Source organism: Streptomyces sp. NPDC104309, from assembly GCF_055584025.1.
On sequence record NZ_JBVJMV010000022.1, the window covers coordinates 1 to 114300 of the forward strand.

Annotated in this window: 100 protein-coding genes, 2 tRNA genes and 3 pseudogenes (1 of these 105 only partly in view); 63 read left to right on the top strand and 42 right to left on the bottom strand. The window is 70.2% G+C overall.

The genetic code is table 11. The features are described from left to right. Positions 1–459, top strand: a 459-nt coding sequence (locus tag ACZ68L_RS28125; RefSeq protein WP_469581925.1) for a transposase, incomplete at its 5' end; no start/stop codon positions are given. Positions 460–920: 461 nt separating this feature from the next. On the opposite strand, the gene ACZ68L_RS28130 is transcribed toward ACZ68L_RS28125, so the two are convergent. Beyond that, positions 921–1454, bottom strand: coding sequence for a hypothetical protein (locus ACZ68L_RS28130; protein WP_469581929.1), 534 nt, complete (start codon positions 1452–1454; stop codon positions 921–923). A 741-nt stretch (positions 1455–2195) separates the two neighbouring features. Between ACZ68L_RS28130 and ACZ68L_RS28135 the strand changes: the two genes are divergently transcribed. Then, the gene (locus ACZ68L_RS28135) at positions 2196–3083 is read left to right on the top strand and encodes a prohibitin family protein (protein WP_469581932.1); all 888 of its coding nucleotides are present in this window, start codon (positions 2196–2198) and stop codon (positions 3081–3083) included. 194 nt (positions 3084–3277) lie between these two features. Here the strand turns inward: ACZ68L_RS28135 and ACZ68L_RS28140 are convergent. Further along, positions 3278–3370: pseudogene (locus ACZ68L_RS28140) on the bottom strand (tyrosine-type recombinase/integrase); the annotation flags it as partial. A gap of 197 nt (positions 3371–3567) precedes the next feature. Continuing rightward, positions 3568–3774 (bottom strand): hypothetical protein, encoded by a 207-nt coding sequence (locus ACZ68L_RS28145; protein WP_469581936.1) that lies wholly within the window; start codon positions 3772–3774, stop codon positions 3568–3570. Between the two features lie 74 nt (positions 3775–3848). Here ACZ68L_RS28145 and ACZ68L_RS28150 point away from each other — a divergent pair, with 74 nt between their 5' ends. Further along, positions 3849–4391, top strand: a complete 543-nt coding sequence (locus tag ACZ68L_RS28150) for an ATP-binding protein (protein WP_469581939.1) — start codon at positions 3849–3851, stop codon at positions 4389–4391. Between the two features lie 177 nt (positions 4392–4568). Continuing rightward, positions 4569–4764, top strand: a pseudogene (locus ACZ68L_RS28155) (GNAT family N-acetyltransferase); the annotation flags it as partial. A gap of 20 nt (positions 4765–4784) precedes the next feature. Here ACZ68L_RS28155 and ACZ68L_RS28160 read toward each other — a convergent pair. From ACZ68L_RS28160 to ACZ68L_RS28170, 3 genes are read right to left on the bottom strand one after another with little or no spacing between them, the layout of a single operon-like run. Then, positions 4785–5789, bottom strand: coding sequence for an acyl-CoA dehydrogenase family protein (locus tag ACZ68L_RS28160; protein WP_469581942.1), 1005 nt, complete (start codon positions 5787–5789; stop codon positions 4785–4787). Further along, entirely contained in the window at positions 5789–6934 is a 1146-nt protein-coding gene (locus ACZ68L_RS28165; protein ID WP_469581945.1) for an acyl-CoA dehydrogenase family protein, read from the bottom strand. Before ACZ68L_RS28165 ends, ACZ68L_RS28160 begins: the two co-directional genes overlap by 1 nt. Continuing rightward, positions 6934–7806 (bottom strand): enoyl-CoA hydratase, encoded by an 873-nt coding sequence (locus tag ACZ68L_RS28170; RefSeq protein ID WP_469581950.1) that lies wholly within the window; start codon positions 7804–7806, stop codon positions 6934–6936. Before ACZ68L_RS28170 ends, ACZ68L_RS28165 begins: the two co-directional genes overlap by 1 nt. A 93-nt stretch (positions 7807–7899) precedes the next feature. On the opposite strand from ACZ68L_RS28170, the gene ACZ68L_RS28175 reads away from it, so the two are divergent. From ACZ68L_RS28175 to ACZ68L_RS28200, 6 genes are all read left to right on the top strand, one after another. Continuing rightward, positions 7900–8682 carry an SDR family oxidoreductase gene (locus tag ACZ68L_RS28175; protein WP_469581953.1) on the top strand — a complete coding sequence of 261 codons (783 nt, stop codon included), beginning with the start codon at positions 7900–7902 and terminating at the stop codon, positions 8680–8682. Between the two features lie 54 nt (positions 8683–8736). Continuing rightward, entirely contained in the window at positions 8737–9348 is a 612-nt protein-coding gene (locus tag ACZ68L_RS28180; protein WP_469581957.1) for a TetR/AcrR family transcriptional regulator, read from the top strand. 22 nt (positions 9349–9370) lie between these two features. Then, positions 9371–10528 (top strand): acetyl-CoA C-acetyltransferase, encoded by a 1158-nt coding sequence (locus ACZ68L_RS28185; protein WP_469581960.1) that lies wholly within the window; start codon positions 9371–9373, stop codon positions 10526–10528. Positions 10529–10888: 360 nt separating this feature from the next. After that, entirely contained in the window at positions 10889–11092 is a 204-nt protein-coding gene (locus tag ACZ68L_RS28190) for a cold-shock protein (RefSeq protein WP_003969786.1), read from the top strand. 187 nt (positions 11093–11279) lie between these two features. Continuing rightward, positions 11280–12965, top strand: coding sequence for a DEAD/DEAH box helicase (locus ACZ68L_RS28195; protein ID WP_469581964.1), 1686 nt, complete (start codon positions 11280–11282; stop codon positions 12963–12965). A gap of 291 nt (positions 12966–13256) precedes the next feature. After that, on the top strand, positions 13257–14546 hold the full coding sequence (locus tag ACZ68L_RS28200; RefSeq protein ID WP_469581967.1) for an NADH:flavin oxidoreductase: 1290 nt from the start codon (positions 13257–13259) through the stop codon (positions 14544–14546). Between the two features lie 49 nt (positions 14547–14595). On the opposite strand, the gene ACZ68L_RS28205 is transcribed toward ACZ68L_RS28200, so the two are convergent. Further along, positions 14596–15510, bottom strand: coding sequence for a hypothetical protein (locus ACZ68L_RS28205; RefSeq protein WP_469581970.1), 915 nt, complete (start codon positions 15508–15510; stop codon positions 14596–14598). A gap of 274 nt (positions 15511–15784) precedes the next feature. Between ACZ68L_RS28205 and ACZ68L_RS28210 the strand changes: the two genes are divergently transcribed. Further along, a complete protein-coding gene (locus ACZ68L_RS28210; RefSeq protein ID WP_469581973.1) occupies positions 15785–16561 on the top strand; it encodes a S1 family peptidase in 777 nt (258 codons plus the stop codon). Positions 16562–16603: 42 nt separating this feature from the next. Here the strand turns inward: ACZ68L_RS28210 and ACZ68L_RS28215 are convergent, their stop codons facing one another. Continuing rightward, positions 16604–18418, bottom strand: a complete 1815-nt coding sequence (locus ACZ68L_RS28215) for a glycoside hydrolase family 35 protein (protein ID WP_469581977.1) — start codon at positions 18416–18418, stop codon at positions 16604–16606. A 209-nt stretch (positions 18419–18627) separates the two neighbouring features. On the opposite strand from ACZ68L_RS28215, the gene ACZ68L_RS28220 reads away from it, so the two are divergent. Beyond that, positions 18628–19521, top strand: a complete 894-nt coding sequence (locus tag ACZ68L_RS28220; protein WP_469581980.1) for a helix-turn-helix domain-containing protein — start codon at positions 18628–18630, stop codon at positions 19519–19521. Between the two features lie 19 nt (positions 19522–19540). Continuing rightward, the gene (locus ACZ68L_RS28225) at positions 19541–19870 is read left to right on the top strand and encodes a chorismate mutase (protein ID WP_469581982.1); all 330 of its coding nucleotides are present in this window, start codon (positions 19541–19543) and stop codon (positions 19868–19870) included. Positions 19871–20018: 148 nt separating this feature from the next. Here ACZ68L_RS28225 and ACZ68L_RS28230 read toward each other — a convergent pair whose 3' ends face one another. Further along, positions 20019–20573 carry a TetR/AcrR family transcriptional regulator gene (locus tag ACZ68L_RS28230; protein WP_469581984.1) on the bottom strand — a complete coding sequence of 185 codons (555 nt, stop codon included), beginning with the start codon at positions 20571–20573 and terminating at the stop codon, positions 20019–20021. Next, on the bottom strand, positions 20566–21402 hold the full coding sequence (locus ACZ68L_RS28235; protein ID WP_469581987.1) for an alpha/beta fold hydrolase: 837 nt from the start codon (positions 21400–21402) through the stop codon (positions 20566–20568). The genes ACZ68L_RS28230 and ACZ68L_RS28235 overlap by 8 nt, the downstream gene beginning before the upstream one ends. 435 nt (positions 21403–21837) lie before the next feature. On the opposite strand from ACZ68L_RS28235, the gene pepN reads away from it, so the two are divergent. The 3 genes from pepN to ACZ68L_RS28250 all read left to right on the top strand — a co-directional run bounded on the left by pepN (position 21838) and on the right by ACZ68L_RS28250 (position 27457). Beyond that, the gene (gene pepN / locus ACZ68L_RS28240) at positions 21838–24342 is read left to right on the top strand and encodes an aminopeptidase N (protein ID WP_469581989.1); all 2505 of its coding nucleotides are present in this window, start codon (positions 21838–21840) and stop codon (positions 24340–24342) included. A 299-nt stretch (positions 24343–24641) separates the two neighbouring features. Further along, entirely contained in the window at positions 24642–26039 is a 1398-nt protein-coding gene (locus ACZ68L_RS28245) for a pyridoxal phosphate-dependent decarboxylase family protein (RefSeq protein ID WP_469582198.1), read from the top strand. Continuing rightward, on the top strand, positions 26036–27457 hold the full coding sequence (locus ACZ68L_RS28250; RefSeq protein WP_469581992.1) for a lysine N(6)-hydroxylase/L-ornithine N(5)-oxygenase family protein: 1422 nt from the start codon (positions 26036–26038) through the stop codon (positions 27455–27457). Before ACZ68L_RS28245 ends, ACZ68L_RS28250 begins: the two co-directional genes overlap by 4 nt. A 156-nt stretch (positions 27458–27613) precedes the next feature. Here ACZ68L_RS28250 and ACZ68L_RS28255 read toward each other — a convergent pair whose 3' ends face one another. Then, a complete protein-coding gene (locus tag ACZ68L_RS28255; RefSeq protein ID WP_469581994.1) occupies positions 27614–29425 on the bottom strand; it encodes a 5'-nucleotidase C-terminal domain-containing protein in 1812 nt (603 codons plus the stop codon). A gap of 135 nt (positions 29426–29560) precedes the next feature. Here ACZ68L_RS28255 and ACZ68L_RS28260 point away from each other — a divergent pair, with 135 nt between their 5' ends. Continuing rightward, complete coding sequence (locus ACZ68L_RS28260; RefSeq protein ID WP_469581997.1) at positions 29561–30265, top strand: SIMPL domain-containing protein; 705 nt, start codon at positions 29561–29563, stop codon at positions 30263–30265. Between the two features lie 125 nt (positions 30266–30390). Continuing rightward, positions 30391–31824 carry a pyruvate kinase gene (pyk, locus tag ACZ68L_RS28265; protein WP_469581999.1) on the top strand — a complete coding sequence of 478 codons (1434 nt, stop codon included), beginning with the start codon at positions 30391–30393 and terminating at the stop codon, positions 31822–31824. A gap of 16 nt (positions 31825–31840) precedes the next feature. On the opposite strand, the gene ACZ68L_RS28270 is transcribed toward pyk, so the two are convergent. Both ACZ68L_RS28270 and ACZ68L_RS28275 read right to left on the bottom strand, forming a co-directional pair. Then, on the bottom strand, positions 31841–32620 hold the full coding sequence (locus ACZ68L_RS28270) for a helix-turn-helix domain-containing protein (protein WP_469582002.1): 780 nt from the start codon (positions 32618–32620) through the stop codon (positions 31841–31843). Positions 32621–32731: 111 nt separating this feature from the next. Next, positions 32732–32804 (bottom strand) — tRNA-Leu (locus ACZ68L_RS28275). A 102-nt stretch (positions 32805–32906) separates the two neighbouring features. Between ACZ68L_RS28275 and ACZ68L_RS28280 the strand changes: the two genes are divergently transcribed. Beyond that, positions 32907–33566, top strand: coding sequence for an ANTAR domain-containing response regulator (locus ACZ68L_RS28280; protein WP_469582005.1), 660 nt, complete (start codon positions 32907–32909; stop codon positions 33564–33566). A gap of 80 nt (positions 33567–33646) precedes the next feature. Here ACZ68L_RS28280 and ACZ68L_RS28285 read toward each other — a convergent pair whose 3' ends face one another. The 7 genes from ACZ68L_RS28285 to ACZ68L_RS28315 all read right to left on the bottom strand — a co-directional run bounded on the left by ACZ68L_RS28285 (position 33647) and on the right by ACZ68L_RS28315 (position 42951). Further along, positions 33647–34363, bottom strand: coding sequence for an ABC transporter ATP-binding protein (locus ACZ68L_RS28285; protein ID WP_469582008.1), 717 nt, complete (start codon positions 34361–34363; stop codon positions 33647–33649). Next, positions 34360–35280 (bottom strand): ABC transporter ATP-binding protein, encoded by a 921-nt coding sequence (locus tag ACZ68L_RS28290; RefSeq protein WP_469582201.1) that lies wholly within the window; start codon positions 35278–35280, stop codon positions 34360–34362. The genes ACZ68L_RS28285 and ACZ68L_RS28290 overlap by 4 nt, the downstream gene beginning before the upstream one ends. Before the next feature lie 5 nt (positions 35281–35285). Further along, entirely contained in the window at positions 35286–37085 is a 1800-nt protein-coding gene (locus tag ACZ68L_RS28295; protein ID WP_469582011.1) for a branched-chain amino acid ABC transporter permease, read from the bottom strand. Positions 37086–37090: 5 nt separating this feature from the next. After that, entirely contained in the window at positions 37091–38020 is a 930-nt protein-coding gene (locus tag ACZ68L_RS28300; RefSeq protein ID WP_351081541.1) for a branched-chain amino acid ABC transporter permease, read from the bottom strand. Between the two features lie 102 nt (positions 38021–38122). Further along, a complete protein-coding gene (locus tag ACZ68L_RS28305) occupies positions 38123–39331 on the bottom strand; it encodes a branched-chain amino acid ABC transporter substrate-binding protein (RefSeq protein WP_469582204.1) in 1209 nt (402 codons plus the stop codon). Positions 39332–39999: 668 nt separating this feature from the next. Next, positions 40000–40470, bottom strand: coding sequence for a PaaI family thioesterase (locus tag ACZ68L_RS28310; RefSeq protein WP_469582014.1), 471 nt, complete (start codon positions 40468–40470; stop codon positions 40000–40002). A 159-nt stretch (positions 40471–40629) separates the two neighbouring features. After that, complete coding sequence (locus ACZ68L_RS28315; RefSeq protein WP_469582017.1) at positions 40630–42951, bottom strand: FdhF/YdeP family oxidoreductase; 2322 nt, start codon at positions 42949–42951, stop codon at positions 40630–40632. 180 nt (positions 42952–43131) lie between these two features. Here ACZ68L_RS28315 and polA point away from each other — a divergent pair, with 180 nt between their 5' ends. Further along, positions 43132–45843, top strand: a complete 2712-nt coding sequence (gene polA, locus ACZ68L_RS28320; RefSeq protein WP_469582019.1) for a DNA polymerase I — start codon at positions 43132–43134, stop codon at positions 45841–45843. A gap of 48 nt (positions 45844–45891) precedes the next feature. Here polA and ACZ68L_RS28325 read toward each other — a convergent pair whose 3' ends face one another. After that, positions 45892–46719: a DUF4184 family protein gene (locus ACZ68L_RS28325; RefSeq protein WP_469582022.1), complete on the bottom strand. Its 828-nt coding sequence runs from the start codon at positions 46717–46719 to the stop codon at positions 45892–45894. Between the two features lie 189 nt (positions 46720–46908). Between ACZ68L_RS28325 and ACZ68L_RS28330 the strand changes: the two genes are divergently transcribed. The 3 genes from ACZ68L_RS28330 (at position 46909) to pgfA (ending at position 49934) form a co-directional block, all read left to right on the top strand. Then, entirely contained in the window at positions 46909–48603 is a 1695-nt protein-coding gene (locus ACZ68L_RS28330) for a lytic transglycosylase domain-containing protein (protein WP_469582025.1), read from the top strand. 142 nt (positions 48604–48745) lie between these two features. Continuing rightward, positions 48746–48883 carry an SPW_0924 family protein gene (locus tag ACZ68L_RS28335; RefSeq protein WP_351081551.1) on the top strand — a complete coding sequence of 46 codons (138 nt, stop codon included), beginning with the start codon at positions 48746–48748 and terminating at the stop codon, positions 48881–48883. A 40-nt stretch (positions 48884–48923) separates the two neighbouring features. Next, positions 48924–49934 carry a cell envelope lipid trafficking protein PgfA gene (gene pgfA, locus ACZ68L_RS28340; protein WP_469582027.1) on the top strand — a complete coding sequence of 337 codons (1011 nt, stop codon included), beginning with the start codon at positions 48924–48926 and terminating at the stop codon, positions 49932–49934. Between the two features lie 49 nt (positions 49935–49983). On the opposite strand, the gene hrpB is transcribed toward pgfA, so the two are convergent. Together hrpB and ACZ68L_RS28350 are read right to left on the bottom strand one after the other, a co-directional pair. Then, complete coding sequence (hrpB, locus tag ACZ68L_RS28345) at positions 49984–52476, bottom strand: ATP-dependent helicase HrpB (RefSeq protein ID WP_469582030.1); 2493 nt, start codon at positions 52474–52476, stop codon at positions 49984–49986. A 67-nt stretch (positions 52477–52543) separates the two neighbouring features. Next, on the bottom strand, positions 52544–53368 hold the full coding sequence (locus ACZ68L_RS28350; RefSeq protein ID WP_469582033.1) for a class I SAM-dependent methyltransferase: 825 nt from the start codon (positions 53366–53368) through the stop codon (positions 52544–52546). 398 nt (positions 53369–53766) lie between these two features. Here ACZ68L_RS28350 and rpsA point away from each other — a divergent pair, with 398 nt between their 5' ends. Beyond that, a complete protein-coding gene (gene rpsA / locus ACZ68L_RS28355) occupies positions 53767–55278 on the top strand; it encodes a 30S ribosomal protein S1 (RefSeq protein WP_072483117.1) in 1512 nt (503 codons plus the stop codon). Between the two features lie 104 nt (positions 55279–55382). Here the strand turns inward: rpsA and ACZ68L_RS28360 are convergent, their stop codons facing one another. Beyond that, the gene (locus tag ACZ68L_RS28360) at positions 55383–56345 is read right to left on the bottom strand and encodes a right-handed parallel beta-helix repeat-containing protein (protein WP_469582035.1); all 963 of its coding nucleotides are present in this window, start codon (positions 56343–56345) and stop codon (positions 55383–55385) included. Positions 56346–56715: 370 nt separating this feature from the next. Between ACZ68L_RS28360 and ACZ68L_RS28365 the strand changes: the two genes are divergently transcribed. From ACZ68L_RS28365 to ACZ68L_RS28380, 4 genes are all read left to right on the top strand, one after another. Then, complete coding sequence (locus ACZ68L_RS28365) at positions 56716–57039, top strand: hypothetical protein (RefSeq protein ID WP_469582037.1); 324 nt, start codon at positions 56716–56718, stop codon at positions 57037–57039. Positions 57040–57164: 125 nt separating this feature from the next. Continuing rightward, positions 57165–58103 (top strand): PAC2 family protein, encoded by a 939-nt coding sequence (locus tag ACZ68L_RS28370; RefSeq protein WP_469582040.1) that lies wholly within the window; start codon positions 57165–57167, stop codon positions 58101–58103. An 89-nt stretch (positions 58104–58192) separates the two neighbouring features. Beyond that, positions 58193–58795: a dephospho-CoA kinase gene (gene coaE, locus ACZ68L_RS28375; protein ID WP_469582043.1), complete on the top strand. Its 603-nt coding sequence runs from the start codon at positions 58193–58195 to the stop codon at positions 58793–58795. Positions 58796–58893: 98 nt separating this feature from the next. Next, positions 58894–59262 carry a tetratricopeptide repeat protein gene (locus ACZ68L_RS28380; RefSeq protein WP_469582046.1) on the top strand — a complete coding sequence of 123 codons (369 nt, stop codon included), beginning with the start codon at positions 58894–58896 and terminating at the stop codon, positions 59260–59262. 56 nt (positions 59263–59318) lie between these two features. On the opposite strand, the gene ACZ68L_RS28385 is transcribed toward ACZ68L_RS28380, so the two are convergent. Then, the gene (locus ACZ68L_RS28385) at positions 59319–59597 is read right to left on the bottom strand and encodes a DUF6343 family protein (RefSeq protein ID WP_469582049.1); all 279 of its coding nucleotides are present in this window, start codon (positions 59595–59597) and stop codon (positions 59319–59321) included. A 112-nt stretch (positions 59598–59709) separates the two neighbouring features. Between ACZ68L_RS28385 and ACZ68L_RS28390 the strand changes: the two genes are divergently transcribed. Both ACZ68L_RS28390 and ACZ68L_RS28395 read left to right on the top strand, forming a co-directional pair. Next, positions 59710–60828 (top strand): ADP-ribosylglycohydrolase family protein, encoded by a 1119-nt coding sequence (locus ACZ68L_RS28390; protein WP_469582052.1) that lies wholly within the window; start codon positions 59710–59712, stop codon positions 60826–60828. 303 nt (positions 60829–61131) lie between these two features. Further along, positions 61132–61587: a DoxX family protein gene (locus tag ACZ68L_RS28395; protein WP_469582054.1), complete on the top strand. Its 456-nt coding sequence runs from the start codon at positions 61132–61134 to the stop codon at positions 61585–61587. Between the two features lie 234 nt (positions 61588–61821). Here the strand turns inward: ACZ68L_RS28395 and ACZ68L_RS28400 are convergent, their stop codons facing one another. Then, positions 61822–62169 (bottom strand): hypothetical protein, encoded by a 348-nt coding sequence (locus tag ACZ68L_RS28400; RefSeq protein WP_469582057.1) that lies wholly within the window; start codon positions 62167–62169, stop codon positions 61822–61824. Positions 62170–62428: 259 nt separating this feature from the next. On the opposite strand from ACZ68L_RS28400, the gene ACZ68L_RS28405 reads away from it, so the two are divergent. The 3 genes from ACZ68L_RS28405 to ACZ68L_RS28415 all read left to right on the top strand — a co-directional run bounded on the left by ACZ68L_RS28405 (position 62429) and on the right by ACZ68L_RS28415 (position 68017). After that, the gene (locus tag ACZ68L_RS28405; RefSeq protein ID WP_469582060.1) at positions 62429–63421 is read left to right on the top strand and encodes a slipin family protein; all 993 of its coding nucleotides are present in this window, start codon (positions 62429–62431) and stop codon (positions 63419–63421) included. Positions 63422–63728: 307 nt separating this feature from the next. Continuing rightward, a complete protein-coding gene (locus ACZ68L_RS28410) occupies positions 63729–66704 on the top strand; it encodes a DEAD/DEAH box helicase (RefSeq protein WP_469582063.1) in 2976 nt (991 codons plus the stop codon). Then, the gene (locus ACZ68L_RS28415) at positions 66701–68017 is read left to right on the top strand and encodes an SWIM zinc finger family protein (RefSeq protein ID WP_469582065.1); all 1317 of its coding nucleotides are present in this window, start codon (positions 66701–66703) and stop codon (positions 68015–68017) included. The genes ACZ68L_RS28410 and ACZ68L_RS28415 overlap by 4 nt, the downstream gene beginning before the upstream one ends. A 64-nt stretch (positions 68018–68081) precedes the next feature. Here the strand turns inward: ACZ68L_RS28415 and ACZ68L_RS28420 are convergent, their stop codons facing one another. Then, the gene (locus ACZ68L_RS28420; protein ID WP_469582206.1) at positions 68082–68573 is read right to left on the bottom strand and encodes a TetR-like C-terminal domain-containing protein; all 492 of its coding nucleotides are present in this window, start codon (positions 68571–68573) and stop codon (positions 68082–68084) included. Here ACZ68L_RS28420 and ACZ68L_RS28425 point away from each other — a divergent pair. Then, a pseudogene (locus ACZ68L_RS28425) lies at positions 68455–68700 on the top strand (HXXEE domain-containing protein); the annotation flags it as partial. The gene ACZ68L_RS28420 and the pseudogene ACZ68L_RS28425 overlap by 119 nt on opposite strands. A 40-nt stretch (positions 68701–68740) precedes the next feature. Here the strand turns inward: ACZ68L_RS28425 and ACZ68L_RS28430 are convergent. Next, the gene (locus tag ACZ68L_RS28430; protein WP_469582208.1) at positions 68741–69172 is read right to left on the bottom strand and encodes a DUF3574 domain-containing protein; all 432 of its coding nucleotides are present in this window, start codon (positions 69170–69172) and stop codon (positions 68741–68743) included. 393 nt (positions 69173–69565) lie between these two features. Between ACZ68L_RS28430 and ACZ68L_RS28435 the strand changes: the two genes are divergently transcribed. The 3 genes from ACZ68L_RS28435 (at position 69566) to ACZ68L_RS28445 (ending at position 70961) form a co-directional block, all read left to right on the top strand. Continuing rightward, positions 69566–69976 carry a RidA family protein gene (locus ACZ68L_RS28435; protein WP_469582069.1) on the top strand — a complete coding sequence of 137 codons (411 nt, stop codon included), beginning with the start codon at positions 69566–69568 and terminating at the stop codon, positions 69974–69976. A 136-nt stretch (positions 69977–70112) separates the two neighbouring features. Next, positions 70113–70844 carry a DUF7873 family protein gene (locus ACZ68L_RS28440; RefSeq protein ID WP_469582072.1) on the top strand — a complete coding sequence of 244 codons (732 nt, stop codon included), beginning with the start codon at positions 70113–70115 and terminating at the stop codon, positions 70842–70844. A 31-nt stretch (positions 70845–70875) separates the two neighbouring features. Continuing rightward, positions 70876–70961 (top strand) — tRNA-OTHER (locus ACZ68L_RS28445). Between the two features lie 319 nt (positions 70962–71280). Here ACZ68L_RS28445 and ACZ68L_RS28450 read toward each other — a convergent pair. Together ACZ68L_RS28450 and ACZ68L_RS28455 are read right to left on the bottom strand one after the other, a co-directional pair. Further along, positions 71281–71898: a cysteine peptidase family C39 domain-containing protein gene (locus ACZ68L_RS28450; protein ID WP_469582210.1), complete on the bottom strand. Its 618-nt coding sequence runs from the start codon at positions 71896–71898 to the stop codon at positions 71281–71283. 13 nt (positions 71899–71911) lie between these two features. Beyond that, the gene (locus ACZ68L_RS28455) at positions 71912–73123 is read right to left on the bottom strand and encodes a pyridoxal phosphate-dependent aminotransferase (RefSeq protein WP_469582074.1); all 1212 of its coding nucleotides are present in this window, start codon (positions 73121–73123) and stop codon (positions 71912–71914) included. Positions 73124–73209: 86 nt separating this feature from the next. On the opposite strand from ACZ68L_RS28455, the gene ACZ68L_RS28460 reads away from it, so the two are divergent. The 4 genes from ACZ68L_RS28460 (at position 73210) to ACZ68L_RS28475 (ending at position 75910) form a co-directional block, all read left to right on the top strand. Then, positions 73210–73878, top strand: a complete 669-nt coding sequence (locus ACZ68L_RS28460; RefSeq protein ID WP_469582075.1) for a winged helix-turn-helix transcriptional regulator — start codon at positions 73210–73212, stop codon at positions 73876–73878. Between the two features lie 102 nt (positions 73879–73980). Continuing rightward, on the top strand, positions 73981–74490 hold the full coding sequence (locus tag ACZ68L_RS28465; protein WP_469582077.1) for a cupin domain-containing protein: 510 nt from the start codon (positions 73981–73983) through the stop codon (positions 74488–74490). 27 nt (positions 74491–74517) lie between these two features. Beyond that, entirely contained in the window at positions 74518–75255 is a 738-nt protein-coding gene (locus tag ACZ68L_RS28470) for a nucleotidyltransferase domain-containing protein (protein ID WP_469582079.1), read from the top strand. Positions 75256–75262: 7 nt separating this feature from the next. Continuing rightward, on the top strand, positions 75263–75910 hold the full coding sequence (locus tag ACZ68L_RS28475; protein WP_469582082.1) for a nucleoside/nucleotide kinase family protein: 648 nt from the start codon (positions 75263–75265) through the stop codon (positions 75908–75910). 29 nt (positions 75911–75939) lie between these two features. On the opposite strand, the gene ACZ68L_RS28480 is transcribed toward ACZ68L_RS28475, so the two are convergent. Both ACZ68L_RS28480 and ACZ68L_RS28485 read right to left on the bottom strand, forming a co-directional pair. Next, the gene (locus ACZ68L_RS28480; protein ID WP_469582084.1) at positions 75940–76836 is read right to left on the bottom strand and encodes a carbohydrate kinase family protein; all 897 of its coding nucleotides are present in this window, start codon (positions 76834–76836) and stop codon (positions 75940–75942) included. Next, on the bottom strand, positions 76833–77873 hold the full coding sequence (locus ACZ68L_RS28485) for a pseudouridine-5'-phosphate glycosidase (protein WP_469582087.1): 1041 nt from the start codon (positions 77871–77873) through the stop codon (positions 76833–76835). The genes ACZ68L_RS28480 and ACZ68L_RS28485 overlap by 4 nt, the downstream gene beginning before the upstream one ends. A 131-nt stretch (positions 77874–78004) precedes the next feature. Here ACZ68L_RS28485 and ACZ68L_RS28490 point away from each other — a divergent pair, with 131 nt between their 5' ends. Beyond that, positions 78005–78367, top strand: coding sequence for a cupin domain-containing protein (locus ACZ68L_RS28490; RefSeq protein ID WP_259929375.1), 363 nt, complete (start codon positions 78005–78007; stop codon positions 78365–78367). A gap of 4 nt (positions 78368–78371) precedes the next feature. Here the strand turns inward: ACZ68L_RS28490 and ACZ68L_RS28495 are convergent, their stop codons facing one another. From ACZ68L_RS28495 to ACZ68L_RS28505, 3 genes are all read right to left on the bottom strand, one after another. Continuing rightward, positions 78372–79745: an MFS transporter gene (locus ACZ68L_RS28495; RefSeq protein ID WP_469582090.1), complete on the bottom strand. Its 1374-nt coding sequence runs from the start codon at positions 79743–79745 to the stop codon at positions 78372–78374. Positions 79746–79954: 209 nt separating this feature from the next. Continuing rightward, on the bottom strand, positions 79955–80497 hold the full coding sequence (locus tag ACZ68L_RS28500; protein ID WP_469582092.1) for a methylated-DNA--[protein]-cysteine S-methyltransferase: 543 nt from the start codon (positions 80495–80497) through the stop codon (positions 79955–79957). Between the two features lie 138 nt (positions 80498–80635). Further along, a complete protein-coding gene (locus ACZ68L_RS28505; protein WP_469582094.1) occupies positions 80636–81574 on the bottom strand; it encodes a glycerophosphodiester phosphodiesterase in 939 nt (312 codons plus the stop codon). A 214-nt stretch (positions 81575–81788) separates the two neighbouring features. Between ACZ68L_RS28505 and ACZ68L_RS28510 the strand changes: the two genes are divergently transcribed. The 5 genes from ACZ68L_RS28510 (at position 81789) to ACZ68L_RS28530 (ending at position 88917) form a co-directional block, all read left to right on the top strand. Beyond that, on the top strand, positions 81789–82676 hold the full coding sequence (locus ACZ68L_RS28510; RefSeq protein ID WP_469582097.1) for an MHYT domain-containing protein: 888 nt from the start codon (positions 81789–81791) through the stop codon (positions 82674–82676). A gap of 62 nt (positions 82677–82738) precedes the next feature. Then, a complete protein-coding gene (uvrB, locus tag ACZ68L_RS28515; RefSeq protein WP_469582100.1) occupies positions 82739–84859 on the top strand; it encodes an excinuclease ABC subunit UvrB in 2121 nt (706 codons plus the stop codon). Between the two features lie 131 nt (positions 84860–84990). Beyond that, positions 84991–85569 (top strand): TerD family protein, encoded by a 579-nt coding sequence (locus ACZ68L_RS28520; RefSeq protein WP_073747806.1) that lies wholly within the window; start codon positions 84991–84993, stop codon positions 85567–85569. 128 nt (positions 85570–85697) lie between these two features. Beyond that, on the top strand, positions 85698–87650 hold the full coding sequence (locus ACZ68L_RS28525; protein ID WP_469582103.1) for a TerD family protein: 1953 nt from the start codon (positions 85698–85700) through the stop codon (positions 87648–87650). 262 nt (positions 87651–87912) lie between these two features. After that, entirely contained in the window at positions 87913–88917 is a 1005-nt protein-coding gene (locus tag ACZ68L_RS28530; protein ID WP_469582106.1) for a TerC family protein, read from the top strand. A gap of 181 nt (positions 88918–89098) precedes the next feature. On the opposite strand, the gene ACZ68L_RS28535 is transcribed toward ACZ68L_RS28530, so the two are convergent. Then, positions 89099–89755, bottom strand: coding sequence for an MBL fold metallo-hydrolase (locus tag ACZ68L_RS28535; protein ID WP_469582108.1), 657 nt, complete (start codon positions 89753–89755; stop codon positions 89099–89101). Between the two features lie 10 nt (positions 89756–89765). Next, positions 89766–90455, bottom strand: coding sequence for a maleylpyruvate isomerase family mycothiol-dependent enzyme (locus tag ACZ68L_RS28540; protein WP_469582111.1), 690 nt, complete (start codon positions 90453–90455; stop codon positions 89766–89768). A 175-nt stretch (positions 90456–90630) separates the two neighbouring features. Here ACZ68L_RS28540 and uvrA point away from each other — a divergent pair, with 175 nt between their 5' ends. Then, positions 90631–93690, top strand: coding sequence for an excinuclease ABC subunit UvrA (gene uvrA / locus ACZ68L_RS28545; protein WP_469582114.1), 3060 nt, complete (start codon positions 90631–90633; stop codon positions 93688–93690). Positions 93691–93976: 286 nt separating this feature from the next. After that, a complete protein-coding gene (locus ACZ68L_RS28550) occupies positions 93977–94405 on the top strand; it encodes a Rieske (2Fe-2S) protein (RefSeq protein WP_469582116.1) in 429 nt (142 codons plus the stop codon). Positions 94406–94423: 18 nt separating this feature from the next. On the opposite strand, the gene ACZ68L_RS28555 is transcribed toward ACZ68L_RS28550, so the two are convergent. Beyond that, a complete protein-coding gene (locus ACZ68L_RS28555) occupies positions 94424–95344 on the bottom strand; it encodes a hypothetical protein (protein WP_469582118.1) in 921 nt (306 codons plus the stop codon). 230 nt (positions 95345–95574) lie between these two features. Between ACZ68L_RS28555 and ACZ68L_RS28560 the strand changes: the two genes are divergently transcribed. The 14 genes from ACZ68L_RS28560 (at position 95575) to ACZ68L_RS28625 (ending at position 110477) form a co-directional block, all read left to right on the top strand. Further along, positions 95575–96213, top strand: a complete 639-nt coding sequence (locus ACZ68L_RS28560; RefSeq protein ID WP_469582121.1) for a papain-like cysteine protease family protein — start codon at positions 95575–95577, stop codon at positions 96211–96213. Positions 96214–96217: 4 nt separating this feature from the next. Then, positions 96218–97096, top strand: a complete 879-nt coding sequence (locus tag ACZ68L_RS28565) for a hypothetical protein (RefSeq protein WP_469582123.1) — start codon at positions 96218–96220, stop codon at positions 97094–97096. A gap of 117 nt (positions 97097–97213) precedes the next feature. After that, a complete protein-coding gene (gene uvrC / locus ACZ68L_RS28570) occupies positions 97214–99406 on the top strand; it encodes an excinuclease ABC subunit UvrC (RefSeq protein WP_469582125.1) in 2193 nt (730 codons plus the stop codon). Next, positions 99403–100410 carry an RNase adapter RapZ gene (gene rapZ / locus ACZ68L_RS28575; RefSeq protein WP_469582127.1) on the top strand — a complete coding sequence of 336 codons (1008 nt, stop codon included), beginning with the start codon at positions 99403–99405 and terminating at the stop codon, positions 100408–100410. The genes uvrC and rapZ overlap by 4 nt, the downstream gene beginning before the upstream one ends. Then, a complete protein-coding gene (locus tag ACZ68L_RS28580; protein WP_361441873.1) occupies positions 100407–101441 on the top strand; it encodes a gluconeogenesis factor YvcK family protein in 1035 nt (344 codons plus the stop codon). The genes rapZ and ACZ68L_RS28580 overlap by 4 nt, the downstream gene beginning before the upstream one ends. Beyond that, positions 101432–102421, top strand: a complete 990-nt coding sequence (gene whiA / locus ACZ68L_RS28585) for a DNA-binding protein WhiA (RefSeq protein WP_030919772.1) — start codon at positions 101432–101434, stop codon at positions 102419–102421. Before ACZ68L_RS28580 ends, whiA begins: the two co-directional genes overlap by 10 nt. Before the next feature lie 260 nt (positions 102422–102681). Beyond that, positions 102682–103692: a type I glyceraldehyde-3-phosphate dehydrogenase gene (gap, locus tag ACZ68L_RS28590; protein ID WP_469582130.1), complete on the top strand. Its 1011-nt coding sequence runs from the start codon at positions 102682–102684 to the stop codon at positions 103690–103692. A gap of 109 nt (positions 103693–103801) precedes the next feature. Next, complete coding sequence (locus tag ACZ68L_RS28595) at positions 103802–105013, top strand: phosphoglycerate kinase (protein ID WP_469582132.1); 1212 nt, start codon at positions 103802–103804, stop codon at positions 105011–105013. A 6-nt stretch (positions 105014–105019) separates the two neighbouring features. Then, positions 105020–105796 carry a triose-phosphate isomerase gene (gene tpiA / locus ACZ68L_RS28600; protein WP_469582135.1) on the top strand — a complete coding sequence of 259 codons (777 nt, stop codon included), beginning with the start codon at positions 105020–105022 and terminating at the stop codon, positions 105794–105796. 115 nt (positions 105797–105911) lie between these two features. Further along, entirely contained in the window at positions 105912–106148 is a 237-nt protein-coding gene (secG, locus tag ACZ68L_RS28605; protein WP_114243929.1) for a preprotein translocase subunit SecG, read from the top strand. A gap of 109 nt (positions 106149–106257) precedes the next feature. Next, on the top strand, positions 106258–106593 hold the full coding sequence (locus ACZ68L_RS28610) for an RNA polymerase-binding protein RbpA (RefSeq protein ID WP_266720873.1): 336 nt from the start codon (positions 106258–106260) through the stop codon (positions 106591–106593). 164 nt (positions 106594–106757) lie between these two features. Next, entirely contained in the window at positions 106758–108410 is a 1653-nt protein-coding gene (pgi, locus tag ACZ68L_RS28615) for a glucose-6-phosphate isomerase (RefSeq protein WP_469582139.1), read from the top strand. A 4-nt stretch (positions 108411–108414) separates the two neighbouring features. Then, positions 108415–108918 carry a PH domain-containing protein gene (locus tag ACZ68L_RS28620; RefSeq protein WP_469582141.1) on the top strand — a complete coding sequence of 168 codons (504 nt, stop codon included), beginning with the start codon at positions 108415–108417 and terminating at the stop codon, positions 108916–108918. Beyond that, positions 108915–110477 carry a PH domain-containing protein gene (locus ACZ68L_RS28625; RefSeq protein WP_469582143.1) on the top strand — a complete coding sequence of 521 codons (1563 nt, stop codon included), beginning with the start codon at positions 108915–108917 and terminating at the stop codon, positions 110475–110477. Before ACZ68L_RS28620 ends, ACZ68L_RS28625 begins: the two co-directional genes overlap by 4 nt. A 226-nt stretch (positions 110478–110703) precedes the next feature. Here ACZ68L_RS28625 and pgl read toward each other — a convergent pair whose 3' ends face one another. The 4 genes in view from pgl to tal are tightly spaced (at most 5 nt apart) and all read right to left on the bottom strand, a layout consistent with a single transcriptional unit that may run on beyond the window. Next, complete coding sequence (gene pgl, locus ACZ68L_RS28630; RefSeq protein ID WP_391739881.1) at positions 110704–111486, bottom strand: 6-phosphogluconolactonase; 783 nt, start codon at positions 111484–111486, stop codon at positions 110704–110706. Next, the gene (opcA, locus tag ACZ68L_RS28635) at positions 111483–112493 is read right to left on the bottom strand and encodes a glucose-6-phosphate dehydrogenase assembly protein OpcA (RefSeq protein ID WP_469582147.1); all 1011 of its coding nucleotides are present in this window, start codon (positions 112491–112493) and stop codon (positions 111483–111485) included. Before opcA ends, pgl begins: the two co-directional genes overlap by 4 nt. Continuing rightward, entirely contained in the window at positions 112490–114022 is a 1533-nt protein-coding gene (gene zwf, locus ACZ68L_RS28640; protein ID WP_469582149.1) for a glucose-6-phosphate dehydrogenase, read from the bottom strand. The genes opcA and zwf overlap by 4 nt, the downstream gene beginning before the upstream one ends. 5 nt (positions 114023–114027) lie before the next feature. Then, positions 114028–114300, bottom strand: partial view of a transaldolase gene (tal, locus tag ACZ68L_RS28645; protein ID WP_469582152.1) — the 3' end only. The gene runs 846 nt beyond the window's last position; 273 of the gene's 1119 nt are visible here — the last part of the coding sequence; its start codon lies off the right edge, out of view; it ends in the stop codon at positions 114028–114030.

The window sequence follows — 114300 nt, forward strand, 5'->3', positions numbered from 1 at the left end:
CTGGTCATCGCGGCGGGCCGGAAGGCAGCGAAGCCGGTGCAATGGCGTGAGGGCTCCCGGCCCAGCACCGGCCGCGGTGGCTTCAAACGGATGTATTCACGGTTTGTGGCCTTGCGGATCCGTCCTGCCGGGCGCGAGATCCGGCAGACGGTCCAGGGGCCGCAGCTGCCGGAGTGCTGGCTGCTGGCCGAGTGGCCCGCCACCGAACCGGAACCAGTCCAGTTCTGGCTGTCCGACCTGCCCACAGACACCCCGCTGACCAGGCTGGTCCGGCTTGCCAAGCTCCGGTGGCGCATCGAGCACGACTACCGGGAGATGAAACAGGCCCTCGGTCTGGCCCACTTCGAGGGCCGGACCTGGACCGGCTGGCACCACCACGTCACACTCGTCTCCGTCGCCCACGCCTTCTGCACCCTGCAGCGACTGGCCAGAGCCCCAAAAGACACGGCGCCGGCCTGAGCCTCTACCAAGTCGTCCGCGAACTGCAGCTACTGCTCGCAGCCTGGACCGGCGCCTGCCCCACCTGCCACCGCGACATACCAGCACTCGCACCAACCTGACCAAGCCCTACTAGGTCCGTGACATCCACGTCTGACATCAACGCGGAGCAGACGAGGCCCACGGCGTCCAGGTCGTTCGTACAGTGGCGCGCTCCACCTGGACGCCATGGACCACGCCCGCTCCACGGTGTGTGGGTCGACGGCGTACGGGATGGAAGCTGGGGTGAGTGGTGGGCAGGGGAGGCGGCTCCCTGCGAGTCCGTAGCCGGGGGAAGGCCTCTCCCAACGGACCCATCAGATCAAGTGCCCCCGGGAAGCCCAGATGGCCTGGTCTCTTCCGAACCGGAGATGGTTCTGAAGAGACCAGGCTTTAGATGTGGACCTGTCTGCTTACGCTCTCGGAGCCCAGCGGCGGTCGGATCATTCCACCACGTAGTTGATCTTCTCAGTGGGTGGGTAGGTGTCCGACATCCCGTTCGGGTCGTACCAGCGGAACTCGCCCACCACGGTGCCCCGTTCGAGGGCATAGGGAACATCGAGCAAGATTCCCTGGCCGTTGGCGTTAGCGATCAGCCTATCGAGGTAGGCGACGCTCACGGGTGACGACAGAGTGCACTGGATCCAGCCAGCCACATTGGTGGCACAGGTGCCGACCTCCGTGCCGTCGCTCTTGATGAAGGGGAAGGTCACGTTGTTGGGGTTGATGACCCTCGCACCTGCCGAAGGCGAGAACGTGAGCGTTGTACCGGGCTGGGCGGTGCACCCGGCCGCCGTCAGACACTGCATTCCGAACGTGGTGAAAGCTGTCCTCCCGTGGTGGACTGGGCCAGACATCTGCGGCCAGCCCCAGTTGCCGGTCGAGGCCGAGGCGGTGGGGGCACTCGCCAGGACGCCTGCGGTGGCGCAGAGGCCGACGGCGGCGAGAACAGTCCTGCGCTTGAGTGACGCAAGCATGGAGATCCTTTCTGACCTGAGGATGAGCCTCCTCGACATCAGGAGATAGCGCCTTCCCGATCTCATGACGGTTCGCCATGCCCGGGGCTTTTCAGGAATCGCCCCGATGGCCCGTTGTGCTACGCCCACCACGACGGGCATTCGAGGGCTGAACCTATTGCAGGATCGGTGTTGCTCGTCGCGAGCGCCCTCTGGATGGCCCGGCTCCGACTCGCTCAGAGCCGGAAGGCGGTTCCATCACAGTGGCGGAAACGTCCTCCAGCGCACCACAACCGCACCAGATTGCGCGGGGAACAGCGGGGAATCACGGTGAAAGGAGCCTAGCCCGACAAGGTCGCGCCACTGCTGTTCGCGCAGGTCATGGGCCGATCGAGCCGCGAATGTCCGCAGCTTCCCAAGCTCGGAGCGCGAGTTCGATTCTCGTCACCCGCTCCATCCGAAACCCCCAGGTCAGAGCCCCGGGGTTCTTTGTTGCCTAGACCGGTAGGCAGTGCGCGCACTACAAGCGCACCATTAGCTCGCCGAGGGCTCCTCCTTGTGTCGATGTCGCCCAGACCCGAGCCGACGACGTGGTCGGGAAGGATGACGACGTACGTGCTGAACAACAGCACGCAGGCCGACGCTGTAGCAATGGCGCCGCTTGCGAACGCCCGCTGATCTCTTCGCACTTCGGATGCCCTATCCTCCACTGGCGAGCGGTGCCGAGGGGCACCGCTGAGGGTCTCTCAGGGGGGAGTCACCGTGCTCGTACTGTCATGCCTGCTCGTTCTCGCCGCCGTGGTGATGTACTTCGTCGGCCGTGCCCAAAGCTCGTCCCGGCTTCGGCTGGGTGCCGGCGTCGCACTGCTCGGCAGCGTGTTCTGTGGCATCGCCAGCACTGTGTACGTGGTCAGCGCCTACGAGGTCGGCGTGCCGGTGACGTTCGGCAAGGTGGGTGCGCCGATGACGTCCGGGATGCATCTGAAGGCGCCGTTCACCGATGTCACGCGGTTCTCGACCCGTCCGGTCGACCTCAACCTCTCCGACAAGGACGTCGTCGAGGTGCGGTCTTCCCAGGGGGGTGTGATGTACGTGGAGGTGACCGTGAAGTGGGCGGTCGTACCGAACAAGGCGGGGGAGCTGTATCGGCTGGCAGGGAGCGAGGACGCCATTCAGCAGCGACTGGTCTTCCCGGACAGCCGGGAGATCGTCCGGAACGTCTTCGCGCGCTACACCAGCGAGCAGGGATACGCCTCGGCCCGAGAAAAGATCAACGCGGAGATCGACGCGTTGATCAAGGAGCGACTCGCTCCCCGCGGTATCGACATCACCGCCGTGAACCTGCGCAACGTCAAGCCTTCGGACGCCCTCCAGAAGCAGATCGACCGCAAGATCCAGCAAAAGGAGGCCACCGAGCGGGCCACCGAGGCAACCCGCACGGCGGAAGAGGAGGCCAAGCGCCGCAAGATCGAGGCCGAGGGCACCGCCCGCGCCAACAAGATCCTCAACGACTCTCTGACCGACAAGGTTCTGATGAACCAGTGCATCGACGCGTACAGGGAAGCGGCCAAGGAGAACCCGGTCTACGCCGTGCCCTGCGGCTCCGGCAACGGCACCCCGGTCATCGTGGACGGCAGCAGCCGGAAGTGATTCCTCTTGTCGACTGAGCCAGCGCATCGTGCTCGGCCCGCACAGGCACGCCCGACCCGGGGCAGGAAGACGCAGCTTTCGTGATCACGCCCCTGATCTGTGCTTTCGGTGCGGATCAGGGGCATTTTCACGGTCTGGGACCTCCCTGGAGCCTCAGCCCGTGTGATCTTGTGGGCGGAGAGCCTGCCCGAGAGCCTTCGGGCCCGCTCCCGGCTGCTTGGCATGAGGTGCGCGTACGCCTTCAGCGTCAGCCCCGGATCGGAGTGCCCGAGGTACTCCGCGAGGGCCGCGGCCTACGGCCGCGCAAGCCTTGGCAGCTCGCTGCGCTCGGCGCGACGGCGGGCGGGAGCCCCCGCCCGCCGCGTACTTCCGGGCCGACTCGGACCTGGCATGCCCGACGGGTCGGCACAGTCCCTGCGACTCTCCCGGCTACGCTCGCGCGGGAGCGCCCCGCGGCGCGTGGCCGCGGGGCGCCTTGTGGGGTTTAGTCGACCTTCTGGCCGTCGTATGTACCGCCCACGCAGGGGTTGCCCGGCAAGTCGATCCGGGGCTCTCCGCCGCCCTCCCTGCACTGAGAAGGGGTGACGTAGGTTGGGGCATTCTGTGCGGTGGCGGTGGCGGCGCCTGTGAGGCTGAGTCCGGCGAGGGCTGCCGTGGCGATGACGGCGGCGAGGATTCGTCGAATGCGCATTTGGTTCCCCTTTCACGGATTACCTCGGTTGGGGCACTAGTCAGCTTGATCGTCAACCATGTGGGTGGCACGTCATGTGGCGCCATTCGGGTGACAGTGCTGGCGGGTGCGGGGTCGGTGACGCGACCCGTCGGACAGGCCCTGGAACGAAGAGACCACCCCGGCCGGATGGGTGGTCTCTTCGTTGTTCCGCACTACGACCCGCCGACGGACACCAGCCGGCTGCCTCGACCCCACACCTTGATGACCGTGCTTCCTGTCGATCACCCCAGCGTCGAGGGAAGCGACGACGCGGCCTCTACCTCTTCGCCCGCTCCACGGCCCTTCCCCTGGAGAACGTACGGCTGTGCGTTTCGGAGCTGGCGACGAATGCGCTGTTGCACGGGACCAGACGCGGCCACGGTTTCCTGGTGCGGATCGCCGTCGAGGACGGGGCCGTACGGCTGGAGGTTCACGACAGCCGCGAGGAGCGACCGCAGGCCCGGACGCCGGCGGGAACCGACGCTTCGGGGCGTGGGCTGATGCTGGTAGACGTCCTCTCTGACGGTTGGGGTGTCGAGGAGCGTGTCCCGTTCGGGAAGGTCATTCGGTCATGCTTCAAGACCACGCGATGCTGACCGCAGCCCCCCGCATCGCTGGCCGTCTGAACCTGGCCCGGCACCTCCCCAGGTGGTGGGGAGATCGCGTACGTGCTGCTCGCGCACTCCCCCTGCCTCGTCGACCAGGCCACCACCGAGACGCGCATGCGGCGGCTGGCCGACCTTCTCGGCGGGATGGGAAAACCTGCCGGCCTATCAGGGGCCAAGGCCCGCATCCACGACGCCCTCCTCGCCACACGCGACGAGCCTTACGTCACGCTCATGGTCAACCGGGCGCTGGCGACGGAAAGGTCCACGTGCTCTACGAGTCGTGGGGGTACGAGGACATCGGCCAGAGCCGGCCGTCCCCGGCCTCCCCCTCCTCACCGTGATGATTCGCGCCATCCGCTGACCCGAACCAGATCCCACCCCTCAGGCCCCGAGCCGGCTTCTTCCTGCCAGCACCCGCGCGCGGCAAGCCCCCGGCGTCCCCCACGCGTCCCGCAGCGGTCGCGCCTTGCGCAGCCACAGCGACAGATCCAGCTCCTGGGTGTACCCCACCGCGCCGTGCAACTGCAGTGCCGTCCGCGCCGCCGCGTATCCCGCCTCGCCCGCCGTCACCTTGGCCGCCGCCACCTCCGCACCGGCGTTCGGCGCCCCCTCGGCGAGCGCGAGTGCCGCCCCGTACAGCAGCGGACGGGCGAACTCCAGCGCGATCAATGTGTCGGCGAGCCGGTGCTTGACCGCCTGGAAGGAGCCGATGGCCGTACCGAACTGGGTGCGCTGCTTCACATAGCCGACCGTGGCCCGCAGCAGCGCCTCGCCGGTGCCGAGCGCCTGGGCGGCCGTCGCGAACGCCGCCCATCGGGCGGCCCGCGCCGCCGCCTCTGCCACCCGAGGGCCGGATGCCAGCAACTCCCCACCCGGCTCGGGGCGCCACAGCCGGCGGGCCGGGTCGGACGACACGCCGAGCGCCCCGGACCCGGGGGCGAGCCGCAACGCGTCGCCGGTCACCGTGAACACGGCGTCCACGGCATCCGCGTCCAGCGCATAGGGCCCGTACCCGTCCATCCGGAGCGTCGCCGACGCCGCGCCGGACGCCAGCCGCGGCAGCCACTCCTTGGCGACCGCGCCGCCCACACCGTCCAGCAGCACCCCGGCCGCGACGGTCTCCACGACCGGCCCCGGTACCGCATGCCGCCCCAACTCGGTGAAGGCGACGGCCAGTTCGACCGGCAACGGCCCGACGCCTTCGTACGCCTCGGGTATCGCCAGGGCGAACACCCCCGCCTGCGCCAGCCGCTCCCACACGGTCCGGCCCGGCCCGTGCTCCCCGGCGGCCCAGGCGCGTATCACCGCGGGGGTGTCCGAGGCCGTCAGCATCGCGTCCAGCGAACGGGCGAACTCCCGCTGCTCGTCGTCGAGGAGGAAACGCATCAGCGCCGTCCCTTCGGCAGGCCGAGCAGCCGCTCGGCGATGATGTCGCGCTGGATCTCGTTCGTACCGGCGTAGATGGGGCCGGCGAGGGAGAAGACATACCCCTCGGCCCACTCCCCGTCGGCGAGTTCGCCGTCCGCGCCCAGCAGGTCGAGCGCGGTCTCGTGCAACGCGATGTCGTACTCGGACCAGAACACCTTGTTCAGGCTGGACTCCGCGCCGATGGTCGCGCCGGCCGTGAAGCGCGACGCGTTCGCGCCGGTGAAGAGCTGATACGCGCGCGCCCCGATCACCGCGTCCGCCACCCGGTCCCGCAGCGCCGTGTCCGACGGGTCGCCGTGGCTGCGCCACAACTCGGCCAGCCGGTCGGCGGAGGCCAGGAAGCGGCCGGGGGAGCGGAGCGTCAGCCCGCGCTCGTTGCCCGTCGTCGACATCGCGATGCGCCAGCCCTGCCCGGGTTCCCCGATGATGTCCGCGTCCGGTACGAACACCTCGTCCAGGAACAGCTCGGCGAAGGCGGGCTTGCCGTCGAGCCGCCCGATCGGCCGGACGGACACCCCCGGCGCCGACAGGTCGAACATCAGATACGACAGCCCGTGATGCGGCTTCGCGGCCTCCGGGTCCGTACGGAAGATGCCGAACGCCCGGTCCGCGAACGCGGCCCGCGAGGACCAGGTCTTCTGTCCCGAGAGCAGCCAGCCGCCCTCCGTGCGCACCGCCCGCGAGCGCAGCGACGCCAGGTCCGAGCCCGACTCCGGTTCGGACCAGGCCTGGGCCCAGATCACCTCGCCGCTCGCCATCGACGGCAGGACCCGGGCCCGCTGCTCGTCCGTGGCGTGGTCGAAGAGCGTCGGGGCGAGGAGGTTGATGCCGTTCTGCGAGACCCGGCCGGGTCCGCCCGCCGCGTAGTACTCCTCCTCGAAGATCAGCCACCGGAAGATGTCGGCGCCCCGCCCGCCGTACTCGGGCGGCCAGGAGACCACCGACCAGCGGTCCGAGTGGAGCCGTGCCTCCCACTCCCGGTGCGCGGCGAAGCCCTCGGCGGTCTCCAGGGAGGGCAGCGGCTCCGCGGGGACGTTGGCCCGCAGCCACTGACGCGCCTCGGCCCGGAACTCCTCCTCCTCGGCCGTGTACGACAGATCCATCACGTGTCCGCCTTCTTCATCGAGGCGATGTCCATGCCGCCCAGCGGGTCCGCCGCCGTCTCCGCGTTGTGCGCGTGGGCGAGATGGTGCAGTCCGAAGACCGAGTCCAGGCCGGTGTGCAGCCCCTGAAGGTCCTCGGCCTGGTTGACCGCGCGCTTGGTCAGGGCCAGTCCCAGCCGCGGCATCTGCGCTATCCGCAGTGCCAGCTCATGGGTGCGGTCGGCCAGTTCGCCGCGCTCCACCACCTTGTTCACCATGCCGACCTCGTACGCCCTGCGCGCGCTCATCCGGTCGCCCGTGTACAGGAACTCCTTCGCGATCCGGGGCGGCATCACCCATGGGTGTGCGAAGTACTCGACGCCGGGAATGCCCATCCGGACCACCGGATCGGCGAAGAAGGCGTCCTCGCTCGCCACGATCAGGTCGCAGATCCAGGCGAGCATCAGCCCGCCGGCCACACAGGCCCCCTGCACCGAGGCGACGACCGGCTTCGGCAGCTCGCGCCAGCGCCTGCACATGCCGAGATAGACCTCCGACTCACGGGCGAAACGGCTCTCCGCGCCGGACTTGTCGGAGTGGTCCCACCACAGACCGGCCCGGCGCTCGAAGGGCAGATGCGCGTCGCGGCCGGGCGTGCCGATGTCGTGGCCCGCCGAGAAGTGCTCCCCGGCGCCGGCCAGCACGACCACCTTGACCTCGGAGTCCTCGGCGGCCCGGTAGAACGCCGCGTCCAGGGCGTAGGTCATGGCCGAGTTCTGCGCGTTGCGGTAGCGGGGGCGGTTCAGCGTGATGTGCGCGACCGGACCCCGGCGCTCGTACAGCACGGGATCGGCTGGGGACTGGTCGGCAGATGTGTCGTGGGCAGTGGGCATCGGCTCATCCTTCCCTAACAAGTGTTTGGTAGGTTAACGTACCGGCATGACCACCGTCGAGGCTCCGCGAGCCGGGATCGAGGAGGCACAGGCATGAGCGCACCGCAGTACGTACCCGGGCACGGGCTGCTGGCCGGCCGCAGCGCCGTCCTCACCGCTGCCGCGGGCGCCGGAATCGGCGGCGCCACCGCCCGCAAGTTCCTTGAGGAGGGCGCCCGCGTCGTCATCGGCGACGCGCACGCCCGGCGGCTGAAGGAGACCGAGCAGGCGTTCGCCGAGGAGTTCGGCGCCGACCGCGTTGCCGCACTGCCCTGCGACGTCACCGACGAGACCCAGGTCCAGGCGCTCTTCTCGCTCGCCGAAGAGACCCACGGCGGCCTCGACATCGTCGTCAACAACGCGGGCCTCGGCGGCACCGCCGAGCTCACCGAGATGACCGACGAACAGTGGACCAAGGTCCTCGACGTCACCCTGAACGGCACCTTCCGCTGCACCCGGGCCGCCCTGCGCTCGCTCAAGGCGGCCGGCCGGGGCGGCATCGTCGTCAACAACGCCTCCGTCATCGGCTGGCGCGCCCAGAGCGGCCAGGCCCACTACGCCGCCGCCAAGGCGGGCGTCATGGCCCTCACCCGGTGCGCCGCCGTCGAGGCCGCCGAGTACGGGGTGCGCGTCAACGCCGTCGCCCCCAGCCTCGCCATGCACCCGCACCTGGTGAAGGTCACCTCCGCGGAACTCCTCGACGAACTGACCGCGAAGGAGGCCTTCGGCCGCTACGCCGAGCCGTGGGAGATCGCCAACGTCATCGTCTTCCTCGCCAGCGGCTACTCCTCGTACATGACGGGCGAAGTCGTCTCCGTCAGCAGCCGGCATGCCTGAGCGGGCGCCCGCCGCGGCGTCCGCGGGGCCGTCCGGCGGGCGGAGAATGGGCGGGTGCCTACCAAGAAGAAGCCCCAGGTGACCCCCTCGCCCGAGCGCCGCCGCGAACTGCTCGACACCGCCGCCGAAGTGTTCGCCGCGCAGGGATACAACGCCACCACCGTCCGCAGGATCGCGGACGCGGCCGGGATGCTCGCGGGCAGTCTCTACTACCACTTCGATTCCAAAGAGTCGATGATCGACGAGATCCTCTCGACCTTCCTCACCGAACTCTGGGAGGGGTACGACGCGGTGCTCGCCGCCGGACTCGGACCCCGGGAGACCATCGAGGCCCTCGTCACCGAGTCCTTCCGGGAGATCGACCGGCACCGCGCCGCCGTCGCCATCTACCAGAAGGAGTCCAAGCACCTGGCCACCCAGCCGCGCTTCCAGTACCTCGCCGACTCCCAGCAGAAGTTCGAGAGGGCCTGGCTCGGCACGCTGGAACGCGGAGTCACCGACAAGTCCTTCCGCGCCGACCTCGACATCCGCCTCACCTACCGCTTCGTCCGCGACACCGTCTGGGTCGCGGCGTCCTGGTACCGGCCCGGCGGACAGCACAGCCCCGAGGAGATCGCCCGCCAGTACCTCTCGATGGTCCTGGACGGCATCGCCCTGGACACCTGAACCCACCCAAGGAGCAGCAGTCATGGCCGAGGCATACATAGTCGAAGCGGTACGCACCCCGGTCGGCCGGCGCAAAGGAGGACTCGGCGCGGTCCACCCCGCCGACCTCGGCGCCCACGTCATCAAGGCCCTCGTCGAACGGACGGGGATCGACCCGGCGGCCGTCGAGGACGTGGTCTTCGGCTGCCTCGACACCGTCGGGCCGCAGGCCGGAGACATCGCCCGCACCTGCTGGCTGGCGGCCGGACTGCCCGAGGAGGTCCCCGGCGTCACCGTCGACCGCCAGTGCGGCTCCTCGCAGCAGGCCGTGCACTTCGCCGCCCAGGGCGTCCTCTCCGGCACCCAGGACCTGGTCGTCGCGGGCGGAACCCAGAACATGACGCAGATCCCGATCGCCTTCGCCTCCCGTCAGGCCGCGGAACCCCTCGGCCTGACGGACGGCCCGTACGCCGGCAGCGAGGGCTGGCGCGCCCGGTACGGCGACGCGCCGGTCAACCAGTTCCACGGCGCCCAGCTGATCGCCGAGAAATGGGGCATCAGCCGCCGGGACATGGAGGAGTTCGCCCTGCGCTCCCACCAGCGCGCCATCCGCGCCATCGACGAGGGCCGCTTCGCGCGCGAGGCCGTTGCCTACGGTGACGTCACCACCGACGAGGGGCCGCGCCGCGACACCACCCTGGAGAAGATGGCAGGGCTGAAACCGGTCCTGGAGGGCGGCACGATCACCGCCGCCTGCTCCTCACAGGTCTCCGACGGGGCCGCCGCCATGCTCATCGCCTCCGAGCGCGCCGTGGCCGAGCACGGCCTCACCCCGCGCGCCCGTATCCACCACCTCTCGGTGCGCGGCGAGGACCCGATCCGCATGCTGTCGGCACCGATCCCCGCCACCGCGTACGCGCTCAAAAAGACCGGAATGACCATCGACGACATCGACCTGGTCGAGATCAACGAGGCATTCGCGCCGGTCGTCCTGGCCTGGCTGAAAGAAACCGGAGCCGACCCGGAGAAGGTCAACGTCAACGGCGGCGCCATCGCCCTGGGTCACCCGCTCGGCGCAACCGGCACAAAATTGATGACGACATTGCTGCACGAACTCGAGCGCACCGGCGGCCGCTACGGCCTCCAGACCATGTGCGAGGGCGGCGGTCAGGCGAACGTGACGATCATCGAACGGCTCTGACACTCCTGCTCGGCCCCCAGCACGGCCCCGACGCGGCCCGGTACGGGCGCCGAGCAGCCACGACACCGCTCGCAGAACGATTCTTCGACGGCGTTTCGAGTACGCCCCGGGCCAGTTACCCCAAGGGCCCGGCCAGGAATCCGCCGACCGGCGCGCGGCGTGTTCCCACCAAGGGACGGCAGAACGTGCTACGGTTGCCGTGTTGCAGTTTTGGTACCCATGAACTTTATGTGCGCCTGACGGGAATGCTTCCTCAGGCGCATTATTGTTTTCCGGCTTTCTCCGGATGGGGCTCAATGCGGCGACTTGAAATTCGTAAAGTGCGGATTTCCGGCACTGCACCTCTTTTAGGAGAATGACATGGCTACTGGAACCGTGAAGTGGTTCAACTCGGAAAAGGGCTTCGGCTTCATCGAGCAGGACGGCGGCGGCGCCGACGTCTTCGCCCACTACTCCAACATCGCCACCTCGGGCTTCCGTGAGCTCCAGGAGGGCCAGAAGGTCTCCTTCGACGTCACGCAGGGCCAGAAGGGCCCGCAGGCGGAGAACATCGTCCCGGCCTAATTGCCAGGACGCGTACCTCGCAGCCGGGGCCCGCACCGTGAAGGTGCGGGTCCCGGCTTGTGCTGTCCCGGGACATGGCGGAGAAGAGCGCCGTCCCGCAGAGGTCCCCAAGCAGTCCCAAGCAGTCCCAAGCAGTTCCCAGGAATCCCTAGGACTCCTCAGGAATCCCCCAGGAGGGCAATTCCGTATGACCCGCTCCGAACGCCAGGACCGACCCGCCCGCAACCGCCCGTCGAGGGGGCGCGGCTCGGCCCCGGCAAAGGCAACCGCAAAGGGTTCCGGCAAGGGATCCGGCAAGGCGTCGCCCCGTCGCAGGGCCACGCCGCCGCAGGGTGAATTCGCCCTGCCGGAAACCATGACCCCCGCACTGCCCGCCGTCGAGGCGTTCGCCGAGCTGGACATGCCCGCAGCCCTGCTGAAGACCCTTGCCGCGCAGGGCGTCACCGACCCGTTCCCGATCCAGGGCGCCACCCTGCCGAACTCGCTCGCCGGCCGGGACATCCTCGGCCGCGGCCGTACCGGCTCCGGCAAGACCCTCGCCTTCGGCCTCGCGCTGCTGGCCCGGACCGGCGGACGGCGCGCCGAGCCGCGCGCCCCGCTCGCGCTGGTCCTCGTCCCGACCCGCGAGCTCGCCCAGCAGGTCACCGACGCGCTGACGCCGTACGCGACGGCGGTGAACCTGCGCCTGGCCACCGTCGTCGGCGGCATGTCGATCAGCAAGCAGTCCGGCACGCTGCGCCGGGGCGCCGAGGTGCTCGTCGCCACGCCGGGCCGCCTGAAGGACCTCATCGAGCGCGGCGACTGCCGCCTCGACCAGGTCGCCATCACCGTCCTCGACGAGGCCGACCAGATGGCGGACATGGGCTTCATGCCGCAGGTCGTCGCCCTGCTCAAGCAGGTCGAGCCGGACGGCCAGCGGATGCTGTTCTCCGCGACGCTCGACAAGAACATCGACCGGCTGGTCAAGATGTTCCTGACCGACCCCGTCGTGCATTCGGTCGACCCGTCCGCCGGCGCCGTCACCACCATGGAGCACCATGTGCTGCACGTGGCCGACGAGACCGACAAGAAGGCCGTCGCCACCCGGATCGCCGCCCGTGACGGCCGGGTGATCATGTTCGTGGACACCAAGCGTGCCGCCGACCGCTTCGCCAAGCGGCTGCTGGCCAGCGGTGTACGGGCTGCCGCCCTGCACGGCGGGCGCTCGCAGCCGCAGCGCAACCGGACGCTGGACCAGTTCAAGAACGGCCAGGTCACCGCGCTCGTCGCGACGAACGTGGCGGCGCGTGGCATCCATGTGGACGACCTCGACCTGGTCGTGAACGTGGACCCGCCGACCGACCACAAGGACTACCTCCACCGCGGCGGGCGCACGGCGCGTGCCGGGGAGTCCGGCAGCGTCGTCACTCTGGTGCTGCCCGAGGAGAAGCGGGAGATGACCCGGCTGATGGCCGACGCGGGCATCGCCCCGCGGACCACCCGGATCACGTCCAGCGACGACGAACTCACCCGGATCACCGGGGCCCGCGAGCCCTCCGGCGTCGCGGTCGTCATCGAGGTCCCGCAGCCGACCCCGCCGAAGCAGCGCACGCGGTCGGGCGGGGCCGCGGCGGGCGGTCCCGGCCTCCGCTCGGGCAGCCGTGGCCGTGGCCGCCGCGGTGGTGCCGGGCAGGGCGGCGGTGAGGGCCGCGCGACGGGCGGCTCCGCGCGGGGCGCGGGTGCCGGTGCGGGCAGGGGCGGTTCCGTGCGAGGTGCCGGTTCGGGCACCTCCGGCGCTTCGGGTGGTTCGGCGCGAGGTGCGGCCGCCGGTGGCGGCCGTGGCGGCGGTGCCGGGCGCGGCGGCGCGGCGGGGCGTGGCCGCAGGGCCGCGTAGCGGTACGGACGACACGTGGTGACGTGGTGACCGGATTCGTTCGGTCACCACTGCGCCCTCTCGCCCGACCGTGCGGTTCCAGGTGTCCTTGGGGGCGATGGCCTCGCGGGTCAGGACCGATCCGTGGGTGTGCGGTCGGTGGCCACGGCGGTTCGACGCCATGGCCTGGGCGGATTTCCTTGTCGGTGTGCGAGGTGGAGACACTCATGGGTGAATCGGCTACCTTTCCGCCAAACATTTGTTAGGTGGGAGGCGGCAGCCTGCCCCGCATCGCCGACAAGGAGATGTGCGATGACCGCAAGCGGTGAAGAGACCGGCAGGACCCCCGAACTCCACCCCGGCTCCGCCCTCACCCCACCGGACCCCTTCGCTCCCGCCCGACTGGGCCCCCTCACCCTCCGCAACCGCATCATCAAGTCCGCCACCTTCGAAGGCGTGACCCCCAAGGGCCTGGTCACCGACGAACTGATCGCCTACCACCGTCGGCCCGCTGCGGGCGGCGTGGGCATGACCACCGTCGCGTACTGCGCCGTCTCCCCCGAGGGCCGCACCGAGCGCCACCAGATCTGGATGCGCCGCGAAGCCGTGCCGGGGCTGCGCAGGCTCACTGATGCCGTGCACCGTGAGGGTGCGGCCGTCAGTGCCCAGATCGGTCACGCGGGTCCGGTCGCCGACGCCCGTTCCAACCGGCTCCCGGCCCTGGCCCCCGGCCGGTTCCTGAGCCCGCTCGGCATGCGGATGACCCGGGCGGCCACCTCCGAGGACATCGCCCGCGTCACCCGTGCCCATGCCGCCGCCGCCCGGATCGCCGTCGAGTCCGGATTCGACGCGGTCGAGATGCACTTCGGCCACAACTACCTGGCCAGTTCATTCCTCAGCCGCCGCATCAACCACCGCGACGACGCCTACGGGGGCAGCCTCGCCAACCGCGCCAAGGTCGCCCTCGGTATCGCCCGCGCCGTTCGCGACGAGGTCGGCGACACGATCGCCGTCACCGCCAAACTCAACATGGACGACGGAGTGCCCGGCGGCTTCTGGCTCGACGAGAGCCTCCAGGTCGCCCGCCGGCTCCAGGAGGAAGGAACGGTCGACGCCCTCGAACTGACCGCCGGCAGCTCCCTGCTCAACCCGATGTATCTGTTCCGCGGAGACGCACCGCTCTCCGAGTTCGCCGCTGTCTTCCCCCAGCCGATGCGTCTGGGAATACGCCTGGCCGGCGGCCGATTCCTGCACGCGTACCCCTATGAAGAGGCGTTTCTGCTGCCCTCGGCCCGCCAGTTCAGGGCCGCGCTGAGCCTTCCGTTGATCCTGCTCGGCGGCATCACCCGCCGGGCGACCGTCGAACAGGCCATGGCGGAGGGCTTCGAGTACGTGGCCATGGCCCGCGCGCTCCTGCGCGAACCCGACCTGGTGAACCGCATGGCCGAGGACCGCGAGGTGCGGTCCTTGTGCATCCACTGCAACAAGTGCATGCCGACCATCTACACCGGCACCCACTGCCCACTCGTCGGACCCCTTGCCGGACCGCCCGCCCCACCCCTCACGGGGGACGGACGACGGTCTCTTCCGGACGCTTCCTGAGCGTCGCGTCCGCCCCGTGCCGCGCCGCCGCCGCCCGCGCGGTGGTCGTTCAGGTGTCGCAGTCCAGGACCGTCCGGCACAACCCGCACCGGGCCCGCACCCGGCCGCGTACCGGAACGCGGATGCGCTGGTGGCAGGTAGGGCAGCCGAAGGAGACCCGCAGTCCCTGCGGGCCGTTCTCGAAGGCGTACGGGGTGCCGGGGCCCCGGGCCGCCTCGGCGCCCGGATGGTCCCGGGCGTACCGCCGGTCCCTGGCGTAACGGCGACGGCCCGCCCACCCGGCGGCCGTGAGAGGAGGCTGCCGGGTGTCGCGGAGGGCCTGGGCGCGGCCCTGCGTGTAGGCCGTGTACGCCTGCGGGCTCGTGAACCACGGGGAGGGATCCTCGTCGAAGGCGAACGCCCTCTTGGCGAGGACGTATCCGAACTCCTCCGGGGTGAGATAGCCGAGCTTCTGGCTGGAGACGGCGTCCTCGCGGAAGGCGTCCAGCAGCAGCCAGCCCGCGCCCAGGTAGGTCGTCACGGTGTCGGTGAGGATCTCGTTGTCGGGCGTGGTGGGGAACTCCAGGCCGAGGCGGTGCAGCAGCACGTGCGTGACCTCGTGCGAGAGCGCGGCGCCGATGTCCCTGCGATGGGTGCGGAAGCGGTCGTTGAGCTCGATGAAGTACTCGGGCCCCGCGGCGAGTTCGACACCGGCGGCGTGTTCCATCGTCCGGAAGCCGACGATCATCCGGGCGTCCGGCAGATGCAGGTGCCGGACCATGGACCGCGCCACCCGCTGGGCGCCGAGATACAGATCGTCCTGGTCGCAGAAGGCGACATCGGCGGGCGCGAGGCTCGTGGCGTAACCGCGCACGCCGTCGTACGACAGCCTCCGGTACAGGGCCGTGATCGCGGACCGGACGGTGTCGAGATGCGGGAATCCGTGGACCACCGGACTCGCGCCGCCCCGGCTGTCGTCCGTCACGTTCCCACCCCCGTCCGTGACGCTCGGCCGGTCTCCACTGTAGCCGCAACGGAATTGAGGCCGACCGGTCCATGGGGCGGCGTCGCCCGCCATGGACCGGTCGGCAAAGTGATCTTGGCCGAAAGGTGAATCTTGTGGGGACCCTGATCATTTCCCGATAATCCGAATCGTGTCATTGTCGGGAACATGACCATCGGGTGTCTCCATCCGTGGTCGGGCCCGGCGAGGGCACATGCACCCCCCACAAGAACCCCCCACGAAAGAAGGCAGTCCGTTGAAGCAGCTTCTGCGTGCCGTGAAGAGATGCTCCGTCATAGCCGCCGTGGTCCTCGCGGCCGTCAGTCTCCAGCCCGCCGGAGCCTTTGCGGCCCCCGCCCCGGTCGTCGGCGGAACCCGCGCCGCCCAGGGTGAATTCCCGTTCATGGTCCGGCTCTCGATGGGCTGTGGCGGTGCTCTCTACGCCAAGGACATCGTCCTCACCGCCGCGCACTGCGTGGACGGCTCGGGCAACAACACGTCCATCACCGCCACCGCCGGGGTCGTCGACCTGCAGTCGTCCAGCGCGGTCAAGGTCAAGTCCACCAAGGTCCTCCAGGCCCCCGGCTACAACGGTGCGGGCAAGGACTGGGCGCTGATCAAGCTCGCCAAGCCCATCGATCTGCCGACCCTGAAGATCGCCACCAACACCACGTACAACAACGGCACCTTCACCATCGCGGGCTGGGGCGCGGCCTCCGAGGGCGGCGCCCAGCAGCGCTATCTCCTCAAGGCGACCGTGCCGTTCGTCTCCGACGCCCAGTGCCAGGCCGCGTACGGCAGCGATCTCATCCCCGGTGAGGAGATCTGCGCCGGCCTGATCGACACGGGCGGCGTGGACACCTGCCAGGGCGACTCCGGCGGCCCCATGTTCCGTAAGGACAACGCCGGAGCCTGGATCCAGGTGGGCATCGTCAGCTGGGGCCAGGGCTGCGCCGAGCCCGGCTACCCGGGTGTGTACAGCGAGGTTTCGACGTTCGCCGCCAACATCGCGTCCGCGGCGGCCACGCTCTGATCCCGGCCCCGGGTCGGGCGCCCGCCGCGGCCGATGCCTGACTCACACCCGGACCTCCCCGGGGGTGCCCGTCCGGACGGGCACCCCCGGGCCCAGCTCGACATACGGCGCGCCGGCGCCCTCCAGCTCCAGCACCCGCACCTCGTTGGCGCCCTCCCGCAGCACCGGACCCGGGACGTACAGCGTCCGCTGCGGGCCCGTGGACCAGTAGCGCCCCAGGCAGAAGCCGTTCACCCAGACGAACCCGCGCGTCCAGTCCGGCAGTTCGAGCCCCGCGTGGCCGATGACGTCCACCGCCGCGACCTCGAACGTCCCCCGGAACAGTCCGGTACGCCCGGCTTGCTCGGTGCCGTCGACGCTCCCGAAGGCCAGTCCGGCCAGCGCGTCCGGCTCCTCGAACGCCTCCAGCCGCAGCGCCCGTGCCCGTACACCGTGCAGGAACTGCCGTTCGTGCAGTACCCCGCCCGTGATCCCCTTGGGCTCACCGAGCCGTGGCCCGTAGTTGACGCGCCCCAGCGACTCCACCCACAGTTCGACCTCCGCGGGCCCGGCCACCGGCTCGTCCAGCGTGCCGTTCTCCTCGCTCAGCACACCCTTCCGGACACCGTTCACGTACACCACGGCCCGGTCCCGGAGTCCTGCGACGCCCAGGGTGTACGGACGGCGCGGACCGGGCACCGCGACCTGGTAGCGCACCAGGCCCCGGTCGACACCCAGCTCCTCGAAGGTCGGCGGAACGCCGGACGGCGCCGACTCCTCGTCGCCCAGTGCCTCCAGCACGGCGGCCAGCGTCGCATGGTCCGTCAGCTCCGCCCGCACCGGAACGACCGGCGGGGCAGGCTCGGGCGGAAGCTCCGGAAGCGGCCCGTCCGCGTACTCGGCGAGCACCTCGCGGAACAGCCAGAACTTCTCCGTGGGGCGGCCGTACTCGTCGATCGGCGCGTCATAGTCGTACGACGTCACCGTCGGCAGAAAATCCTGGTCCTGCAGCGGACCGGACCGATTGGCCCCCGCCCATCCGGCGAAGTTCGTCCCGCCGTGCGCCATGTAGATGTTCACCGAGGCCCCGCACTCCAGGATCTCCCGCAGCGCGTCGGCGGCCTGGGCCGGATCCCGTACGACCGGCTCGGCACCCCAGTGCTCGAACCACCCGCACCAGAACTCCATGCACATCAACGGGCCCCTGGGCTGATGGCGGCGCAGCACCTCGAACGCCTCCCGCGCGCCCGATCCGAAGTTCGCCGTGGCGAGCAGCCCCGGCACGGAGCCGCCCGTGAGCATGTGGTCCTCCGGCCCGTCGGAGGTGAACAGCGGCACGGTCACCCCGCGCTCCCGCAGCATCCCGGCCACCCGCCGGAGATAGACCCGGTCGGTGCCGTAACTCCCGTACTCGTTCTCCGCCTGGACCATGATCACCGGGCCGCCGCGCCCGATCTGCCGCTGCACCACCTGCGGCAGCAGCGCCGTGAACCACCGCTCCACGGCAGCCAGATACGCCTCGTCACGGCTCCGCACCCGTCGGCCGAAGCGCCCCGTCACCCAGGCCGGCAGACCGCCGTTCTCCCACTCGGCGCAGATGTACGGTCCCGGGCGGACGATCGCCCACAGCCCGGCCCGCTGCGCCGCGTCCAGGAACCGGCCCAGCGCCGCCACGTCCCGGAACCGGCCGGGCCGCGGCTCATGGAGATTCCACGGCACATACGTCTCGACACAGTTGAGTCCCATGGCGCGCAGCATCGACAGCCGGTGGTCCCACTGTGCCTCGTGGACCCGGAAATAGTGCAGGGCGCCCGACAGCAGCCGTACGGGCTTCCCGTCGAGCCGGAAGTGGTCGTCCCCCACGGTGAAGTCAGCCATCGTGCTCGTACTCTCCTGTGCGTGCGGTCCGCCGGGCCGCGCGTCCCCGACGGACCGCACGACGGCGCGCACCACGGAAACGGGCGGACCCGGGAGGAATGTTGCAACCCAGCTTCGCCCCCTGGCGTGCGGCCGGTCCATGGACAAAGATCACTGCTGTTTGGACACAATTGTTCGGACCAATGGATGAAGGGGAGGAAGGAAGGCCGATGTACCACACCTGGATGCGCTTCTTCACTCCCAGCCCGCTCCACCACCGGCTGGGCCTCGTCTGTCTGGGCGTGGGACTGCAGCACGGTGCCCTGCCGCCGGTCGGCCCGCGCACTCTGGACCACCATGTGGCCGTCGTCATCAACTCCGGAAGCGGCTGGTTCAGCGGCTCCGACGGCCGCCGGGTGCCCGTCGTCGCGCCCAGCCTGATCTGGCTGACCCCCGGCACCCCGCACCACTACGGGGCCGACCCCGCCACCGGCTGGGACGAGAGCTTCGTGGACTTCACCGGCCCCGCCACCGCCACGTACACCGAACTCGGCTACATCGAGCCCGACCGCCCGCTCGTCCCGCTCGCCGACACGGCGGGCCCGCGTGCCGCGGTGGGGCGGATGGTGCGGGCGGCGCGGCGCGGCAATCCGCTGCTGGAGGTCGAGACCGGCGCCGCCGTCCACGAACTCCTCGTCGCCCTGCGCCGGGCCCGCGCCGACGTCAGCCACGACGGCGACCCGGTCCTGCAGGCCCTCGCCCGCGACGCGTTCCAGCCGCTGTCCGTCGCCGAGCACGCGGCCCGGCACGGCATGACCCCCGCCGAGCTGCGCACGGCGGTGCGGCGAGGCGCGGGCTGCAGTCCCAAGGACTACCTCCTCGGCATCCGGCTCGGCCGTGCCAAGGAACTCCTCGCCGCCACGGACCTGCCGGTCGCCGCGGTCGCCCGACGCGTGGGGTACGACGATCCGGCGTACTTCTCCCGTCTGTTCGCCCGCCGGGTCGGCGCCGCCCCGGTCCGCTTCCGCGAGCAGCAGGGCCGCAGCGTCCCGGGCGGCTGGAGCGACCAGGTCCCGGACCCGGAGCACCCACCGACGATCGCGCCCGCGGGCCCGGCCCTCTGAGGCCGTAAGCTCGCTGACCATGACCACGAGGGACATCGACGAGTCCGTGAGCGCGGAACTGAACCGGCTGCGCGAGAGCATCGACAACATTGACGCCGCAGTCGTCCATATGCTCGCCGAGCGCTTCAAGTGCACCCAGCAGGTCGGCCACCTCAAGGCCGCCCACCAGCTGCCCCCGGCCGACCCGGCCCGCGAGAGCCGGCAGATCGCCCGGCTGAGGCAGCTGGCGGAGAGCGCGCGTCTGGATCCGGCCTTCGCGGAGAAGCTGCTGAACTTCATCGTGGCGGAGGTCATCCGCCATCACGAGCGGATCGCGGAGGAGTCGGCGACGAACGGGGAGACGTCGTGAGCGCCGCGGGGCGGCCGGGTCCGGCGTGGGAACCGTTCTCCTGTCCTCGGTGATTCTCTTGCCCTCATCGAACCGAGTGGGGTTCGTCGGCCCGGCGCGCAGACGCTCCGGACCGGCCGCCCGCCCGCGCCTCGACATCACGGGCTGATCAGCGAGGTGTGCGCAGGCCCGTGATCATCATGTGGATCAGCAGGTCGTAGCTCTCGTCCAGTTTCTCCGGCAGGCCGAAGGCGCCCTCGGCCTCCAGAACCGCGAAGCCGTGGACGGTCGCTCGCAGGCAGCGGGCCGCGTGGATCGCCGCCGAGTCGGCCATTCCATAGGCGCGGAAGGTGGCGAGCATGATGTTGATCAGTCGCCCCCCGGCCTCGGCCGTGTGCGGCTCGGGCGTCTGGATGAGCGCCGAGTAGCGGTGCGGGTGGCGCAGCGCGTAGTGCCGCCAGGCCACCATGAGCGCGCGGATCGCCTCGTCGGCTGAGCGGCCCAGCACGGCCTCGCCGACCTGGTCCGCGATCTCGTTCATGATGCGTGCCGACATGAGGTCGCGCAGCTCGGCCAGGTTGCGCACGTGCTTGTACAGGGACGGGGTGGCGACGCCCGCCCGGTCGGCCACCGCCGACAGGGTCAGGGCGGCGGGGCCCTTCTCGTCGATGGCCAGCAGTGCGACGTCGACGACGGCATCCGTGGTGAGCGCCGCCCTAGCCACGCGCGCCGACCTTGAGGAAGGCCAGGACGGCTGCGGCGACCTCGTCCGGGAACTGGACGTGCGCGTAGTGACCGGCCCCCTCGATCATCACGAGACGGCCGAGCCCTGCGGGCATCTCGGCCACGATGCCCTCGCCCTCGGCCCCGGGGTCGGCCCAGTCGGGGTCGAGCGTGCCCTCGATGACCAGAGCGGGGCACCGGATGGCACCGAGACACGCACCGGCGTCCGTGGGAGCGGACATGCCCATCCTGCTGACGACGGCCATCCGGCCCGGCCTGCGCAGGTCGGCCTCCAGAGCGGCGACATGGTCGGCGTGACCCGTGGGCTTGACGCCCGGGTAGGCGTGGTCGAGGTAGCGCTTCCACAGCCCGACGCTGCGCAGCAGGCCGGCGCCCATCAGCAGGCCCATGCCTTTGCGGTAGCGGGCATGGGACAGCAGAGCGCGCGGGCTGATCTTCTGCGCGCGGGTGAACGGGCTGATCTCGACGACGGCGCTGACCAGTTCGGGCTCCTGGGCCGCCGCGATGGTGGCGGCGCCCCCGGCGAAGGAGTGGCCCACGATCACGGCAGGGCCGCCCAGGTGCCGGATCACGGCGAGGAGGTCGGCCGCCGCGTCGGTGCGGGTGAAGGACGCCCAGCCGGTGCTGGACTCGCCGTGACCGCGCTGGTCCACGCAGGCGACCCGCCATCCGGCCGCCACGAGCCGGGCGGCCATGTCGCGGTAGGCCGCTCTGTTGTCGCCCATGCCGTGGGCGAGCACGATCAGCGGGCCCTCGCCGGTCACGTCGTACGCGAGCTGTCCGCCGTCGATCGTCAAGAACTCGGTCATGTCCACCCTCCGGGCTAATGAATGTAGCCGCAAAGCTAATGCCATTAGCCGATCGCGTCAACCGGCGCTCCGGAGCGGGTGGCGCACGGCCGGGCACCGGCCCGTCTGGCGACCGCCGAGGCGCCACGGCCGCGCGAGGCAGCCCGCACCCGGACCCCCTGGCGGCTCGTCCACGGCGGCCGGCCCCGTGCCTCGACGGCCTTCGGCACGGAACGTGCCGCACTGTCCGAACTGCCCGGCGGATCAGTCGAGTCCGTACCGCAGGACAAAGCCACGCGGGCGCATCGACCTCGACGCCTGCCTCGGAGACGATCCGGCAGGCACCCAGGTCTGCTGCCGCGGTCCCGAGCGGACTCCGCGGGACCCCGGCCGCCGCCGATCAGCCCTGGGAGAACCCGCCTGCGCCCGGCCCGCCCCGTACGGCAGCATGGGCACATGTCCGTACTGACGCGCGACGAAGCGCAGACCCGAGCCCGGTTCCTCGACGTACACCGCTACACGATCGACCTCGATCTGACCGGTGGGGAGGAGACCTTCGACTCCCGCACCGTGATCCAGTTCACCGCGACCGCCGCCGGGGACACGTTCGTGGAGCTCAAGCCGGCCACCCTGCGCTCGATCAGCCTCGACGGACAGCCTCTCGACCCCGCCGACCTCGTCGAGAACCGCTTCCCGCTCACCGCGCTCACCGCCGGCGCACACGAGCTGCGCATCGACGCCGCCATGCGCTACTCCCGCACCGGCGAAGGCATGCACCGGTTCACCGACCCGACCGACAGCGAGACGTACGTCTACACCCAGCTGTTCATGGAGGACGTCCAGCGCGTCTTCGCCGCGTTCGACCAGCCCGACCTCAAGTCCGTCTTCGAGCTCACCGTCACCGCACCCGAAGGCTGGACCGTCCTCGGCAACGGCATCGCCGAGCACCGGGGCGACGGGCGCTGGAGCCTGGCCGCCACCCCGCCGATCTCCACCTATCTCGTCGCCGTCGCGGCGGGCCCCTGGCACTCCGTGACCACCGAACACGCCGGACTGCCCTTCGGTATCCACTGCCGCCGCTCACTGGCCCCGTACCTCGACGCGGACGCCGACGAGATCTTCGACATCACCCGCGCCTGCTTCGACCGGTTCCACGAGAAGTTCGACGAGCCCTACCCCTTCGACTCCTACGACCAGGCCTTCGTACCCGAGTTCAACGCGGGCGCCATGGAGAACCCCGGACTCGTCACCTTCCGCGACGAGTTCGTCTACCGCTCCGCCGTCACCGACACCGAGCGCCAGACCCGCGGCATGGTCATCGCGCACGAGATGGCCCACATGTGGTTCGGCGACCTCGTCACCCTCGCCTGGTGGGACGACATCTGGCTCAACGAGTCCTTCGCCGAGTACATGGGCTACCAGACCCTCGCCGAAGCCACCCGGTACACCGACACCTGGGTCGACTTCGGCGTCGCCCGCAAGGGCTGGGGCTACGACGCCGACCAGCGCCCCTCCACCCACCCCGTCGCCCCCGACCCGGCCGCCGTCCCCGACACCGCGTCCGCGATGCTCAACTTCGACGGTATCTCCTACGCCAAGGGCGCCTCCGCACTGCGTCAACTCGTCGCCTGGCTCGGGGAGAAGGACTTCCTGGCCGGCATCAACACCCACTTCGCCCGCCACAAGTTCGCCAACGCCACCCTCGCCGACTTCATCGACAACCTCGCGTCGGCCACCGACCGCGACGTCCACGCCTGGGCCGACGCCTGGCTGCGAACCACCGGAGTCGACACCCTCACCCCCCAGGTCGAGGAGTCCGCCGGCACCTGGTCCCTCACCGTCGACCACGCCGGCAGCCGCCCCCACCGCATCGCCGTCGGCGCGTACGACCACGCCCCCGACGCGCACTCCGGCCCCGACCGCCTCGTCCTGCGCGACCGGTTCGAGATCGACGTCCCGCAGAACGGCACGGCCAAGGAACTGCCCGGCCGCCGCCCCGCCCTCGTCGTCCTCAACGACGGCGACCTCAGCTACGCCAAGGTCCGCCTCGACGCCGCATCCTGGGACACCGCCGTAAGCGACCTGTCCGGCATCCCCGACGCGCTCACCCGCGCCGTCGTCTGGAACGCCGCCCGCGACATGGTCCGCGACGGCGAACTCGCCCCCACCGCCTACCTCGACGCCGCCCGTGCCCACCTCCCGCACGAGACCGACCTCGCCCTCGCCCAAGGCGTACTCGCCTTCGCCGGCACCCACATCGCCGACCGCTACCTCAGCCCCGAAAAGCGCCCCGCCGCCCTCGCCACCCTGACCGCCCTGTGCCGCGACCTCATCCGCCGCACCGAGGACGGCCACAACCCCGGCCTGCGCCTCATCGCCGTACGCCACCTCATCGACGTCGCCACCCAGCCCGACACCATCCAGGACTGGCTCAGCAACGGCACCGTACCCGGCGGACCCGAACTCGACCCCGAACTGCGCTGGCGCATCCTCACCCGCCTCGCCGTCCTCGGCGCCACCGACGAGACCGCCATCGCCGCCGCACTCGAAGAGGACCCCAGCGCCACCGGACAGGAAGGCGCCGCCCGCTGCCGGGCCGCTCTGCCCACCCCCGAGGCCAAAGCCGCCGCCTGGCACGCCCTGTTCAACGACGACAGCCTCTCCAACTACCTCTTCACTGCCACCGCCCAGGGCTTCTGGCAGCCCGAACAGGCCGACCTCGTGCAGGACTACGTGCCCCGCTACTACCCCGAGGCCACCCGGCTCGCCGCCCACCGCGGCCCCGCCATCGCCGATGCCGCGGGCCGCTACGCCTTCCCCGCGTACGCCGTCGACGCCGACAGCCTCCGCCTCGGCGAACAGGCACTGAACGACAAGACCCTCATCCCGGCACTGCGCCGCAAGCTCATCGACCAGATCGACGACCTGCGCCGCGCCCTCGCCGTACGCGACAGCCACTGACCCCCCGGATCCACACCACCCCGACCCCGGGGCCCGCACCCCCCTGATCTCGCAGGGATCCGCACCACCCGGACCCCGGGATCCGCACCACCCGTGCCCGGCGCCACACCCACCACACAGGAGGCGCCGGGCACATCCATGTCCGGCGCCACACCCATACCACCGGAACCCCCGACAACAGCCCCCGCCCCCTCCACATCCCCCTTTCGAGTTCAGATCACCGAGCTCCGCGGCCGCGCACCCGAAAACCCGGACAAGCTGGCATGTCCACCCATGCGCACCCGAAGGGCCCCGCCGCCATGCCCACCCCGCCCCTCGCCGGCTCGACCACCGGCCCCGCCGCCCTGCGCCCCCTCATCGACACCGTCCTCACCGCACTCCAGGACGGCGCCCACCGACGCGACGGCCCCCTCCCCGCCGGCGGACCCGACGCCGTCACCCCCAGGATGCGCACCGCCACCCACCCCGCCATCCCCGACCACGGCACCGGCGCCCACGACGCCCTGCGCACCCTCGTCGGCGCCCTCGCCGAAGGCGCCGCAGACCCCGCGCACCCCCTCTGCGCAGCCCACCTCCACACCCCACCCCTCGCCCTCGCCGCCGCCGCGGACCTCGCGGCCTCCGCCCTCAACCCCTCCATGGACTCCTGGGACCAGGCCCCCGCGGCCTCCGCCCTCGAAGCCGACATCACCGCCGCACTCGCCGCCGAGATCTACCCCCACCACCCCTCGCCCGACGCGCTCATCACCACCGGCGGCACCGAAGCCAACCAGCTCGCCCTGCTCCTCGCCCGCGAACGCAACGGCCCCGTACAGACCATCTGCGCCGCCAACGCCCACCACAGCATCACCCGCGCCGCCTGGCTCCTCGGACTCCCCGAACCCGTCGTCATCCCCGCCCCCACCGGCGTCATGGACCTCGCCGCACTCGACGAAGCCCTCACCGAACTCCACCGCCCCCTGCTCGTCACCGCCACCGCGGGCACCACCGACACCGGCCGGATCGACCCCCTCGCCGACATCGCCGACCTCTGCACCACCCACGGCGCCGAACTTCACATCGACGCCGCGTACGGCGGCCCCCTCCTCTTCAGCCCCACCCACCGCGGCAAGGTCCACGGCCTCGACCGCGCCCACAGCGTCACCCTCGACCTGCACAAACTCGGCTGGCAACCCGCATCCGCAGGCATCCTCGCCGTCCCCGACCGCACCCACCTCGACACACTCCACCACCACGCCCCCTACCTCAACGCCGACGACGACACCGAGGCCGGGCTCCCCGACCTCCTCGGCCGCTCCCTGCGCACCACCCGCCGCCCCGACGCCCTGAAGATCGCCGTCACCCTCCAAGCCCTCGGCCGCACCGGAATCGCCGACCTCATCGACCGCACCATCACCGCCGCCCACCACCTCGCCGACCTCATCGCCAAAACCCCCACCCTCGACCTCTACGACCGCCCCACCATCAGCACCGTCCTCTTCCGCCCCACCGACGCCGACGACCACACCGTCGCCACCATCCGCCGCACCCTCCTCACCCGAGGCCACGCCGTCCTCGGCCGCGCCCGCACCGACGACCGCCTCTGGCTCAAAGCCACCCTCCTCAACCCCCACACCACCCCCGACGACCTCCGCACACTTCTCGACCTCGTCGACCGACTCGCCCACGACCTCGCGGAAGGCAACACCCCCCGATGACCGACCTGCCCACCCCCGGAAACGGCCGCCCCCACGACCTCGTCGGCATCGGCATCGGCCCCTTCAACCTCTCCCTCGCCGCCCTCGCCCACGGCATCCCCGGCAACCCCCACCCCCTCACCGCCACCTTCTACGAACAACGCCCCGCCTTCCACTGGCACCCCGGTCTCCTCATCGACGGAGCCAGCCTCCAAGTCCCCTTCCTCGCCGACCTCGTCACCCTCGCCGACCCCGCGAGCCCCTGGACCTTCCTCAACTACCTGCGCAGCCGCGACCGGCTCTTCCCCTTCTACTTCGCCGAGCGCTTCCACATCCAACGCGCCGAATACGACGCCTACTGCCGCTGGGTCACCGACCGACTCCCCGGGCTCCACTTCAGCCACCAGGTCGACGCCGTCCGCTGGAACAACGAGCGCGGCCTCTTCGAAGTCGACTTCACCCAACTCGACAACGACGGCGAAGCCGAAGCTCTCGGCCGCGCCCACACCCGCCACATCGCCCTCGGAATCGGCACCGAGCCCTACGTCCCCGAACCCCTCAGACCCCTCACCGAAGCGGAATCCGTCCCCGTCATCCACTCCGCCGACTACCTCCGGTACCGGGACAGACTCCTTGACGCCGAACACATCACCGTCATCGGATCCGGACAGTCCGGCGCCGAGATCTTCCTCGACCTCCTGCGCGCCCGCCCCACAGGCCACGAAAAGCTCCACTGGCTCGCCCGCACCCAGGCCTTCGCCCCCATGGAGTACTCCAAACTCGGCCTGGAACACTTCACCCCCGACTACAGCCGCTACTTCCACGCCCTGCCCGAATCCGTACGCGACGAACTCGTCCCCCACCAATGGCAGCTCCACAAAGGCATCGACGCCGACACCATCGCCGCCATCCACGACGAGCTCTACCGCCGCACCCTCCACGGCGGCTGGCCCGACGCCACCCTCACCCCCGGAGTCTCCGTACGCACCGCAGGACGCGTCGCCAACACCCGCGTCGAACTCCACCTCGAACACACCCAGCAGAACACCCGCTCCCGCCTCACCACCGATGCCGTCGTCCTCGCCACCGGCTACCGCGAACGCTCCCTCGACCGCATCCTCACCGGACTCGACCCCTACATGCGCCGCGACGCCTCCGCACGCCCCCGCATCGACGACAGCTTCCGCCTCGTCCTCGACCCCACCGTCACCGGCAACGTCTACGTACAGAACGCCGAACGCCACACCCACGGCGTCGGAGCCCCCGACCTCGGACTCGCCGCCTGGCGCAGCGCCACCATCCTCAACCACCTCACCGGTACCAACGCCTACCCCCTCCCCGAACGCACCGCCTTCACCACCTTCGGCCTCACCCCCCGGAGCTCACACATCCCCACACCCCAGAACCCCGGCCTCGTCCCCCTCGTCCAGGGCAACTGAAACCGGCCACACACACGCAGACGGCAAGCGGCCGCCCCCTCCCGAAGGAGAGGACGGCCGCCGACCCACAGGACAAGCGCCCAGGGCCTCTCGTTCGGATCACGCCGGGCCCGCGCGCCCCGGCTCGCTGATCCGGCCTGATCCAAACGAAATGCTCTAGAACACCGGCGTACCCTCACGCGTCAGACGCCAGTCCACCGAAGCGAACTGCGACACGTCCACCGAACCCTTCGCCTGCACCCAGGCGATGATCGTGTTACGGATCTCCTCCGAATTCGCCCACAGCTGCTTGGCACCCGCCACATGCGGGAAGTTGCCACCACCACTCGCCCGGTAGTTGTTCACCGCCAGCACGAACTGAGCCGCCGGATCGATCGGCTTACCCTCGAACGACAGGTTCACGATCCGCGAACCGTTCGGCTTCGCGATGTCGATGTCGTACGTCAGCTCCGACACCGCGTCGTAGTTGTAGTCCGGCGTGTTGTCCGCGTTCGTCAGCTTCGCCGTGTCCACCGGAGCACCGGCCGCCGTCTGCACGTAGTACCGGGCCGAGAACTCCAGATAGTCCTTGATCTGCGCCCCGGTCAGCAGCCGCGCCTCAAGGGTGTTCTCGAACGGATACAGGCCCGCCGCGTCCTTGATCGTCACCTTCCCGGCCGGGATCTGCGCCGTACGCGAGAAACAGGACGCCTGCGAGAGGACGGGAAGCGCCGCATACGCACCACCGGCCAGTGCCGCCTTCACCGTCTCCGCCTGGACGACGTTGATCAGATCGATGATCGGCTCGTCCTTCCAGGCCGCCTCCGCCGTCGTCATCGCGGCGTTGGACGTGCCGATGACCTGATTGACGTACCCCACGACCTTCCTGTGCTCGTCCATGAGCAGCTTCGTGATCTTCGGGTCCTCGGCCACGGTGTTGGAGTTCAGCACCTGCGAACCCGCCTTCTCCACCACCCAACGGCCCTTCTCCCACACCAGATCGAAGTCGAACAGCGTCAGCCGCTGGCCCCACTTCAACGGCTCGGAGAGCACCACCTTCTTGCCGGTCTGCTTGTTCTCCACGAAGTACTCGGGGATCTCCAGATGCGCGTGCCCGACCAGAATCGCGTCGATACCCGGCACCTGCTCCGCCACCAGACCGGCCGCGTTCTCGACGTACGGGACCTGATCACCGTACGACGACGTACCGCTGGTGCCCGAGTGCGCCGAGACGATCACGACATCCGCGCCCATGGAACGCAGCCGCGGCACGAACTTCGCCGCCTGCTCCTCCAGACCGGGGAACACCATCTTCCCGCTGACGTTCGCCTTGTCCCAGATGGCGATGCCCGGGTTGGTCAGACCCAGAATCGCGACCTTCACATCCGGACCGTGCGGGGTACGCATCTTCTTGATCACATAAGGGGCGAACGCCGGCTGCAGCGTCTTCGCGTCCAGCGCGTTCGCACCCAGCAACGGGAAGTCGCACTGCTCCTCGAACTTCCGCAGCACCGGGATGCCGTAGTTGAACTCGTGATTGCCGAGTGCCGCGGCGTCATACCCGATCGCGTTCATCGCCTGCGCCATCGGATGCACCGGACCGCGCTTCGCCGTGATCGGGTCGATCTTGGCGTAGTAGTACGACAACTGGGTGCCCTGGATCGTGTCACCCGCATCGATCATCAGGGTGTTGTGGCGGCCCTTCTCCCGGCGCACCTGGTCCACCAGAGTGGAGATCTTCGCCAGGCCGACGTCATTGTGCGCCTTGTCGTCGAACTCCTGGTCGGTGAAGTAGTCCCAGTTGAAGACATTTCCATGCAAATCGGTCGTTCCCATCACGGTGAACGAGTACCGCTTCGGCGGACGCCCCTGCCCTTGAGCGTGATCGCGGCCGTGAGCCGCAGCAGGTACGGCGGAGCCTCCGGTGATCGCCACACCGGCACCGGCGACCGCCGATGTGCCCAGGAACGTCCTACGGTTCAGCGGCATTTCTACTCCCACATCTCAGTTCTCGCGGTACACAACGCGCGTAGATAATGACCCAGGAGCCACACCCGGCAACACCCCCTGCGGGTTTCGATCTGATGACCACCCGCTGTCGCACCCGGATGCGACAGTGGACGCATGACCGACACCCCGCCGCCCTACGGCACCCCCGAACACCCCCGCGTCGCCGTCCGCGGAGAAGCCCGACTCGAAGTCGACCCCGAGACCGCCCACATCGGCATCACCGTCAGCGCCCGCGGAAAAGACCGCCGCGCCGCCCTCGAAGACCTCACCCGCCGCAACGGCCACGTCCTCGAACTCGCCCGGTCCTACGGACCCGCCATCGAAATACTCGAAACCGGCGCGCTCTCCATCACCCCCGAACCCACCAAGCACGGCCGCGACGAAAAAATCCGCGCCTACCACGGACGCGTCCATGTCACCGCCGTCCTCAACGACTTCACCGCACTCGGCGAATTCACCACCCGTGTCGCCGACCTCGACATGACCCGCGTCAACGGCCCCTGGTGGGGCCTGCGCCCCGACTCACCCGCCCACGCGGACGCCCGCCGCCAAGCCGTGCGCGATGCCGTCCAACGCGCCCGCGAATACGCCGACGCCCTCGGCGCCCGGCTCACCGCCCTCGTCGAACTCGCCGACCTCGGCGCGGAGAACACCGCCCCGGCGACCCCCATGCCCGCCGCGCCCGGCGGCATCCGCGGACGCGCCGCCTACGGCGGAGCGGCTGCCGAACCGGCCCCCGCCCTCGACCTCGAACCACAACGCCAAACCGTCTACGCCCAGGTGAACGCCCGCTTCACCATGTCACCCCCGCAACTATGAGACGCATGCTCATCCGAGCACCCCGGCGCACAATTCAACACTTGTCAATAACCCTTCATCCAAAGGTCGTTGGGTAGTCATGCGCAGCCAAATCACTACCCGTAGGTAAGGTCTAGGGTCGAAGCATGCGCCGAGCAAAAATCGTTTGCACCCTGGGACCCGCCACCGACACATACGAGCAGATCAAGGCACTGGTCGAAGCGGGAATGGACATCGCCCGCCTCAACCTCAGCCACGGCACCTACGCCGAACACGAGGAGCGATACCGCCACGTACGCAAGGCCTCCGACGAAACCGGACGCAGCGTCGGCGTCCTCGCCGACCTTCAAGGCCCGAAGATCCGCCTCGGACGCTTCCGCGAAGGCCCCGTACTCCTTGAACGCGGCGACGCCTTCACCATCACCGTCGAACCCATGGAAGGCGACCGCCACACCTGTGGCACCACCTACGACGGCCTCGCCACCGACGTCACCGCCGGCGAACGCATCCTCGTCGACGACGGCCGCGTCACCCTCGAAGTCACCGAGGTGGACGGCCCCCGGGTCCACACCACCGTCGTCGAAGGCGGCATGGTCTCCGACCACAAGGGCCTCAACCTCCCCGGCGTCGCCGTCTCCGTTCCCGCCCTCTCCGAGAAGGACATCGAAGACCTCCGCTGGGCCCTGCGCACCGGCGCCGACGTCATCGCCCTGTCCTTCGTACGCAGCGGCCGCGACATCGAGGACGTCCACCGCATCATGGACGAGGAGGGCCGCCGCCTCCCCGTCATCGCCAAGGTCGAGAAACCCCAGGCCGTCGAGAACATCGACGGCATCGTCGCCGCCTTCGACGGCATCATGGTCGCCCGCGGCGACCTCGGCGTCGAAATGCCCCTGGAACAGGTGCCGATCGTCCAGAAGCGCGCGATCAAACTCGCCAGGCGCAACGCCAAGCCGGTCATCGTCGCCACCCAGATGCTCGACTCGATGATCGACAACTCCCGCCCCACCCGCGCCGAGGCCTCGGACGTCGCCAACGCGGTCATCGACGGCACGGACGCGGTGATGCTCTCCGGCGAGACCAGCGTGGGCAAGTACCCCATCGAGACGGTCCGCACGATGTCCCGCATCGTCGAGGCCGCAGAGGAGGACATCCTCGCCAAGGGCCTCCCGCCCCTGAACGACCGCAACAAGCCCCGCACCCAGGGCGGCGCGGTGGCCCGCGCGGCGGCCGAGATGGGCGACTTCCTGGGCGCCAAGTTCCTGGTCGCCTTCACTCAGAGCGGCGACACGGTCAGGCGTCTCTCCCGCTACCGCTCACCCATCCCGCTCCTGGCCTTCACCCCGGCCCCGGCCACCCGCTCCCAGTTGAACCTCACCTGGGGCGTCGAGACCTTCCTCGGCCCGCACGTGGAATCGACGGACGCGATGGTGGCCCAGGTCGACGAGGAGCTGCTGAAGATCGGCCGCTGCCAGAAGGGCGACATCGTGGTCATCACGGCCGGCTCCCCGCCGGGGGTCCCGGGCTCGACGAACCTGGTCCGGGTGCACCACATCGGCGAGGACGACAGCCCGAAGTAGACCGGCCCTCAGTGCCTCAGTACTTCGGCCCGACGTGGGCGTCCATGAGCGCGACGGACGCCCGTCGGGCGACGGAGATGTTGTACTTTCTGCCCGCGCGCGTGCAGTGCTTCCACTCGACGCCCAGCTTGTCGAGAGTGTCGGTGTAGAGCTGTCGGATGTCGTCCGAGACGTTGGTGAACCAGTACCTCGGGTACTCGTAACGCTTCCGCTCGCCACCCACGATGCGGGTTGTCCAGTTCATGTTGCGACACCCGTCGGAATGGATCAGGCCCCGGACGAAGTCCCAGGGGCGCGCGTCGACGATCTCCTGCTGCCAGGGTTCGAGAATGACGGGGCGTTCGTGCTTCTTGCCGGGTCCGTGTTGCGGGAAGACGCATGTCCAGTGCTTCGTGTAGGACTTGACCTCGACGCAGCCGTTTCTGCTGCGCCGTCCGATGCGTGGCATGGGCATCACCCTGCGCATCGCCGACTCTGCTTCTTCGATCAGGCCGGGCCATGTGTCGCCGCAGAAGATCGACAGGTGGTGCTGTTTGGGCTTGGAGATGATGTGGCCGTCGCCGAGGTAGAGCCCCAGTAGATACGCGTACGCAACGCGATCGATGGCCCGACCCGTACATGCGGGGCAGTCGGTGGGCTGCTCATATTGCACGCCGCGGTGCTTGCGGTCCTGGTGCAGCCACCAGCCGATTGTTCCACGAGGGACGTTGAGGAGTTCTGCAACCGCTCGATTGGTGGAGCCACTCCGCAAGAGGGCGAGCGCTTCGTCACGTATCGATGGATTGTGCTGTTCCATACGGTGGAGTCTTGTGCGACCTTCGCTGGCGTGCACAAGAATCGAAGGTGCGTTCACCGGCAAGGGTGAAGATCGCAAACAGGCGTCTTAACCTTGGAATCGAAGGAGAAGTGCCCCGAGTCGGATTCGAACCGACGCTGTATGGGTTTTGAATCCATGGCCTCTACCGCTGGGCTACCGGGGCCCCTTCGAAACGAAGGATCCCGAAGGGCCTCCGTGCCTCAAACATACCGTAACTAGGTAGGCTCTTGGCAGCAGTACCCCTGTCTTGAACAAGGAGCCCTCCGTGACCTCCCCCGAGTCGCCCCAGCCCGCCGCCGACGACGACAAGTCGCACGTTCCGCCGCTGACGACTCGCGTCGTCATCGCGGAGGACGAGGCGCTGATCCGTCTCGATCTCAAAGAGATGCTGGAGGAAGAGGGCTACGCGGTCGTCGGCGAGGCGGGTGACGGGCAGAAGGCCGTCGAGCTCGCCCGGGAGCACCGGCCGGACCTGGTCATCCTCGATGTGAAGATGCCCATCCTGGATGGGATCTCCGCCGCGGAGAAGATCGCCGAGGAGTCCATCGCGCCCGTCCTGATGCTCACCGCCTTCTCGCAGCGCGATCTTGTCGAGCGGGCGCGTGACGCCGGGGCGATGGCGTACCTCGTGAAGCCGTTCAGCAAGAGCGACGTGGTGCCGGCCATCGAGATGGCGGTGTCGCGGTTCGCGGAGCTCAAGGCGCTGGAGTCCGAGGTCGCCGACCTCGCGCAGAGGCTGGAGACGCGGAAGCTGGTGGACCGCGCGAAGAGCATTCTGCAGACGGATTACGGTCTGTCGGAGCCGGCCGCGTTCCGGTGGATCCAGAAGACGTCGATGGACCGTCGGCTGTCCATGCAGCAGCTTGCCGAGGCGTTGATCGAGGATGCCGAGGAGAAGAAGCGGGCGGCGAAGGACGGCGAGTAGACGTCCGCGTCCGTATGGATGAGGCCCGCATCCCGGATCGATCCGGGATGCGGGCCTCCTTCGTCCGTACGTCGAGTGTGTCAGTCCTCGCCGAGGTAGGCCTTGCGGACGGACTCGTCGTGGAGGAGGTCCGGGCCGGTGCCGGAGAGGACGATCTTGCCGACCTCCATGACATGACCCTGGTCCGCGAGGGAGAGCGCGGCCTGGGCGTTCTGCTCGACGAGCAGGATGGTGGTGCCCTGGGCCTTGAGTTCGACGATGGTCTCCATGATCTTCTGCATCATGATCGGGGAGAGGCCCATGGAGGGCTCGTCGAGCATCAGGAGCTTGGGCTGGCACATGAGGGCCCTGCCCATGGCGAGCATCTGCTGTTCCCCGCCGGAGAGGGTTCCGGCGGCCTGCTTCCGGCGTTCCCCGAGGATGGGGAAGAGGTCGTAGGCGCGCTGGATGTCCTTCTCGATGCCCGCCTTGTCGTTGCGGAGGTAGGCGCCGAGCTGGAGGTTCTCGGTGATCGTCAGCCGGGGGAAGATGTGGCGTCCCTCGGGGGAGTGGGCGAGGCCCAGGGAGACGATCTTGTGGGCGGGGATGTTGTCGAGTGGTTTGCCGTCGAAGACGATGCGGCCGCCGACGGGCTTGAGGAGCCCGGAGAGGGTGCGCAGGGTGGTGGTCTTGCCCGCACCGTTGGTGCCGATGAGGGTGACGACCTGGCCGGCTTCGACGGTGAAGGAGATGCCCTTGACGGCTTCGATCTTGCCGTAGGCGACGCGGAGGTCCTCGACCTCTAGCAGTGCGGTCATCGGGTGTCCTCCTCCTCGGTGCCGGTGGTGCCGGTAGTGCTGTTGGTGTCGGCATTGTCGTCGTTGTCGGCCGTCTTCGCGGCGTCCGCTTCGGCGGCCTCGACCTCGGCGACTTCTTCGGCGCCGGGGGCGCCCTCGAAGGGCGTGCCGAGGTAGGCGGCGACGACGCGTTCGTCGCTCTGGACGACGTCGGAGGTGCCTTCGACGAGCTTTTCGCCCTGGACGAGGACGGCGACGCGGTCGCAGAGATTGAAGATGAAGCGCATGTCGTGCTCGATGACGAGGACGGCGATGCCCTGGTCGCGGATGGCGAAGATGAGTTCTTCGGTGACGCGGGTTTCCTGGGGGTTCATGCCGGCGGTGGGCTCGTCCAGGAGGAGGAGTCCGGGATCGCTGGCCAGCGCGCGGGCGATTTCCAGCTTGCGCTGGTCTCCGTAGGGGAGGTTGCGCGCGAGGTGGTCGGCCTTGTCCTGGAGGCCGATGAACTGCAGGAGTTCCATGGCGCGTTCGCGGCTGGCCTGCTCGGCCCTGGTGAATCCGGGCAGCCGCAGGAGGGCGGACCAGAGGCCTTCCTTGGTCCTGGTGTGGCGTCCGACGAGGACGTTCTCCAGGACGGTCATGTTGGCGAAGAGCCGGATGTTCTGGAAGGTGCGGGCGATGCCTGCCTGGGTGACGAGGTGGGGTTTGGGCGGCAGTACGGTGCCCTTGTAGCTGACCTGGCCCTCGGTGGGGACGTACAGGCCGGTGAGGCAGTTGAAGAAGGTGGTCTTGCCGGCGCCGTTGGGGCCGATCAGGCCGACGATCTCGCCCGCGTTGACGGTGAGGTCGACGTTGCGTACGGCGGTGAGACCGCCGAAGCGCATGGTGACCCCGCTGGCGTCGAGGACGGTGGTGGCGGTTTTCGTGGTGGTGGTCATGGTGGTCACGCCCCCGCCTTGGCGATGCCGGCGCCGGTCTCTTCGGACTGTCGTGGTTCCGGTACGTCGGGCTGGTCGGACTCGTGGAATTCGAGTTGCTTCCTGCGGTCGGCGACCAGGCCTTCGGGGCGCAGGCGCATCAGGAGGATGAGTGCGACGCCGAAGAGGAGGAGCTGGTAGTCCTGCATGAACTGCAGCTTGGCCGGGATCAGGTAGAGGAGCGCGGCGCCGACGAGGGGGCCGCTGAGGGTTCCCATGCCGCCGAGGATGACTGCGGCGAGCAGGAACGCGGAGTTCGGCGGTACGGAGCCGGCGAACTGGTACTGCTCGGGTGTCACCGTGTAGTTGACGTGTGCCTGGACGGTTCCGGCGAGTCCGGCGAGGGTGGCGCCGAGGGCGAAGGCGAGCAGTTTGAGCCGGAAGGCGTTGATGCCCATGGCGGTGGCCGCGGTCTCGTCCTCGCGGATGGCGACCCAGGCGCGGCCGATGCGGGATTCTCCGGAGCGGCGGAAGACGAGGACGACGACGGCGGTGAAGACGAGCATCAGCAGGTAGTAGTTGGCGGACCTACCGAGGGTGAAGCCGAGGATGTCGTGCTTGAGTCCGAAGTCGAATCCGAAGAATTTGAGGTCGGGGATGCTCGGGATGCCCTGGGAGCCGTTGGTGAGGTCGGGTCCGCTGTTGCCGTTGAGGTTGTTCACGGTGAGGCGGAAGATTTCACCGAAGCCGAGGGTGACGATGGCCAGGTAGTCGCCGCGTAGTCGCAGGGTGGGGGCGCCGATGAGGACGCCGAACACGAGCGAGGCGGCGGCGCCGGTGAGTACGGCGGCCCAGAAGGGGAATTCGACGCCGATGGCCGACATGGTGGAGCCGGAGACCAGGGCGGCGGCGTAGGCGCCGACGCCGAGGAAGGCGACGTATCCGAGGTCGAGGAGTCCGGCGAGGCCGACGACGACGTTGAGGCCGAGTGCCACGGTCGCGAAGATGAGGATGTTGGCGCCGATGAGCGCGTACTCCTCCTTCTGCTGGGTGAACGGGAAGCAGACGGCTGCGACGAGGGCGGCGGCGAGGGTGACGTTGCGGTGCTTCGTGGTCAGCGCGGTGAGGCGGGAGACGAGTCCGGCGCGGTGGAGCGCGGTGAAGGCGAAGCCGACGGTGATGAGGAAGCCGATGAAGAGTTCGGCGTACCTGGTGTCGACGCCGTAGCTGAAGACGTAGAGCAGTGCGCCGAAGGCGACGGCGATGATGAGGATCTCGGCCCAGGCGGGGAGGGGTTCGGCGCGGCCGGCTGCCGGGGCGCCGAGGCTGTTGCGGAAGCGCTGCCAGGCGGTGGCTTCTGATCCGGTCGTGGAGTGGGGCTGGTCGTCGGGGAGTCCGAGTGCGGCGATGGCGGCGACGAGTGCGCCGATGCCGCTGACCCAGGCGCCGGGTTCCAGGTTGACGACGCCGCCGAGGTCGTAGGCGATGGCGCCGATGGTGTAGCCGGTGGTGCCGAGGGTGCCGAGTGCCAGGAGGCGGACGGGGCTGTTGGTGCCGCCGGGGGTGAGCCAGCCGAGGCCCGTGATGCCGTACCCGGACAGTGCGAAGAGCAGGGTGAGTGCGGCGCTGATGAGGGTGAGGACCTGGAGGCCGCCGGGGTAGCCGGTGACGGTGAGGTCGCCGGGGAATTCGCTGGTCCAGGTCCAGGCGAGGAAGGTGCCGGCGAGTGCGACGGCGGCGCCTGCGAGGGTGCCGATGCGGGCCGCGGCTGCGGGGACGGGGAGGAAGGAGGGGGATTCGGGTGTGGTGGTGTGCTTGCTGGTCATCCGTATCACGCCCGATCCGCGACGCGTTCGCCGAGCAGGCCCTGGGGGCGGAGCAGCAGGACGATGATGAGGAGGACGAAGGCCCATACGTCCTTCCAGGCGCCGCCGCCGAAGAGTTCCATGCCGGGGACGTTGCTCATGTAGCCGGTGGCGAGGGATTCGGCGACGCCGAGTACGACTCCGCCGAGCATGGCGCCGTAGATGTTGCCGATGCCGCCGAGCACGGCTGCGGTGAAGGCCTTGAGGCCCATGATGAAGCCCATTTTGAAGCCGATCTGGCCGTTCTTGAGCCCGTAGGCGACGGCGGCGACGGCGGCGAACGCGGCACCGATGGCGAAGGCCATGACGATGATGCGGTCGGTGTTGATGCCCATGAGCTTGGCGGTGTCGGGGTCCTGGCTGGTGGCCTGCATGCCGCGGCCGGAGCGGGTCTTGGAGACGAAGAGCCCGAGGGCGAGCATGCAGATGGGTGCCGTGATGAGGACGAAGAGGTCACCGCGTTGGATGTGGGCGCCGAAGATGTCGATCGCTTCGCCCTTGAACTGGGGGAAGGAGCGGTCCTTCTTGGCGTCGGGGTACCACTTCCAGATGGCCTGCTGGAGTGCGAGGGAGAGTCCGATCGCGGTGATCAGCGGGGCCAGTCTGGGTGCGTTGCGCAGGGGCCGGTAGGCGAAGCGTTCGGCCGCGGCGCTGACGGCGACGGAGCATATGACGCCGCCGATGATCATGAGCGGGATGATCGCGAGGAGGGAGACACCGGCCGGCATCCAGAGGTACACGGTGAGAGCCCCGAAGCCTCCGATCATGAAGATCTCGCCGTGGGCGAAGTTGATGAGCTGGATGATTCCGTAGACCATCGTGTAACCGATCGCGATGAGACCGTACATCGCGCCGAGGATGAGTCCATTGGCCAGCTGTTGCGGCAGTTCGTTCACCGCAGGGCCTCCGTGGAGTGGTTCGGATATGGCACCGCGCGGGAGCGCTGGTGGCGCTCCCGCGCGGTCTGGTGTGTCAGCGAGGTGTGACCGGGAGCTTGGTTACGGCTTGTAGGGCTCGCTGAGCTTGGAGGTCCACTTGCCGCCGTCGACCTGGTAGGCGGTCATCATGGTGTTGGTGGTGTCGCCGAATTCGTCGAAGGAGACGGGGCCGGTGACGCCGTCGAACTTGACCTTGCTCATGGCGTCGAGGACCTTGGCGCGGAGATTGTCGGGGACCTTGCCGTTGTTGTCGGCGACGGCGAGCTTGACGGCCTCGATGATCGACCAGGTGGCGTCGTAGGTGCCGCCGCCGTAGGCCTCGTAGGCGTCCTTGTATCCGGCTGTCTTGTAGTCCGCGATGAACTTCTTGGCGGAGTCGAGTTCTTCGACGGGCTTGCCGACGGAGGTGGCGATGTCGCCCTGGGCCTTCTTGTTGAGCTTGATGAAGTCGGCGCTGTACATGCCGTCGCCGCCCATGAGGGGGATCTGGACGCTGTCCTTGAGCTGCTGGCTCAGGGGTGCGCCGGCGGGGTACTCGCCGCCGTAGTAGACGGCCTTGGCGCCGGACTTCTTGACCTTGGTGACGACGGCGTTGAAGTCGCGGTCGTCGGGGTTGACGTGGTCGGAGCCGACGATCTTGCCGCCGAGGGTGGTGAAGGTGTTCTTGAAGGAGGCCGCGAGACCGGCGCCGTAGGGCTTCTGGTCGTCGATGAGGTAGACCTGCTTGATCTTCGCGTTGTTGAAGAGGTACTTCGCGGCGAAGGCACCCTGGATCTGGTCCGTGGTGGCGGTGCGGAAGTAGGTCTTGTAGGGGCGCTTCTTGTCGCCGGTCTTCCAGTTCTCGCCCTGGGTGAGCTCGGTGCCCGTGTTGGCGGGGGAGATCTGGGTGAGGCCGGCGTCGTTGAGCGGCTTCTGCATCGACTGGGAGACGCCGGAGTTCAGCGGGCCGACGACGCCGACGACGGTGTCGTCGTCGATGAACTTCTGGGCGTTCTGCTGGCCGACGGAGGGCTGTGCCTGGTCGTCGAGCGGCTTGACCTCGAACTTGATGCCGGGGACGGTCTTGTCCTTGTTGGCCGTCTTGGCGGCGAGGTCCGCGGAGTTCTTGATGCCGAGGCCGAGGGCGGACAGGTCGCCGGTGATGGGCGCGTCGACGCCGATGACGACGGTCTGGGTGTCGCCGCTGCTGCTGTTCTTGCTGTCGTCGCGCGACCCGCAGGCGGTGAGTGTCAGCGCTCCGGTGGTGAGCACTGTGGTGAGGATGAGCAACGAACGGTGTCGCACGAAAGGTCCTTTCCCTGGCGCGGCCTCCTCTGCTTGAGGTGCCGTGTCGTTCGCCGGGCCGTACTGGTTGGTACAGGGCCGTGCTGCAGACGCGCCCGGCGGCGCGGTGACTGGCCGTGACTCTAGGCGCAGGTGTGGTGGTCGGGGATGGGTCCGCCGCAGGATGTGACTGTCTTGTTATGCCCTTGAGGAAGGCTTGAGGTGGCTGTGCGGACATGTACGGCTTTTTGCCGGTCGGCGAAGTGACCGCATTCTGAGAACGCGCAGCTCTGCTAAGGGGCTTGAGCCGATCTTGCTGCTGTCGCGCGATGTGGGCCGGGGAGGGTCCGTGAGGGCGCGACGAGCCGCCCGGCGTCCGGAGGCCGGGTTCGGAGTGCTGCGCGGAGGTGTGTGCGCATGGCGCGCTTGTTACGCAGTGTTATATCTGGCGCGGTGTGGTCGACGCGGTGTTGTCTGTGTGGACCGCGCTGACGGTGCGGCTGGGGTGCTGAGTTGGCCACACAACAATCCGCGCGGTCAAGGGAGTTGGCCGATTCGGTTGCTCAACTGTTTCTTCTGTGAAGGTGGTTGTGGGCGGGAATGGCACTGCCCGACCGGATTGCGGTCCGGCCGGGCAGCGGTGTCGGTGGCGGTGTGCGGTGTGTTTCGGCGGGTCAGGCGGCGTCGGCCTGCGGTGCGTCGCGGAGCAGGCAGGTGAGGCGGGCGGTGCAGACCCGCTTGTCGTGCTCGTCGGTGATGACGATCTCGTAGGTGGCGGTGGAGCGGCCGCGGTGTACGGGGGTGGCGACGCCCGTGACGAGGCCGCTGCGTACCCCTCGGTGATGGGTGCAGTTCAGGTCGACGCCGACGGCGATCTTGGTGGCGCCGCCGTGGAGCATGGAGCCGATCGAACCGAGGGTCTCGGCGAGGACGGCGGAGGCGCCGCCGTGGAGCAGTCCGTACGGCTGGGTGTTGCCCTCGACGGGCATGGTGCCGACGACGCGGTCCGCGGAGGCTTCGACGATCGTGACGCCCATGCGCTCGCCGAGGTGGCCGGCGGAGAAGAGGGCGGGCAGGTCGACGCCGAGTGCGGCGTACTCGTCGATGATCTCCTGGGGGAACTTGGGTGCGGTGTGCTCGCCCATGGGTCCGGCTCCGATCGTCTGCAGTGATTCATAGCTTTATTGCTGTGTGCATCGTTCTTATCAGACGACTGAGCGAACGCTTAGTGGGCTGTGGGTGCGGATCCCCCCGGACGTTCTGCCCTCGGATGTTCCGCCCCGGACCTCCTGCCTCCTGACGTTCTACCCCTGCACGTTCTCCTCCTGCACCTTCTCCCCGCGGGTGTAGTCCCCATGGACGTTCTCGAAGCGGACGACCACGGACTTGCTGGCGGGGGTGTTGCTGGTGTCGGCCTTCGAGCCGAGCGGGACCAGCACATTGGTCTCCGGGTAGTAGGCGGCGGCGCAGCCCCGGGCGGTCGGGTAGTGCACGATGCGGAAGCCGGGGGCGCGGCGTTCCACACCGTCCTTCCATTCGCTGACGAGGTCGGTGTACGCGCCGTCGGCGAGGCCGAGGGTGCGGGCGTCGTCGGGGTTGACCAGGACGACGCGGCGGCCGCCCTTGACGCCGCGGTAGCGGTCGTCGAGGCCGTAGATCGTGGTGTTGTACTGGTCGTGCGAGCGCAGGGTCTGCAACAGCAGCCTGCCTTCGGGGAGTTCGGGGTATTCCACGGGTGCGGCGGTGAAGTTGGCCCTGCCGGTCGCGGTGGGGAAGCGGCGCTCGTCGCGCGGGGCGTGCGGGAGGGTGAAGCCGCCGGGGGCGGCGATGCGGGCGTTGAAGTTCTCGAAGCCGGGGACGACGCGGGAGACGCGGTCGCGGATCGTCGCGTAGTCCCTCTCGAACTCTTCCCACGGGGTGGCGGATCCGGGGCCGAGGACGGCGCGGGCGAGACGGGCGACGATGGCGGGCTCGGAGAGCAGGTGGGGGCTTGCCGGGGTGAGGTTGCCGCGCGAGGCGTGGACCATGCTCATGGAGTCCTCGACCGTGACGAACTGCTTGCCGCTCGCCTGGACGTCCTTGTCGGTACGGCCCAGCGTGGGCAGGATCAGCGCGCGGGTGCCGGTCACGGCGTGCGAGCGGTTGAGCTTGGTGGAGACATGGACGGTGAGGCGGGCGCGGCGCATCGCGGCCTCGGTGACCTCCGTGTCGGGGGTGGCCGCGACGAAGTTGCCGCCCATGGCGAAGAAGACCTTGGCGTCGCCGTCGCGCAGGGCCTCGATGGAGCGGACGACGTCATAGCCGTGGTGGCGCGGCGACGTGATCGAGAACTCCTTGTCGAGGGCGTCGAGGAATTCGGGCGAGGGCCGTTCGAAGATGCCCATGGTGCGGTCGCCCTGGACGTTGGAGTGGCCGCGCACCGGACAGACTCCGGCACCGGGACGGCCGATGTTTCCGCGCAGCAGAAGGAAGTTGACGACTTCGCGGATGGTCGGCACGGAGTGCTTGTGCTGGGTGAGGCCCATGGCCCAGCACACGATGGTGCGCTTGGACGCGAGGACCATGGCGAGCGCCTCTTCGACGGCGCGGCGGTCGAGTCCGGTGGCGGCGAGGGTCTGTTCCCAGTCGGCTTCGCGGGCCGCGGCGGCGAACTCCTCGTAGCCGTGGGTGTGCTCCCGCACGAAGGCTTCGTCGACGGCGCCCTCGGTCTCCAGGATCAGTTTGTTGAGGAGTCGGAAGAGGGCCTGGTCGCCGCCGATGCGGATCTGCAGGAAGAGGTCGTTGAGTGCGGCGCCCCTGATCATGCCGAGCGGGGTCTGCGGGTTCTTGAATCGCTCCAGGCCGGCCTCGGGCAGCGGATTCACCGAAATGATCTTCGCGCCCGCGGACTTGGCCTTCTCCATGGCGGAGAGCATCCGGGGATGGTTGGTGCCGGGATTCTGTCCGGCGACGATGATCAGGTCCGCCCGGTGGAGATCCTCCAGCGAGACGCTGCCCTTACCGATGCCGATGGTCTCCGTCAGTGCCGAGCCGGAGGACTCGTGGCACATGTTGGAGCAGTCGGGGAGGTTGTTGGTGCCGAATTCGCGGGCGAACAGCTGGAGCAGGAACGCGGCCTCGTTGCTGGTGCGCCCCGAGGTGTAGAAGAGGGCCTCGTCGGGGGAGCCGAGCGCGCCCAGTTCCCCGGCGATGATGCCGAAGGCGCGCTCCCAGGTCACCGCCTCGTACCGGTCGGCGCCCTCGGGGAGGTACATCGGCTGGGTGATCCGGCCCTGCTGGCCCAGCCAGTACCCGCTGCGCGAGGCGAGGTCGGCGACGGGGTGCGCGGCGAAGAAGTCGGGGGTGACCCGGCGCAGCGTCGCCTCCTCGGCGACGGCCTTGGCGCCGTTCTCGCAGAATTCCGCCGTGTGCCGCTTGTCGCCCTCGGGCCAGGCGCAGCCGGGGCAGTCGAAGCCGTTCTTCTGGTTGACCTTGAGGAGGGTCTGCGCGGTGCGCCGCACGCCCATCTGCTGCTGGGCGATCAGCAGGCTGTGGGCCACGGCCGGCAGTCCGGCGGCGGCGTGCTGCGCCGGCTCGATCCGCGGCGCGTCCTGGACCGGGTCATCTGCGGGCGGCTTCGTGGCCATGGTGCGCTCCCCTTAGAGCCGACTGCGGACCCGCGCGGTGCGCCGTACGCATCGACGCGGTGTGTGTGCGTCCCCGATTTTGTCACGCGGCGCCGGCAGAGGGTCCGGGGTGCACCGGCAGAGGGTCCGGGGTGCCATGCCCGGTCGGGATTGTCAGTGGTCCGTGGCAGGATCGGGGGCGTGGCTGAGACGGCATCGAAGAAGACCGCAGACAACCGACCGCGCCTGCTCCTGATGGACGGGCACTCCCTGGCGTACCGGGCGTTCTTTGCGCTGCCTGCGGAGAATTTCACGACAGGGTCGGGGCAGCCGACGAACGCGGTGTACGGCTTCGCGTCGATGCTGGCGAACACGCTGCGTGATGAGGCGCCGACGCATTTCGCGGTGGCGTTCGACGTCTCCCGCAAGACCTGGCGCTCGGAGGAGTTCCCCGAGTACAAGGCGAACCGCTCGAAGACCCCGGACGAGTTCAAGGGGCAGGTGGAGCTGATCGGCGAGCTGCTCGACGCGATGCACGCCGACCGTTTCGCGGTCGATGGTTTCGAGGCGGACGATGTCATCGCGACGCTGGCGACCCAGGCCGAGGCGGCCGGTTTCGAGGTGCTGATCGTCACCGGTGACCGGGATTCGTTCCAGCTGATCACGGACAACGTCACCGTGCTGTACCCGACCAAGGGCGTCTCGGAGCTGACGCGCTTCACCCCGGCGAAGGTCGAGGAGAAGTACGGGCTCACGCCGCGGCAGTACCCGGACTTCGCGGCGCTGCGCGGTGACCCGTCGGACAACCTTCCCGGCATCCCCGGCGTCGGCGAGAAGACCGCCGCGAAGTGGATCAACCAGTTCGGTTCGTTCGACGAACTGGTGGAGCGGGCCGAGGAGGTCAAGGGCAAGGCGGGCCAGAATTTCCGGGACCACCTGGACGCGGTGCGGATGAACCGCAGGCTGACCGAGATGGTCCGCGACGTGGAGCTGCCGAAGACCCCGCAGGATCTGGAGCGCGCGCCGTACGACCGCACTGCGGTGACGGGTGTGCTGGACGTCCTGGAGATCCGTAACCCGAGTCTGCGCGAGCGGCTGCTGGCCGTCGACCCGGGCGCGGCCGAGGACGAGGCCCCGGCGCCCGCCGCGGGTGTCGAGCTGGACGGCGCGGTGCTGGGCGCCGGCGAGCTGACGCCCTGGCTCGCCGAGCACGGCGGGCAGCCGCTCGGCGTCGCCACCGTCGACACGTGGGCGGTGGGTGCCGGCACGGTCACCGAGATCGCGCTCGCCGCGGCCGACGGAGCGGCGGCCTGGTTCGACCCCGCGGAGCTCGACGAGGGCGACGAGCAGGCGTTCGCCGCCTGGATCGCCGACGCGCGGCGGCCGAAGGTCATGCACAACGCGAAGAGCGCCATGCGGGTCTTCCCGGAGCACGGCTGGCAGGTCGACGGCGTCACGATGGACACCGCGCTGGCCGCCTACCTGGTCAAGCCCGGCCGTCGTTCCTTCGCGCTGGACGCGTTGGCGGTGGAGTATCTCGGCCGGGAGCTGGCCCCCGCGGCGGCGGCCGACGGGCAACTGGCCTTCGGCGCCGACGACCGGGCCGAGGCCGACGCCCTGATGACGCAGGCCCGCGCGATCCTGGATCTGGGCGACGCGTTCACCACCCGGCTGGCAGAGGTCGGCGCGACGGACCTGCTGCACGGCATGGAGCTGCCGACGTCCGCTCTGCTGGCCCGTCTGGAGCGGCATGGCATCGCCGCCGACCGGGCCCATCTGGAAGGCATGGAGCAGCAGTTCGCCGGTGCGGTGCAGCAGGCGGTGAAGGAGGCGCACGCCGCGGTCGGCCGCGAGTTCAACCTCGGTTCGCCCAAGCAGCTCCAGGAAGTCCTTTTCGGCGAGCTGGGCCTGCCCAGGACGAAGAAGACGAAGACCGGGTACACGACGGACGCCGACGCCCTGGCCTGGCTCGCCGCGCAGACCGAGCACGAGCTGCCGGTCATCATGCTGCGCCACCGCGAGCAGGCGAAGCTGCGGGTCACCGTCGAGGGCCTGATCAAGACGATCGCGGCCGACGGCCGTATCCACACCACGTTCAACCAGACGGTGGCGGCGACCGGCCGGCTCTCCTCCACCGACCCCAACCTGCAGAACATCCCGGTCCGTACGGACGAGGGCCGGGCCATTCGCCGGGGCTTCGTCGTCGGCGAGGGCTTCGAGACGCTGATGACGGCCGACTACAGCCAGATCGAGCTGCGGGTGATGGCCCATCTCTCCGAGGACGCCGGCCTGATCGAGGCGTTCACTTCCGGCGAGGACCTGCACACCACGGTCGCCTCGCAGGTCTTCGGCGTCGACAAGTCCGCCGTCGACCCGGAGATGCGCCGCAAGATCAAGGCCATGAGCTACGGACTCGCGTACGGGCTCTCCGCCTTCGGCCTGTCCCAGCAGCTGAACATCGAGGCGGGCGAGGCACGCGGGCTGATGGACACCTACTTCGAGCGGTTCGGCGGAGTGCGTGACTACCTGCACCGCGTGGTGGAGGAGGCCAGGGCCACCGGCTACACGGAGACGGTCTTCGGCCGCCGCCGCTACCTCCCCGACCTCAACAGTGACAACCGCCAGCGCCGCGAGATGGCCGAGCGGATGGCGCTCAACGCCCCGATCCAGGGCACGGCGGCGGACATCGTCAAGGTCGCCATGCTCCAGGTCGACCGGGCGCTGACCGAGCGGAAGCTGAAGTCCCGCATGCTGCTCCAGGTCCATGACGAAATCGTCCTGGAGATCGCCGAGGGCGAGCGGGCGCAGGTGGAGGAGATCCTTCGTCACGAGATGTCCACGGCCGTGCAGTTGAGTGCCCCGCTGGACGTCTCGGTCGGCGTCGGTACGGACTGGGAGTCCGCCGCGCACTGACGCGCCGGTGCGCCGGACGGGCCGGGCGCCGGCCGGGCCCCGGAGGAATCAGGCCCGTCCGGCGGCGACCGGGGGAGCGGACGCGTGCGTACGCCGCAGCCGTATCCACGTCCCGTACAGCACCAGGCCCACCACCAACCCCGCCCCCGCGCCGAAGCAGGCGGTCGGGATGATGTCCAGCGGGGTGTCGATGTGCTTGAAATGCGCGTACCAGCGTGCGCACCGGTGCACGACGCCGAGCAGTACGCAGACGCCCAGCAGCGCGCCCGCCGCCCACCGCCCGCCACGGCCCAGCACCGGCACGGACGGCGGGCGGGGGCGCGCCCCCGCCCGCCGCAGCCCCGAAACCGAGAACCACGCGAGCACCGCCAGTGCCGCCGCCGAACTGCCGTACTGCACCAGCTGGAACACGGGAAATCCGCCGACGCTCCCGCCGAGCACCGGGATGAGCCGCACACCCCACCGGTCGTGATGCGTGAAGGCGTCCCAGACGACATGGGTGGCGGCCCCGAGGACCGCCGACAGCACGAACCACCCGCCGTCCCGGACGCGCCAAGTAGCTCGCCGCCCCCTCACGAAGGCATGGACCCGTCCCTGCCAGGCCTCCGGCAGCAACGCCACCAACGGTTCGCGCAGCAGCAGCCACAGCGCCACCACCGCCGCAGTGATCAGCACATCGACCGTGCACACGCCCCCTACCGAGTGGGTGACCTGGCCGAACTCCATGGCGCCCGGGATCGCGGTGTCCGCGTAGTACGTCATGTCGGGGGCGAACGAACCCGCGACGAGGGCCGAGGCGAGCAGCGGGCCCCGCGCCGTTCCGTTCCGCCGCATCCCCGGCAGCACGGCGGCGGCATGACTGAGTGTGAACGGCATGGCGGCCAGTATGCGCGAGCAGCCTCCGGCCTCCGACCGGCCCCAGCCGTACAACTCGCTGTCCGGAACGTGAAAAACAGGTAAGAACCGGTCAAGGCGCAGTGTCCTGGCGGCACAAGTTGCCGTAGGGTCGCCTGAGTCCTGGCGCTGGGGAGCGCGGACAATCATCGACGGGGAGGGACCTGAGGTATGGCAGCGCAATTCGGTCGCCGACTTCGCAAGGGGGCGACCACCACCGCTGTGGCCGCCGTCGCTGTGGCGGCGCTCTCCGCCTCGGGAGCCCCCGGCACACCGCTGGTCGGCGACAGCAGCGACCCGCAGTCCACCGGAACGGCACCTTCGCCCGACAGCGGCGCGGCCACCGGCAACTCGCCGTACTACACGGACCTGCCCCCGCTGAACACCCCCGACAAACCGGGGACCAGCACGAACCTCCCCGTCACCGGCAGCGCGGAATCGGGCATACCGGCTTCGATCCTGGCCGCGTACAAGAAGGCCGAGCAGAACCTCGCCGGCAGCGACGCCGCCTGCCGGCTGCCGTGGCAACTGCTCGCCGCGATCGGCAAGGTCGAGTCCGGCCATGCCCGCGGCGGCAGGGTCGACGCGAACGGCACCACGTTCTCCCCGATCCTCGGCCCGGTCCTCGACGGCCGGGGCTTCGCCATGATCAAGGACACCGACAACGGGGTGTACGACGGGGACTCGACCCACGACCGTGCCGTCGGCCCGATGCAGTTCATCCCGTCCACCTGGGCGACCTGGGGCCAGGACGGCAACGGCGACGGCCGCAAGAACCCCAACAACATCTACGACGCGGCGCTCGCCGCCGGACACTATCTCTGCGCCGGCTCCCGTGATCTGTCCGTCGCCGCGGATCTCGACCGGGCGGTCCTGAGCTACAACCACTCGGACGCCTATCTCCGTACGGTCCGCTCCTGGTTCGACTACTACAAGCGCGGCACCCACGAGATTCCCGACGGCACCGGAGCGGTCCCGCCCGGCCTCGGCGGTGGTACGGATCCGAGCCCCGGCCCCGGCCGCCCGACTCCGTCCCCTTCGCCGTCCGAAACGACCAAGCCGAAGCCGAAGCCGAAGCCGAGCCCGGACCCCTCGAAGCCGGGCGGCGGCACGACCACCCCGCCCCCGAAGCCCACCCCCACGCCGTCGCAGACCCTCGCGGGTGTGGAGAACGCCGGCACCGGCCCGCTGACCGCCACCGCGGGCGACGCGTTCGCCGAGCGGATCAAGGTGCGGGCCAGGAACAGCCTCGGCGGCCCGCTCGCCAGGGTCTCCGTGACCTTCACCGTCGCCGGTGACACGGACGCCACCTTCACCGGCGGGAAGACCGCCGTCACCCTCCTCACCGGAGCCGACGGCACGGTCACCGCCCCGGTGCTGAAGGCGGGCGAGACGACGGGGAAGTTCACGGTGCGGGCCGTCGCCACCGGCCGCTCACTTCCGGCCGTCACCTACTCCGCGACCGTCACCGCCCGACGGGCCGACGCGATCGCCAGGACCGACGACAAGGCACTGACCGCCGCGCCCGGCACCGCGTTCGCCGACACTGTCGAGGTCAAGGCCACCTACAAGGACGCGATCGCACCCGGGGTCGCCGTCACCGCCACCGTGATCACCGACGCCGAGCAGCCGGACGAGAACGACAAGGGCCCGTACTTCAAGGACGCGGACGGCAAGACCGTCCGTACCCTCACGGACCTCACGACCGACGCCGACGGCATCCTGAAGCTCCCGAAGATCTACGCCGACGACACCGAGGGCACGTACAAGCTGCGCCTCACCACCGAGGGCGGCGCCACGGTCGTCATCGAGCTCAAGATCGAGGCCCCGACGGCGTCTCAGGCCCCGGAGCCGCCCGCCGCCTGACCCGCCCGGCCGCATGCCAGGACAGCCCCTCCGCCACCACCCGGCAGAGGGGCTGTCCTACGTGTTCTCATCTCGCGCCCGCGTTGCTACGGTGCCCCAACCCTGACGACCCATCAGATACGCGCTCTCCGGGAGGACCGGCATGCGTGCCTTCGTCGCCGCCGCCATCGGACTGGCCGCAGCCCTCGCGCTCGTCCTCACCATCAGCGCCATCGGCGCCCCGCCCGGAGAAACCTCGCCCAAACCTCTGCTGACCACCGTCCCGGGCCCCAAGAACTAGCCACCGGAAGAAGCAACAGAAGCTGAGGGAGGGCACCACCATGCGCCGCCGAGCCAGCCTCGTACTCCTGGCCTTCGCCGTCTTCTTCGCCGCCATGTCGCCCCTGCTGCGCTGGTACGCCTTCCCGAGGCTGGCGAAGATCCCGCCCAGTCAGTACCAGGAGACGGTGCTGGAGGCGAAACCCGCCACCCTCCTCGACTACAACGACAACATGAAGGTCAAGCGGGTCCCCAAGGTCACCATCGTGCAGACCCTCAAGGGCAATGTGGAGGAGTCCGAGAAGATCGAGCGCAGCGCCGGACGCGACGTCGTCGTCTGGGACGCCCTCAGTTATGTGGTCGGTCCGGACGGCAAGATGGTCTCCGAGATCCCCGAGCGCTACATCTTCGACGCGCACAGCCAGGCCCCCGTCCACGCCACCGGGGAATCGGTCGACGGCGACCCGGTCAGGCGCGAGGGCATCGAGTTCAAGTGGCCCTTCCTCACCCAGAAACGCGACTACGAGTACTTCGACGCCCAGGCCCGCACCAGCTCGCCCATCCATTACAAGGGCACCCGCACCTTCCACGGCATGGACGTCTACTACTTCGAGCAGACCATCCCGTGGACCAAGGTCCCGATGCCGAAGAAGATGCCCATCAAGGGCGTCACCCCGGAACAGATCGCGAAGACGGGCATGACCCGCTGGTACACCACCAAGCGGATGTTCTGGGTGGACCCGGTCACCGGAGCGCCCGTCAACGGCGAGGAGATCCACAAGGAGGAGCTGCGGAACGCCAAGGCGATGGGCATGCCCCAGGACACCGTCACCGTGTTCGCCGGGCATGTGAAGATGCGCGAGGACTACGTCGATTCGATCGTCGCCCTGGTCACGTCCCAGCGCCTGCTGGTCCTGCTGCTCACCTCGTACCTGCCCTGGGGCTTCCTGGTCCTCGGGGTCGGACTGCTCGCGCTCGCCCTGTGGCTGGAGGCACGCTCCCGGCGCCCGGACGGCGAGCTGCCGGACGCGACAACGGCACCCGCCCCGGACCCGGAACCCACTCCCGCCTGAGCCGGGCCCCGGAGCGCCCGGCGGCAGGCGGGAGCGGGTCCCGCGCCGCCTATCGCCGGGCCCTCTTCGTGGACCGGGTCGCCTCCACCGTCGTGGGGTCCTCCGGCCACGGATGTCTCGGATAGCGGCCCCGCAGCTCCGCCCGCACGGCCCGGTAGCCGTCCCGCCAGAACGACGCCAGATCCGCGGTGACCGCCGCGGGGCGGCCGGCGGGGGACAGCAGATGGACCAGTACGGGCACCCCGGCCACCCTCGGAGTCTCCTGCAGGCCGAACAGCTCCTGGAGCTTCACCGCGAGTACGGGCTGCGCCCCGCCATACTCCACCCTGATACGGGAGCCGCTCGGCACCTCGATCCGCTCCGGCGCCAGCTCGTCCAGCCGGGCCGCCTCACCGGTCGCCCACGGCAGCAGCCGCCGCAGCGCCTGCCCGGCGTCGATCCGCGCCAGGTCGGAACGCCGTCGGGCCCGCGACAGCTCGGGCTCCAGCCACTGACCGGCACGGTCGAGCAGCGCACCGTCCGTCACATCGGGCCAGGGCGCCCCCGACTCCCGGTGAACGAACGCGAGCCGTTCCCGCAACTGCTCGCTGTCACGCGTCCAGCGCAGCAGCCCGAGCCCTTCGCGCCGCAGCCCCTCGATCAGCGCCTCGCGCACCAACTCGGGCGCCGGCTCCTTCAGCGGGCGCACCGACAGCTCGACGGCACCCAGCCGCTCCACCCTGCGGGCCACCACATCGCCGCCGGCCCAGCGGACCTCCTCGCCCGCGAACCGCAGATGCCCGGCGGCCGTCCGCGCCGTGTCCTCGTCGATGACGGCGGCGAGCCGCACCCGCGCGGACGCCGAGTGCGCGGGCCGGTCCGCGACCGCGACCGCCAGCCACAGCGCACTGCGCAGCGCCGACCCGTCCCGCGCCTGCGCACCCGTCCCCGACACCATCAGGAACGCCCCCTCGCCGCGCGCCCGCGCCACCCGCTCCGGGAACGCCAGGGCGGCCACCAGACCGACGGCTCCGTCGTCCGGGCCCGAACCCCCGCCCGCGTCCTGGACCGAGGAGGAGAGCCGCCGGACCTCCTGCCGCCAGCGCGCCGCATACCCGTCGCCGCCCCGCCGGGCGGTGCGCAGCGCGCCCGCCAGATCGTCCCCGTACTCCCGCGGCGGCTCCTCGCTCAGCAGCGCCACCACCTCGGCCGCCCGCCGCCCGCCCACCTCGGTGGCGCCGTCCAGCAACGCCCGCGCCAGCCGCGGATGCAGGCCCAGCCGGGACATTCGTACGCCCCGGTCGGTGACCCGGCCGTCCGCGTCCACCGCGCCGACGGCCCGCAGCACCTCGCGCGCCGCGCCCATCGCACCCGCGGGCGGCGGATCGAGCAGCGCCAGCCCCGACGCGTCCGGATCGCCCCAGCACGCCGCCTGCAACGCGAACGCCGCCAGATCCGCGACCTTGATCTCCGGGGACGGGAACCGCGCGAGCCGCCCGTCCTCCGCCTGTGCCCAGCACCGGTACACCGCCCCCGGCGCCTCACGCCCGGCCCGGCCCGCCCGCTGCCTCCCCGCCGCCTGCGACGCCCGCACCGTCGTCAGCGCGCTCAGCCCCCGCGCGTGATCGGTACGCGGCTCCCTGGCCAGCCCCGAGTCGACCACGATCCGCACCCCGGGCACCGTCAGGGACGACTCCGCCACCGAGGTCGCCAGTACCACCCGCCGGCTCCCGGACGACCCGGCCAGCACCGCGTCCTGCACCGCGGCCGGAGCCCGGCCGTGCACCTGGAGCACCTCGGCCGTCACTCCCGCCAGCTGCCCCGCCACCCGCCCGATCTCGCCGACACCGGGCAGGAAGCACAGCACATCGCCGTCCCGTTCGGCCAGTGCCCGGCGCACCGTCGCCGCGACATGCGTCAGCAGCGCCGGATCGACCCTCATCCCGTGCGGCGGCCTCACCGGCGAGGCGGGGGGCGCCCAGACCACCTCCACCGGATGCGAGACACCCCGTGCCTCCACCACGGGGGCATCGCCCAGCAGCCGCGCCCAGCCCGCCGCGTCCGTCGTCGCCGACGCGGCCACCAGCCGCAGGTCGGGCCGGATCGCCTCCCGCACATCAAGAAGGAACGCGGCGACCGTGTCCGCGTCCAGATGCCGCTCATGGCACTCGTCGATGATCACCGCGTCGACCCCGGCCAGCTCCTGATCGCGCTGCAGCCGCTGAAGCAGCACCCCGGTGGTCACCACCTCCACCACGGTGTCGCGCCCCACCACCCGCTCCCCGCGGACCGTGAACCCCACCCGCCCGCCGGCCCGCTCCCCGATCAGCCAGGCCATCCGCCGCGCCGCCGCCCGCGCCGCGATCCGCCGCGGCTCGGCGACCACCACCCGGCGCACCGGCCCGCCACCGGTCAGACCGGCCAGGACCAGCGGTACGAGGGTCGTCTTGCCGGTGCCGGGCGGCGCGCACAGCACCGCGACACCGCGGTCGTCGAGCGCCCGCTCCAGGGCGGGCACAGCGGTGCGTACGGGCAACTGGTCCAGGGCGTCGGTACGGATCACGCCCCCAGTCTCGTACGGCGCGCTCCAGCGCCCGCACCCGAGACCGCTCCCGGTAGCGGAAGCCGCGTCAGTCGCGTCGTCGGTCCCGTTCGCAGACGAAGATCGCCGTGCCCGGGATCAGGTTCCCGCGCAGCGGGGACCAGCCGCCCCACTCCTGGTGGTTCCAGGCGGGCCACTCCGGTTCGACCAGGTCGACCAGACGGAAACCGCCGGCCACCACGTCCCGCACCCGGTCGCCCAGCGTCCGGTGGTGCTCGACGTACACGGCGTCGCCCCGTTCGTCCTGCTCTACGTAGGGGGTGCGGTCGAAGTACGAGGCCGCGACCGAGAGCCCCTCGGGCCCCGGCTCGTCCGGGAACGCCCAGCGGATCGGATGCGTCACCGAGAAGACCCAGCGGCCCCCGGGGCGCAGCACCCGGTGCACCTCGCGGAACACCTGTACCGGGTCGGCGACGAACGGCACCGCGCCGTACGCGGAACACGCCAGGTCGAAGGAGCCGTCGCGGAAGGGCAGCACGCCCGCGTCCGCCTCCACCAGGGGGACCCCGCCGCCGATCCGCAGCGCGTGCTGCAACTGCCGGTGCGAGAGGTCGAGGGCCACCGGACGGGCTCCCCGGGCGGCCAGCCAGCGCGAGCACTGCGCCGCGCCCGCGCCGATCTCCAGGACGTCCAGGCCCCTCAGCGACTCGGCGGGGCCGAGCAGACCGGCCTCGGCCTCGTCGAGCCCCTCCGGCCCCCAGACGAAACGGTCGTCGCCGAGGAAGGCGCCGTGGTCGCTCTGGTACTCGTCGGCGTTCCGGTCCCACCAGCCGCGACTGGCCCGGCTGCTCTCGGCTTCCGAGGCGTCGCGGCGAGTCGCTTCGGGTTCGGCCGCGTAGATCTCTTGGCTCATCGTGCCCGTCGTTGTAGTTTGCCTTCACCCCGCCGCACGCGGTGTGTACCCAGGGGCAGCTGTCCGTACGGCTCCGTTCCCACGGATTATCTCCTGGGGCCGATGTGGCCTCGGGGAACACGAATTGTGCCGGATATGGGCTGTTGTGCCCCGGGTGTGCGCCTTCGCGCATTGACCGCGCCCGGCTGCCCCCGTATGCTACAAGTTGCGCTGCGAGCCTGCGCGCCTCAGACCTAGCAGGCCGCGCTCGCGTCTGTTGTATGTCCCCTCGGTTCACGAGGCGCCTCCCGTTCGGCGGGTCGGGTGCTTCCCGGGCTGTCCGGCTTCAGCGGAGGCGATACGGGCTCCCGGCGTAGCAGTACCTACGACTCACCGTCCGTACCGGAGCCCTTTCCCACATGACGAGCAGCACCGAGACCACCGCCACCACCCCGCAGGTAGCGGTCAACGACATCGGTAACGAGGAAGCCTTCCTCGCCGCGATCGACGAGACGATCAAGTACTTCAACGACGGCGACATCGTCGACGGCGTCATCGTGAAGGTCGACCGGGACGAGGTCCTGCTCGACATCGGTTACAAGACCGAAGGCGTCATCCCTTCCCGCGAGCTTTCGATCAAGCACGACGTCGACCCCAATGAGGTCGTCAAGGTCGGCGACGAGATCGAGGCCCTGGTTCTCCAGAAGGAGGACAAGGAAGGCCGCCTCATCCTGTCCAAGAAGCGCGCTCAGTACGAGCGTGCCTGGGGCACGATCGAGAAGATCAAGGAAGAAGACGGCATCGTCACCGGTACCGTCATCGAGGTCGTCAAGGGTGGTCTCATCCTCGACATCGGCCTCCGTGGCTTCCTGCCGGCCTCCCTCGTCGAGATGCGCCGCGTGCGCGACCTCCAGCCCTACGTGGGCAAGGAGCTCGAAGCCAAGATCATCGAGCTGGACAAGAACCGCAACAACGTGGTCCTGTCCCGCCGTGCCTGGCTGGAGCAGACCCAGAGCGAGGTCCGCCAGACGTTCCTCACGACCCTGCAGAAGGGCCAGGTCCGCTCCGGCGTCGTTTCCTCGATCGTCAACTTCGGTGCGTTCGTGGACCTCGGCGGCGTCGACGGTCTCGTGCACGTCTCCGAGCTGTCCTGGAAGCACATCGACCACCCCTCCGAGGTTGTCGAGGTCGGCCAGGAAGTCACCGTCGAGGTTCTCGACGTCGACATGGACCGCGAGCGCGTCTCGCTGTCGCTCAAGGCGACGCAGGAAGACCCGTGGCAGCAGTTCGCCCGTACGCACCAGATCGGGCAGGTCGTTCCCGGTAAGGTCACCAAGCTCGTTCCCTTCGGTGCGTTCGTGCGCGTCGACGAGGGCATCGAGGGTCTGGTCCACATCTCCGAGCTGGCCGAGCGCCACGTGGAGATCCCGGAGCAGGTCGTCCAGGTCAACGACGAGATCTTCGTCAAGGTCATCGACATCGACCTGGAGCGTCGCCGCATCAGCCTCTCGCTGAAGCAGGCCAACGAGTCCTTCGGTGCCGACCCGGCGTCGGTCGAGTTCGACCCGACCCTGTACGGCATGGCCGCGTCCTACGACGACCAGGGCAACTACATCTACCCCGAGGGCTTCGACCCCGAGACCAACGACTGGCTCGAGGGCTACGAGACCCAGCGCGAGGCGTGGGAGACGCAGTACGCCGAGGCGCAGCAGCGCTTCGAGCAGCACCAGGCCCAGGTCATCAAGTCCCGCGAGGCCGACGAGGCCGCTGCTGCCGAGGGCGCTGCCGCCCCGGCCGGTGGCGCCCCGGCTGCCTCCGGCGGCAGCGGTGGCGGCTCGTACTCCTCGGAGTCCGCGGACAACTCCGGCGCCCTGGCGTCGGACGAGGCCCTGGCTGCCCTGCGCGAGAAGCTGGCGGGCGGCCAGAGCTGACGCTCTGCCCCTCCGGCCGGTGACTGATCGCCGTAGCTGAAAGTAAGGCCCGTTCCCTTCGGGGAACGGGCCTCACTTGTGTCCGCGGCCGTCCACGCGGGCCGTTACGGCGTCACGGTGATGTTGGTCAGCCCCTTGCCGCCGGTCACCGTGTTGCTGCTGTAGACGGTGGTCGGGCAGCTCGTGCTGTAGTTGGTGACGTTGAACGCGATCCGCCTGTCGCCCTTGGAGCCGGACAGATCCGAGGTGTTGTTGCGGAAGACGGCGCCGCAGCCCCAGCCGCTCTGCTGGGTGTGGGTCTCGTAGCCGTTGTTGGTCGTACGGGTCCCCTTGTTGCCGTCGACCAGGACGTTGTTGCCCTTCACGTCGACCCAGGAATCGTCGTAGTTGGCGCCGGTCAGCCCGCTGCCGTCGAAGGTGTTACCGATGATCTTCGCCCCGGTGGTGCCCTCCTTGATGTCGACGTTCTCGCCGCCGACCCCCGGCCCGATCGTGTTGTTCAGGATCTGGACCTGGTCGCTCCTGTCGGAGAGATCGCCCGCCGTGCCGACATAGACGCCCTCGCCCATGCCGCGGCCGTCGTGCCCGGTGTCGTAGATCCGTGAGTTCTTGATGACACCGTTCTTGCTGGACTTGCGGAAGTGGACGCCCTCCATGTCCAGGTCGTGCACGGTCACCGAGTCGATCACGACTCCGGTGGCGGTGTCGGACATGATGCCCTTCTGGCCGCCGGTGACCGTGATGCCCTGGACGGTCCAGTAGGAGGCGCCGTTGAGGTACAGCCCATAGCCGCCGCCGGCGGTGAGGACGGCCCTGGCGGAGCCGGTGAGGGTGATCCGGGCGGAGGCGGTGCCGGGGACGGTCGCCTTGAAGTTGCCGGTGTACGTGCCATCGGCGAGCCGGATCGTGTCGCCGGGGGACGCGGCGGTGAGGGCGGACTTGAGCTGGGCGGCGGTGCTCACCTCGATGACCGCCGCCGCGTTCGCTTCGGTGGTGGAGGCGAGGGCGAGACCGCCGGTGGCGAGCGAGGTGGCCAGCAGGGCGGGGAGCAGCGTACGGATGTGCATGGGGGTGCCTTCCGTCGAAGGAGTTCAAGACGTTCCCGTACATGAATATGGGGCGAGTGTCTGAACGTGCTGCCCAGTGACGGTAGGGATGGGGTGTGGTCGTGTCAAGGTATGGACCATTGTTCGTGGGGCATCGGGCGGGGTGAGAGGGAGGGAAACCAGCGGGATACGCGGGTAACTGACGGCTCGTAGCGCGCCCTTGCCGGGATCCCGGCAACCTTTCGTGCCCCGGCAGGAGCGACATCGCGCTGAAGGGGAAGGCTGCCCGGATTCCGCAGTGGGTGGTCACTCTCGACTGCTGTCGCGAACGCTGCTTCCCCGTCGAGGTGTTCACCGACGTGAACGTCAACGCCTATATCTTCAAAGAGGGATGAGGGCTCCGGTGCGCTACCGCACCGCCGAGGCCGACGTGTGCGCCGCGCTCACCCCGGGCGAGCGGGAGGCGCGCGTGGTAGCGCAGGGCGTGGAGATCCACGGCGACAAGTGCCGTGCGGAACTCGTCTCGTCCCTCTCCCACCACTGGCGCCAGCCCCCGCGCCTGGGAACGGCCTGGCATTCGCTCTCCGACGGCCTCGACGCCCCTGCCTTCGCTCCCTCGACCGGGCCGCCGGGCACGTCTGCTTCGCGGGTGATCGCCTCGGCCGCACGGATGCCTGGCAGCGCGGCGCGTTCATGTCCGCGCGGAAGGCGGTGACGGCGCTTTACGTCCGCGTTCTCGCATGGGTTCTGGCATGAACCACCGGGTGAGGGGGCACGGTCCGGGAATGCCCGTGCCCTGCTGGACGTTCTGCTCTAGGAACACGAGGAGGAGCGGTAACAGTGCCTGATCCGCAGAGTTTGTACGAATGGGAGCCGAAGGGGCTGGCCGTCGTCGACATGGCGCTCGCCCAGGAGTCGGCCGGCCTGGTCATGCTCTACCACTTCGACGGATACATCGACGCGGGTGAGACCGGCGAGCAGATCGTCGACGGACTGCTCGAAACGCTGCCGCACCAGGTCGTGGCCCGCTTCGACCACGACCGGCTCGTCGACTACCGCGCGCGGCGCCCGCTGCTGACCTTCCGGCGCGACCGCTGGGCGGCCTACGAGACCCCGACGCTCGACGTCCGGGTCGTCCAGGACGCCACCGGCGCGCCCTTCCTGCTGCTTTCCGGGCCCGAGCCCGATGTGGAGTGGGAGCGCTTCGCCGCCGCCGTCGAGCAGATCGTCGAGCGCCTCGGTGTCCGCCTGGCGGTGAACTTCCACGGCATCCCGATGGGTGTCCCGCACACCCGTCCCGTCGGCGTGACCCCGCACGGCAACCGCACGGACCTCATGCCCGGCCACCGCAGCCCGTTCGACGAGGCGCAGGTGCCGGGCTCGGCCGAGGCCCTGGTGGAGTACCGGCTGATGGAGGCCGGACACGACGTCCTGGGCGTCGCCGCCCATGTGCCGCACTACGTCGCCCGCTCCGCCTATCCGGACGCGGCGCTCACCGCCCTGGAGTCGATCACTGCGGCTACCGGCCTGGTCCTGCCGACCGTCGCCCACGCGCTGCGCACGGAGGCCCACCGGACCCAGAGCGAGATCGACCGGCAGATCGACCAGGGGGACGAGGAGCTCGTCTCGCTCGTCGAAGGCCTTGAGCACCAGTACGACGCGGTCGCGGGTTCCGAGACCCGGGGCAATCTGGTCGCCGAGCCGGTCGACCTGCCGTCCGCCGACGAGATCGGCCGCGAATTCGAGCGGTTCCTCGCGGAACGCGAGGGAGACGCCTGACCGGCCGTCGGTTCCCCATGGAGCTTGAGGGAGACGCCTGACCGGCCGCCCCGGTCCGCCAGATCGCCCTTCGTACTAGGCTTCCCGGCATGCTGAAAGTGGGCCTGACCGGTGGGATCGGCGCCGGCAAGAGTGAGGTGTCGCGGCTGCTCGTCGGATACGGAGCGGTGCTGATCGACGCGGACCGGATCGCCCGGGAGGTCGTCGAGCCGGGAACGCCCGGACTCGCGGCCGTCGTCGACGCGTTCGGCGACGGCATCCTGACCGCCGACGGCACCCTGGACCGGCCGAAGCTCGGCTCGATCGTCTTCTCCGACGCCGACCGGCTCGCCACCCTCAACGCGATCGTCCACCCGCTGGTCGGCGCCCGCTCCGCCGAACTGGAACGGGCCGCGGGCCCGGACTCGGTCGTCGTCCACGACGTCCCCCTCCTCACCGAGAACGGCCTCGCGCCGCTCTACGACCTGGTCGTCGTCGTGGACGCCAGTTCGCAGACCCGGCTCGACCGGCTCGTCCGGCTGCGCGGCATGACCGAGTCCGAGGCCCGCGCCCGGATGGCCGCGCAGGCCACCCGGGAGCAGCGGCGAGCCGTGGCCGATCTGATCGTCGACAACGACGGATCACTGGAAGCGCTGGAGCCGCAGGTCCGCAAGGTCTGGTCGGAACTGGCGCAGCGGGCCGCGGCCGGCTGATCTCCGTGTCGGTCCGCTCCGTACCCGATCGCTCTCCAGCGGAATAGTGGAAGCCGGTCGGACGTTCGGGATCCGATACTGAAGGGAAGGATGCGATCGTGCCCGAGAGGACCCCGGAAACAGACGTCATCGACTTCCGCGCGGCCGAACACCTGCTGGCGGCCCGCGACCCCCGGGGCGCGGTCAAGCTCCTGGACTCGGTGATCGCGGCCCATCCGGAGAACACCGCGGCCCGTCTGCTGCGGGCCCGAGCTTTCTTCGCCGCCGCCCAACTGCGCCCTGCCGAGCTCGAATTCGAACTCGTCCTGGAGCGCGAACCGGACAACGCCTTCGCGCACTTCGCGCTCGCCCGTACCTTCGAGCGCTCCGGCCGCTCCGACCGGGCCGCCCGCCATTTCCGGCTGGCCGCCGCACTCGATCCGAACCCCGAGTATCTGAGGGCGGCCCGCTTTCGTACGGAGGACTGACCCCTTCCCCCGAAGGACCCCGCGTCCGCCGGGCACGCGTCTGTGCCCGGCGCCCCTCAGTGCCCGTACCGGCCGCGCCCGCCGTGATCGGGTTCGTACGGCGGGATGTCGCGGCCCGGCTGGTAGTGCGGTCCCTGGTGGATGTGGTGGACGATCACCGCGATGTCCACCAGGACGAGCAGGAGCAGCAGCCCGCAGGCGGCGGCCCATCCCGGCCGGCCGGTCAGTGTGAAGGCCGCCAGGCCGAAGACGGCCCAGACCAGCCCCCATAGACTCAGACAGAGTCGCAGTCGCAGAGGACTGCGGGCAGTCAACGGTTCATTGCCGGTACGCATGGCGATCGCCTCTCCTACCAGGATGGACCCGCGACGGCCTTTTCGTACATGTCGACTCGTACATGTCGACTCGTACATGGCGATGTCGGATTTCGGATTGAGGGGATCGTGCGTGTACAGCACATCGTGGGGGGACCGCATCGGCCGTAGGGCGAGGGTCCGTGGCTGTCTGCTGGGCGGGGCGATCGGGGACGCCCTGGGAAACCCGGTGGAGTTCCTTTCGCTCGCCGGTATCCGCCGCGCGCACGGTGAACACGGTGTGCAGGGGCTTCTCGCGGACGACGAGGGGGTCGTCGGACGTGTCACGGACGATACGCAGATGACCCTGTTCACGGCCGAGGGGCTGATCAGGGCCCATTCCCGGGCGATGTCGAAGGGGATCGGCGGCGCCGAGACCGACATCGTGCGGAACGCCTATCTGCGCTGGCTCGACACCCAGAACCACCCGGCTCCGCCGGCCCGCGGCGGCGACAATCCGGTGCGGACCGGCTGGCTGAGGCAGGAGGCCTGGCTCTACGCGCGCCGGGCCCCCGGGAACGCCTGTCTGACCGGGCTCGCGACCGGCCACGTGCCCGAACCCACGGGGAGGCTCGGTGTGCCGGGTCCCGTGAACACCGGGTCCAAGGGCTGCGGCACGGTGATGCGGTCCGCCCCCTTCGGGCTGGTGGGGGAGGATGCCCAGGTGGGCTTCCGGCTCGCCCACTGGTGCGCGCAGATCACCCACGGTCACCCGACCGGTGCGTACGCGGCCGGGGCGTTCGCCGCGATCGTCGCCCATCTCCTGGAGGGGGACTCGATGGCGGGCGCGGTGCTGCGGGCCATGGAGCTGTTGGGCCGCCACCCGGAGCACGAGGAGACGACGGCGGCTCTGCGCGCGGCCGTCGACCTGGCCGCCGAGGGCGAACCCACCGCCGAGAAGGTGGAGACGCTGGGTGCGGGCTGGGTCGCGGAGGAGGCCCTCGCGATCGCCGTGTACTGCGCCCTGGTCCTGCCGACCGCCGACCAGGTGGCCCGGTCGCTGCTGCTCTCGGTCAACCACTCGGGTGACAGCGACTCCACGGGCGCGATCTGCGGCAATCTGCTCGGAGCCCGTCACGGCGATGTGCACCTTCCGTCGTCCTGGCTGGTGGCGACCGAAGGGCGAGCGGTGATCACCGAGGTGGCCGACGATCTGTGCCTGGAGTTCGAGCACGCGGTCGCGTGGCCGGCCGACCGCTACCCGGCGTACTGACGAGCGACCCGTGCGCCGCGCGCCGACGGTCCGCCGACGCGGCGGACGGGCCGAACGGACGGGCGCGGTCCGTCGGTACGAATGGTGTTGACGGACCGTCCGTTCGTCGACCTGTCAGCATCCTGAGGGTGGAGTCGGCGGCTGTCGGCCGCTGTCTCGCGGATGACGGGGCGGGGGCGCCACCGTGCCGAAGCGGCCCCGGAGCGACGGACACCCGAGGGCCGGGAAGCGATGAGTTCCGGAGCGCGGACCGGTCTACCTCTTCGTCAGCGACACACTGCGAAGCTTCCCGAGGAGACCCGCATGACCGAGTCCACAGTGGCCCACAACAACCCTGCTGCCACCCTTGGCACCCCTGCTGACACCCTGGCCGGGGGCCGGGGTCGCGGCGCCGTGGCACTGACCGTCGCACGGGTCGTACTCGCCCTGTTCTTCGGCTTCAGCGCGTTCGCCAAGCTGATCGCCCATGAGACGGCGATCGAGTCCTTCGACCGGATGGGCTGGAACCAGGCGGCGATGTACACCATCGGAGGGCTGGAGATGGCGGGAGCCATCGCCCTGTTGATCCCGATCCTGGCCGGAGTGGCGGCCATCGCCTTCTGCGGACTGATGGCCGGCGCCTCCATCGTCCAGCTGACACTGCTCGACCGGGTGAACGCGATCATGCCGGCCCTGCTCATCGTGCTGCTCGTGCTGATCGCCAGGGAACGTCGCGACCGTACGGCGGAACTGCTCGCGTTCGTCCGGAGACGCGCATAGCGGCACGGCACGGCTCCGCCCGGATACGGCGGTGGGCGACGGTGTGCACGCTACGGCCGAAGAGGGCTCGGCGGAAGCGGAGTTGATGGCACCGTCGGCGTCGGGGGCAACGGCGCTCGTTCAGCGCATGGTGGCCGATTCCTGCGGGCAGGTGCGGGCGGCCGGTGGCCTTTTTCGCGCGGCCGGGCTTCGGGCTCCGTGCGCGGTCCGCGTCCGGGCTCCGTGCGACGTCGGTCAGTGGACCGTGCTGAAACTGCGCCAGGGGAGGGCGCTGGTCCCGTTGACGTCGGTGAAGGTGGTCGCGAGGTAGGTCGAACCCGGCCCGGTGCAGTTGGGCGTGCGGTACAGGATGATGTCGATCAGGGTGCCGTTGGCCACTTCCTTGGCGCCCGAGGGAGCGAGCCGGTGGCAGCCTTTCACCGAGGGGCTGTTCACCATGATCACGGTGTCCCGCTCGGTGGTGTAGGTGACCGGTCCGACCGCGGTCCGGCCGAGGCCGGAACAGCCTGCGACGGTGAGGGTCAGGAGCGCTGTCCCGGCTGCGATGCCGAGGCGGCGGCGCCGGTGGTCGATCACGGGCATGGGCAGGTCCTCGTCTGTCTCGTCCGGCTCATCCGTCAGCCCGCCGCAGACCACGCGCCGCGTACGCCACGGAGAACGTGCTGACGCTGGTCACCCTGCCTGCTCCCGGGAGCCCCGGCATCCGGTGCGCGGCCGGGTGGGCGACAGCCGGGCCGGCGGCTCCGGACAATGTTCATATCGGTTGATATTGGGCATACCGTGGTAATAGCGACTGATTGATTCCTGTATTTCAGGTGTTTCCGGCTTTCAGGGGGCCGTCATGGTCCAGGAGCTTGTAATCGCGGCAGTGGCGGGGGCCTCGGCAGGTGCGCTGTACCTGGCGGCCGCGGCCAAGATCGTCAAGCAGTACGAGCGGGGCGTCGTGCTGAGGCTCGGCAGGCTCCGTGAGGGCGTGCGAGGGCCCGGCTTCACCATGGTGCTCCCCGGTGTCGAGCGGCTGCGCAAGGTCAATATGCAGATCGTGACGATGCCGGTGCCCGCGCAGGACGGGATCACGCGGGACAACGTGACGGTGCGGGTGGACGCGGTCATCTACTTCAAGGTGGTCGACGCGGCGAGTGCGGTGATCCAGGTGGAGGACTACCGGTTCGCGGTGTCGCAGATGGCGCAGACCTCACTGCGGTCGATCATCGGCAAGAGCGATCTGGACGATCTGCTGTCCAACCGCGAGAAGCTGAATCAGGGCCTTGAGCTGATGATCGACAGCCCGGCGGTCGGGTGGGGCGTGCAGATCGACCGGGTGGAGATCAAGGACGTCTCACTGCCGGAGACGATGAAACGCTCCATGGCCCGGCAGGCGGAGGCCGATCGCGAGCGGCGGGCCCGTGTCATCAACGCGGACGCCGAGCTCCAGGCGTCGAAGAAACTCGCCGAGGCGGCGAAGCAGATGTCCTCCCAGCCGGCCGCGCTCCAGCTGCGCCTGCTGCAGACGGTGGTGGCGGTCGCCGCCGAGAAGAACTCCACGCTGGTGCTTCCGTTCCCGGTGGAGTTGCTGCGCTTCCTGGAGAGGGCGCAGCAGCCCGCACAGCAACTGACGACGCAGCCGCAGCAGGCCGTGCAGCCGCCGCAGCAGCCCGCGCAGCCGCAGCCGCAGCGTCCGGCCCAGGCGCAGCCGCGTCCGCGGCCTCAACCCCGTCGGCCTCAGCCGCCGCCGTCGGTGGCTCCGACGCCCTCGCCGACGTCCATGCCCGGCGTGTCCCCGGCCCCCACGCCCGCGCCGCCCTCCCGCTCCAAGCCCCTCGCCAGGCACTGACTCTCGAAGGACACCGAGCCCTCGAAACGTACTGAGCCCTCGAAGGGGGCTGAGGCTCCCCGTCGGGCAGGTCCGTTCCCCGAGCCGTACGATCCGTTGCCCGCGCCGGCCCTGTCCGTTCACCGTCCCGCCCTGTCCGTTCACCGTCCCGCACGGTCCGTTCCCCGGGCCGCCATGGCTCGCTCGTACTGCCTCTGACGTGCTGGAACGCAGGTGCGCCACTGGTTGTCAGACCCCCCGCCTAGACTCGCAGGAGTCATGAGGATCGAGACGATCAGCAGGATCAGGGCGGGAGGTCAGGGGACCGATGACTACGGCACAGCAGCTGGACGCGTCGGCTGTCCGCCTCCTGAGCTGCGCGGCCGTCTTCCTGCCCGCGCCGCTGCCGAGGGACGGACGCGTCGCCTTCTGGGATCCCGACGGCGGCCCGCTCCCGGAGCCGGGTGACTTCTCCGGGCGCGCCGCGGATCCCGAGAAACCCGAGAAGTCCGTACCCGACGTGGTCGTGGAGGAGATCACCGTCGTCCGCGGACACGGGCGCGAGAACGGCGTCCGTCGGCGTACGGTGCCCGCCGTCCTGATGGCCGTGACCCAGGCCCTGCCACTGCTGGCCCGCGCCCGGCATCAGCGGTCCGCCCACCCGGCCACCCGCTGCTGGGGCGCCGCCGCGCTCCAGGCGCTCAATCTGGTGGCACGCGGCAGGCTGCTCCCCGGCCTGACGGGCGAGGACCACGATGCCTGGCGGGCCGGACCGCGCGACGCCGAGGACATCGCCCACCTCCGGGCGATCGCCGCCGCCCTGCCCGCCGAGGGGTACGCGGTCCCGCTGCCGGACCGCACACCGCTCCAGGTCCCCGAGCCGGAGTGGCTGCTCGGGGCGTTCCTCGACGCGATCGCCGACACCCTGCCCCGTACGCCCGCGGCGGCGTACGCGATGGGGGCACCCTTCGCGGCCCGCGCGGCCCAGCATCTGCCACAAGCCCGTGACTGGGCCGTCGAGGTCGCGGCCGGGCTCGACGCGGGAGTACGGATCTCGCTGCGCCTCGACCTCTCGGCGTACGAACTCTTCGACACGGTCGATACGTACGGCAGCCCCGACGAGCGCGTCGAGTCCGACGACACCGGCGACATCGACGCCGACGGGGCGGCGGCGCAGGCCCATCGCGGCGCCGCTCGGCACGCCGCCGCGGCCATCACCCAGGTGCACAGCCTGGCCGACCCGACCCATGTAATCGACGCCGCCGCACTGTGGAACGGCGGGGCGGGGGAGCCGTTCGGCCCGCGCTCCAGGATCGACGCCGTGCTCGCACTGCGCCGCGCCGCCCGTGTCTGGGCACCGCTGGAGCGATTGCTCGACCAGCCGGTGCCCGATGTGCTCGCACTCGAAGAGGACGAGCTGTACGAGCTGCTGAGCGATGCCGGAGCCCGGCTGGCGGCGGCCGGGGTCAACGTCCACTGGCCCAGGGAGCTGGCCCGTTCCCTCACCGCCGCGGCCGTCGTGCGGCCCGCCCCCGGCTCGGCCGCCGACGGCACCTCGTTCTTCGACGCCGAGCAGCTCTTCTCCTTCAACTGGCAGCTGTCACTGGGCGACGAGCGGCTCACCGAGGCGGAGATGGACGTGCTCGCGGAGGCCCACCGACCGGTGGTACGACTGCGGGACCAGTGGGTCGTCGTCGACCCCGCGCTCGTACGCAAGGCGCGCAAGCGGGAGCTGGGCCTGCTCGATCCGGTGGACGCCCTCGCCGTCGCGCTGACCGGCAGCGCCGAGGTCGACGGCGAGCAGGTCGACGCGGTGCCCGTCGGGGCGCTGGCCGCGCTCCGCGCCCGCATCACCGCCGACGACACCACCATCGCCCCGCCGTCCGGACTCGACGCCACGCTCCGCGACTACCAGCTGCGCGGCCTCGCCTGGCTGGACCGGATGACCTCGCTCGGCCTCGGCGGATGCCTCGCCGACGACATGGGCCTGGGCAAGACGATCACCCTCATCGCCCTCCACCTGCACCGCGCCCACCCCGCGCCCACCCTGGTGATCTGCCCCGCCTCCCTCCTGGGCAACTGGCACCGGGAGATCAGCCGCTTCGCCCCCGGTGTCCCGGTACGCCGCTTCCACGGCACCGACCGCACCCTCGCCGAACCCGACGGCGGCTTCGTCCTCACCACGTACGGCACGATGCGTTCGAGCGCGGCGCAACTCGCCGACCACACCTGGGGGCTGATCGTCGCCGACGAGGCCCAGCACCTGAAGAACCCGCACTCCTCCACGGCGAAGGCGCTGCGCACCATCCCGGCCCCGGCCAGAATCGCCCTCACGGGCACCCCCGTGGAGAACAACCTCTCCGAGCTGTGGGCCCTGCTCGACTGGACCACTCCCGGACTGCTGGGCCCGCTCAAGGCGTTCCGGGCCCGCCACGCCCGCATTGTCGAGAGCACCGGGACGGCTGCCGGCCTCGCCAACGACGAAGCGGTCGAACGGCTCTCCCGGCTGGTCCGGCCCTTCCTCCTGCGCCGCAAGAAGTCCGACCCGGGCATCGCCCCCGAGCTGCCGCCCAAGACGGAGACCGACCACCCCGTCTTCCTCACGCGCGAGCAGGCCACGCTCTACGAGGCGGCGGTCCGCGAGACGATGGCGTTCATCGAAGCCTCGGAAGGCATCGCCCGGCGCGGTCTGATCATGAAGCTGCTGGCCTCGTTGAAGCAGATCTGCAACCACCCCGCGCAGTACCTGAAGGAGGAGCCGACCCGACTCGCCGGCCGTTCGGGAAAGCTCGCCCTGCTCGACGAGCTGCTGGACACGATCCTTGCCGAGGACGGCTCCGTCCTCATCTTCACCCAGTACGTGACGATGGCCCGGCTGCTCTCCGCCCACCTCGCCTCGCGTGCCATCCCCTCCCAACTCCTGCACGGCGGCACGCCGGTGGCCGAACGCGAGCGGATGGTGGACCGCTTCCAGTCCGGCGAGGTCCCGGTCTTCCTGCTCTCCCTCAAAGCGGCGGGCACCGGACTGAATCTCACCAGGGCCGCCCACGTCATCCACTACGACCGCTGGTGGAACCCGGCCGTCGAGGAACAGGCCACGGACCGGGCGTACCGCATCGGCCAGACGCAACCCGTGCAGGTGCACCGGCTGATCGCGGAAGGCACGGTCGAGGACCGGATCGACGAGCTGCTGCGGGCCAAGCGGGTCCTGGCCGACGCGGTCCTGGGCACCGGGGAGACCGCGCTGACCGAGCTCAGCGACCGTGACCTGGCCGATCTCGTCTCGCTCCGGAGGCCGTCATGAGCCCCCGCCCCCAGTCCCTCGCGCACGACCGCTCCCAGCCCCGGCCGGTCGCCCGGTCACGCCCGGGCCCCGACGATCTGCGGCGTACCTTCGAAGCCGTGCCGCCCCGTACCTCCGACGGCGACGAACCCTTCGCGGACAGCTGGTGGGGCCGCGCCTGGGTGGCCGCCCTGGAGTCTCTGTCGATGGACGAGGGACGGCTCTCCCGCGGTCGTACGTACGCCGACAGCGGCAAGGTCGCCGCGATCACGGTCACCCCCGGACGGGTCGTCGCCTACGTCCACGGCAGCCGCCCCCGCCCCTACCGCGCCGAACTGCGTCTGCGGCCGCTCACCGACGCCGACTGGGACACGTTGCTGGACGCGGTCGCCGCCCGTCCCGGTCACCTTGCCGCACTGCTCGGCAAGGAGATGCCGCACTCGCTCGTCGACACGGCGGTCGAGGCCGGTGTCGGACTGCTGCCCGCCGCGGGCGACCTCGACCCCGGATGCTCCTGCCCCGACCACGGCTGGCCCTGCAAACACGTGGCGGCCCTCTGCTACCAGATGGCCAGGCTCCTGGACGCCGACCCGTTCGTCCTTCTGCTGCTGCGCGGGCGTGGCGAGCGCGAACTCCTCGAAGACCTGGGCCGTCGCAACGCCGCACACTCCGCCCGGGAACGTCCCTCGGCCCCCGTCACTCCCTCCGTGCCGGCTCGCGAGGCCCTCGCCGACCGCTACCTCCCGCCGCTCCCCGCTCCGCTCCCGGTCCTGCCGCATCCCGGTCAGCCGCCCTCGTACCCGAGTCTGCCCGGCGCCCGTGACCCGCTCGCCCTGGACCACCTCGCCACGGAGGCGGCCGCCCGTGCGCACATGCTCCTCGTCAGCGGCCTCGACCCGCTCGCCGGCCTCAGCCCCTGGCAGGACGCGGTACGGCTGGCCGCGTCCCGCCCCACCGCAGGGCTCACCGCGACCACCCGCGCCCTCTACCGCGAGCTGGCGTACGCCACCGGCCGCACTCCCACCGACCTGGCCCGAGCCGTCGCGGCCTGGCGGCAGGGCGGCGCCGAAGGGCTGGCCGTCCTCGAATCCCCCTGGGATCCTCCGGCCGGCCCCTTCGACCGGGCCCGGCCCGCGCTCGCAGCCGCCGATTTCCCCCGCTTCCACCCCTGGCGCAACCACCTCACCCACCCCGGTGGCACTCTGCAGCTCCGCTTCGGACACGACGGCCGTTGGTACGGCTACGAATCCGAGCCGGGCGAGAACGACTGGTGGCCCCGCGCCACCCCGGACACCGATCCGGTGGGCGCGCTCATGGAACTGAGCGGAGGCTGACCCAGGCAGGTCCCCGGCCCGTCCTCAGCCGCGGCACCGTCCCCGACCGCCCCGGCGGCTGCCCTCAGCGGGGGAGCACGGCATCGACGACCTCTCGGGCGAAGTGCGGCGACACCGGTTCGCGGCGGAGCAGCGCCCGCATCCAGACCGCCCCCGCGATCAGGTCCAGCAGCAGCATCGGGTCGACGTTCTCGGAGAGTTCACCCCGGGCGGTGGCACGGGCGAACACCGGCTGCTCGCGGGAGAACCGGTCGGCGAAGAAATCGCGTGTGAGTGCCGCGAGTTCGTCGTCGGGCAGGCCGGTGCCCGAGGTCATGGCACGGGCGACCGGTTCCGTAGGCCCGTCGGCGAGCAGGGCGGCGTCGGCGGACGGGGCGCGTACCGGTGGCCGCAGCCCGTTCTTCCGGACCGTGCTGGTCGGATTCGGGCTGCACGGCGTCGCGCACATGGCGCAGCCGCCGGCGTACGGCGGCTGCACGCCGGGGGGCGTCACAGCGCCGACCGTCGTCGTGCCGTACTCGGTCTGGGCGGTCCGGCGGCTGAAGGCGGCCGGTATCGGGAGTGGCGGTGCCGGCACGGCGGCAGCGGCGCCGGCGATCCTCCCGGTGACCGCCGCGGGGGTGCACGCACTGGTGCGCCGGCTCGATCGGCCGTACGGGCGCGGGGCTCGTACGGCCGTGTGAACCCGGGAGCGGGAAGTGGCGCAGCGGGCGGCGGGCGGCGTCAGAAGTCGGCGGTCGCGCGTTCCTCGATCCGGGCCACCGAGTCCTGGGCGTACGCCTTCTCGTAGGCGTTCCGGATCCGCTCGATCTGGGCGTCGCGCACACGTGCTTCGGACGCCGGGTAGAGCAGGGTCAGTTCGTAACTGCGCTCCCGTTCGATCACGCCGTGGGAATCCCGCCACTGCCCCCGGCCGTCCTGGATGGTCAGCCCGTTCGGGAAGCGCGGTGTGACCTCCTCGTCGATGAAGGCCAGGAATTGGCGATCGGTCACACGGGGCCCGCCGTCGGGACGTTCGGTGCCGAAGAACAGCCGGGTCTCGATGTAGGCCTTCCCGTGCACGGCGACGGCCGACGCCGCCGGCTGCGAGGCGGTGGAGGCTTCGCCGCCGAGCGTGGCGTACGCGACAGGAGTGCCCGCGGCCAGTACGGCCAGGGCGACGGCCGCGGTGAGCGCGCTGGGCCGCTTGGGACCGGTAAGACCCTTCGTGCGGGTGAGGCGGGGGAGACGAGGCACGGCGGGGACCTTTCTTCGGAGTCCGGGACTGCGGGAGTCCGGGACTTCGGGAGTCTGGGAGGGCGGGAGTCTGGGAGGGCGGAGTGCGCGGTCCGCGTCGGTCCGTGGCGTGGGTACCTGGACGCGCGGACGCGCGGGCACATGAATGCGTGGACACATCGACGCGCGGATGTGCGGGGCCACTGTGACAAGCGGCCCCCGACGAGCGGCGGCAGAACATGGGCATTCACTGGAAACCACCCGTACGGCTCGACTGACGGGCCCGCCGAAAGCCCGCTGCGCCCCACGGCGCGGGCTGTCAGACTTGCCCGCGTGACTGAGCGGATCACCCGGATCAACCCGGACCAACTGCACCCCACGCCCGGCTATCACCACATCACCGTGGTGGAAGCGGGCCGGACCGCGTACCTGGCCGGGCAGTGCCCGCTCGACCGCTCCGGCGCACTGGTGGGTCCGGGGGACCTCGACGCCCAGATCGACCAGGTGGCGGCCAACTCCCTCGCCGCTCTGGCAGCCGTGGGCGCCGAACCGTCCCGGGTCGTCCGGTCGGTGATCTACGTGGTCAGTGACGACGTCATGGTCCTGGGAGCCGCCTGGCACAGGCTCACCGGCTTGGTCATCGGGCCCGCGTTCACCACCGCGAGCACGCTGCTCGGCGTCACACGGCTCGGCTTCTCCGGACAGCTGATCGAGCTCGACCTCACCGCGGCGCTGCCCGGCTGAACATCCACCCGTGCCGCCCCGTTCGCCGCGGCCGGGCCCGGGAGGGGCTCCCCCATGCCGCGGACGGTCCGGTCGAACGGCCGGCGTCGCAAAAACCGGTAGTTCTTTCGGACTTGACGTTGATAGCTTCCTCGACGTGGCGAAACTCAATCAGATCATCGCAGTGGAGAAGGGCGTCAAGTCCAAGGCTCACCAGGACCTGACGGCGGCGCATCACGGCCTCCAGAAGACCGGTCTGCTGGCCGGGATCTCCCGGACCTATCAGCCCAAGGACGAGGAGGGCGAGCAGCTGCCGCCCGAGTCGACCCTGGTGCAGATCAAGGCCGAGGACGTGCTGCGGGAGACCGCGACGACCCTGACCCGGCTCTTCGATGTGACCGCCACGAAGGACTGGGCGAACTGCTCGGCCCGCGCGGACGTGAAGGTCGACGGACGGGTGCTCGTGAGCGAGGTGCCGGTGTCGTACCTGCTCTTCCTGGAGAAGCAGCTGACGGACCTCAACACCTTTGTCCGCAAGCTTCCGGTGCTCGACGCCTCCGAGGCCTGGACACAGGACCCGTCGACGGACTCCTGGAAGACCGAGCCGGTGAGGACCCTCCGTACGAAGAAGGTGCCCCGCAACCATGTGAAGGCGGAGGCCACCGACAAGCACCCGGCGCAGGTCGAGGTGTACTACGAGGACATCCCGATCGGGTACTGGACGACGGTGAAGTTCTCCGGAGCCCTTCCCGCGCGACGGGTCAATGAACTGCTGGACCGGGTGGAGAAGCTCCAGCAGGCCGTGAAGTTCGCCCGCGAGGAGGCCAACGGCATGGACGTCGGCGACCAGCGGGTGGGTGATGCGGTATTCGGTTACCTCTTCGGGTGACCGACCATGGATTCCCCGGCCGTTCATTACGGCCGGGGTGCGCGAGGAGCGCAAGCTGAAACTGAGGCTTGTCGTGACGACGCGGTTCCAGTGGAGGTTCGAGTCCTCCCCCCGGCATTCGGTGCGTTCCCCGCACACGGACGGGCCGGGGTAGCCCAAATGGTAGAGGCAGACCGCGATCAATCTCAGACTCTTGCTCCAGGCTCAGCATTCGCCACCGATCGCCGAATCAATCGGGCCCGTGCCCATGGGCGTCGAGATGCCGGTTCGACTCCGGCCCGCGGAGCTTCGATCCGCGGTGGTCTAAAGGCAGGACGCGACGACATAAACCTGACACGGGTCCTTAAAAGTGTCGGCGTGCCGCATGGGTGGCATCTACAGGGCTCGGGGGCCGGCTACGCCCCCGGGCCCGCTCCCGTTTCCACGGGCGTCCCGCTCAGGCCCCCGCAGGCAGCGACACCCCGCGCCCCGCGAAGAAGCGCTCGAAGTCGGTCAGTGCGAGTTCCGCGGCCCGCGTCCCGGCCGTCGTGCCGGAGGGGTTGTGGAAATGGACGCCGGTGCCGTCGGCCGTACGGGACGTCAGCAGCACCAGATGCCCGCCCCGCCCCGGAGCGGGCCGCAGTGGATGCCGGATGCCGTAGTGCACCGAGGCCATGACCGTCCGGCCGCCGTCCAGCAGGCCGAGGATCTCCTGCGTCGAGAGATGGCGGTGGACCGTGGCGTCGAGGCCGTGCGCCTCCTGTGCGTACTGCGCGAACGGGGCGTAGATCAGGCCCCGGATCTCCCCCTCCGCGTCCTCGGTGTACGCGCCGTACCTGAGCGCCCCGTCCCGCAGCGCGAACAGGGACGGGGCCCCGGCGCCGAGCGCCATGCGCAGGCAGGTCATACCGCACAGATGACCTGACCAGCGCGCGTACTCGGCCGGTGTCGCCGCGCCCGACTCCGCCCAGGCCGGGTCGGTGGCCGGATCGAGTCCGCCCTCCACGATCGGGCCGACGAGCTCGGGCGAGGCGAACTGGGTGTGGACGGGAACGCGGCAGTCGGGGCAGGTCACCAGGGGCATCCGATCACTGGCGGTATCCGGTCAGGAAGCGGCCGATGCGGCTGATCGCCGCGTCGAGATCGTCAGCGTACGGGAGCGTCAGGATCCGGAAATGGTCGGGACGCGGCCAGTTGAAGCCCGTACCCTGTACGACCTGGATCTTCTCCCGCAGCAGCAGATCCAGGACGAACTTCTCGTCGTCGACGATTCGGTGCACCTTCGGGTCGATGCGCGGGAACGCGTACAGCGCGCCCTTCGGCTTCACGCACGACACGCCGGGGATCTCGTTCAGCTTCTCCCAGGCCCGGTTGCGCTGCTCGTAGAGCCTGCCGCCGGGCGCCACCAGTTCCCCGATCGACTGCCGGCCGCCGAGCGCCGCCTGAATGGCGTACTGCGCGGGCGCGTTGGGGCACAGGCGCATGGAGGCGAGCGTGGTCAGCCCCTCCAGATAGCCGCGGGCGTGCTGCTGCGGGCCGGAGATCACCAACCAGCCGGAGCGGAACCCCGCCACCCGGTACGTCTTCGACAGACCGCTGAAAGTGAGGCAGACCAGGTCGGGGGCGAGGGCCGCCACGCTGTGGTGCTCGGCGTCGTCGTAGAGGATCTGGTCGTAGATCTCGTCGGCGAACACCATCAGGCCGTGCCTGCGCGCCAGATCGAGGATTCCTTCGAGGACCTCGCGCGGATAGACCGCGCCGGTCGGGTTGTTCGGATTGATGATCACGACGGCCCTGGTGCGGTCGGTGATCTTCGAGGCCATGTCGGCGAGGTCGGGGTTCCAGTCCGAGGCCTCGTCACAGGTGTAGTGCACGGCCTTGCCGCCCGCGAGGGTGATCACCGCGGTCCACAACGGATAGTCGGGGGACGGGACGAGCACCTCGTCGCCGTCCTCCAGCAGCGCCTGGACGGCCATGGAGATCAGCTCGGAGACGCCGTTGCCGAGGAAGATGTCGTCGACCCCGACGTCCGCCAGCCCCATCGCCTGGTAGCGCTGCGCCACTGCCCGGCGGGCGGACAGGATGCCGCGCGAATCGGTGTAGCCGTGGGCCTGCGGAAGCATCCGGATCATGTCCTGGACGACCTCCTCCGGCGCTTCGAAGCCGAAGAGTGCCGGGTTGCCCGTGTTGAGGCGAAGGACGCTGTGGCCCGCCTCCTCCAGGGCGTTGGCGTGCTCGATGACCGGGCCCCGGATCTCGTAACAGACCTCGTCGAGCTTGCTGGACTGCCGGAATTCCATGCGGTGGCCTCCCCGACCTGATTGCGTTACTTGGTTTTACCAAGCTCGGGCTTGGAAAGTCCAACAACATGTCTAGACTGCGTCGCATGCCACGTCAGCCACAGTCCGCAAACCGCCCGGCCCGCCGCCGGAGTTACGACCAGTTCTGCGCCACCGCACGCTCCCTCGACTCCGTGGGCGACCGGTGGACCCTGCTGATCGTCCGTGAACTGCTGGCGGGCCCCCGCCGCTACACCGACCTCCACGCCGACCTGCCGGGTGTCAGCACGGACGTCCTCGCCTCCCGGCTCAAGGACATGGAGCAGAGCGGACTGGCCACCCGCCGACGGCTTCCGCCGCCCGCCGCGGCCTCGGTGTACGAGCTGACCGAGCGCGGCCACGGTCTGCTGCCCGTGCTCGCCGCACTCGCCGAGTGGGGCGCGCCCGCGCTCACCGACCGACGGCCCACGGACGCGGTGCGGGCGCACTGGTTCGCGCTTCTGCTGCTGCGCGCGCTGGACGGGCTGACCCATCCGGGAGTCGTCGAAGTCCAGCTGGACGAGGGTGAGTTCCATGTGCGCGCGGGTGGCGCCGGGACCGGTTCCGCGGTGTACGGGGACGGTCCGGCCGCCCACGCCGATGCCCGTATCGCGCTCGACGTCGAGGTCTGTCTGGCGCTCGGACGGGGTGAGCTGACGCTCGCCGGGGCCGTCGAGGACGGACGTGTCGAGGTGTCGGGCGACGGACCGCTCGCCACCGAACTGCGTGGCGGGTGACCGCCGGATCGGGGAGGGTTCCGCGGGGCAACTGCCGGGTAGCGTGGGGGCATTCGGAATGTCCTGGACGCTTCCGGGGACGCTGAGGCAGAGGAGTCGCGCATGAGGGTCGGCGGACAGCGGGGGAGCCGAGGCCTGCGGGTGAGGCAGGGGCGACTGGCCAAGGCCCTGGTCGTGAGCGGCTGCGTGGCCGCGCTCGGCTTCGTACCGTCGGCCGCCGTCGCCACGCCCGGCAGCGGCGTGAGCGGCACCGTGCTCGCACAGGGCACGTCGGCGGGGAAGCTGAAGGTGAAGACCCCGAACGGCCGTACGGATGTGACCTTCCGGACCATCACCGTCGAGCCGGGCGGCTCCACCGGCTGGCACACCCACGCCGGACAGCTGATCGCCGTCGTCAAGTCCGGGACGCTGACGCGCACTCTGGACGACTGCTCGGTCGAGGCGACGCCGGCGGGCTCGTCCTTCATCGAGCCGTCCGGCGCCGGTCACCGCCACATCGGACGCAATCTGGGGACCGAGCCCGTCGTGCTCTGGGTGACCTATCTGCTGCCCGAGGGCAGCGCGCTCTCCGACGACGCCGACGCCGTGGACTGCGGCGCGAAGAAGCGGTGATTACGGGGACGAGGGGAGCACACGGCCGTGGACGCAGCGAGCCCACAGGGCGACGCGAAGAGCGCGGATGATCTGGACCCGGCGCGGCGCGACGCGTTCGCGCAGGCGCTGCTGCACGCGCTCGCCGCCCACTGCCCCGGCTCGCGCGCGGAGCTGAAGGGCTCGCTCGCCCGTGGAACGGCGGATGCGTACAGCGACATCGACCTCCTCTGGACGGTGCCGGACGACCGCTTCGACGCCTGTGTCGCCGCCGCCGGGGACGTACTCGAAGCGGTCCGGCCCCTCGACTCCCTGCGTACGGATCCCGAGCTGCGGAACTCCCGTGAGCGGCGGCTGCTCTTCGCCGCCTTCCGCGGGCTTCCGCTCTTCTGGCGCGTGGACCTGGAGATCGGGGCGGCATCGCTCGCCCCGCCCGTCGGCCACGACCGGGACGGCCTCACGGCCCACGATGACGACTGGTCGCGGCCCGCGAGCGCGCTGGCCAACGCGGTCGCCGCGACGAAGGCGGTGCTGCGCGGGCAGCCGCGGACCGCCCGGGGCCTGCTGGAGCGCGGCTTCCGGCGCATCGACGCGCCGGACGCCGTCACCGGACAGTGGTGCGCCGACATCGGCCGCCTCGCGGAAACGGCCGCCGACCGCGAACCGGGCCTGCGCCCCCTCGCCGATCGTGTGATGCGTCTGGCCGCGGATCACCTGGCGGGGACCGGCGAGGAAGAACGCGGTCAGGGGGACGGCCGGGGCCGGCCCACGGGGCAGGGGCGATGATGGTCGCGTGCGATGTGAAGCGATCACCTGGGAGCGGCTGGCCGAAGCGTTCGCCGCGCACACCGACGGTCTGGGGCCGGCCGACGCGAGCCCCTGGCTGAAGGTCGCCGTGGACGGCGCTCCGGCAGCCCGTACCGGGGAACTGGCCGGACGGGTCGCGCAGGCGCTGCGGGTCCGGGGACGCGCGGTGCTCGTCGTCTCCACCGAGGGGTTCCTGCGGCCCGCGAGCCTTCGGTACGAGTACGGCAGACAGGACCCCGACTCGTACTACGACAGCTGGTTCGACACGGGCGCGCTGTGGCGCGAGGTGTTCGGGCCGCTGGAGGCGGGCGGGAGCGGGCGGGTGCTGCCCGATCTCTGGGATCCGGTGACGGACCGGGCCACGCGCAGTCCGTATCGAGTCCTGCCCGAGGGCGGTGTGCTGGTGGTGCACGGCCCGTTGCTGCTGGGGCACTGGTACCCGTTCGACCTGAGCGTCCATCTGCGGTTGTCGCCGGGCGCACTGCGGCGGCGCACCGAGGAGGGCGAGCGGTGGACCCTGCCCGCCTTCGCGCGGTACGAGGACGAGGTGGCGCCCGGCGGCCGTGCGGCCGCGGTCGTACGGGCCGACGACCCGCTGCACCCCGCCTGGACCGGGTGGCGGCGGGCGGAGTAGGGGGCCGGGAGTCGTGGTGCGGGGGTACGTCACGGACCGGGGCGGCCCCCCACGGTGGCGACCGCCTCCGCCCCCGACCGGCAGCCCGCCGCCACCGCCGAGGCGTCGTCCGCCCCCGACAGCCGGGCCGCGAGGAATCCGCCGGTGAACGCGTCGCCCGCCCCCGTCGAGTCGACAGCGCCCCGCATCCGAACGGCCGGGATGCGCCGGGTCACCGTGCCCGCGGCGGCCAGCAGGGCGCCGCGGGCGCCGAGTGTGACGACCACCCGGGGCACCTGGAGGCTCAGCTCGGCAGCGGCGTCCGCCGGTTCGGGGAGTCCGGTCAGCAGCCGGGCCTCGTCCGCGTTGGGCAGCAGCAGATCCACGCCTTCCACCGCGGTCAGGAACCGGTCGACGCCCAGCTCGGCGAGGAAGCCGGCCGAAGCCGGGTCGACGCTCACCGTGATCCGCCGCCGCCGGGCCTCCCGCAGGGCGAGCAGGGCCGTCGCCCGACTCGTCGCGGCGAAGAGCAGGTACCCGGAGAGATGCAGATGGGCGATGCCGTCGAGCATCGACGGCGACCAGTCGTCGGGGGAGAGCCGGAGCACGGCGCCGCTGTCGGTGAGGAAGGTGCGCTCGGCGGCGGAATCGACGAGGGCGACGACGGTGGCGGTCGGCACGTCGTCGTCCACGGCCAGCAGGCAACGGACCGCCGCCCTGCGCAGTGCGTCCCGGTGCCAGGCCGCGCTGTCGGCGCCGACCCGGGCCAGCAGCCGGACGTCGTGACAGCCCGAACGTGCCGCCCAGCAGGCGACGTTGGCGCCCGCCCCGCCGGGGAGGGTGTGGATCCGGGCCGCGGTGTCCGTGCCGTGGATCAGCGCCGTTCCGTGGCGGGCCACCACATCGGTGACCACGTCGCCGACGACGAGGAGGCCACCGTCGGTCATCGGCCGGCCGCCGGGCGGCGGGGCGACGCGGAATCCTGCGCGTTCCGGTGCGCCGCCGTGTCCCGCTCGTCCGGGTGCGCCGTCGCGTCCTGGGCGGTGGCGGCCCACGCCCCGGAGATCCGCGCGGCGAGCGATACGTTTCCGCGCACGGCCGCCAGATTGGCCTCCAGTGAGGCGCCCCCGGTGCCCCGCATCAACCGGTCCAGCAGGAACGGCGTGACGGCCTGGCCCACGACGCCGCGCTCCCGGCACGCGGCGAGCGCCTCGGTCAGCACACGGTCATGGAGTGCGGGATCCAACTGGTCCTCTACGGATACGGGGTTGGCGACGATCAGCGCCGAGCCGGGGCCTTTGAGCGCGTCCTGGGCGCGCATCACCTCCGCGACCTCCTCGGGCGTCCGCACCGTCCAGTCGACCGGTTCGCCCGAACTGTTCAGATAGAAGCCGGGGAAGCGGTCGGTGCCGTAACCGAGCACCCCGACGCCGAGCGTTTCCAGGCGCTGCAGCGTGGCGGGCACATCCAGGATCGACTTCACCCCCGCACACACCACGGTGATGCCGGTCCGCGCGAGGAGGCGGAGGTCCGCGGACTCGTCCTGGGTCCGCGTCCATTCCCGGTGCACACCGCCGAGACCGCCGGTCGCGAAGACGCGCAGGCCCGCGTGCGCGGCCAGGAACGCCGTCGCGGACACGGTCGTCGCCCCGCTCGCGCCCGTCGCCAGGGCCGGCGCGAGGTCCCGGTGGCCCAGCTTCCGCATCGCCGGGTCGGCGGCGACCCGCTCCAACTGGTGCTTGCCCAGGCCGATGTGGGCCCGGCCGTCGAGTACGGCGATCGTGGCGGGCACCGCGCCCGCGGACCGTACGAGCTCTTCGAGCTCTTCGGCGACCCGCAGATTGCGGGGGCGCGGCAGACCGTGGGCGATGATCGTCGACTCCAGGGCCACGACGGGGTGGTGCGTGGCGAGGGCCGCCCGGACCTCGGTGGAGAGGACGGGGGCGTAGGAGGAGTGCGCGCCGTGCGACGCATCGAATGACATGTCCACATCCCTGTCGCGAGCGCGCCGACCTCAAACGTGCGGCCGGGACACCTGTCGGAGAGCCCGCCCTCCGGCAGGTTTCCCGGTCCTGGTGCCGGGCGGCCTCGAAGCGGTCGCTAGGGTGACCGGCCATGACCACATTTGATCAAGCCCCTGCCTCGTTTGCCGTCCACATTCCTGACGCCGAACTCGAACCGGAACCGCTCGACCCCGCACAGATCGTCTCGGGCGAGCCCGTGGTGACCGGCAAGGTGCTCTGGGAGTCGCCCGACGGCAAGCAGGTGCGCGGGATCTGGCAGATCACGCCCGGCGTGGTCACCGACACGGAGGCCAACGAGCTGTTCGTCGTCGTGAGCGGGCGTGCGACCGTGGTGGTCGAGGGCGGAGCGACGCTGGAGATCGGGCCGGGGGACGCCTGCGTGCTGCGCGAGGGCGACCGCACGACGTGGACCGTGCACGAGACGCTGCGCAAGGCGTATCACATCAGCCTCTGAGGCCTCAGGGTTCGGTGGGCGCGTTGGGCGCGGTGGGTGCGGTGGCCGCGTCGGGTGTGACGGGACCGGCGGGCGCAGCCGGTGCGGCGGATCGCGTGAGCGCCCGGCGCAGCGCCAGTGCGGCCATCGGAAGAAGCAGACATGCTCCGACCGCGTTCAGCCAGCCGTAGCTCGCTCCGGCGACGATCACCCCGGCGATCACCCCGGCGATCGCGCCGCCGACGCCCGCCGCCGTGTTCATGGTCAGGTCCGACAGCCCCTGCACGGCGGCACGGGCGGGCTGCGGCACGGAGTCGGTGAGCAGCGCCGAGCCGGCGACCAGCCCGGCCGACCAGCCGAGCCCGAGCAGGAACAGGCCTGCCGCGGTTTGACCGTGGCTCGGGCCTGCGGTGCCGGCCAGAAGTGCGGCACAGGAGAGCAGTCCGACCGCCAGACCGATCACCGTGAGCCGGCCGAAACGGTCGGACAGCCAGCCCATCACCGGGGAGAACGCGTACATACCCGCGATGTGGCCGCTGATGACCAGGCCGATGAGCTGGAGATCAGCGCCATGGTGGCCCAGATCGACCGGGGTCATCACCATGATCGAGACCATCGCGGTGTGGGAGACGGTCACCGTGACCAGGGCCAGCCGCGCCGCCGCGGAGGCCCGGACAGCCGCGATGCCGGCCCGCAGTGAACGGCCCGAGGGGGACTCGTCGTCCTGCGGCGCCAGCGCCCGTGCGGTGAGCAGCGGGTCCGGCCTCAGCAGTACCCCGACCACCACGGCGGCCAGCAGGAAGATCCCGGCCGCGAAGAAGAAGGGACCGGCCTGCTCGGATATCGCGGTGCCGCGGAAGACGCGTCCCACCGGCGCCGCGATGTTCGGCCCCAGAACCGAACCGATCGTCGTGGCCCAGATGACGGTGGAGATCGCCCGGCCGCGCCGGTCGGGCTCGACCAGATCCGCGGCGGCGAACCGGGCCTGCAGATTGGCCGAGGACCCGGCGCCGAACCCGGCCATGCCGAGCAGCAGCAACGGGAAGCTCTCCACGAGGGTGGCCAGGACCACGAGCCCCGCGCCGAGCGCACCGATCAGATACGCCAGGACGAGACCGGGGCGTCGGCCGCGCGAGGTCATCAGTGCCGCGAGCGGCAGCGAAAGCAGTGCGGTACCCGTCACCGATGCGGTCGGGGCCAGGCCGGACAGCGCCTCGGAGCCGCTCACCTCCGTGGCCAGGACCGGTGCCAGGGCGATCCCGATGGGTACGCCGAGGCCGCCGAGTATCTGGCTGGCTATGAGTACCGCGGACGTTCTGCGCCGCAGCCGGGGCAGCTCGGCCGCCGTGACCCGGCCTGGGCCGGCGAGGGTGTCAGGTGCGTCTGGGGTGTTGGTCACTGACGCAGTGTGCCAAGCCCGTACACCGGCATGAAACCAGGGTTGGGCCCGGCAGCCCGGCACGGAGGACAGCAGTGACGGTTCGCCGGAGCCCGGATCGGAACAGTGACGGGTTGCCGGAACCCGGACCGGACAGCGGGAGGTCGCCGGGATCCGGATCAGAAGAGAGACCGGATCAGAGGAGCGGCTGGGTCAGAGGAGCGGCCGGGTCAGAAGAGCGGCTGGGGAAGCACGCCCTCCAGCGCCAGCAGCTTCCGCTTGGTCTCGCGACCACCGCCGAACCCGCCGAGTCCGCCGTCGCTCTCCACCACGCGATGGCACGGCACCACCACCGGCAGAGGATTGGACCCCATGGCCGCCCCGACCGCCTGCGCCGCCCCCGGCTGCCCCACACGCTCGGCGAGATCGCCGTATCCGACGACGGCACCGTACGGCACTCCCGTTGCCAGCTCGCGGAGCACCTGGCGGTTGAAGCCGGACGTCAGCGACCAGTCCAGGTCGAGCGAGAACTTTCGCGACGTGCCCGCGAAGTACGCCGCGAGCTGGCGTATCGGCTCGGCGAGCCGCGCGGAGCCGGGACTCTCCACCGGCTCCGCACCGAGTCGTGTCCGCAGCTGCTCGACCGCCCTCCTGCGCACCTCGGGACGGGCATGGAACACCACACTCACCAGGCCCGCGTCGGTCGCGGCGAGCAGCAGCGGGCCGATGTCGCTCTCGACGACGGCCCACTCGACAACCCCGTTGCTGTTCATGGGGACCACCGTACGACCGGCCACTGACATTGAGAGTGGTATGCGGGTTCCGGCGGCCGTGGCTCAGCCACTGACTGACGCCCCGCTGGGCTGTCCTCGCGCTGTTCAGCGCGCCGTGGCGACGGGGCGGTCGCGCGGTCAGCCCGTGGCCCCGCGCACCACGTCAGGGGTGTTGGTGATGATTCCGTCGACGCCGAAGCCCGCCACCCTGGTCGCGTTCGCCGCGTCGTCGACCGTCCAGGTGTTGACCCGGAGTTTCTTGCCGTGTGTGCCCTTCAGTGCGTGCACCGCCTTCACGTAGTCGGCGGAGATCGACGTGTACGAGGCGTTGATCTGGTCGGTGAACGCCATGTACGAAGGCAGATCGGCCACCGCGGGAGTGCCGAGGAAGCCGGTCGTGACGTCCGGACGCTGCTGGTGCACCTTCTTCACGCTGTCCGCGCCGAAGCTCTGGACGACGAGTCTGTTCTTCACGTGGTCGCGGTCGAGCCACCTCTTCTGCCGCAGTACCCGCAGGGTCTCCTTCTCGATGCCCGGGTAGAGCTCCGGGCTCTTGATCTCCAGCAGCAGCTTCTGGTGATTGCGCTCGATCCGGTCCAGGTACTGCTTGAGGGTGGGCACCCGGGTTCCGGCGAACTGCGCACCGAACCAGCTGCCCGCGTCCAGTCGGGCGATCTCGGCGGCCGTGAAGTCCTTGACCGCCCATGACGCGCGGTCCGGGAAGACCTCCTCGACATCGGTGGTCCGCTTCAGATCGGTGTCGTGCACGACCACCAGCACGCCGTCCTTGGTGAACTGGACGTCGTTCTCCACCCAGTCGAAGCCCAGGGCGTCGGCCTTGTCGACGGCGGCGAGGGTGTTCTCCGGCGCGTAGGCCGAGGCACCCCGGTGGGCGAGGACGACCGGCGAGGCCCGCTTCATGTCCGTGGTCCGGGCGCTGACGGTCTGGATGCCCGTGCCCGTGTGCCCGGCTGTGGCCCGGCCCGTCGTCTGCGTGTCGGTGGTCGACATGAGCAACGCTCCGGCACCCATGAGGGCGGCGGCTGCGACGGCGGCGGTGGCGGTGCGTGCGTACACGTGTACTCCTTGCGTCAGAGTTACGGACGGGCCGAGAGTGGCAGCCACCATCCGACAAAGGACAGGCGAAGGATGGCCACAACGTGAACGCCGCTGCTGAGACCGGGTCACGGGCCGATTTCCTTGTCGATAAAATGCGGCTCATCTGTTTGTCTGCCGGGCCTCGCGCCTTAGGGTCACCCCGAACCCGGGCCTCCGCGAAGGGCGTACGAGCATGCAGGGCACGATCGACGGTTTCAGCTATGGAGCGGTGACGCCCGTCGCGGCCTTCCTCATGGCCTGCCTGGGCGCGGCCCTCGGGTTGCGCTGCACGACCCGTTCGGTGCGCACCGGACGCTCCTTCAGGGCCGGCTGGCTGGCCCTCGGCGCGACCTCCATCGGCTCCGGCATATGGACGATGCACTTCGTCGCGATGATGGGCTTCTCCGTCGAAGGAGTGACCATCGGCTATGACAAGCCGATCACCTTCGCCAGCCTCGCGGTCGCGATCGGCATGGTCGCCATCGGCATCTTCATCGTCGGGTACCGGGGCGCCACCCGCATGGCTCTGGTGACGGGTGGCACGATCACCGGGCTGGGGGTGGCCACCATGCACTACCTGGGCATGGCCGGAATGCGCCTCGATGGACAGTTCGAGTACGACACGGTCACCGTGGCCCTCTCCGTCGTCATCGCCGTGGTGGCCGCCACGACCGCGCTCTGGGCGGCCGTCTCCATCCACGGCTTCCTGTCCAGCCTCGGCGCCGCCGTCGTGATGGGCGTCGCGGTGAGCGGCATGCACTACACGGGCATGGCAGCGCTCAGCGTCCATCTGCACCCCGAAGCCCTCGCCGGCACCGCTTCGGCCGAGGGGCAGGGCGCCTCCCTCGTCCCCCTGCTGATCGGCCCCGGCTGCTTCCTGTTCCTGGCCGCGGTGGTCGTGATGTTCGACCCACTGATGGTGATGGGCACCCCGGACGGGGACGACCCCGGGGCCGCGAACGGGGCCGGAAGCCCCCTCGGGATCCCGGCCCAACGGCACGTCCCGCGGTTCGGTACACACGCCGATCCGGCGTCGTTCCATTCCCGGCCGCGCGATCCCGCGCCGCCGGGAGAACGATGACCCCGCCCCGGCACGACGGCTGACCCGGCCCGGTTGTCAGTGGGGGGTCGTACGGTGGTTGCATGCGGCCCGTTTCGAAGATCGAACGTTCGGTGACGCCTTTCGAGGTCGTCAGTCCCTACCAGCCCAGCGGCGACCAGCCCGCGGCCATCGCCGAGCTGGAGCGACGCATCCGCGCGGACGAGAAGGACGTCGTCCTGCTCGGTGCGACCGGCACCGGCAAGTCGGCGACCACCGCCTGGATGATCGAGAAGCTGCAGCGCCCCACCCTCGTCATGGCGCCGAACAAAACGCTCGCGGCCCAGCTGGCGAACGAGTTCCGCGAGCTGCTGCCCAACAACGCCGTCGAGTACTTCGTCTCGTACTACGACTACTACCAGCCCGAGGCGTACGTCCCGCAGTCGGACACCTACATCGAGAAGGACTCCTCGATCAACGAGGAGGTCGAGCGGCTGCGTCACTCCGCGACGAATTCGCTGCTCACCCGGCGGGATGTCATCGTGGTCGCCTCTGTCTCCTGCATCTACGGCCTGGGTACGCCGCAGGAGTACGTGGACCGGATGGTCCAGCTCAAGGTCGGCGACGAGATCGACCGCGACCAACTGCTGCGCCGCTTCGTCGAGATCCAGTACACCCGCAACGACCTCGCGTTCACGCGCGGCACCTTCCGGGTGCGCGGCGACACCATCGAGATCTTCCCGGTCTACGAGGAGCTCGCCGTCCGCATCGAGATGTTCGGCGACGAGATCGAGGCGCTCTCCACCCTCCACCCGCTCACCGGCGAGGTCATCAGCGAGGACCAGTCCCTCCACGTCTTCCCTGCCAGCCACTACGTCGCGGGCCCCGAGCGCATGGAGAAGGCGGTCAACGGCATCGAGCGGGAGCTGGAACAGCGACTCGCCGAGCTGGAGAAGCAGGGCAAGATGCTGGAGGCCCAGCGGCTGCGGATGCGCACCACGTACGACATCGAGATGCTCCGGCAGATCGGCACCTGCTCCGGTGTCGAGAACTACTCGATGCACTTCGACGGCCGCTCACCCGGCACCGCCCCCAACACCCTCCTCGACTACTTCCCCGAGGACTTCCTCCTCGTTCTCGACGAGTCGCACGTCACCGTGCCGCAGATCGGCGCGATGTACGAGGGCGACGCCTCCCGTAAGCGCACCCTCGTCGACCACGGCTTCCGGCTCCCCTCCGCGCTCGACAACCGCCCGCTGAAGTGGGAGGAGTTCCTCGGCCGGATCGACCAGACCGTCTATCTCTCCGCCACGCCGGGAAAGTACGAGCTGTCCAGGGGCGACGGCTTCGTGGAGCAGATCATCCGTCCCACCGGCCTCGTCGACCCGGAGGTGGTGGTCAAGCCCACCGAGGGCCAGATCGACGATCTGGTGCACGAGATCCGCAAGCGCGCGGAGAAGGACGAGCGGGTCCTGGTCACCACCCTCACCAAGAAGATGGCCGAGGACCTCACCGACTACTTCCTGGAGCTCGGCATCCAGGTCCGCTATCTGCACAGCGACGTCGACACCCTGCGCCGCATCGAGCTGTTGCGGGAGCTGCGTTCCGGCGAGTACGACGTACTGGTCGGCATCAACCTCCTGCGCGAGGGCCTCGACCTGCCCGAGGTGTCGCTCGTCGCCATCCTCGACGCGGACAAGCAGGGCTTCCTGCGCTCCGGGACGTCCCTGATCCAGACCATCGGGCGCGCCGCCCGAAACGTGTCGGGGCAGGTCCATATGTACGCGGACAAGATCACCCCGGCGATGGCACAGGCCATCGACGAGACCAACCGCCGTCGCGAGAAGCAGATCGCCTACAACACCGAGCGCGGTCTCGACCCGCAGCCGCTGCGCAAGAAGATCAACGACATCGTCGCGACGATCGCCCGCGAGGAGGTCGACACCGAGCAGCTGCTCGGCACCGGCTACCGCCAGGGGAAGGGGGCCAAGGCCCCCGTTCCCGCGCTGGGCGCGAAGACGGCCGGAACCAAGAAGGCCGGGGGCGCCGGCGCCGTGGTCACCGACCGGCCCGCCACCGAACTCGCCGGGATCATCGAGGAGATGACCGACCGGATGCGGGCGGCCGCCGCGGATCTGCAGTTCGAGGTGGCGGCCCGACTGCGCGACGAGGTCGGCGAGTTGAAGAAGGAGCTGCGCCAGATGCGCGAGGCGGGCCTCGCCTGACCTTGCCGCGTCCTGTGTGTTGCAGGACCGACACAAAAACGCCTCAAGCGGCCGCGTCCACGGCGCGACTGCGTAGGGTACTGGAAAACCGCGCACGGACGGTCGCGGGGCAAGCGGAGAGGGGACAGCGCGTGACGGTCAATATGACCAAGGGTCAGGCCATCAGCCTGCAGAAGAGCGACGGGGGGACCCTGACCGCGGTACGGATGGGGCTCGGCTGGCAGGCGGCGCCACGCCGTGGTCTGTTCGGTTCGCGTACGCGCGAGATCGACCTCGACGCGTCGGCGGTGCTGTTCGCCGACAAGCAGCCGGTCGACGTGGTCTTCTTCCGTCACCTCGTCAGTGACGACGGCTCGGTCAAGCACACCGGCGACAACCTGGTCGGCGGTGCCGGTTCGGGCGGGGACGACGAGGCGATCCTCGTCGATCTGCAGCGGGTTCCGGTCCACATCGACCAGATCGTCTTCACGGTGAACTCCTTCACCGGCCAGACGTTCCAGGAGGTGCAGAACGCCTTCTGCCGCATCGTCGACGAGACCAACGGCCAGGAGCTCGCCCGCTACACGCTGGACGGCGGCGGGCAGTACACCGCCCAGATCATGGCGAAGGTGCACCGCTCGGGGAACGGCTGGCAGATGACCGCCCTCGGCAACCCGGCCAACGGCCGCACCTTCCAAGACCTGATGCCGGCGATCCTGCCGCATCTGTAGGCACGGCCGGACCAACCGGTCGACATCGGTTCGCGCAGCTCCCGGAGGCATCGGCCGCCGGGAGCTGCATCACATGGCACCGCGCCGCACCGCACCACGCGGCGGCGACTCAACGAGGGGACAGGGCAATGACGGCCGAGCTGGTCCGGGGGCAGAACCACACCTTGCCCCAGACCCGTCTGGAGGTCCGGGTATCGGCCGGCACACCCGTCGTGGCCGGTGCCACGCTCGGCGACGAGAACGGCACCGTGCACGGCACCGAGTGGATCGCGCACCCGGGGTCGCCCCAATTGCCCGGACTCGAAGTGTCCGGGCAGGCCGCCGCCGACCACCGGCTCGCCGTGGACCTCGATGCCCTGTCCACTTCGGTGCACCGGGTCACCGTGCTGCTGGCCCTGCCCACGGGCATCGGCGGCCCGACCCGGTTCGGCGCGGTCGCCGCGCCGTTCGTCGCCGTCACGGGCCTCGAAGGCACCGAGATCGCCACCTTCACCCTCACCGGCCTGGACACCGAATCCGCGGTCACCGCACTGGAGCTCTATCGCCGCCAGGGCGCCTGGAAGGTCCGCGCCGTCGGTCAGGGCTACGCGGGCGGCCTCGCCGCCATGCTCGCCGATCAGGGCCTGGCCCAGGCGGCCGAGCTGGCCCGCTCGATCCAGGACGCGGTCGCCCGGGGGATGGCCCGCTCGGTCGCTCCGCCCCCGCCGCGCACCCCGGACGGAGGCAGGGCCGGCCACGGTACGGGCCCCGTACCGCCCTCGGACGGCCACAGGCCTCCCGTCCCAGCGCCGACGGCCGCGCAGCCCCCCGAGCCGCTCACCGAGCCCACCACCCCGCCGCCCACGGCCGCGACGGGCGGCCCCATCGACTACACGCATCCGCGCCGCCAGACCTCCGCGCCCCCGCCGCCCCCGCCCACCGCGCCGCCCGCCGAGCCGGGCCGCCCCGCCCGACCCGTCGCCGGAGACGCGACCGGCTGGTCCATGGAGGAGCGCCTCTACAACCAGATCTGGGGCATGTTCGAAGACCTGGCCCGCACCACCGCCGCGTACCGCAGCGCCGTCGACTTCGCCGAGTCCCGCATGGACCAGGAGCTCGACCGGACCCTGTCCGATCCGCGCAACCGGATCGGCGGCGCCGGCGACCGGGCCCGCGAGCAGGCCCGCGCCAAGCGCGACGAGCTGACGGCGCGGGCCCGCGAGGTCCTCGACCGGGACCTCGCCCAGCTCGCCGCCGAGTCCGCCGTGGTCGAACCCGCCCTCCCCGCCGCGTTCGCCGGTTGGGACAACCCCGTCTGGCACGCCTACCGCGTCCCGATGGAGATCCCCATGGCGCTGCGCATCGGCGACCTCCATCTGCCCGAGAACACCGAGCTGCGCATCCCGTTGCTGGTCCGGCTCCCCCTGGAGCGCGGGCTCTGGGTCGACAGCAGTCGTACGGCGTCCGAGGCCGCGTCCCTCCTGGACAGCGCCCGACTGCGCCACCTGGCCATGGAGAACGCGGTCGCGCACGCGGTCCGGCTGCTGGCCGTGTACCCGGCCGACGAGTTCTCCGTCCATGTCATCGACCCCGCGGGCTCGGCGGCCGGAGCCCTCGCGCCCCTGGTCGGATCGGGGGCCCTAGCCGGGCCGCCCGCCACCGGAGCCGGGGGAGTGGCCTCGGTCCTCGCCCAGCTCACCCGGCGCGTCGACCTGGTGCAGATGGCGATCCGGGCCGGTGCCGCCGATTCGCTGCCGCCGGACCTGGACCTGGGCCAACAGCTGCTGATCGTCAACGACTTCCCGCACGGATTCGACGACCGGTCCGTCACCCAGCTGCGCTACCTGGCCGACGAGGGGCCCTCGGTCGGCGTCCATCTCCTGATGGTCGCGGACCGGGCGGACGCCAGTGCGTACGGGCCGGTGCTCGACCCTCTGTGGCGCTCGCTGCTCCGGATCACGCCGGTCGCCGACGACCACCTGGCCGATCCCTGGGTGGGCCACGCCTGGACGTACGAGCCGCTGAGGACGCCGCCCGGCAGCCGGGTCCTCGAACAGGTCCTCGCCAGGGTGGCCGCGGCCCGCCGCCCCCGGCGCCCCTGAACAGGTGCCGTGCCGCCTGCACCTCATCGCTCCTGACCTGCCATTTTGGGAGATCTTTACCCTTCTCTTTACCTTTCCTTGGTGTTACCTGTACTGTTCTTTGAGCGGAGGGGAGTACTCCCATACGCGGCGTGCCCGTCAATACGGACTGTGACCGGTCCCGGGGCGCCGGCCCGTGGCGCGCAGCCCGTGCGCCCGGGTGGAAGAGACCTCCGGCAGCGACGACGCTGATCAGTAGCCGTAGCGAACTGCCGGAGGCGCAGTGGACGTTTCATGGACCCTTTGGGTGCTGACCATTCTCGGTCTGTCAGCCCTTATCGCCGTCGACTTCTTCATCGGGCGCAAGCCCCATGACGTGACGACCAAGGAAGCCGGAATCTGGACGATCGTCTGGATCGCGCTGGCCGCACTCTTCGGACTCGGTCTGCTGGTCTTCGGCGAGAGCCAGGCCTCGGGCGAGTTCTTCGCCGGCTTCATCACCGAGAAATCGCTCAGCGTCGACAACCTCTTCGTCTTCGTCCTGATCATGGCGAAGTTCTCGGTCCCCTCCCACCTCCAGCAACGGGTGCTGCTCGTCGGTGTGCTGATCGCGCTGGTGCTGCGAGCGGTCTTCATCGCCGCCGGCGCGGCCGTCATCGCCAACTTCTCGTGGGTCTTCTACATCTTCGGCGCGTTCCTGATCTACACCGCCTGGAAGCTCATCCAGGAGGCGCGGGCCGACGAGGAAGAGGAGGAGTTCGAGGAGAACCGCCTTCTCAAGACGATCGAGCGCCGCTTCGGCGTCGCCGACCGGTACCACGGCACCAAGCTCTTCATCCGTAACAACGGCAAGCGCGTCCTGACACCGCTGATGGTCGTCATGCTCGCCATCGGTACGACCGATGTGCTGTTCGCGCTGGACTCCATCCCCGCGATCTTCGGCCTGACCCAGGACCCGTACATCGTCTTCACCGCCAACGCCTTCGCCCTGATGGGGCTGCGGCAGCTGTACTTCCTGATCGGCGGTCTGCTGAAGAAGCTGGTCCATCTCAGCTACGGCCTCTCGGTCATCCTCGGCTTCATCGGCGTGAAGCTGGTGCTGCACGCACTGCACGAGTCCGGAGTGCACGTTCCCGAGATCTCCATCCCGGTCTCGCTCGGCGTCATCTGCGGCGTGCTGGTGATCACCACGATCACCAGCCTCGTCGCCAACAAGAAGCAGGAGCGGGCCGAGGCCGCCGCGGAAACGGACAGGCCCGCGGACCAGGATTCCAGCATCGACGCCTGACCGGGGCGGACGGCCCGGCGGCCGTCCGTCCGGACGGGAACCGGCACCGGCCGGGACGGGCGACCACGCGTCGCCCGTCCCGGCCGGTGCTCGTAGGTGGAGAGACCCCGCTCCGGGGGCGGCGGCCCCATCGGCGGCGCTCAACTCCCGCGCGGGCCCGGTGGCCGCGGTACGACTGCCGTCACCAGCCGCGGGCGCGCCACAGCGGCAGCTGCGGACGCTCGTCGCCGAGCGTGGTGTCGTGACCATGGCCCGGATAGACCCAGGTCTCGTCGGGCAGCTGGTCGAAGAGCTTGGTCTCCACATCGTGGAGCAGGCTCGCGAAGGCCTCGGGATCCTGGTGGGTGTTGCCGACTCCGCCCGGGAAGAGGCAGTCCCCGGTGAACAGGTGCGGGGCGCCGTGCGGGTCGTCGTAGACCAGCGCGATGGAGCCCGGGGTGTGGCCGGCGAGGTGACGGGCGGTCAGGCGGACCCGGCCCACCTGAATCGTGTCGTCGTCGTCGACCAGGACATCGGTCGGGACCGGAATGCCCTGCGCGTCGTACCGCCCGGCGTACGTACGCGCGCCGGTGGCGGCCACCACCTCGCCGAGCGCCTGCCAGTGGTCGCCGTGCCGGTGGGTGGTGACGACGGAGGCGATGCCGTCGTCACCGATCAGCCGCAGCAGGGTCCCGGCCTCGTTGGCCGCGTCGATCAGGAGCTGCTCGCCGGTGGCCCGGCAACGCAGCAGATAGGCGTTGTTGTCCATCGGGCCGACGGCGACCTTCGAGATCATCAGATCCGTCAACTCGTGTACATCCGCACGACCGCCGACCTTGACCGCTCCGCTGTACGTCATGTGTTTCAGCCTATAGCGGGGGCAGTGCGGGGAGGGGGCCGCCTTCGACGGTCAGCGCCGACCCGTCGCGACGCCCGCAGAGCCAGCCGAGCAGCTCGGGGGCCGTACCGCGGACCGCGACGGGACCGCCCTCCGCGCCGCCGCCCGTCGTCCACACCCGGCCCTTGTCGTCGGCCACGGCCGTGGACACGACAGCGGCGTGACCGCCGAACCGCTCGGCGAGGAAGTCGATCTCCCGGGTGACGAACTCGTCGGAGAGATCCTCCAGCTCGTAGCCGATTCCCAGGTCGACATGGTGCAGCTCGACCTCGATGCGGCGGCGGAAGGGGACTCGGGAGGCCGAGTCGGTCACACCATTGCGCATCGTGACCGTGCGGGACCAGTCGGCCGGGGCCGAAGCGGCGGCCACGAAGCGGGCCGCGCTCTCGGCCAGGTCGGCCAGCTGTCCGGCTGTCGGCCGGGTCGCGTCGCGCTCGATGTCGCGGTCGCGGGTTTCGCTGTCTGCGTACATGGGCCGGCCCTGGAGAACATTTACGAGCGCGTCGGCGTTACGAGAGAGATGCGCAACGACATGGCCCCGGCTCCAGCCCGGCAGACGCGAGGGCTGGGCGAGCGAGGCGTCGTCCAATTTCCCTGTGGCGCTGAGCAGTCGATCAGTCGCTTCACGTAGGGCTTCCAGGTCGTGCGCGTGATCAATCATGAGGCTGAGCCTAGCCTTGCCACTCATTCGGGTGAAGGAGTCCACAGGCGTCCGTAAATCGAATGTGCGTGCTATACGCTCGGAGTCGAAAGCTTCGTACATCGCTGTGGCGCCCCCCATACCCTGGGACAGGGGCTCAGTTCCCCCATTTCTCTCTAGAAAGGTGCGGACCGGCGTGGCCGACCGTCTCATCGTCCGTGGCGCTCGCGAGCACAACCTCAAGAACGTCTCGCTCGACCTCCCCCGCGACTCCCTCATCGTCTTCACCGGGCTTTCCGGGTCGGGCAAGTCGTCTCTCGCGTTCGACACGATCTTCGCCGAGGGCCAGCGGCGCTACGTGGAGTCCCTCTCCTCGTACGCCCGCCAGTTCCTCGGCCAGATGGACAAGCCGGACGTCGACTTCATCGAGGGCCTCTCGCCCGCCGTCTCCATCGACCAGAAGTCGACCTCGCGCAACCCGCGCTCGACGGTCGGCACCATCACCGAGGTCTACGACTACCTCCGGCTGCTCTTCGCCCGGATCGGCAAGCCGCACTGTCCCGAGTGTGGGCGGCCCATCTCGCGCCAGTCGCCGCAGGCCATCGTCGACAAGGTGCTCGGGCTGCCCGAGGGCAGCCGTTTCCAGGTGCTCTCGCCACTGGTGCGCGAGCGCAAGGGCGAGTTCGTCGATCTCTTCGCCGATCTGCAGACCAAGGGCTACAGCCGGGCCAGGGTCGACGGCGAGACCATCCAGCTCTCCGAGCCGCCCAGGCTGAAGAAGCAGGAGAAGCACACCATCGAGGTGGTCATCGACCGTCTCACGGTGAAGGACAGCGCCAAGCGCCGGCTGACCGACTCGGTCGAGACCGCGCTCGGGCTCTCCGGCGGCATGGTCGTGCTCGACTTCGTCGACCTCCCCGAGGACGACCCCGAGCGTGAGCGGATGTACTCCGAGCATCTCTACTGCCCGTACGACGACCTCTCCTTCGAGGAGCTGGAGCCGCGCTCCTTCTCCTTCAACTCACCCTTCGGTGCCTGCCCCGACTGCACGGGCATCGGCACGCGGATGGAGGTCGACCCGGAGCTGATCGTCCCCGACGAGGAGAGGTCGCTCGACGAGGGCGCGATCCACCCCTGGTCGCACGGCCATACCAGGGAGTACTTCGGCCGGCTGATCGGCGCGCTCGCCGAGGCGCTCGGATTCCGTACGGACATCCCGTGGGCCGGGCTGCCGCAGCGTGCCAAGAAGGCCCTGCTCTTCGGTCACAAGATCCAGACCGAGGTCCGCTACCGCAACCGTTACGGGCGCGAGCGCGCCTACACCACCCCCGCCTTCGAGGGCGCGGTCCAGTTCGTCAAGCGGCGGCACTCCGAGGCCGAGAGCGACTCCAGCCGGGAGCGCTTCGAGGGCTACATGCGTGAGGTGCCCTGCCCGACCTGTGAGGGCACCAGGCTCAAGCCCATCGTCCTCGCGGTGACGGTGATGGAGAAGTCCATCGCCGAGGTCTCCGCGATGTCGATCAGCGAGTGCGCCGAATTCCTCGGCCGGATGAAGCTGAACGCCCGCGACAAGAAGATCGCCGAGCGGGTGCTGAAGGAGGTCAACGAGCGGCTGAGGTTCCTGGTCGACGTCGGCCTCGACTACCTCTCGCTGAACCGCGCGGCAGGCACCCTGTCCGGCGGCGAGGCACAGCGCATCCGGCTGGCCACCCAGATCGGCTCCGGCCTGGTCGGTGTGCTGTACGTGCTGGACGAACCGTCCATCGGCCTGCACCAGCGGGACAACCACCGGCTGATCGAGACCCTGGTCCGGCTCCGTGACATGGGCAACACGCTCATCGTGGTCGAGCACGACGAGGACACCATCAAGGTCGCCGACTGGGTCGTCGACATCGGCCCCGGCGCGGGTGAGCACGGCGGGAAGGTGGTCCACTCCGGATCGCTCAAGGAATTGCTGGGCAACGACGATTCGATCACCGGTCAGTACCTGACCGGCAAGAAGTCGATCACGATGCCCGACATCCGGCGCCCCGTCGACCCGACGCGCAGGCTCACGGTGCACGGCGCCCGCGAGAACAACCTCCAGGACATCGACGTCTCCTTCCCGCTCGGCGTGCTCACGGCCGTCACGGGCGTCTCGGGTTCGGGTAAGTCGACGCTGGTCAACGACATCCTCTACACCCACCTGGCCCGCGAGCTGAACGGCGCGAAGTCGGTCCCCGGGCGGCACACCCGGGTCGACGGGGACGACCAGGTCGACAAGGTGGTCCACGTCGACCAGTCGCCCATCGGCCGTACGCCCCGGTCCAACCCGGCCACGTACACCGGTGTCTTCGACCACGTCCGCAAGCTGTTCGCGGAGACGATGGAGGCGAAGGTGCGCGGCTATCTGCCGGGCCGCTTCTCCTTCAACGTCAAGGGCGGCCGCTGCGAGAACTGCTCCGGCGACGGCACGATCAAGATCGAGATGAACTTCCTGCCGGACGTGTACGTCCCGTGCGAGGTCTGCCACGGAGCGCGTTACAACCGCGAGACGCTGGAGGTCCACTACAAGGGCAAGTCCATCGCCGAGGTGCTGGACATGCCGATCGAGGAGGGCCTGGAGTTCTTCGAGGCCGTCCCGACGATCGCCCGTCACCTCCGTACGCTCCACGAGGTCGGCCTCGGATACGTCAGGCTCGGCCAGTCCGCGCCGACGCTCTCCGGTGGTGAGGCGCAGCGGGTCAAGCTCGCGAGCGAGCTGCAGAAGCGCTCCACCGGCCGCACGGTCTACGTACTGGACGAGCCGACGACAGGGCTGCACTTCGAGGACATCAGCAAGCTCATCAAGGTGCTCTCCGGGCTGGTCGACAAGGGCAACTCGGTGATCGTCATCGAGCACAACCTCGATGTGATCAAGACCGCGGACTGGGTCATCGACATGGGCCCCGAAGGAGGCAACGGCGGCGGACTGGTCGTCGCCGAGGGAACGCCGGAGCAGGTCGCCGTGGTTCCGGCCAGCCACACCGGCAAGTTCCTCCAGGGCATTCTGGACCCGGACCGGGTGAGCGAAGCCGCGGTGCCCGCGGCGCGCAAGCCGGTGCGGAACGTGGTGGCGAAGAAGGCCGTCGCCGCGAAGTCGGCCCCGGCCAGAAAGACGGCCACGGCCAGGACGAGCGCGGGTCAGGCCGCCAAGTCCGCCACGGCCAGGACCGCCAAGACGGCAGCCGCGAAGAAGCCTGCGGCGAAGAAGACGACGCGCACGCGCAAGGCCTGAGGACCGCGTACGGGCGGCGGCCCCGGAATCCGGGGCCGCCGCTTTCGTCGACACGGGGGCGCCCCGGCCGGGGCGCCCCCCCGCACACTCCGATCCGGGCCCTTGCACCCTCCTGACCAGGGACGACCGGTCCGGGGTGGCCCGGCCGACGGGTCCCTGGGCTCCGCCGGTATCGTCGGTTCTGTCACCGATGGCTCTGATACCCGCGGTACCTCCGGTATTCGCGGTGCCTCAGTCGCCCGCGGTAACCCTCTGCACCCTGCACCCTCTGACCAGTGGAGACCGCATGCCCGGCCAGCCCGCCGCCCGCCGTACCGTGCTGAAGGGCGCCGCGCTCGCCGGCGTCGCCGGGCTGGGAGTGGCCGCCTGCTCGACCCAGTCGAAGCTCGGCCACGCCGAGACGCCGACGCCGACCGCGCCCGTCGAACTCGGCACGCCGGAAGAGGTCCCGGTCGGTGGATCCAAGCTCTACCGGGACCAGCGGGTCATCGTCAGCTGCCCGGCCAAGGGCCAGTACAAGGCGTTCAGCGCCCAGTGCACCCACGCGGGCTGCCTGCTGAACAAGATCGAGGGCAACGTGGGGGAGTGCCCCTGCCACGGCAGCCACTTCGACACGACGACCGGCGAGGCGCTGCACGGCCCGGCGACCGCCCCGCTGCCCGCGGTCCCGGTCCGGCTGGAGGGCGGAAAGCTCATCGCGGGCCCCGAGGCCTGATCCCCGCCGAGAACGGACTCACTCCCAGTCCCAGTCGATGCCGACCAGGCCGGGCCGTACCCCCTGCTCCACCAGGTGAACGGTCCGGTGCCGGCCGGTGAGAGTGAGATCCGTACGGGCGCCGCGCGGCGCGCCCGCCGACACCTGGGCGAAGCTCCGGCACCGCACCGGCAGTGCGGCCTCGTCGAATCCCACCTGCAGCACGTACTGTCCGCCGCCGAAGCTGAAGCCGCGAACGTACTCGCCGCACGGCCCTCCCGTGGCGTCGTCGAAGCCGTAGCCGAAGAGGTACGTGTCACCCGCCCTCAGCCGGGTGTCGAAGAGCAGCTCCGCGACGAGCACCCCCGTCTCCCGGTCCCATCGGACCCGCCCCGTCCGGCAGTTCTCCCGGGCCGACACCTCCACCCGCGTCGGATCGCAGCCCGGATCGCCCCGGTGGACGGCGAGATAGCGGTCGATGTCGTCCCGGTGCGCGCGCACCACATGCTGCGACCCCCGCCGCCGCAGCTCCCGGCCGGGCCCGATCCACACCCGCTCGTGATGCCCCACCGTGTGCAGCCCGCCGTCCAGCGGTGATCCCATCGTGGCGAGCAGCCGCTCCACCGCGCCGGACGCCTCCATCAGGGAACGGTACGAACGCGCGGCCGGCCGGTCGGCGTCCACGCGCCCGCTCCCCAGCAGCCGCAGCAGCGAGTTCCCCGGCAGTTCCAGCACCTCCTCCAGCGCCTTCACGGCCCGCAGCGACTCGGCACGCTGCGGGCGCCTGGCCCCCTGCTGCCAGTAACTCAGGCTGGTCACCCCGACCTTGACCCCACGGTGTGCGAGATGGTGCTGCACCCGCTGGAGCGGCAGCCCGCGCACCGCGAGCGCGGTGCGCAGCGCCAGATGGAACGGGCCGGTGTGCAGCACCTGCGCCAGTTCGGCCTCGGTGTGCTGCATGAGGTCCTCCAGGTGAACGTTCACGACGCGGGGCGGGGAGACCGCGTCGGTGCGGGGCGGTGCCGCAGGTGGCCGGGGGAGATCCGTTCACGTATCCGCCACGCCGTTCACACCGCGATGTTCCCCCGCATTGAAGCGTGTTGACCCGTCCCCGACAACGGTTGATGCTCCTCGAACAGCGTCCGGACGCGCTCCTCCGATCACACACCCCCTGCATTGGGAGGAACGCCATGCGCAACCGAAGAATCCGACCGGGACGACTTCCGATCACGGCCGTCCTCGCGGCCGTCCTGCTCGCCGTACCGACGGCGACCGCCTCGGCGGCACAGACCCCCACCACGACCACCTCGGCGGCGCAGCGCACCACCACCGTCGGCAGCGGCATCGCCGCCACCCAGCGTCTGAACATCACCATGCAGGCACAGCAGAAGACCAACTGGTGCTGGGCGGCGTCCGGCAACACCATCGCCACCTGGTTCGGCCGCGACTACTCGCAGAACCAGTTCTGCAACGCCGCCTTCGGACGTGCCCAGGGCTATGAGTGCCCCAACTCGCAGGCATCGCTGGGCAATGTCCAGAACGGTCTCGACTGGGCCGGGATCAACCCCGGTTCGTACGTCACCGGGTGGCTGCGCTACCCCACCGTCCAGGCCGAGATCGCCGCGGGACGCCCCGTCGAGACCCGCATCCAGTGGTCGTCGGGCGGTGGTCACATGCATGTCCTGTACGGGTACGACGACGCGAACAGCTGGGTCTACTGGGGCGATCCCTGGCCCTCCAGCAACCGCTACAACTGGGCCTCGCACGCCTGGTACGTGAGCAACAACGAGTTCTCCTGGACCCATTCGCTCTACCGGATCGGAGCGTGACGAAATGATCTTCAGGACCACACGCGCCGCCCGGTCCGCGGCCGCCGCCGTAGCCGCCACCGGCGTTCTGGCCGGCGCCGCCCTGCTCACCGTCACGGCTCCGCAGGCCGCCGCCGCCACCGGCCCCGCTGCCGATCCGGCCGCCCTGAGCGCCGCTCGCCGGGCGGCCACCGCCCCCGCGACCCTGGACACCCTGTCCCGCTTCTTCGCCCGCGAGGGCGCGATCACCCGGTCGGCAGCCGCACCGCGCATCGAGGGGCCCGCCGTCCCGGTGCGCAGCCTCGCCCCGGACTTCGTCGCCGGGAAACCGGGAGCGCCCGTCGCCCGGCTGGACTACCTCGCCACCACGGCCGTCTCCTCGGACGGCCAGAAGGCTTCGCTGTGGACCCTTCCGAAGGAAGGGAAGGACGGCGCCTGGCAGGTGGTGAACATCGCCAGCGGCGACGACGAGACGCGGTACGCCGCCGCGGGCGCGCGCAAGCTCCCCGGTGGGACGGTGTTCCACGAGCCGCAGACGGACGCCTGGTACGTCCAGCAGGGGGCCAGGGTGCTCCCTCTGGACGAGGACGCGGTCCGCGCGGTCGGCGCCCGCGGCACCACCCTGGCCGCCTACCGCACCCGGGTACAGCGGGCCTACGGTGACAAGCTCCCCGGCTCCGGATACGCCCGCTCCGGCAAGGCGGGTGGTTACGGACCGTCCGCCACCGCCTCCGGCCCCCGGGAGGGCGCCGGAGAGGACCACCGGGTGGCTGCCGCGGGCGCGGCCTCCGACACGGCCCTGACCGCCACGTCGGCCGCCGCCGGAGCGGGCGCCCTCGCCGTGCTCGCCCTCGGCGGCATCACGGCCCTGCGCAACCGCCGCCGCCACCGGACGGCCCCGTGACCGGCGACCGCACCCCCTGACCCGTGCTCCGGGGCGCGCTCCCCCGGTCCGCGCCCCGGAGCACGGGTCCACCGCCGACGGGCCGCGCTGTCACTGCCCGCAAGTAGGGTGGGACACATGGCAGACCCCTCCAGCTACCGCCCCAAGCCGGGACAGATCCCCGACTCCCCGGGGGTCTACAAATTCCGTGACGAACACCGCCGGGTGATCTACGTCGGCAAGGCCAAGAACCTGCGCCAGCGTCTGGCCAACTACTTCCAGGACCTGGCCGCGCTCCACCCGCGTACGCGCACGATGGTCACCACGGCCGCCTCGGTGGAGTGGACGGTCGTCTCCACGGAGGTCGAGGCGCTCCAGCTGGAGTACTCCTGGATCAAGGAGTTCGACCCCCGGTTCAACGTCAAGTACCGCGACGACAAGAGCTATCCGTATCTCGCGGTCACGCTCAACGAGGAATTCCCGCGGGTCCAGGTCATGCGCGGAGCCAAGAAGAAGGGCGTGCGCTACTTCGGCCCCTACGGGCATGCCTGGGCGATCCGCGAGACGGTCGACCTGATGCTCCGGGTCTTCCCGGTGCGTACGTGTTCCGCAGGCGTCTTCAAGAACGCCACCAGGACCGGCCGCCCGTGCCTCCTCGGCTACATCGGCAAGTGCTCGGCCCCCTGCGTGGGCCGGGTCACCCCCGAGGAGCACCGCGAACTGGCGGACGACTTCTGCGACTTCATGGCCGGCCGCACCGGTACGTACATCCGCCGCCTGGAGAAGGACATGATGGCGGCGGCCGAGGAGATGGAGTACGAGCGGGCGGCCCGGCTCCGCGACGACGTGGAGGCCCTCAAGCGGGCCATGGAGAAGAGCGCCGTTGTCCTCGCCGACGCCACCGACGCCGACCTGATCGCGGTCGCCGAGGACGAACTCGAAGCCGCCGTCCAGATCTTCCACGTCCGCGGTGGCCGGGTGCGCGGCCAGCGCGGCTGGGTCACCGACAAGGTCGAGAACGTCGACACCTCGGGCCTGGTCGAGCACGCCCTGCAACAGCTGTACGGCGAGGAGACGGGCGACTCCGTCCCCAAGGAGGTGCTCGTCCCGGCCCTCCCCGAGGACCCCGACTCCATCTCCCAGTGGCTCGCCCACCGCCGGGGCTCCCAGGTCAGCCTGCGCATCCCGCAGCGCGGTGACAAGAAGGACCTGATGGCGACGGTCCAGCGCAACGCCCAGCAGGCCCTGGGGCTGCACAAGACCAAGCGTGCCTCGGACCTGACGACCCGCTCCCGCGCCCTGGAGGAGATCGCCGAGGCGCTCGGCCTCGACACCGCCCCGCTGCGCATCGAGTGCTTCGACATCTCCCACCTCCAGGGCGACGACGTGGTCGCGTCCATGGTCGTCTTCGAGGACGGGCTGGCCCGCAAGGCCGAGTACCGCCGCTTCCAGATCAAGGGCTTCGAGGGCCAGGACGACGTCCGGTCGATGCACGAGGTGATCGGCCGCCGTTTCAAGCGGTATCTCCAGGAGAAGGAGCGGACGGGGGAGTGGGAGGAGACCCCCGCTCCCACTGGTCCCGTCCCGGCACCGCAGACCGCCCCGGAGGCCGGCAGCGACGCCGTCGCCCTCACGGGTGCCGCACGGGGCACGGACACGGCCCTCCTGCCGGCCGTCGCCCCCGGCGAGGGCATCTCTCCCGACCCGGGGACCGCACCCACGGGGCAGACCGTCCCCGGACCGGGCGCCGGCCCCGTCCCGGAGAGCGCCCCGGATCCGGACGCCGAGCCCCGTGAGGACGACGGCCGGCCCAAGCGGTTCGCGTATCCGCCGCAGCTCGTCGTGGTCGACGGCGGCCAGCCGCAGGTCGCCGCGGCCCAGCGGGCCCTCGACGAGCTGGGGATCGACGACATCGCCGTCTGCGGCCTCGCCAAGCGCCTCGAAGAGGTCTGGCTGCCCGATGACGACGACCCCGTCGTCCTGCCCCGCTCCAGCGAGGGCCTCTACCTCCTCCAGCGCGTCCGTGACGAGGCCCACCGTTTCGCGATCACGTATCAGCGCGCCAAGCGGGCCAAGCGCATCCGTTCCAGCCCCCTGGACGCGGTTGCAGGCCTCGGTGAGACCCGGAAACAGGCGTTGATCAAGCATTTCGGCTCCGTGAAGAAGCTGAGGCAGGCGACAATCGACGAGATTTGCGAGGTTCCGGGGATAGGCCGCAGAACGGCGGAATCAGTGGCTGTCGCCCTGGCCTCGGCCGCCCCGGCCACGCCCGCCGTGAACACGGCGACAGGAGAGATCATTGAAGAGGACGACGGGGGCAGCACGACATGACTGAGCACGAGCACGAACACGAAGTCGAGCACGAACACGACATCGAGCAGGAACACGACGTCGAGCACGACAGCACCGACCGAACAGACGGAGCAGGACACGTGAGTACGGGCACCACCATCGACACGGGCGACGGGAACGCGGCCATCCCCGAGCTGGTGATCATCTCCGGGATGTCGGGCGCCGGGCGCAGCACCGCGGCCAAGTGTCTGGAGGACCTCGGCTGGTTCGTCGTCGACAACCTGCCACCCGCCCTGATCCCCACCATGGTCGAGCTCGGCGCCCGCTCGCAGGGCAACGTGGCCCGTATCGCCGTCGTCGTCGACGTACGCGGCCGCCGCTTCTTCGACAACCTCCGTGACTCCCTCGCCGACCTGGAGGCCAAGCACGTCACCCGGCGGATCGTCTTCCTGGAGTCCTCCGACGACGCCCTGGTCCGCCGCTTCGAATCGGTCCGCCGCCCGCACCCGCTCCAGGGCGACGGCCGGATCGTCGACGGCATCGCCGCCGAGCGCGACCTGCTGCGCGAGCTGCGCGGCGACGCCGACCTGGTGATCGACACCTCCAGCCTCAACGTGCACGAACTGCGCGCCAAGATGGATGCCCAGTTCGCCGGCGACGAGGAGCCGGAGCTGCGCGCCACGGTGATGTCCTTCGGCTTCAAGTACGGCCTGCCGGTCGACGCCGACCTGGTGGTCGACTGCCGCTTCCTGCCCAACCCGCACTGGGTCCCCGAGCTGCGGCCGTTCACCGGGCTCAACGAAGAGGTCTCCGCCTACGTCTTCGACCAGCCCGGCGCCAAGGAATTCCTCAACCAGTACACGGAACTGCTCCAGCTCATCGCCGCCGGGTACCGCCGCGAGGGCAAGCGCTATGTGACGATCGCCGTCGGTTGCACGGGCGGCAAGCACCGCTCCGTGGCCATGTCGGAGAAGCTCGCGGCCAGGCTCGCTACCGAAGGCATCGAGACCGTCCTCGTCCACCGGGACATGGGGCGCGAGTGACCAGCCGTAATCTGCGCCTGCGGCGGCTGCGCAGAGCCGCCTCTGCGTTGCCCGGCCGCAAGCGCGGCGCGCAGCCCAAGGTCGTCGCGCTCGGCGGCGGCATGGGTCTGTCCGCGTCACTCGCCGCGCTGCGCCGGATCACCGGCGATCTCACGGCCGTGGTCACCGTCGCCGACGACGGCGGCTCCAGCGGCCGGCTCCGCGAGGAGCTCGGCGTCCTGCCGCCCGGCGACCTGCGCAAGGCGCTCGCCGCCCTGTGCGGTGACGACGACTGGGGCCAGACCTGGGCCCGGGTCATCCAGCACCGCTTCCAGTCCAAGGGCGATCTGCACGAGCACGCGGTCGGCAATCTGCTGATCGTGGCCCTGTGGGAGCAGCTCGGTGACCATGTCCAGGCCCTGGACCTGGTCGGCAAGCTCCTCGGGGCGCACGGCAGGGTGCTGCCCATGTCCGCCGTGCCGCTGGAGCTCCAGGCGCTCGTACGGGGCCACGACCCGGACCGCCCGGACGACGTGGACACGGTGCGCGGCCAGGCCACCGTGGCGCTCACCCCGGGCGAGGTGCAGTCCGTCCACCTCGTCCCGCACGACCCGCCGGCCGTCCCCGAGGCCGTCGCCGCGGTCCTGGACGCCGACTGGGTGGTGCTCGGTCCGGGGTCCTGGTTCTCCTCCGTGATCCCGCATCTGCTCGTCCCGGAACTGCTCGACGCGCTCGTCGAGACCAAGGCCCGCAAAGTCCTCTCGCTCAACCTCGCACCGCAACCCGGCGAAACTGATGGCTTCTCTCCGCAGCGTCATTTGGAGGTTTTGGGACGACACGCCCCTAAACTCGCCATGGACGTGGTGCTGGCCGACGAAGCCGCCGTGCCCGATCGTGAGTCCCTCGCCGACGCCGCCAAGCGGCTCGGCGCCGCGGTCGAGCTGGCGCCGGTGGCCTCACCCGACGGCGTTCCGATCCATGATCCGGAGCTGTTGGCCGCCGCGTACGACCGTATTTTTCGGATGCATGGAAGGATCGGCCCATGGCGATGACGCCGGCGGTGAAGGACGAAATCTCTCGGCTTCCCGTGACCCGGACCTGCTGCAGGAAGGCAGAAGTCTCGGCGATCCTTCGGTTCGCGGGTGGGCTGCACCTGGTGAGCGGCCGGATCGTGATCGAGGCAGAGCTGGACACCGCGATGGCGGCGCGCCGGCTGAAGCGGGACATCCTCGAAATCTTCGGGCACAGCTCGGAGCTGATCGTGATGGCTCCCGGCGGGCTGCGGCGCGGCTCCCGCTATGTCGTCCGGGTGGTGGCGGGAGGCGATCAGCTGGCCCGTCAGACCGGCCTGGTGGACGGCCGCGGCCGGCCCATCCGCGGTCTGCCGCCGCAGGTGGTCTCGGGGGCCACCTGCGACGCCGAGGCCGCCTGGCGCGGGGCCTTCCTGGCCCATGGCTCGCTCACCGAGCCGGGCCGCTCCTCCTCACTGGAGGTGACCTGCCCGGGGCCGGAGGCGGCACTCGCGCTGGTCGGCGCGGCCCGCAGGCTCTCCATCGCGGCGAAGGCCCGCGAGGTGCGGGGGGTGGACCGGGTCGTCGTCCGCGACGGCGACGCGATCGGTGCGCTGCTCACCCGGCTCGGCGCCCATGAGTCGGTGCTGGCCTGGGAGGAGCGGCGGATGCGCCGTGAGGTCCGCGCCACGGCCAACCGGCTCGCCAACTTCGACGACGCCAACCTGCGCCGTTCCGCGCGGGCCGCGGTCGCCGCGGGTGCCCGGGTGGGGCGCGCGCTGGAGATCCTCGGCGAGGAGGTGCCCGAGCACCTCGCGGCGGCCGGACGGCTGCGCATGGAGCACAAGCAGGCCTCCCTGGAGGAGCTGGGCGCGCTCGCCGACCCGCCGCTGACGAAGGACGCGGTCGCCGGCCGGATCCGCCGACTCCTGGCGATGGCCGACAAGCGGGCCCAGGACCTGGGGATCCCGGGGACGGAATCGACCCTCAGCGAGGAGCTCGCCGACGGGCTGGTGGGGTGACCCGCGAAGGATGTGAAACCGGCCGAATTCAGAACGCGAGGCAATCCCCGGGGTGTTGACGCTCCGTAATCGTCACTGCGTGTCCGGCCGGGCGTTCGAAGGCCCGTGCTCCTACCGAGGAGTACGGGCCTTCGCGGTTCTTCCGGCCCCGCTCGATGTCACTCCCGGACCATCGGAGAGGTAGGGTCGGAGGCGGTCGGGGACATCTCATACAACTCGCCGGGGTGAAAGCCCCGCGTACCTAACGAGGAGATCGGTTCGTGACGATCCGCGTAGGCATCAACGGCTTTGGCCGCATCGGTCGTAACTACTTCCGCGCGCTGCTGGAGCAGGGTGCGGACATCGAGATTGTGGCTGTCAACGACCTGGGTGACACCGCGACCACGGCCCACCTGCTGAAGTACGACACCATTCTGGGGCGTCTGAAGGCAGAGGTCAGCCACACCGCCGACACCATCACCGTCGATGGTCACACGATCAAGGTGCTCTCCGAGCGCAACCCGGCCGACATCCCCTGGGGCGAGCTGGGCGTCGACATCGTCATCGAGTCGACCGGCATCTTCACCAAGAAGGCGGACGCCGAGAAGCACATCGCCGGTGGTGCCAAGAAGGTCCTCATCTCGGCTCCGGCCAAGGGCGAGGACATCACCATCGTGATGGGTGTCAACCAGGAGAAGTACGACGCGGCCAACCACTACGTCATCTCCAACGCCTCCTGCACCACCAACTGTGTCGCGCCGATGGCCAAGGTGCTGGACGAGAACTTCGGCATCGTCAAGGGCCTCATGACGACGGTCCACGCCTACACGAACGACCAGCGCATCCTGGACTTCCCGCACTCGGACCTGCGTCGCGCCCGCGCCGCCGCCGAGAACATCATCCCGACCACCACCGGCGCGGCCAAGGCCACCGCCCTGGTGCTCCCGCAGCTGAAGGGCAAGCTGGACGGCATCGCCATGCGCGTCCCGGTCCCGACCGGCTCGGCCACCGACCTGGTCGTGGAGCTGCAGCGCGAAGTCACCAAGGACGAGGTCAACGCCGCGTTCAAGAAGGCCGCCGACGACGGCGACCTCAAGGGCATCCTCTCCTACACCGAAGACCCGATCGTGTCCTCGGACATCGTCGGCGACCCGGCGTCCTGCACCTTCGACTCCTCGCTGACGATGGTTCAGGAGGGCAAGTCGGTGAAGATCCTCGGCTGGTACGACAACGAGTGGGGTTACTCCAACCGTCTTGTCGACCTGACCGTCTTCGTCGGCAACCAGCTCTGACCTCCGGGTCGGCAGGCACCTCGATGTGAGCACGGGGCTCGAACAGCGCAACGTCGCGCTGTTCGAGCCCCGTTGCATGCTCCCTCGTCCTTCCAAGGAGTCCAGCAAGATGAAGACGATCGACGAACTTCTCACCGAAGGGGTCACCGGCAAGCGCGTATTCGTCCGCGCCGACCTCAACGTGCCGCTGAGCGGCACCACCATCACCGACGACGGCCGCATCCGCGCCGTCCAGCCGACCGTGGAGAAGCTCGCCGCGGCCGGGGCGCGGGTCATCGTCGCCTCGCACCTGGGCCGCCCCAAGGGTGCCCCGGACCCCGCCTTCTCCCTGGCGCCCGCCGCCGCACGCCTCGGTGAGCTCCTCGGCGCCGACGTGGCCTTCGCGACCGACACGGTCGGCGAGTCCGCCCGCGCCACGGTCTCCGCGCTCACCGACGGCCGGGTCGCCGTCATCGAGAACCTCCGCTTCAACCCCGGTGAGACGTCCAAGGACGACGCCGAGCGCGGCGCGTTCGCCGACCAGCTCGCCGAGCTCGCCGACGTGTACGTGGGCGACGGCTTCGGGGCCGTGCACCGCAAGCACGCCTCGGTCTTCGACCTCCCGGCCCGGCTGCCGCATGCCGCCGGCGACCTGATCGCCACCGAGGTCGGCGTCCTGAAGAAGCTCACCGAGAACGTCGAGCGCCCCTACGCCGTCGTGCTCGGCGGCTCCAAGGTCTCGGACAAGCTCGGCGTCATCGACCACCTGCTGGAGCGCGCCGACCGCATTCTCATCGGCGGCGGCATGGCGTACACCTTCCTCAAGGCCCAGGGGCACGAGGTCGGCAGCTCCCTCCTCCAGGAGGACCAGATCCCGGCGGTGCTGGAGTACCTCAAGCGCGCCGAGGAGAAGGGCGTGGAGTTCGTGCTCCCCGTCGACGTCGTGGTCTCCGAGCAGTTCCCGGACCTCAAGGCCAAGGCCCCGACGCGGCACCGCACCGTGCCCGCGGACGCGATCCCGGCCGGTTTCATGGGGCTGGACAACGGTCCCGAGACCAACAAGCTGTACGCCTCGAAGCTCGCCGACGCCGTCACCGTCTTCTGGAACGGCCCGATGGGCGTCTTCGAGCACCCCGACTACGCCGAGGGCACCCGTGCCGTCGCCCAGGCCCTCGTCGACTCCTCGTGCTTCAGCGTCGTCGGCGGTGGTGACTCCGCCGCCGCCGTCCGCATCCTGGGCTTCGACGAAAACGCATTCGGACACATCTCGACCGGTGGCGGCGCCAGCCTCGAATACCTTGAGGGCAAGACGCTTCCCGGCCTCGCCGCACTGGAGGACTGACCTTTCATGACCACTCGCACCCCGCTGATGGCGGGCAACTGGAAGATGAACCTCAACCACCTTGAGGCCATCGCACACGTCCAGAAGCTCGCCTTTGCCCTGGCCGACAAGGACTACGACGCCGTCGAGGTCGCCGTCCTGCCGCCCTTCACCGACCTGCGCTCCGTGCAGACGCTGGTCGACGGCGACAAGCTGAAGATCAAGTACGGCGCCCAGGACATCTCGGCGCACGACTCCGGCGCGTACACCGGTGAGATCTCCGGCCCGATGCTCGCCAAGCTGAAGTGCACCTACGTCGCCGTCGGCCACAGCGAGCGCCGCCAGTACCACGGCGAGACCGACGAGATCTGCAACAGCAAGGTGAAGGCGGCCTACAAGCACGGCCTGACCCCGATCCTCTGCGTCGGCGAGGAACTGGAGGTCCGTGACGCGGGCAACCACGTCCGGCACACGCTCGCGCAGGTCGACGGCGGTCTGCAGGACATCCCGGCCGAGCAGGCCGAGTCGATCGTGATCGCGTACGAGCCGGTCTGGGCGATCGGGACCGGCAAGGTCTGCGGCGCCGACGACGCCCAGGAGGTCTGCGCGGCGATCCGCGGCCGCCTCGCCGAGCTGTACTCCCAGGAGCTGGCCGACAAGGTCCGCATCCAGTACGGCGGCTCCGTGAAGTCCGCAAACGTCGCCGAGATCATGTCGAAGCCGGATGTGGACGGGGCCCTGGTCGGCGGGGCGGCGCTGGACGCCGACGAGTTCGTCAAGATCGTCCGCTTCCGCGACCAGTGAGTATGCGGTAGCGCGGATCCGTCGTACCCTTGCGGGGGCCGGGGAAGGTGTAGCCTCCCGGCCCCCGTTGTTCGCACATGCAGTCCAGAGGAATTCCGGAAAGTAGGGACCAGCCGTGATTTTGGCGTTCGAGATCGCCCTGATCGTCTTCAGCCTGCTGCTGATGCTGCTGGTGCTGATGCACAAGGGAAAGGGCGGCGGCCTCTCCGACATGTTCGGCGGCGGCATGCAGTCGTCCGTGGGCGGCTCCTCGGTCGCCGAGCGGAACCTCGACCGGATCACCGTGTTCATCGGTCTGGCCTGGTTCGCGTGCATTGTTGTGCTTGGTCTGCTGATCAAGCTGGACAACTGACCCGTCGTACGCGATTCCCGGTGAGGGTGTAACTCCTTTCACTGGACGCGCGTTGGGCCTTACGTAGACTGGGGCATCTTCGAGCACCATCACGCAGGGAGTTACGACCGTGGCAAGTGGCAACGCGATCCGGGGAAGCCGGGTCGGAGCGGGGCCGATGGGGGAGGCCGAGCGTGGCGAGTCCGCGCCGCGTCTTCGCATCTCCTTCTGGTGCTCGAACGGGCACGAGACGCAGCCGAGCTTCGCCAGTGACGCGCAGGTACCGGAGACTTGGGACTGCCCGCGCTGTGGTTTCCCGGCCGGCCAGGACCGGGACAGCCCGCCGGCCCCGCCGCGCACCGAGCCGTACAAGACACACCTCGCGTACGTACGCGAGCGGCGCAGCGACGCGGACGGTGAGGCCATCCTCGCCGAGGCCCTGGCGAAACTCCGGGGCGAAATCTAGCGCCTCGCACCGGAAGTTCACCGGCCGGGCACCCACGGGGTGCCCGGCCGGACTGCTTTTGCCGTGCCGCAGCTTCCCATTGTCTCGTCAACCCCTCTGATCAATTAGGTTGGAGAGGCAGCGGGGCATCTGCAGGCACGAGAAGAAGTGGGCTGATATCCGGGATGAATACACCTAGCCGAACCAGGCTCAACCAGACGCCCGAATGGAATGCTCTGGGCAAGCACCGTGAGCAGCTCGGGACGACGCATCTGCGACAGCTCTTCGCGGACAATCCGCAGCGCGGTACCGGATACACCCTCCGGGTCGGCGATCTGTATGTCGACTACTCCAAGCACCTGGTCACCGACGAGACGCTCCGGCTGCTGCGCGAACTGGCCGTGACCACCGGGGTGGCGGAGCTGCGGGACGCGATGTTCCGCGGCGAGAAGATCAACACCACCGAGGACCGCGCCGTCCTGCACACCGCGCTGCGTGCCCCGCGCGATGCGGTGATCGAGGTCGACGGCGAGAACGTGGTGCCCGGTGTGCACGCCGTGCTCGACAAGATGGCGTCCTTCTCCGACCGCGTCAGGTCGGGGGAGTGGACCGGTCACACCGGCAAGCGCATCAAGAACGTCGTCAACATCGGCATCGGCGGCTCCGACCTCGGACCCGCCATGGCGTACGAGGTGCTGCGCTCCTTCACGGACCGCTCGCTCACCGTTCGCTTCGTGTCGAACGTCGACGGCGCCGACCTCCACGAGGCCGTGCGCGATCTCGACCCGGCCGAGACGCTCTTCGTCATCGCGTCGAAGACCTTCACCACGATCGAGACCATCACCAACGCCACCTCCGCCCGTGACTGGCTGCTGACCGGTCTGAGGGCCGGTCAGGAAGCGGTCGCCAAGCACTTCGTGGCGCTGTCGACGAACGCCGGGAAGGTCGCGGACTTCGGCATCGACACCGCCAACATGTTCGAGTTCTGGGACTGGGTCGGCGGCCGCTACTCGTACGACTCCGCCATCGGCCTCTCGCTGATGATCGCCATCGGCCCGGACCGGTTCCGCGAGATGCTCGACGGCTTCCACCTTGTCGACGAGCACTTCCGCACCGCCCCCGCCGAGGACAACGTCCCGCTGCTGCTGGGCCTGTTGGGCATCTGGTACGGAGCGTTCTTCGACGCCCAGTCGCACGCCGTGCTGCCGTACAGCCACTATCTGTCCAAGTTCACCGCGTACTTGCAGCAGCTGGACATGGAGTCCAACGGCAAGTCCGTGGACCGGAACGGCGATCCGGTCGACTGGCAGACCGGACCGGTTGTCTGGGGCACCCCCGGCACCAACGGGCAGCACGCCTACTACCAGCTGATCCACCAGGGCACCAAGGTCATCCCGGCCGACTTCATCGGCTTCGCCGAGCCGGTCGCGGACCTGCTGCCCGGTCTGGTCGCCCAGCACGATCTGCTGATGGCCAACTTCTTCGCCCAGACCCAGGCGCTGGCCTTCGGCAAGACACCGGACGAGGTCCGTGCCGAGGGCGTCGCCGAGGAACTGGTGCCGCACAAGACCTTCAAGGGCAACCACCCGACGACGACGATCCTGGCCGACCGCCTGACCCCGTCCGTCCTCGGCCAGCTGATCGCGCTGTACGAGCACAAGGTCTTCGTCCAGGGCGCCGTCTGGAACATCGACTCCTTCGACCAGTGGGGCGTCGAACTGGGCAAGGTGCTCGCCAAGCGGATCGAGCCGGTGCTGACCGAAGGCCGGGGAGGCGAGGGGCTGGACAGCTCGACCGCCGCACTCGTCGAGGCGTACCGCGCCCGCAGGGGGCGCTGAGCCGATGACCACGGGGGAGCGGACGGTGCGGCTGAGGCCGCCGAACAACACCCTGGACCCGAGGGCCGTCGGCTGGTGGCGGGCCCGGTGGCTGCTGCTGACCGCGGCGCCGGTGGTCGTCCTGGCCGTGCTGGGCGCGCTCATCGAGCCCGCCCGGTTCTGGCTGCTGCTGCCCGCCGCGGTCCTCGCGGTCCTCGGCGCCGGCTGTGCCGTCCTCTTCCCCCTCTGGTGGTTCCGCACCCACCGCTGGGAGGTCACCGACGAAGCGGTGTACGTCAGAACCGGTGTGCTGTGTCAGGAGTGGCGGATCGCCCCGATGTCCCGGATCCAGACCGTGGACACCGTGCGCGGCCCGCTCGAACAGCTCTACCGGCTCGCCACGGTCACCGTGACCACCGCGTCGTCCAAGGGCGCGGTGCGGATCGAGGGGCTGGGCCATGAGCTGGCGGCCGAGCTGGCCGAGCGGCTGACCCGGATAACCCAGGACATTCCCGGGGACGCCACATGAGCGCCGGGACGACCGTCTTCCCGGAGGCCGGCGACGACAGCGCCGACGGCCTCGGTGCCGCTGCCGGCTGGCGGCGGCTGGACCGGCGTACGGTCCTCGTCAGCGCACTCGTCACGGCCGGGGTGGCGGCCGGCGCGGCCGTGCCCACCACGCTGGGACTCTCCGGGCGGGTCGGGTTCGGGCCCGCGGTCGCCTGGGTGCTGGCCGGTGCCGCTGTGCTGATCGCGAGTGCCGCGGCCGGCGATCACGTGCGGTGGCGCCGCACCCGCTACCGCGTCGGCGCCGAACGGGTCGAGCTCCACACCGGGCTGCTCCTGGTCAAGAAACGCTCACTGGCCCGCGAGCGCATCCGCAGCGTCGACCTCACCGCCCACCCGCTGCAACGGGTCCTCGGTCTGGTCACCGTCCGCATCGGCACCGGCGAGCACTCCGGCAACGAATCCACCCTGGAACTGGACCCGGTCCCCAAGGCCGAGGGCGAGCGGCTCCGCCGCGAACTGCTGGAACGTACGGCCACCGCAGCTCCGGGCACCCATCGCGAGGGCGAGCTCGTCGCCCTCGACCCGCGCTGGATCCGCTACGCACCGGTCTCGTTCGTCGCCCCCGCGCTCGGCGGCGCGGCGGCCGGTGGGGTGATGCAGGTCAGCGACTGGTTCGGGGCGCAGGGACGGGTGATCGACTGGATCGGTGACCGGTTCCGGGACACCTCGCTGATCGCCGTGATCGTGATCCTCGTCGCCGCCGCGGTCGCCGCCGGGATCGTCGGCGCGCTCGGCCTGTGGGTCGAGATGTGGTGGGGCTACCGGCTGGAGCGCGAACCCGGCGGCACCCTGCGCGTCCGGCGCGGACTGCTGACCTCCCGCTCCGTCTCCATCGAGGAGCGGCGGCTGCGCGGTGTCGACCTCGTCGAACCGCTCGGCATCCGGCTGTTCGGCGCCGCCAGGGTCGACGCGATCACCACCGGGCTCGCCAAGGACGACGAGGAGCAGCGCGGCGACCACAACACCCTGCTGCCCGCCGCGCCGCGCCGCGTCGCCGACGCGGTGGCCGCCGACGTCCTGGGCGAGGTCGCGTCGCCGACGGGCACCGCGCTGACCGGACACCCCCGCGCGGCCCGGGGCCGGCGGTCGCGCCGGGCGTGCTGGGCCGTCGGCGCACCCGTCGCCGTCCTCGTCGTCCTGGGGGTGCTGCTGGCACCCGTCCTGCTCTGGGTCGCGCTCGCCTGCGCGGCCGTCGGGCTGCCCGCCGCACTGCTCCTCGCCCGGGACGCGTACCGCGGCCTGGGACACGCCGTCAGCGGCGACTACCTGGTGGTCCGGTCCGGCACGGTGCGGCGCTCGACCGCCGCGCTGGAGCGGGCCGGTGTCATCGGCTGGACGGTCAGGCAGACGTACTTCCAGCGACGGGCCGGGGTGCTGAGCCTCACCGCGACGACGGCCGCCGGAGCGGGCGCGTACACGGCGTACGACGCCGATGCGAGCGAGGGACTCGACTTCGCCTCCCAGGCCGTTCCGGGCCTGCTGGAACCCTTCCTGGAGCGCACTCCGCCCGCCGGATGACCGCGCGGTGCCCGGCCGGGCACCGGGTCGGGCGAACAGAGCCCGCCCGAGGCTCTCGGTGCGGTGCGGTGCGGTGCGGTGCGGTGCCGGACCGAGCACGGTCCCTGAAGTACGCCGCACCCGTCACCGCGGTTGCGGCACGCACTCGGGCCGTGCCCAGCACGCCGCAGGCCCGGTTCGCTCCGAGGAACGAACCGGGCCTGCGTACAACGGTACTGACGACTGCTCAGGAAGAGGCGGGCGGATACAGCGCGCGCGGCAGCCGCGAGGCCGCCGCCGCGTCCAGCAGCCACAGGGTGCGGCTGCGTCCGTACGCACCGGCCGCCGGGGCCTGGATCTCCCCGGCACCCGAGAGCGCGATCTCCGCGGCCTCCGCCTTGTCCTCACCCGCGGCGAGCAGCCACACCTCGCGCGCCGCCCGGATCGCGGGCAGCGTGAGCGAGACCCGGGTGGGCGGCGGCTTGGGGGCGCCGTGCACACCGACGACGGTGCGCTCGGTCTCCCGTACCGCGGGCAGCTCCGGGAAGAGCGACGCGACATGCGTGTCCGGGCCGACACCCAGCATCAGGACGTCGAACGTCGGCACCGGACCGTGGTCCTCGGGGCCGGCCGCCGCGGCCAGTTCAGCGGCGTACGAGGCCGCCGCCGCGTCGGCGTCACTGCCGCAGGGGCCGTCCGAGGCCGGCATCGCGTGCACCCGTGACGGGGTCAGCGGCACCGAGTCCAGCAGGGCCTCGCGGGCCTGCGTGACATTGCGCTCCGGATCGCCCTCCGGCAGGAACCGCTCGTCGCCCCACCACAGGTCGAGCCGCGACCAGTCGATCGCGTCCCGGGCGGGCGCGTCGGCGAGGGCGGCCAGCAGGCCGTTGCCGTTGCGCCCGCCGGTGAGGACCACCGAGGCGTAGCCGCGCGCGGCCTGGGCGTCCACGATCCTCGTGATCAGCCGGGCTGCTGCGGCCTGTGCCATCAGCTCCTTGTCGCGGTGCACGACAAGCTGAGGGGCACTCACTTCGCCGCCGCCTTCTTGGCCGCGGTCTTCTTCGCGGCGGCCGGGGCGGCGGCGGGAGCGGGCTCGGACGGCTTCTGCTCCGGTCCGGCGAGCTTCTCCACCCCGAACTTCACCGTCGCCGCATAGGTGTTGTCCGGGTCCAGGCGCCGCAGCTCCTCGGCGAGCAGCTCGGCCGTGTCCCGGCGCTTGAGCGCCACCGCACGGTCCGGCTGGCCCTGCATCGAGAGCGTGGCCAGCGAACCGTCCGGCCGGTCCAGGACGATGACGCCGTTCTTGGTCTCCATCCGCACGGCCGTCAGACCGGGGCCGTCGGACAGGGTGCGCGCCACCGGAACCTGGAGCCGGTCCGCGAGCCACATGGCGAGCAGCTCACAGCTCGGGTTCTCCGACTCGCCCTCGACCGTCGCCGAGACCACCTCGACCTGCTGCTGGTCGAGCGCGGCCGCCAGCATCGAGCGCCACGGCGTGATGCGGGTCCAGGCCAGATCGGTGTCGCCCGGGGTGTACGACCGGGCGCGCACCGCGAGTTCGTCACCCGGGTGCTCCGAGGAGTACGCGTCCGTGATCCGGCGCTGGGCGAGCGCGCCCAGCGGGTCCTTCGCCGGGTCGTCGGGCGCGTCCTCGGGCCACCAGACCACGACCGGGGCGTCCGGCAGCAGCAGCGGCAGGACCACCGACTGGGCGTGGTTGGCCAGCTCGCCGTGGAGACGCAGCACGACGGTCTCGCCGGTGCCCGCGTCGGAGCCGACCCGCACCTCGGCGTCGAGCCGGGCGTCCCGGCGGCTGCGCGGCGAGCGGCTGACCCGCTTGATCACCGCGATGATCCGCGAGGGGTGCTCGCGCGAGGCGTCACCGGCCGACTTGAGCGCGTCGTACGCGTTCTCCTCGTCGGTGACGATGACCAGGGTCAGCACCATGCCGATGGCCGGGGTGCCGATGGCGCGGCGGGCCGACACCAGCGCCTGGTTGATCTTGCTGGAAGTGGTTTCCGTGAGATCGATCTTCATGGCCGGCGCCAGCTCCGTCCGTCTCGTGCGAGCATCTCGTCCGCCTCGGCCGGGCCCCAGGTGCCCGCCGGGTACTGCGCGGGCTTGCCGTGCTTGTCCCAGTACTCCTCGATCGGGTCGAGGATGTTCCAGGAGAGTTCGACCTCCTGGTGCCGCGGGAAGAGGTTGGCGTCGCCGAGCAGCACATCGAGGATGAGCCGCTCGTACGCCTCCGGGCTGGACTCCGTGAAGGACTCGCCGTACGCGAAGTCCATCGTGACGTCGCGCACCTCCATCGAGGTGCCGGGCACCTTGGAGCCGAACCGCACGGTCACGCCCTCGTCCGGCTGGACCCGGATGACCAGGGCGTTGCCGCCCAGCTCCTCCGTGGCGCCGGACTCGAAGGGCAGATACGGGGCGCGCTTGAAGACGACCGCGATCTCCGTGACCCGGCGGCCGAGCCGCTTTCCGGTCCGGAGGTAGAACGGCACGCCCGCCCAGCGGCGGTTGTTGATCGTCAGCTTGATCGCGGCGAAGGTGTCGGTCGTCGACTTGGGGTCGATGCCGTCCTCCTCCAGATAGCCGGGGACCTCCTCGCCGCCCTGCCACGCGTGCGCGTACTGGCCGCGCACCGTGTGCTTGCCCAGGTCCTCCGGCAGCTCCACCGCCGTGAGCACCTTGAGCTTCTCGGCGACCAGGGCCTTCGGGTGGAAGGAGCCGGGCTCCTCCATCGCCGTCAGCGCCAGCAGCTGGAGCAGGTGGTTCTGGATGACGTCACGGGCGGCGCCGATGCCGTCGTAGTAGCCGGCCCGGCCGCCGATGCCGATGTCCTCGGCCATCGTGATCTGGACGTGGTCGACGTACGACCTGTTCCAGATCGGCTCGAACATCGTGTTGGCGAACCGCAGCGCCAGGATGTTCTGGACCGTCTCCTTGCCCAGGTAGTGGTCGATCCGGAAGACCTCGTTGGGCGGGAACACGTCGTGGACGATCTGGTTGAGCTCCTGTGCGCTCTTCAGATCGTGGCCGAAGGGCTTCTCGATGACGGCACGCCGCCAGGAACCCTCCTTCTGGTCGGCGAGCCCGTGCTTCTTGAGCTGCTGGACGACCTTGGGGAAGAACTTCGGCGGCACCGAGAGGTAGAAGGCGAAGTTGCCGCCCGTGCCCTGTGCCTTGTCGAGGTCCTGGATCGTGGCCTTCAGGGTCTCGAAGGCGTCGTCGTCGTCGAAGTTGCCCTGGACGAAGCGCATCCCCTGGATGAGCTGCTGCCAGACCTCTTCACGGAACGGCGTACGCGCGTGTTGCTTGACGGCGTCGTGGACCTCCTGTGCGAAGTCCTCGTCCTGCCACTCGCGGCGCGCGAAACCGATGAGCGAGAAGCCCGGCGGCAGCAGGCCGCGGTTGGCCAGGTCATAGACGGCGGGCATCAGCTTTTTACGGGACAAATCGCCCGTGACGCCAAAGATCACCAGGCCCGACGGACCCGCGATGCGCGGGAGCCGTCGGTCCTGGGGGTCACGAAGCGGGTTGGCTCCGGGAACACCAGACAAGGTGGTCAGCCCTCCGAAGGGGCGAGGCGCTTGAGCTCCGCCTCGGTCGAGTTGAGCAGGTCGATCCAGGACGCCTCGAACTTCTCGACGCCCTCGTCCTCAAGGAGCTGGACGACGTCGTCGTAGGAGATCCCGAGCTTCGCGATCCCGTCGAGCTCGGCACGGGCCTGCTCGTAGGTGCCGGCGATGGTGTTGCCCGTGATCTGTCCGTGGTCCGCCGTGGCGTCCAGAGTGGCCTCGGGCATGGTGTTCACCGTGCCGGGGGCGACCAGGTCGTC

What these genes read in the sequence shown, in the direction of transcription:
- uvrB (WP_469582100.1), top strand. Translation starts at nt 82,739, where the DNA reads ATGCGGCCCGTTTCGAAGATCGAACGTTCGGTGACGCCTTTCGAGGTC.
- ACZ68L_RS28485 (WP_469582087.1), bottom strand. Translation starts at nt 77,873, where the DNA reads ATGTCATTCGATGCGTCGCACGGCGCGCACTCCTCCTACGCCCCCGTC.
- ACZ68L_RS28335 (WP_351081551.1), top strand. Translation starts at nt 48,746, where the DNA reads ATGCGTGCCTTCGTCGCCGCCGCCATCGGACTGGCCGCAGCCCTCGCG.
- ACZ68L_RS28490 (WP_259929375.1), top strand. Translation starts at nt 78,005, where the DNA reads ATGACCACATTTGATCAAGCCCCTGCCTCGTTTGCCGTCCACATTCCT.
- ACZ68L_RS28565 (WP_469582123.1), top strand. Translation starts at nt 96,218, where the DNA reads ATGATCTTCAGGACCACACGCGCCGCCCGGTCCGCGGCCGCCGCCGTA.
- ACZ68L_RS28165 (WP_469581945.1), bottom strand. Translation starts at nt 6,934, where the DNA reads ATGGATCTGTCGTACACGGCCGAGGAGGAGGAGTTCCGGGCCGAGGCG.
- ACZ68L_RS28595 (WP_469582132.1), top strand. Translation starts at nt 103,802, where the DNA reads ATGAAGACGATCGACGAACTTCTCACCGAAGGGGTCACCGGCAAGCGC.
- tpiA (WP_469582135.1), top strand. Translation starts at nt 105,020, where the DNA reads ATGACCACTCGCACCCCGCTGATGGCGGGCAACTGGAAGATGAACCTC.
- pyk (WP_469581999.1), top strand. Translation starts at nt 30,391, where the DNA reads ATGCGCCGAGCAAAAATCGTTTGCACCCTGGGACCCGCCACCGACACA.
- pepN (WP_469581989.1), top strand. Translation starts at nt 21,838, where the DNA reads ATGTCCGTACTGACGCGCGACGAAGCGCAGACCCGAGCCCGGTTCCTC.
- ACZ68L_RS28500 (WP_469582092.1), bottom strand. Translation starts at nt 80,497, where the DNA reads ATGAACAGCAACGGGGTTGTCGAGTGGGCCGTCGTCGAGAGCGACATC.
- ACZ68L_RS28130 (WP_469581929.1), bottom strand. Translation starts at nt 1,454, where the DNA reads ATGCTTGCGTCACTCAAGCGCAGGACTGTTCTCGCCGCCGTCGGCCTC.
- uvrC (WP_469582125.1), top strand. Translation starts at nt 97,214, where the DNA reads ATGGCAGACCCCTCCAGCTACCGCCCCAAGCCGGGACAGATCCCCGAC.
- ACZ68L_RS28145 (WP_469581936.1), bottom strand. Translation starts at nt 3,774, where the DNA reads ATGCGCATTCGACGAATCCTCGCCGCCGTCATCGCCACGGCAGCCCTC.
- ACZ68L_RS28405 (WP_469582060.1), top strand. Translation starts at nt 62,429, where the DNA reads ATGGTCCAGGAGCTTGTAATCGCGGCAGTGGCGGGGGCCTCGGCAGGT.
- ACZ68L_RS28235 (WP_469581987.1), bottom strand. Translation starts at nt 21,402, where the DNA reads ATGACCGAGTTCTTGACGATCGACGGCGGACAGCTCGCGTACGACGTG.
- ACZ68L_RS28540 (WP_469582111.1), bottom strand. Translation starts at nt 90,455, where the DNA reads ATGATTGATCACGCGCACGACCTGGAAGCCCTACGTGAAGCGACTGAT.
- ACZ68L_RS28360 (WP_469582035.1), bottom strand. Translation starts at nt 56,345, where the DNA reads ATGCACATCCGTACGCTGCTCCCCGCCCTGCTGGCCACCTCGCTCGCC.
- ACZ68L_RS28480 (WP_469582084.1), bottom strand. Translation starts at nt 76,836, where the DNA reads ATGACCGACGGTGGCCTCCTCGTCGTCGGCGACGTGGTCACCGATGTG.
- ACZ68L_RS28510 (WP_469582097.1), top strand. Translation starts at nt 81,789, where the DNA reads ATGCAGGGCACGATCGACGGTTTCAGCTATGGAGCGGTGACGCCCGTC.
- rpsA (WP_072483117.1), top strand. Translation starts at nt 53,767, where the DNA reads ATGACGAGCAGCACCGAGACCACCGCCACCACCCCGCAGGTAGCGGTC.
- ACZ68L_RS28255 (WP_469581994.1), bottom strand. Translation starts at nt 29,425, where the DNA reads ATGCCGCTGAACCGTAGGACGTTCCTGGGCACATCGGCGGTCGCCGGT.
- ACZ68L_RS28395 (WP_469582054.1), top strand. Translation starts at nt 61,132, where the DNA reads ATGACCGAGTCCACAGTGGCCCACAACAACCCTGCTGCCACCCTTGGC.
- ACZ68L_RS28245 (WP_469582198.1), top strand. Translation starts at nt 24,642, where the DNA reads ATGCCCACCCCGCCCCTCGCCGGCTCGACCACCGGCCCCGCCGCCCTG.
- ACZ68L_RS28400 (WP_469582057.1), bottom strand. Translation starts at nt 62,169, where the DNA reads ATGCCCGTGATCGACCACCGGCGCCGCCGCCTCGGCATCGCAGCCGGG.
- ACZ68L_RS28150 (WP_469581939.1), top strand. Translation starts at nt 3,849, where the DNA reads ATGTGGCGCCATTCGGGTGACAGTGCTGGCGGGTGCGGGGTCGGTGAC.
- ACZ68L_RS28200 (WP_469581967.1), top strand. Translation starts at nt 13,257, where the DNA reads ATGACCGCAAGCGGTGAAGAGACCGGCAGGACCCCCGAACTCCACCCC.
- ACZ68L_RS28620 (WP_469582141.1), top strand. Translation starts at nt 108,415, where the DNA reads ATGACCACGGGGGAGCGGACGGTGCGGCTGAGGCCGCCGAACAACACC.
- ACZ68L_RS28350 (WP_469582033.1), bottom strand. Translation starts at nt 53,368, where the DNA reads ATGAGCCAAGAGATCTACGCGGCCGAACCCGAAGCGACTCGCCGCGAC.
- ACZ68L_RS28385 (WP_469582049.1), bottom strand. Translation starts at nt 59,597, where the DNA reads ATGCGTACCGGCAATGAACCGTTGACTGCCCGCAGTCCTCTGCGACTG.
- ACZ68L_RS28550 (WP_469582116.1), top strand. Translation starts at nt 93,977, where the DNA reads ATGCCCGGCCAGCCCGCCGCCCGCCGTACCGTGCTGAAGGGCGCCGCG.
- ACZ68L_RS28260 (WP_469581997.1), top strand. Translation starts at nt 29,561, where the DNA reads ATGACCGACACCCCGCCGCCCTACGGCACCCCCGAACACCCCCGCGTC.
- ACZ68L_RS28555 (WP_469582118.1), bottom strand. Translation starts at nt 95,344, where the DNA reads ATGCAGCACACCGAGGCCGAACTGGCGCAGGTGCTGCACACCGGCCCG.
- ACZ68L_RS28325 (WP_469582022.1), bottom strand. Translation starts at nt 46,719, where the DNA reads ATGCCGTTCACACTCAGTCATGCCGCCGCCGTGCTGCCGGGGATGCGG.
- ACZ68L_RS28315 (WP_469582017.1), bottom strand. Translation starts at nt 42,951, where the DNA reads ATGGCCACGAAGCCGCCCGCAGATGACCCGGTCCAGGACGCGCCGCGG.
- ACZ68L_RS28525 (WP_469582103.1), top strand. Translation starts at nt 85,698, where the DNA reads ATGACGGCCGAGCTGGTCCGGGGGCAGAACCACACCTTGCCCCAGACC.
- ACZ68L_RS28250 (WP_469581992.1), top strand. Translation starts at nt 26,036, where the DNA reads ATGACCGACCTGCCCACCCCCGGAAACGGCCGCCCCCACGACCTCGTC.
- pgi (WP_469582139.1), top strand. Translation starts at nt 106,758, where the DNA reads ATGAATACACCTAGCCGAACCAGGCTCAACCAGACGCCCGAATGGAAT.
- ACZ68L_RS28415 (WP_469582065.1), top strand. Translation starts at nt 66,701, where the DNA reads ATGAGCCCCCGCCCCCAGTCCCTCGCGCACGACCGCTCCCAGCCCCGG.
- ACZ68L_RS28560 (WP_469582121.1), top strand. Translation starts at nt 95,575, where the DNA reads ATGCGCAACCGAAGAATCCGACCGGGACGACTTCCGATCACGGCCGTC.
- ACZ68L_RS28310 (WP_469582014.1), bottom strand. Translation starts at nt 40,470, where the DNA reads ATGGGCGAGCACACCGCACCCAAGTTCCCCCAGGAGATCATCGACGAG.
- ACZ68L_RS28460 (WP_469582075.1), top strand. Translation starts at nt 73,210, where the DNA reads ATGCCACGTCAGCCACAGTCCGCAAACCGCCCGGCCCGCCGCCGGAGT.
- ACZ68L_RS28225 (WP_469581982.1), top strand. Translation starts at nt 19,541, where the DNA reads ATGACCACGAGGGACATCGACGAGTCCGTGAGCGCGGAACTGAACCGG.
- ACZ68L_RS28410 (WP_469582063.1), top strand. Translation starts at nt 63,729, where the DNA reads ATGACTACGGCACAGCAGCTGGACGCGTCGGCTGTCCGCCTCCTGAGC.
- ACZ68L_RS28185 (WP_469581960.1), top strand. Translation starts at nt 9,371, where the DNA reads ATGGCCGAGGCATACATAGTCGAAGCGGTACGCACCCCGGTCGGCCGG.
- ACZ68L_RS28535 (WP_469582108.1), bottom strand. Translation starts at nt 89,755, where the DNA reads ATGACGTACAGCGGAGCGGTCAAGGTCGGCGGTCGTGCGGATGTACAC.
- whiA (WP_030919772.1), top strand. Translation starts at nt 101,432, where the DNA reads ATGGCGATGACGCCGGCGGTGAAGGACGAAATCTCTCGGCTTCCCGTG.
- ACZ68L_RS28195 (WP_469581964.1), top strand. Translation starts at nt 11,280, where the DNA reads ATGACCCGCTCCGAACGCCAGGACCGACCCGCCCGCAACCGCCCGTCG.
- rapZ (WP_469582127.1), top strand. Translation starts at nt 99,403, where the DNA reads ATGACTGAGCACGAGCACGAACACGAAGTCGAGCACGAACACGACATC.
- ACZ68L_RS28215 (WP_469581977.1), bottom strand. Translation starts at nt 18,418, where the DNA reads ATGGCTGACTTCACCGTGGGGGACGACCACTTCCGGCTCGACGGGAAG.
- opcA (WP_469582147.1), bottom strand. Translation starts at nt 112,493, where the DNA reads ATGAAGATCGATCTCACGGAAACCACTTCCAGCAAGATCAACCAGGCG.
- ACZ68L_RS28295 (WP_469582011.1), bottom strand. Translation starts at nt 37,085, where the DNA reads ATGACCAGCAAGCACACCACCACACCCGAATCCCCCTCCTTCCTCCCC.
- ACZ68L_RS28170 (WP_469581950.1), bottom strand. Translation starts at nt 7,806, where the DNA reads ATGCCCACTGCCCACGACACATCTGCCGACCAGTCCCCAGCCGATCCC.
- ACZ68L_RS28270 (WP_469582002.1), bottom strand. Translation starts at nt 32,620, where the DNA reads ATGGAACAGCACAATCCATCGATACGTGACGAAGCGCTCGCCCTCTTG.
- ACZ68L_RS28455 (WP_469582074.1), bottom strand. Translation starts at nt 73,123, where the DNA reads ATGGAATTCCGGCAGTCCAGCAAGCTCGACGAGGTCTGTTACGAGATC.
- ACZ68L_RS28365 (WP_469582037.1), top strand. Translation starts at nt 56,716, where the DNA reads ATGAGGGCTCCGGTGCGCTACCGCACCGCCGAGGCCGACGTGTGCGCC.
- ACZ68L_RS28465 (WP_469582077.1), top strand. Translation starts at nt 73,981, where the DNA reads ATGAGGGTCGGCGGACAGCGGGGGAGCCGAGGCCTGCGGGTGAGGCAG.
- ACZ68L_RS28220 (WP_469581980.1), top strand. Translation starts at nt 18,628, where the DNA reads ATGTACCACACCTGGATGCGCTTCTTCACTCCCAGCCCGCTCCACCAC.
- ACZ68L_RS28625 (WP_469582143.1), top strand. Translation starts at nt 108,915, where the DNA reads ATGAGCGCCGGGACGACCGTCTTCCCGGAGGCCGGCGACGACAGCGCC.
- coaE (WP_469582043.1), top strand. Translation starts at nt 58,193, where the DNA reads ATGCTGAAAGTGGGCCTGACCGGTGGGATCGGCGCCGGCAAGAGTGAG.
- ACZ68L_RS28175 (WP_469581953.1), top strand. Translation starts at nt 7,900, where the DNA reads ATGAGCGCACCGCAGTACGTACCCGGGCACGGGCTGCTGGCCGGCCGC.
- ACZ68L_RS28330 (WP_469582025.1), top strand. Translation starts at nt 46,909, where the DNA reads ATGGCAGCGCAATTCGGTCGCCGACTTCGCAAGGGGGCGACCACCACC.
- ACZ68L_RS28290 (WP_469582201.1), bottom strand. Translation starts at nt 35,280, where the DNA reads ATGACCACCACCACGAAAACCGCCACCACCGTCCTCGACGCCAGCGGG.
- ACZ68L_RS28190 (WP_003969786.1), top strand. Translation starts at nt 10,889, where the DNA reads ATGGCTACTGGAACCGTGAAGTGGTTCAACTCGGAAAAGGGCTTCGGC.
- ACZ68L_RS28285 (WP_469582008.1), bottom strand. Translation starts at nt 34,363, where the DNA reads ATGACCGCACTGCTAGAGGTCGAGGACCTCCGCGTCGCCTACGGCAAG.
- ACZ68L_RS28160 (WP_469581942.1), bottom strand. Translation starts at nt 5,789, where the DNA reads ATGCGTTTCCTCCTCGACGACGAGCAGCGGGAGTTCGCCCGTTCGCTG.
- pgfA (WP_469582027.1), top strand. Translation starts at nt 48,924, where the DNA reads ATGCGCCGCCGAGCCAGCCTCGTACTCCTGGCCTTCGCCGTCTTCTTC.